We start from the raw sequence: 115,343 nt of genomic DNA, 5'->3' as shown, positions 1-115,343 counted from the left end.
ATCATCGGAATAAGCCGTAAGCAATGCCAAATGGCCTCCTGCTGAGGCTCCCCAAATACCTACATTTGTCGTGTCTATATGATAATAATCGGCATTTTTCCTTATCCATCTTACTGCATCTTTGCAGTCTACAATGGGTAATGGAAAGTGAACACTTTGATTTACCAACTGATAATCAATACTAAAAACTGCATATCCGTTTTCCAGCAGTTCCTTTAGAACATATTGCCTGTAATTGGTTTGTATGGCATCTTTGCTGCCGTCGGTCCATCCACCACCATGAATAAAGATTACCGCGGGTATTTTGGTTTGGGGAATTGTTTCAGGTAAATAAATGTCAAGCATCAAGCTATCAAATTCCGTTATTTTCTTATAAGCCAAATTTTTAAAAACACGAGATTTTAAGGTTACTTTTTTAGGTGTAAAATCGTCAAGTTCAATCGAATGTTTAATAAAATTAAACAAAACGACAAGTAGTATTGCAGCAATCGCAATTTGTATTATTCGTTTATTTACCTTCATCAGTCTTGTTCTAACCCTTTTTAGATTATATTGCAAAGTTATTAAATATGGTTTTGTGGATCATCGATTGACATGGTCTTTTGTTCAATTTGAATAGCAAAGGTAAGCCCTGTTTTTATCCGATAATGAAGAAAACATCATTAATGGAATTGCTCAAAATATTCAGAAAGAATATCTATCAAACATTGACAAATTCAGCAAACAGATTATAATTTCGCATATTGAAAACTTGTTAACTTATGCAGACCGATTTTACAATCGCCAATTCATAACAAGAGAAAAAAAACAATCATCAAATTCTTGGTCGATTGGAAAAGCTGCTTTCAGACTACTTTAATAGTGATGATTTGGTAACAAGAGGATTGCCCACAGTTCATTACATTTCAGACAATCTAAATGTTTCGCCAACCTATTTGCACAGTTTGCTCTAAATACTGACAGGACTAACCACTCAGCAACACATACACGACAAATTGATTGAAAAAGCCAAAGAAAAATTGTCGGCTACAAGCTTGTCAGTCAGCGAAATCGCCTATGAATTAGGCTTTGAACATCTGCAATCATTCAGCAAGTTATTTAAAACAAAGACTAAGGTATCGCCTTTGGAGTTCAGGTCTTCTTTTAAACGATAAAGGGAATTTGATTTATTAAATGGTCATTTTTTCCAGATTCTCCTGCTATATAAAGCATAATGAATAGAATTAAGGACTACCCACACTTACAGATGCCGTGCAGAAGGAAAGCCATACGAAACAGAAATATAAATAACTGCGCCATTTAGGCTACTAAAAACCATATTTTGGCTACTCCAAAATGATTCTATTTTCTTTCATTTGTTTCTAAAATTAGAAAATATGAAAGATATGCAAGCTTTGGTAATGACTGCCGTAGGTGGACCAGAAGTTCTCCAGATGCAGTCAGTGCCCTCTCCGATTATTAAAGAGCCGCACGAAATTTTAATACGTGTTATGGCTGCGGGTGTAAATCCAGCTGATTTTAGGGTTCGTAAGCGTATGCCTCCATCAACCGATTGGGAATTGCCAAAGAATGGGATAATACTTGGATTGGAAGGAGCAGGCATTGTTGAAGCAGTCGGTTCAGATGTTTCACGATTTAAAGTCGGTGATGAAGTGTATTATTTCGATGGCGGCTTCATCGGTTCACAGGGCAATTATGCACAGTTCAAAACAGTTAATGAGTATTACGTAGCCCATAAACCTTCTACACTAAGTTTCGCACAGGCAGCAGCCCTTCCGGTTGTAGCCATAACGAGTTGGGAAGCGCTGCATGATCGTGCTAATCTCCAGCCAAGAGACTACCTTCTTGTCCAAGGAGGCGCGGGTGGTCTTGGACATATAGGTATACAACTCGCAAAAATATCAGGAGCCCGCGTTGCCACCACAGTTAGTACCGATGAAAAAGCTGAACTTGTTAAAAATCTAGGAGCAGATCATATCATTATGTACAGAAATGAGAATGTTGGAGAATCATTACAGAAATGGACTGGTAAAGATGGTGTAGATGTCGTTTACGACACTGTCGGTGATGGTGCATTCAGCCAAAGTGTGGACTTGCTAACTACCTATGGTCGGCTTGTAACTGCTGCCTATCCTACCTCTTGGCCTAATGGAGACATTTTTGCCCCAGCTCTAAAAAACATACAGATTTCCTTTGAAGCAATGGGACATGCACTTGCAAGTCATGAATCAAGAATAGTCCAGACACAAATATTGGAAGCAGTAGCAAAATATGTTGATGATGGACAGATGGCTGTGGTTTTGGGACGGACCTATCCTCTTATTGAGGCAGGCGAAGCTCAGCGAGCCTTGGAATCAGGTGAAATAACCGGCCGTGTGTCGTTGGAGATTCCCCATTAGTTCTTCAGGTATCAATCGAATTTATTTAGCTTGTAAGGTAAAACTATGGCAAATATGAATAATAATGCTGGCGATAAAGATAAAAAAGAGCAGGACGACACTATGAAAGCATGGATATTGGAAGGGGTCGATGGAATTAAAACACTAAAACTAAGGACTCGAGAGATACCACAAATAGGGAATGGTCAGGTTCTGGTGTCAATGAAGGCGTGGTCGCTCAATTATCGCGATATGCTGCTCGTTTCTGGTCGCCATTCAGGAGTAAATACAGGGATTATACCACTTTCAGATGGTGCTGGCGAAGTTGTCGCCATTGGTAAAGACGTGAGCCGTTTCAATGTCGGCGACCGGGTAGCGGGCATCTATTCACAACATTGGATCAACGGGGGAGCAAAGCCAGATTATCCAGGATCTGCGTTGGGAGGTCCGATTGACGGTGTACTGGCAGAATATATCGTTTTCAGCGAGGAAGGGCTTGTTCGACTTCCTCATAACTTAAGTTATGAGGAAGGTGCTACCTTACCGTGTGCTGCTGTAACTGCATGGAATGGTTTGATTGTTAGTTGCGCACCCACAGTGGGCCAAACTGTTCTGACAATGGGAAGCGGAGGGGTTTCCCTCTTTGCGCTGCAACTTGCAAAGGCTGCCGGAGCAACAGTTATCGCAACTTCGGGTTCCGACCAGAAACTTGATCGTCTTAAGGAGTTGGGCGCGGATATGGTTATCAACTACAATTCGACCCCTGGCTGGGATGAAGAAGTGTTAAGGCTGACAAATGGTGCCGGAGTGGATCATATCATCGAAGTTGGCGGCACGGGTACGCTTGACCGTTCTTTAAATGCTATAAAGACAGGTGGCCATATAGCACTAATCGGAATACTTGCTGCCGGCAACGCCGTAGATTTTGGTAAATTGATCATGAAAAACATCAATTTGCGGGGAATTGGCAATGTAGGCAGTAGGGAAATGTTCGAATCACTAAACACGGCATTGGAGATGAGGAATATCCGACCGGTAATTGATAAAGTTTTTCCTTTCCACGAAGTTGATGCGGCTTTCCGTTATTTCGAGAGCCGTGCAAATTTTGGCAAGGTCGTGATTTCGCTCTAAATCACAAGGAAGTAACTACCTCCAGGGTCAGCTTAATTTGGAAAGATGCAGGCTCTACGTATGATATCTAAATGATGTTTGGATTCTCTGGTATTTTTATCTCTTGAATCAAATAACACATAAGCAAAATTGATTTCTACTACCATAAAACGGATTTTGGATACTTTTCCCGGTAAAATAACAACGAATTTTGTGATCTAGAACAAGTATATTTTTAATATCAAAAAATCATGGATATGTTAAAAGGAAAAGTTGCGCTCATTACAGGTGCTTCCAGCGGGATAGGAGAAGCTACCGCTATAAAATTGGCAAAGGCAGGGGCAAGAGTTGCCATTGCAGCGCGTCGTGCCGATCGTCTCAAAGCCTTAAAAACTTTGATAGAAAAAGAAGGCGGTCATGCTCTGGCACTTCAAATGGATGTCACTGACAAGGATTCCGTCAACGCCGGCGTAAAAAAGTTGATTGATTCATATGGAAGAGTAGATATAGCGTTTAACAACGCAGGGATAATGCCCCTTTCCAATGTCAATGAATTCAAGATTGATGAATGGGAAAGAATGGTTGACGTGAATATAAAAGGTGTACTGAATATTACGGGTACAATCCTTCCATTCATGATAAAGCAACATTCAGGACACATCATCAACACTTCTTCGCTTGCAGGACGTAAGGTTCTTGGACAAGGATTTGCGGTTTATTCGGCAACAAAATATGCTGTGAGCGCATTTACTGAAGGGTTGAGGATGGAAGTTGGAAAAGCGCACAACATCCGTGTTACCAGTATTCAACCAGGCGCAACCCAGTCTGAGCTTCAAAACGCCACCACCAGTGAAGGCTATAAGGAAATGATGGCCTCATCAATGGGACAGATCACAATGTTGTCCGCAAACGATATAGCAGATGCGGTGCTATTCGCAGTTTCCGCACCCGAGCATGTGAACGTCGCCGAACTGTTTGTCTTACCTACAAACCAGATTTAAAAAATTTTAATGTTGTATTTAATAGAAAAATTATGGATTCCAACAATATTGAAAACAAGGATAATATACAATCCGGAAAAACAGTATCTCCCCCTAGCTACCATACACTGAACCCTGCTACGGGAGAACTACTAAAAGAGTTTGATACACTAACCGATGCGCAAGCCGAACACCTTCTTTCAAATGCCCACCAAGCCTATCTACAGTGGCGTAAAGTTCCCATAGAGAATCGAATTGAAATTTTTAGAAAATTTGCTGATCTAATGGATGAGAACATAGATCGTTTTGCACACCAGATCACGCTGGAAATGGGCAAACCTCTATCTGAGGCCAAGATGGAATCAGCCCTGCCAGGCATGATCTTCCGATATTTTGCAGACAATGCATTAGAAATGTTGGCCGAACGCGAAATTAAAATAGAGGGGTTTTCTCGAGTATACAGTCGCCTTGAACCTATAGGTGTAACCCTTGCAATTGAACCATGGAATGGACCGCTTTACCAGTCAATGCGTGCAGCCGCTCCAAATCTAATGCTTGGTAATGCGGTAATCATGAAGCCGGCCGAAATTGTCGCCGGATCGACATTGATGATGGATGAAATTTTCGAGAAGGCAGGATTTCCATCAAAAATTTATCAGTCAGCACTAGTGTCAAGAGATCAGGTATCCAGGTTTATAGCCGACAGCCGTGTCCGTGCAATTGCTTTGACAGGCTCTGATCGTGCAGGTTCAATTATCGGAGAACAGGCAGGCCGTCACATTAAGCCCGTAGTTCTTGAGCTCGGTGGTTCAGACGCTTTCATTGCATTGGATTCTGCAAATCCAGAGGCAGTAGCTGCTGAGGCATCTGCTTGCCGTTTGTTTGGTATTGGTCAGTCATGTATGTCACCAAAACGAGCAATCGTTACCGAAAAGATTTCGGAAGCCTTTATCAAAGAATATATCAAAGCCTTTGAAAACCAGAAAGTGGGAGATCCATTTGATCCGGAGACAACTACGGGTCCACTTTCGAGCGTCGCTGCCGCTGACAATTTACATGCACAATATCAGGATGCGGTTGACAAGGGAGCAAAAGTTTTGGTTGCAGGTGGAAGAATGGATGGTAAGGGAGCATTTTTCAAGCCTGCTGTGCTTTCGGGTATTACCCCCGAAATGCGACTTTACCATGAAGAAGCCTTCGGTCCCTTGGGAATGATCTATGTGGTACCTGATGCGGATGAGGCGATTACTTTAGCAAATGCAACAAGATATGGTCTTGGTGGTACTGTTTTCAGTCAAGATCTTGATGAAGCAAAACGTGTAGCAGAAGCAATTGATACGGGAATGTTAGGCATCAACCGTTATATGGGTGCACCACTTGAAGTACCTTTCGGCGGAACTAAAGCATCCGGAGTTGGACGGGAACTTGGAAGCAATGCTATGGACGCATTTGCTAATCTAAAAACCTACTCTATTCTTTAATAAGCAATAGAAATCTTTTAAAAACGTTGACTGCAAATTTTCAGAGTGCGGTACAGAAAAAAAACGTTAACAAAATAAAACACATTATAAACTTAATTATGGCACAGATAAAACAGGTAAAGTTAGGAACCCAAGGACTAGTCGTTCCTACAATCGGGTTGGGCTGTATGGGAATGTCCCAATGGGCAGGCTACGATATTTACGGGAAATCGGCAGACGAGAAAGAGAGTATAGCGACAATTCACCGTTCGCTTGAGTTGGGAGGCAATTTTTTGGACACGGCAGATGCTTACGGACCTCTGGCTAACGAAAAGCTGATTGCCAAGGCTATTAAAGGTAACCGTCAAAAATATCTGATTGCGACCAAATTCGGTATTGAAATCGATGATAATGAACAGCTAACCGGAAAAATAAACGGTAGCAGAGCTTATATCAGAAAAGCAATTGAAAGGTCTCTAAAAAATTTAGGCACCGATTATATAGATTTATATTATCTGCACCGGCTGGATACCAATACGCCGATAGAGGAAACGGTTGATACAATGGGTGAACTTGTAAAAGAAGGAAAAGTGCGTTACATCGGTCTATCAGAGGTTGGATCGAAAAGTATCAAGAAAGCACATGCCATACATCCGCTCACAGCAGTACAAAGTGAATTCTCTCTATTTGAAAGGAATATTGAAGAAATTGGAATCATCGATACCCTTCAGCAATTAGATATTGCCCTTGTTGCCTATTCTCCTATCGGAAGAGGTTTTTTAAGCGGAGAAATTTTAAAACCGGAGGATCTTCCCGAGAACGATTCCAGAAGGTCAATGCCAAGGTATCAAGGCGAGCGTTTCTTCAAAAACATAGCATTGGTTAAAGAGATCACAAAAATGGCAGAAGAGAAAAATATCACTACGGCGCAACTCGCCATTGCTTGGGTACTTGCCAAAGGTCACGTTCCAATTCCGGGCACCACAAAAATCAAAAACCTTGAAGCCAATATTGCATCTACAGAAATGGCGCTTAGTAAAGAAGACTTTGATCGGTTGGAGTCCATTATACCTTTAGGTTCGGATGTTGGGGCAAGATACGATGAAGCTGGAATGAAAAGGGTAAACCTGTAATATCTAGGAAATCAAAGACAGGCATAGACCAAGATGCCTGTCTTTTTTATTAAATTTGATGATATGAAAAAGGAAAATCTTTATTCGATAAATTCCATTTGTGAATTGCATTCTTTCCTGAACTTGGAAAAGCCTGCACATCCATTGGTAAGTGTGATTAATCTTTCGGATGTTAGGTATAATATACCGGAGAACACTTCATCCATTGTTTACAATTTTTACACTGTATATCTTAAAAAAAATTACAATGCGAAGATCAGATACGGTCAGCAATATTATGATTTTGATAGCGGTGTTATGGCATTTTTTGCGCCAAAACAACTATTTGCCGTGGAGTCTGAAAGTTCAACAAAGGGAGAGGGCTGGATGCTGGCCTTTCATCCCGATTTTATTCAAGGCTATCAAGTGGCAAAAAGAATGAAAGAATATGGTTTTTTCTCTTATGCGGTAAATGAAGCACTTCATACGTCACAAAAAGAGGAAGATATTATATCCGGAGTTATGCAAAATCTACAGAATGAAATTGATAAAACTATCGATCATTTTACACAGGACGTCATCATTTCCCATATAGAATTACTACTTAACTACTGCAATCGCTTTTATAGCCGTCAGTTCATTACCAGAAAAAAGGCTAATAATGAAATATTATCGAAGTTGGAGAGTCTCCTTAACGATTATTTTGACAATTCTGAGGCAGAGAAGTCCGGTATTCCCAGTGTACAATATTTTGCTGAACAGCTGAATATCTCACCAAGTTACCTAAGTGATATGTTAAGATCTTTAACTGGGCAAAATACACAGCAACATATTCACGAAAAGCTTATTGAGAGAGCCAAAGAACTTTTGTCTACAACGACACTTTCCGTCGCGGAAATTGCCTATCAGTTGGGGTTTGAACATCCCCAATCCTTCCACAAACTTTTTAAAGGTAAGACAAACCTTTCGCCGTTGAAATTCAGACAATCCCTGAATTGATATCGTTTTCAGCTTATCTGATTTTTTGTCGATTTCTAAGTAAAATATTGTTGTGCGGCAATTGTTTTATACAGAGTTCAAACCGGACGAAATATTAGAGAAAATATCTGGGACTCTCTGAAGTAGCATCAGAAACAATCAGGAAAGCACTATTGCACTCGAACTAATACCGGTGCACGGTACGATGAAGCTGTAATGAAAAGGGTAAATCTTTAATTAAAAACATAATTGACCTGTAGAAAAGTAATAGTCACACATCTCATCTTTATCTCCTTATTTTGACTACTTTTTTCCTGAATATGGCAACTTTTGGGAAGAAGTGAATTGCTAATTTTGCATGGATTTAAAGAGCTAAAATATATGAATAGATTCTCTAAACTGTTTGAGCCGATAAAATTTAAGAACGGTATAAGTTTAAAAAATAGAATTGTAATGTCACCCATGACAACCTGGGCATCAAATGAAGATTTTACTATATCTGACGAAGAAGTGGCATACTACAGGGCAAGGGTTAACGGTGTCGGGATGGTAGTCACCGGCTGTACACATGTGACAGAAAACGGTATTGGTTTCACTCACGAATTTGCAGGGTATGATGACCGTTTTCTTCCCAGTCTCAAAAAGCTGGCAGACGCTGCAAAAAGCGGTGGTGCGCCGGTACTGCTTCAATTGTTTCACGCCGGGAATAAAGCCATACCCGATCTTATTCCGGATCGTCAAGTAGTAGGTGCCAGTGCTGTGTCCATAGAGACCGCACCGGGGTCATCAGAATTTATCACTCCTAAAGAACTCAGCGAGGATGAAATCCTAACTATTGTAAGGGCATTTGGGGAAACTACACGACGGGCAATTGAAGCGGGATTTGACGGAGTAGAGATACATGGTGCTCACGGTTTCCTGATCCAAAATTTCATATCCCCCTTTTTTAACAAAAGGACAGACCGCTATGGTGGCTCACTGGAAAACCGCCTACGTTTTGGGATTGAGGTTGTCCGGGAGGTAAAAGATGTAATTGATAAACACGCTCAAAAACCATTTCTGCTGGGATTCAGGATTTCTCCTGAAGAAATGCCACAGAAAACATACGGCCTTAAAGATACTTACGTTTTAATTGATAAGCTTATCATGGAGGGGGTAGATTATTTGCATTTCTCGTTATTGAATGCGGTATCTCAAAGACCGCTGGATGCAGAAGAAACTGATATTCCCATATCCGCTGTACTTAATGAATATGTAGGGGGACGCGTACCGGTCGTAGTAGCTGGTGGAATTGCGAGGCCTGAAGATGCAGTGGAAGTATTAGATTTTGGGATAACCATGGCAGCTGTAGCAAGAGGGCTGGTTGTCAATCCCGATTGGGTTGAATTGACCCAAAGTGGCCAGGATGACAAAATAACAAACGTATTAAAATTATCCAGCGTCGAAGAAAAGAAAATCCCGGCTAAACTTATGGCTATTTTTAACGATCTCAACGGCTTTGTGCCGATGGAAGACTAGTTACTAAATTTATTATATAATTTTATGAGAATAAGTGAAGCTAAAGTTATCATCACAGGGGGAACTACAGGAATCGGATACGAAACTGCGAAACTTTTAAAAGCACAGGGAGCCCAGGTGGTTATATGCGCAAGAAACGAAGATTCAGTTAATAAAATAGCCACTGAACTCGATGTATATGGTATCAGGGCAGATGTAACCAATGAAGAAGATATTACCAATCTTTTTAGCTATGCGATTGAAAAAATGAATGGTCTTAACATTCTGATCAATAACGCGGGAATAGGTCATTCGGGATCGCTGCTGAGTACCTCCGTTTCCGATTTCGCCTTGATTTGGGAAAACAATACAAAGAGCGTTTTTATGTGCGGTCAGAAAGCTGCAAAAATCTTTATTGAGCAGAATTACGGTAATATAATAAATATTTCTTCAATGGGAGCGGTGAACGGTTTTCCCAACGGTTCTGCATATTGCTCAAGCAAGTCAGCGATAACGGGGCTAACCTTATCTTGGCGGTCTGAACTGCGAAAACATAATATACGTGTTACTCAAGTCAATCCAAGCGAAGTTGTAACAGGATTCGGAGAGAAGTCAGGGCATGTGACAACTGCTCCGGAAAACAAACTAAAAGGACTTGAAATAGCACAAGTCATCAATTCCCTCCTTTCACTGAATGATATAGCCTTTGTCCCCGAAATAAATGTATGGGCAACAAATCCAGGCTCATAAATGACAAGTAGCTTTTAGAAGCATTCAGATAAATTTTAAATCAAATAAGAATATGAAAACAAGGATTGTTTTTACATATCTCATGGTAATGTTCCTGGCCAATAGTGTGAATCTAAGGGCGCAAACACAGCAAATACAGAGTAACATAAAGAACAAAACTGTATTACTGATCAATTCGCATCTGAGATATCCTGGGTTGTCAGAGGGTAACCTGAATAGGGCATTTTTTGACAAAGCCAAAGAATTCTTCATAAATCAAAATTTCAGGGTACTTGAAACGAAGATTGAAGATGGTTACAATGTAGAAGAAGAAGTGAAAAAACATATGCAGGCGGATATTATTATATTGCAGACACCTATAAATTGGGAGAATACCTCATGGATATATAAAAAATATATTGACGAGGTATTTACCAGCGGTATGAATGCTCAGAAATTTCTCGTGAGTGACGGACGCTCGCAAAATGATCCTACAAAACAATATGGAACTGGAGGGAAAATGCAGGGTAAGAAATTCATGATATCTGCCACATGGAATGCACCGAAAGAAAGTTTCAACGACAGCAATCAGTATCTATTTAAAGGAAGGAGTGCTGATGATGCTTTGTTTAATGTGGCAGCAAACTATTTGTTTACCGGGTTTGATGTTCTTCCAGGTTACTACTGTTATGATGTATTTCACAACAAACATATCAAAGAAGATTTGGATGCCTACCCAGTGTATCTAAAAAAGGCATTGGGGCTATAAGTATAAGTAGTAGCTTACGTTTGATTTTAGAGGAAATTTATCAAAATTTTTCCTATAGTAATAGTACCTAACCTTGTCACATAAAGAGTGCATACGAGCCCGAGTGGATAAAGTGCAAAATTTAGCAATCTACTATTTATATGTATTAGAATATCCTCGCGGCAAATAGAACAAATAAAATCATCAGGGGACAGCACTAAAGAAATGCTAACCTTGGTGATTTTCATTTTTATAGATGATCTTAAACAGGCATGATGATTTAACTAAACGGTATATAGGATATCGAAAACTATAAACATTAAGCATGCATAAATTCTACAATAAAACATATCTCAAATTGGAAACTGCAATCCAGGAATTGGAGATTGAAACCGACCGACCAGTAAAAAAAATAGAAGCCGCTATACAGCTCATCATTCGAAGCCTCGCAGACCTAAAAGAATTTATACTGAAAAAAGATTTCAATAATTCAGAAGAAGAAATCCAATTTTTCAAATATCAGAAACCGGTTATTGTTTCAAAGCTCATCTACTACAATGCGATATATAAAATTGAAACGAAAAGACCCTATGCAGGCAAGCGCAGTAGGAAATATTTCAAGAAAGAACTAAAAAAGCTAAAAAGATTTTTTGAGAACAACCTTGATTTTTATAAATATTACCGTAGTAATAACTCTTTCCTTGACGAGAAGTTTTTTATACGGGGAAATCATGATATAAGGCTATGGTTAGATACCTTTTATTTTGAAGCAGACCACCGTTTTTCTACTTCACATGATTATAAGGTTGCCAAAATAATTGCTAATGACTTGATACAGGTTTACTTGGAAAGCAGGCTTAATAGTCTAAACCTTAAAAAGGTTTCAGAAAATTCTTTGAAATGGACAGCAAGTAAAACTGCATTAACAGAACTTATTTATGCCTTGTACTCCAACGGTGTCTTTAACAATGGAAATACTGACATAAAATTGATAGCCAAAAATTTTGAAAATGCCTTTAATATAGATTTGGGCGACTTTTACCACACGTTTATGGAACTGAAAGCGCGTAAGATAAACCGAACCAAATTCCTTGACAACCTGTGTGAAGCACTGATTAAGAAAATGGATGAACAGGACGAAAAGTAAACCACCTTTATAATATGCCACGAGGCAGATGAACACCTTTTGTCCATATAATGCTTTCCGAAACCGTTGAGTTTTCTTTCCGCTTCTCTATCTGTTCGGCAGCTTCTTCACTGTGTTTTACAGGTTCTATTGATAGCTGTATCTTCCGTTCTACGGCTGCCAGTTCTGTTTTAAGCTCACTCAATCTACTTTCCTTAGACCAAGTACCGTTTACCACCTCCTGAAGTATAGGCAGGTCTTTTTGTATTTCAGAAATTTTCTCCTGTTCCTGCTTCACAAAGCCAGGAAGCTTTTCCAAAGCCCTCAAAAAATTCATTGCAGCAGTTTCGGGGTCTTTTGCCATCAGACCATTATTGTAGGTGTATTTGATATTGCCTTCACCCTGAACTAAAAAACGGTTTACCCTAATATCCACGCCCTCTTTTTCTGACATTTCTGTTTTAACCAACAACGTAAAACCGTACAAACTGCCTATTTCTTCATACTGACCTGCGGTGCGGGCTTTGTCTGCAATTTCGTTCAGCTTTGCGCCGATTTGTTTCGGATTTGCATTGGGCGGCAAACCATCCAACAGCACAGGGTTTTCGATTGTACCGTCCGAACGCTTTTGCAGGCGTTGCTGTAAGTTTTCGAAGTCTGTACTCATCCGGTTCAAACGGGATTGAGTGCTTTGCAGCATTTCCGTATAATCCTGTACCTTAAATTTGGCACTGGATTTAGAACGGTTAAACGCCTGCTTTTCACTTTCCAGTCCGGCAATCTGTTTTTCCAGTTTGGCTTTATCCAACAGGTCTGTATTACCTGAAAGGATTGCCACATATTCCGAAAAGTTCATTCCCGATTTCTCGTCCATACTTCCCTCATCAATCGTTCTTTTGGTCAGGTTGTTGGTCTTCAACTGGTCGATGAAAAGCTGCTTATTATACAGCAGGTTGAACTTGTAACTATCCAAAGATTTTTCAACAGCATAGATGATAACAGCCACTTTATTATCAGCAAAGAATTTGGCAATCTCGTTGCCCTTTCGGATTGCCCGCCCATCCCTTTGGGCAAGGTCTGACGGTCTCCACGGCGTATCTAAATGATGAACGGTAACGGCTCTTTTCTGTGCATTAACACCAGTTCCGAGCATACTCGTAGAACCGAACAGCACACGGATTTTGCCCTCGTTCATACCGTTAATAAGTTCCCTACGTTGCTTATCATTTTTTGCTTCCTGAATAAATCGGACTTCGTGCGCAGGTATGCCGTGATCTTCCACGAGCTTGCGTTTGATTTCGGAGTACACATTCCATTTGCCCGGCTTATAGGTTCCCAAATCCGAGAAAACGAACTGCGTTCCTTTCTGTGCATTGAATTGGTTGTAATACTTAGCTATGTTTGCCGCACAATGCGAAGCCTTGTTGTCGGGATGGTCGTCGTAAATACCGCTTACCATACGCATATCGAGCGACATCTTACGAGCGTAATCCGTGGCAATGAGCATCTTTGCTTTTTCTTCTCGTGGAGATAAAGGTTCTCTACCGAGCAATGTTGCATCACCTGTTTTGGCAAACTGCATCAGGCTTTGGATAAAGGCTTCTTGGTCGGGCGTTGGCGGTATGTTGTAAAGGATTTCGTTTTTGTTCGGTCGGTCAATGCCAATATCCTTTGCCGTTCTGTAATCCGTGATTTCAGAATAGAACTGCGCCAGTTCCGGCACTTTGATAAAGTAGCGGAAACGCTCTTTAGCGACGATATTGTTAGCTACCGAAAATTCATAATCGGTCGTTTTCCTTGCGTAGATAGCCGCCCACGCATCAAAGGAATGAATGCCCTGTTTTTCCAATGCACGGGGACGCAGGTATTTAAACAGCAGGTACAATTCCGTTAATGAATTGCTGATAGTTGTACCCGAAAGAAAGGTTGCGCCCATATCCGCATTGGTACGCTCCTGAATGGTGCGTATGGCAAACAGCAGGTTCAGTGCCTTTTGGCTGCCGTCCACGTTACCCAATCCGGCAACCCGTGTATGACGGGTATTGAACATCAGGTTTTTGAACTGGTGGCTTTCATCCACAAACAAATGGTCTATGCCCATCATCTTAAAGTCCACAATATCATCCTTACGGTTTTCAATATCGTGTTGCAGTGTTTTCAGCTTTACTTCAAGATTTTCTTTCCGTTTGATTACCCCGGCGAGCATTCCCCGTGTAACTTCCTTGCCTTGCGATTTCAGGGCATCGAGGTTTCGCTCTACGCTGTCTAATTCTATTTCGAGGATTTCCTTTTGTATTTCGGGCGATTGCGGTATCATTCCGAACTGGTCGTGTGTGAGTATCACACAATCCCAATCATTATTTTTAATATCCCCGAAAATGCGCAGGCGTTTTTTCGGCGTAAAATCATTAATACCTGGATAAAGGATTTTAGCGTGTGGATAGGCTTTGCGGTAGTCTTCGGCAATGGCAGGTATATTTGCTTTCAACCCGATAATCATCGGCTTGTGGGCTAATCCCAAACGCTTCATTTCTTGCGCTGCGGTACACATTATGAGGGTTTTTCCTGCACCTACTTCGTGGTCACAGATAGCACCGTTGTTCAGCTTTATCATCCAAACGGTGTCCTTTTGGCTTGAATACAGGTCTTCAATGCCTGCACCCTTGCGGTCTAATCCCGGAAATTCCTGATGGCTTCCGTCGTAGTTGGGGCGAACGAAACAGTTAAAAGTATCGTTGTACTGGTCGGTCAGCCTTTTTTTAAATTCATCGTTTTGAGCGTGAAGCCACTCGGTAAAAGTGGTACGGATTTCATCAATTTTGGTGTTCGCCATTTGTATGGCTTCCATATCCCGTACCTTGACCTCTTGGTCGCCAACCATTACTTTTTTGGTAATATCAGGCGTGGTATTGACAAGGGCGTGTTTGAGCAGGACAATACCGTCAAACGTGCGGCTTTCCGCTTTGACGGCATATTTTTCCCAAATGTGCATATTGCCCTGATGACATTTCACAGAAAAGTCATCGGAGCTTTCAGAGTAATGAACAAGTACGTCCGTATCAAAAAGATGTGAAGCAAATCGGGCATAAATGCCTGTGGGTATCCAGCGTTCGCCCAAATTAAAATCCAATTCCTCAAATTCGATACGTCTTGGTCGGGCTTCTTCCAAAACGGTAAGGCTTGCTTTGGCTTCGCTGTCATCGGGATTGCGTTCGAGGTGGGTTTTAACCTCTTGGGCTTTTTCTACTACGTTACCTGCAATCCAACGTTCGGATATCTCGTATTCCTTTTGCAGAGGATTGTAGTAAATACGACCGTGCAAGGCTTCTTTTAAAGCATCGTCAGGCATTCCGCTTATTTCGGACATATAGCCCAAATCCACGCTTCCGTATTTGTTAAGGGATGCCGCTAATGCTTCTTCGGGATTGTCCGTTGCTATGGTTGCGGTAGAAAAACTTACAGGACGGCTGAATATATCCGACTTATGCACAACACCGCCAACCACACGTTCCAAATAAGGGATTTCCTTACCGGAACTGTCGGTTTTAATCAATTTGGCATTATCGGCACTGTTGAGGTTGCCGTACCTTTTAACAAAGGCATCGTAAAGGCGGTTAAGGTTTTCCCTTTCTTCCTTGTATTCGGTCTGATGCTGTGCCTCTTTTGTGTAAAGCTCTTGGTAAACATCACGTACAGCAATGTACGCCTCGGCTCTTGCTTTCTGTAAGGACTGTAATTGCAGGGGATGGAAAACAGCCGTACCGTCTTTTGTATCTACTTCTTGCAGATGACCGACCCAGCCTTTATCCACCACAAGGCAATCGTTGCGGTGGAACGATTGCAGTTTATCACTATACGGAGCAGGTTCGGGTATGGTGTCGGGAACGGCTGGCTTATCAGCTTGGCCATTCCCGTTGATACCCGAAAACAGGTCGCCAATAGCTTCCTGTTTTTTATTGTTGGTCAATGTGCTTCCATTGGCAGCTCTATTGGTAACAGGTGGCGTATAAGGTTGCTGCATCGCACTACTGAACAGGTCAGGCTGGCGACCCATTGCACGGCGGTTTGTTTTAGCACTTTGCTTTTTAACTTGTGTCGCTCTTTTGGGTGGAGCAATAACCATTACAGGTTCGTCCACATTTTCAAACAGGTCAAAAATGCTTAACTGTTTTAATTCCTGCGGGCTTTCCTGAACAATTGTTGGTATGGTTATACGCTGTGGTTCGGACTGAACGATTACGGGTTCAACAACCGGAGGTATAACCTCTGGTTCAACCGGAATTTGTATAACAGGCTCATCGTTCCGTTCGCCTTTGTATAAATTCAAATTCAGGTGCTGGCCAAAATCTTCGGAAAGCTTTTTTTTCAAATCTTTGGCAATTCCCTCAACACCGCCTTTGTGCGTATAGATTAGGGCAGGTTGTCCATAAGGGTCGGTATCTAATTTACGGTCGGTATGCACAATCCTTGTGCTATCCTGAAAAAGTGCATTGCCTGGCGTATTATATTCTGTTTGGCTGCTTTGGCAAAACAGATCTTCCCTTTCCGTCAGATGTTGTTTTGCCGTATTTTTTTGAAGTATAATGAGGTCACTTCCTACTTCGGTACCGGCATATTCCGTAAACAGGTTGTTGGGCAACCGAACAACCGAAACCAAATTATTATAATGCATCAACGCCCTGCGTATGGGTTCATTCTTCGGGCTATTGAGAATACCCTGTGAAGTAATGTAAGCCAGCAAACCGCCCTCACGAACCATATCAGCACCTTTTAGAAAAAAGTAATTGTGTATACTTCGGGCGGCCTGTACTTTTGCACCGTCTTTGCTTCGGGAATAGGAAAGGTCGAATACGGAGGTATCGCCAAACGGTATATTGCTGGCAATTACATCATAGCTGTTTTGTTCCTTTTCAGGAATTTCCTCAAAACCACTTATACGGATATTGCTTTTGGGATAAAGCTGTTTTAAAATCTTCCCTGTCAGCAGATCCTTTTCATAAGCGGTAATATTGGGGTTCTGATTTTCCGAAAAGGATTGTATGAATGAGCCTATACCTGCGGAGGGTTCGAGGAATCTCTGAATGTTCAAACCGCTTTCACGCAGGGATGCAGCAATAGCATCTATAACCTGTGGAGGTGTATAAAAAGCCGTTAGCACAGAGCTTTTCATACTATCCACATACCTGCGGTATTGGTTTTCGTCTTCGGAATTTTCTTTGAGTAGCTGGTGGAGTTCCTGCGTGAGCGGAAAAAGGTCGTGTTCTGTTTTTCTCCAATTATTGATGTCTATTTCGTTGGCTATGGGGTTCAGAACGAATTTAAGACCGCCAAATCCGCTGTATTGCGTCATTGACAGTCTTTCGCCTACGCTGGCTTGCCGTTTCTCCTTTTCCAATGTAAAAGCAATCCGCAGGGCATCAATATTCTGTTGGAGATGTCGGCGTTTACTGAAGTCCATTTTCGGCTATCCATATTGCGATGGTTCCGGTTATTTCGGTATAGAGCAGGTCGTACTCTGTGTTATAAGCGAAATCATCGGTTAGTTGATAGTTAGTGAAAACAGCCTCACAAACAGGGAACATTTTTAGTGCGAAAGATCGCAGTTCCTCATCTGCCATGATGGTGTCAAACTCATTGCATACCACCTGAAAAACGGTGTCGAATTTGGAGAAGTGCAAGCCCTCAAAAAGAATGTAATTGGCTATTTCGTTGCATTGCTCAATAGCGTTTCCCGAACGGAAAGCACCCTCGTAGGCATTAGCAGCCCACGAAGAACGTTGTTCAATAAATTTTTGGTCGTTTGCTTTTTCAGGGAAGCTGGTGTTTAATAATTCTTGCAGTCGTAATCTGAAATACGACAGGTCTTTTTGTTGTGTATCCATACTATAATTTTGTTTAGAATTTTACTTGAAGCCTAAAATTATAGCAGTACATAAGAGTCTTTGTAGAAGTGGCTGAGTTTGGCGTTGAGAGGCTGGATTTGGCGTAAAGCCCTAAGTGTAGGAAGAATTAATTTGTAATTTTGTGCCAATATGGATAAGCCTTAAATAACAGTAAATTAGTGTTCAGGCTAACCGAAATTTGGAATAACGAACAATGGAACAAATACGGAAATATTTTGAAAAGGCAGTTAAACTAACAGACAAAGACTGGCAGTTTTTCTCCTCAAAGCTCATAAAGCAGGAATTCCCTAAAAATCATCATCTTTTGACAGTAGGGCAAACAGAAAACTACCTTTCGTTTATTGAAACAGGGATTATGCGTTTCTATATTCCAAAAGAAGAAAATGACCTGACCTTTGCTTTTGTATTTGACCATAACTTTGTAAGTGGCTATAATTCGTTTCTAACCAAAACACCATCCATTTGCAACATAGAAACACTGACAAAAACAACGCTTTGGCGATTAACATATAATGACCTGCAAAACATTTATGGAGAAACGGAAATTGGTAATGTGATTGGACGAAAAGCAAGTGAAGATTTATTCCTCAATAAATCCAAAAGAGAACTTTCGCTTCTGAACGAAACTGCCGAACAGCGTTACCTGAATTTATTTACCGAACAACCGCAATTGATAAAAGAAATTCCTCTAAAATATATTGCTTCATATATCGGCATTACCCCACAAGCATTGAGCAGAATACGGAAACGTATTTCTTAACTTGGGTTCATTGTGTCGTTCTATAAATAAGCTGACCTTTGTAACAAAAGAATAAAGATGAAGCCCCTAATAGTATTGCTTTTGGCATTTTTTATTTCACTTTGTAGTACCAAAATTTTTCGTGGTAATTATGACCTTTATTTGTCGGGAAGAATAGCAATGTCTGTAATGCTCGTGTTTACGGCAGTTGCACATTTTACATTTAACAAAGGGATGTCGATGATGCTACCCGACTTTATTCCATACAAAACAGAAACCGTTTATCTAACGGGAATTATTGAAATTGTCGCAGCTATTGGTTTTTTTATTCCTAATTTAAGAGTGGTTACTGCGTGGTTGTTAATCGCATTTTTAATACTTATACTTCCAGCAAATATTTATGCAACTATTAAGCATATTGACTACCAAAAAGGAACCTTTGATGGAAGCGGTTTGGGGTATTTATGGTTTAGAATCCCGTTACAAATTCTTTTCATAGTGTGGACATATCTTGCAGTTATTAAAGGTTAGTAGGCGGATGGATTGGCAAACCTGACCCGAATTACTTTCTTAACCGAGAAATTTACTGTTTCTTTAAAATTTGAAGCATCCTACCTGCTTCAATATCCATTCTCGAAAAGGCAAACCATTTTTTGCCCAGGTCTTTGAGTGATGCCCCTATATGGTAGAGTTCTGTATCGTCAATAATCAAAAAACGGTCGTGAGCATCGGCGAAAACCTGAATATATACCGGAGGATATTGGCTATTGTATCGTTGTAAATCTAACCGTAACTGATTGCTGATGCTTTTTGTAAGGATTGTAACCGTTACATTATCCTTACGTTTACCTAACAAAGTAAGCACAGTATCATCCACATAATTATCAAGCAGGATAATAGACCTTTTGGCACTTCGGATAATATCGGAAACAAAGGCGTAAGCATCAAATATCTGCCCGTTGTAGAAAATGCCTTTTTCGCTGTGTAGCTTGTCGCTTTCCAAAGCCTTAAAAATCTCTTCAAATTTTTGGTCGGCTTCCAGTTGCTTTAACTCGATATTATCCAAACGATGAAACAAAGAAGCGTTGCTAATGAGCATACGCCGCATTTCTACAAAGGCTTCCATTATTTCCACACTCATTTTAACGGCTATATCTGAACGGAGTATGGCAGATGCCATTGCAACGCCTTGTTCGGTAAAGACATAGGGCAAATAACGTCTGCCGCCGTAGCTTAAACTTGAGGTTCCAATTTGGAACCTCAAGTTTTCAACTTCCTCTTCGGTCAGTTGAAAGCAGAATGATACAGGGAAACGCTCAATATTTCTTTTAACGGCTTTGTTCAGGTTCTTTGTTTCTACCTGATATAAGGCAGCGAGGTTGCTATCCAACATTACCTGTTTGCCCCGGACGGTATAAATCAGGTTCCTGATTTCTTTGGGTACGATTGACGGTTTATTTTCCATTGCGTTTACTGCTTTTGTTTTTCTCAAACTCAAAGGAACTTTCGGCATTTTCTTTCAGTACGATGTAAGCATCGAATTTCTTTCCGGCTTTGCTTGTCATTCCTTTGATTAAAGAAGTTTTGCCTTTATTGACAAGGCTTGTTACATTTTCAATACTGATTTGTACACCGCAGACGGTGCGGAACTGTCCCCAGTTACAAGCCTCATCAGGGCATTTCACAATCTTATCACGGATAATGAGCTGCTGACTTTTACATTTAGGGCAGGTCAGTTTCGGCTGATTGGTGCTTGCAATAGAAGTTTGCAGCAATTCATCAGTAATGGATTTAGCATAGGTTTCCATTTCCTTTTGGAATGTTCCCGCATCCGCCTCGTTGTTCTCGATTTTCTGCAATGCCAATTCCCATTCGGCGGTCATTGCCACATCAGCAATCTTGCGTTCTTTGACAAGCCCGTACACCTGCAATCCTTTTTCGGTAGGGATTAAAGAACGTTTATCCCTTTGGATATAATTACGGGTAAATAGGGTTTCTATAATGGCGGCTCTTGTCGCAGGCGTACCGATACCGATATTTTTGAGGGCTTTGCGCTCTTCTTCGTTCTCAATTTCTTTCCCTGCGGTTTCCATAGCCGACAAAAGCCCGGCTTCGGTGTAAAGCACTGGCGGTTTGGTCTGCTTTTCCAAAACGGCAGCTTCCTTTATGGCAAGTTCGTCGCCTTTACGCAGTTCAGGTAATTCCTGCACTGGTTCTTCGCCATCGTCCGTAAAACTCCCTTTAATGGAACGCCAACCCGCTTCCTGAATTTTACAGCCTTTTGCCGTAAAGTCGTAATGCAATACCTGTAATGATACACCGGTTATTTCTTTGACACAGGCTTGCGATATGGCTTCGAGCAACCGAAGCGCAATCATATTGTAAATCTTGTTTTCGTCTGCATTAAGTACGGACGGTACTTTATCCGTAATCAACAAACCGTGATGGTCCGTTACACGGAGGTCATTCACGATACGTTTATTGAACCGTCCCCATTTGATTTTGGTAAGGGCTTGCTTGCAATCTTCACGGTTCTGCAAAGCCCGCACAAGGTTGGGAATTTCCGCCCACATATCTTCAGGTATGTATTTGCTCCCGGTACGTGGGTACGTGATAAACTTCTTTTCATACAGGCTTTGCGCAATATTGAGGGTTGCTTCAGCAGATAATTTCAACCTTTTATTGGCTTCCTTTTGTAAGCCTGTCAGGTCAAAAAGCAAGGGCGGTTGTTCTGTAACGCTTTTGGTTTCTACCGAGGTAACGGTTGCCGCTGCGCCACGCTGAATGGCTTTAAGGGTATCGTTAGCAAGCTGCTTTTCGTTCCATTTGGTTGCGGAAATACTTTTGAAATCAACCTGGGCTTTGTTGTGCGTTAATTGTATCTGCCAGTATTTCTTTAGCGTGAAATTCCTATTGTCGAGGTAGCGTTTGCATATCAAAGCCAGCGTGGGCGTTTGCACTCTTCCGAGCGAATAGATACCGTTGCCTGCGACAATGCTCAATGCCTGTGTAGCATTGATGCCCACAAGCCAGTCGGCACGGCTTCTGCCTTGCGCTGCCTGGTACAACCCGTCAAATGCTGCCCCGTCTTTAAGGTTGTCAAAGCCCTGCTTTATTGCCTTTTCGGTAAGTGAACTTATCCAAAGGCGTTCAAAAGGCTTGCTGCATTTCAGGTATTCATAAATGTACCTGAAAATGAGTTCGCCCTCACGACCTGCATCGGTAGCAACGATGATGCTGTTGCTTTGCTTGAAAAGTTGCTCAATGACTTTCAGTTGCTTTAATGCGCCCGTATCGGCGGTGTACCCTTTGTCTTCTTTTTTGACCTTGCGAACGGTCAATAAAAACGGGTTGGGCAATATTGGCAGGGATGCTTTGTCAAATCCCGAAATGCCGTAATCTTCGGGCATTCCCAGTCCTATTAAATGACCGAATGCCCACGTAACAAAATAGCCGTTACCTGTCAGGTAGCCATCCTTTTTATCAGATGCTCCCAACAAGCCAGCTATCTCCCTTGCTACGCTTGGTTTTTCTGCAATAATTGTTTTCATACTATATTACATTTTTCTGCCTTTGGATTTTGCAGGCTTGTTATCCTGTTGTTCCTGCTGTTTTTCATTTTTAGGTCTTTGCTGCCCGGACTTCAAAGGCTCTTGGACGTTCTTAGTCGCTTCGTTGGTTTTACCCTCCGAATTAACGGCAGTCTGCGTTTTATGAGTTTCAGCAGGTTCAACCCGTGCTTTATACTGACCGGGGAACTCAAAGTTGGTCTTTCCAGTATCTTTGTCGAAAGTGATATAACCCTTATACGGTTGGTCTTTTTTATCTTTCAGTTCAACATATATGGTTTGTCCGGCTTTGAACTTGTTATACTGCTCATAATCCAGTTCTTTGCCCCTGAAAGTTCTTGGAGCTTCCTGCGGTTGGTTTTGCTGATTGCTTTGTTGGGTATTCTGTTGGTTCGTTTGGGCTTGCTGATTGTTGTTGCTTCTGTCAAACAGGAACTCAACGTATCGTTTGTCCGCATTGAATTGTACCGTTGCCGAAAACTCCGTTCCCTTAGCGGAAATCATACCCTCTAAATAGAGCGGTTTGCCCTCCATCAAAATTTGTTTTTGTTCCTCATTCAGCTTTACGCCCTTAATTTCATCGGGGATTTTTATAAACTCCGTGCGTAGTGCAATCACATCATTTGTCAGCCTGTCAATGCTGATAATGGACGGCATCAGTTCGCCTGTTTTGGAATTTACGAGATTGACCACACGCCCCATATTGCCCGTTTCGAGCAGGTTTTTCTTGTCTTCGTCCGTAAACTTGTGACCGAAAAACTCAAAGTGCAGGTTAGGTTCTTTTTTGATACCGTGTATTGCCACGATAACATTGCCGTCTTCGCCTTGCTGTAAAGACAGGCGGGCATCTGTGCGGAGGATAGAGCCACCGAGGTTAATACCTATCGGTAAAAGCTCATTGGTTTTGTAACCTCTTAACAAAGGGTCGAGCAGGTTTCTTTTTTCAAGATACTCTTTGCTTAATCCGAGGTTTTTCATTGTGTCCCAATCAATCTGCTCCGGCTTGTAGCGGTATTCGCTTGCTTCCGTTGTTGTTTGTGCTGTTGCCATATTATTTTGATTTTCTTGTTTTTTATCCGGTCGGGGTTCTGCTTTCATTTCGTATTCTTTCAGCACTTTTTCGCCTTGTGGAGTAGGCTTATCTACGTGCTTTTGTAATTCCTCTGCTTTTTCAGCAGCAACCGGGGCAGGCACTTTGAAGAAAGTAAAGTTTGTAGGGTTCTTTAACTGGCTGAAAAAATTGGAAAAGAAGTTGGAAAAGAAATCGCCGCTTTTATCCACACGCATAAACTGGTTTTGATTTTTTTTCGTGGGGTCAACGGTTTCCATTTTTCCGTTTTCGTCGATACTTTTTACTGCCTGGATTTTCATTTTCTCTTTATCCAGTACAAGTAATATGTCCGAAAGCTGTTCGGGCATTTCCTGTTTATTTGTTGTTTCTTCACTCATAGTCTGAAAATTTTAAAAATTCACGGTCGAATGTAAAGGAAGCCTTCACTGATTTGCACTATGTGGCACTCAAAGGCAGTGTTTGTCACTTATTGGCATCCAGTTTGGGCAAGGGTGGGTTAAAACTTTCCCTGATGAACTGATGCACATCGGACAGCTTGTAATACAGTTTTCCACTAATGGTATAATAAGGAAGTTTGCCAATGGAGCGATACCGTTGCAGGGAACGGTTACTTATTTTCAGCATTTGCAATAAATCCTGATTATCAAGTAACTCTTCGCCGTCTATGCTGTTCCGTTTCTTTTGTAAATCGTCTATGTGGTTGCCGAGAATGTCCAGCCTGTCCATTATGCGTTCCATCCACGCCACAAATTCCATTTTGTCGATATTCATACGGGTACGCTTTTAATGATTACCTGATTTCAGCTTTCTGCCTTTCTCGATATAGCTTTTGCCTTTCGCCATAAGCTGCTCCACATATTCATCGGTGGTCTGCACGGCGTTAGCATTGAGCATTTCCTTGATAGCACCAATCGTATAGTAATACTGCCCGTACATTTTTGAAAAGGCTATCTGCCCGTTGGTGCGCATACGCCACAATGTTTTTTCGCTGATGTGGAGATACTGGCAGACTTCGTGATTGTTAAGCCATAAGCTGTCGTAGCTTGTATCTTCCAGTTTGAGGATATATTCGCTAATGGCTTTCAACCGTTCGTTGAGGTGCTTCCACACTTCTTCGTCAATTGTTATAATGTTCATAGCACTGTTGTTTAATATTCACAGGACAAAATTCAGAAGTGTGGTAGTGTTTGTCTGCCAATGCTTGCCCATTGGTTTGGCACTTTTTTGATTTTTTTTGCAATGAGAAAAACCCTTGTAAAACAAGGATTTCAGTGTGTTGCTCCTATTTTCAAATAGCCTTCTGCCAGCATTTGCCAATTGGCAGATATGGGCAAATAAAAAGCAGTACATTTTGTGTACTGCTTTAAAAAACCTATGCTGATATTGCTAAAGGTCTCTATCCATATACTCTTCGAGGGAAATTTTGAGTTGGTCTAAAAACGCCGTACGGGAGCCTGCCCTGGTTTTCATCCTATGGAAAGAATGATGTATATCGTTCAGGGGCGTTCGGAATAAGATTTGAAAAATCAATGCTAATTTCCTGATGCCTATTTTACCATATGCAATAGAATTGGAAGCATACAAAGCGTAAATCAATTCTATAAGCGCATTTTGCGAGTTAGTCCACGAAATTTCTTTGCTTGCATCGCCATTCATTAAAATCGTATCAGGATTTTTTTCGGGGTTTATTTTGGTAAGCAAAAAAGTATATAGTAATTCATTGGCTATAATATGGGCAACTTTGTTATCGTAATAAGTAGAAAAGCTAAGGTCAATTTCAAATACGCCACTCTTTAAACCATCGTGGTAATTGATTTTTCCAAGCATGAAATAATTATGGTCACGGTCAGTTCTGCCTGAACGATAATACCTGTAAAAATCCTCACTACATATGCTTTCCTTATATTCGGATTTTAGGATTTTTAGTTGGCCTTCAAAATGGCTTTGGTGTATTCGTCCAGTATTTACAGGACAGGTAGTTTCAATGCGGAATACTTTATTGTAATAAATAAGTTTTCCTAAAATCTGCGGTTTAATGTTCTTGAAAAAATTGATTTCCTGCTGTTCGTCCTTAAATCCGGTCTTTAAGACTTTCATCTTTATAGTAAACAGCATTTCCTTTAGGAATAAGGTCATTTGGTAAGCCTCATTTGCAGTTTGCATCATTTTGGCAGACAGCTTGTCTTCCTGATGCTGAATTTCCGATAATATTTTGTTCAACACGATTTCCATAGCTTAGACGTTTAGATATTAGCACTATTTGTTTCGGATTACATCTTCGTTGATTTGCCAAAAATTGGAAATATTGATGAAACCAATATCACAGGTTACCCCCATATTGGGAAAGATTTATTTCTAATTAAGGTTTCTTAAGAGTAAGACGATTTTGATACTTATTACTCTTTTAATTATTCTGGGGCATAATTATCTACAATGATTCAATAAAAAAACAGTATTTAGTGAAATCGTAGAGTGTTCAAAATATAAAATAAAATTTCCAACGTAATCTAATACATGTAATTGCAAATTTCCATTCTGATGTATGAAGGAATATATAAACAAGCATTTAGGCTAAACAATCATGAAATTTGGATAAATCAACACCTCCGAAATAATTGAACTTTGTACCAACTGTAAATATCAAAACTATAAAACAATGAATCAAAACAAGAAAATTGCGTTGGTAACGGGTGGAAGTCGCGGATTGGGTAAGAATATGGCATTAGCTATTGCAAAAAAAGGTATTGACGTGGTGTTAACATACAATTCCAACAATGAGGAAGCCGAGAAAGTTGTTTCGGAAATTAAGGCTTTAGGACAAAAAGCAATCGCCTTGCAGCTGGACATAAGAAATATAGGATCATTCGACAATTTCACTAAAGAAGTAAGTGAATATTTGACAGAAGAAAACGGAAGTCCAAATTTCGACTATTTGATCAATAATGCGGGAACTTCCCTATATGCGACGATTGATACGGTAAACGAAGAACAGGTAGATGATATGTTCAACACACATTACAAAGGCGTGTTATTTTTAATTCAAAAGTCGTTACCTTTCCTTAATGATGGTGGTGGCATTGTAAACATTTCTTCGAATCTTGCCCGCTTTGCTTTTTCAAACTTTTCCGTTTATGCTTCAATGAAGGGAGCTATAGAAGTATTTACCAAATACTTAGCAAAAGAATTAGGCCCGAGAGGAATCCGTGCAAATATCATTGCTCCCGGTGCTATTGAAACTGATTTTGGTGGTGGTGTAGTGCGGGATACTAAAGAACTGAACAATTACATTTCCAGTGCCACAGCACTCGGCCGCGTGGGATTGCCGAATGATATTGGCGGTGTTGTTGCTTTTTTGTGTACGGATGATGCGGGATGGATAAATGCTCAGCGTATAGAGGTAACTGGTGGCCACAACATTTAATCATTACATTTGCAATATGGGAAGTAAAACACCGAGACGATTTAAGACGATTGCAGAATTTTATCATTATAACGAAATACCCCTTCCCGAGCATCCCTTAGTCGGTATTATTGATTATAAAACCATTAAGCAGTTTAGGGAGCAGGACCCAGTTGGGATGGTGTTTGACTTTTACGCTATTTCATTAAAAAGAGGTGCAGAAAAAATGTTTTACGGTCAAAGGCAATACAACTTTGAACAAGGTGTCATGTGTTTTATGGCTCCCAATCAGGTTTTGCGGTTTCAGCAAATCCAGAAGGCAATTGATAATCAGAAACCTTCAGGATGGATCTTGTGCATCCATCCTGATCTGCTTTGGAATACACATTTAGCTAAAACGATGAGCCGTTACGAATACTTTGATTACTCTGTCAACGAAGCATTGCTTCTTTCACATAAAGAAGAGGAAACGCTCATGGGAATTATTAACAACATTCGATACGAGTTCACTTCGAATATCGATAAATTCAGCAAACAAATTATCATTTCACAACTCGAGAGCCTTCTAAATTATTCGGAACGTTTTTACAACCGTCAGTTTATCACCAGTGAAAAAGCTAATCACAAGATTTTAGAAAGCGTAGAAGAAATATTGAATGAATATTTCAAAAATGAGGAGCTGATGTGCACTGGTTTGCCGAAGGTCCAATATGTTGCAGATAAATTGTGTGTTACTCCGAAATATCTAAGCGGATTGCTTAAATCGATGACTGGAGAAAATACTCAGCAGCTAATTCATAAAAAGCTAATTGAAAAAGCCAAAGAAAAATTATCCACTACAGATCTTTCCGTAAGTGAAATTGCCTATCAACTTGGCTTTGAACATCTTCCATCTTTTAGCAAGCTCTTTAAGCAGAAAACCAATCAAAGTCCGCTGCAATTTAGGACGAGTTTCAATTAGATAGATTACCCTAACCTATGTACATTCAAAATTCCATCTTAACCTTTCGTAGGTCGATGAATGCAACCCAAATAACCAGACGGGGCTATTGACCTGCATAATATTCGTATTCTTTACGTTTGTAAGGTAAAATCTAATCGGTCATGCTCTATGCCATTTATGATTATTGCTATCTGATGCAAGCCTGCATAATATTTTCGGGTGGTAATGAATCGGAATGAGTGTTTTTTGGAAATGTCGGTTTGCTGATTTTCCTCAAGCATCTTTTCACTAATTTTAAATACCTTTTTTGCCAAGGTTCTATTGGCTTTTTGAAAATAAATAGCATATTCAAGTCGAACTTTTTTACGGGTCTTAACTGAATTTCTCAATGAAAATGAAAATAACATTTCATTACCCATATACACCATCGTTGTGTGAATTTGAAAGTTCAATAAGATAAGTCCATTTACATCAAGACCATAAAGTGCCATTATCTCAGGATGCCCTTGTTTAAATAAGGTTCGGCAAGCGTGTTTTACAATAGCATCGGTCTCTTTAGAATGACCAGTCCATTCCTGTGCAACATGAACCAATAATTGAGGATTATCTTTAGATATATCATTGAGATTATTAGCCACGCTTCTACGCACCATTTCTGAGGGATCATTTTTCAAATTCTCCAGTATTGGTAGCAGTGGAGTAGGATCTTTTTTGAGAGCAGGAATTGCCATCGCCCAAGGCAAACGCGAACGACTGCCTTCACTTGCCAACCGTCTCACCTGTGGATGTGGATCTTGGGAGAACTTGAGCATTTCGGCAATCATCGCATCGCCGTACCGAATAATAAAAGGACGAACCGCAAATTCACAACTGATGAATCGGGTAATGCGGTCAAAAGCTTTTACTGACGTTTCAAAATAGTCTAATCCATAGGTCTCTATATAGTCCGGGAATATGACATGTTCCAAGCCTCCATTGATTGCTTGGTGTTGGTATTCCGCAACAATCTTTCGCAATACAACTACTGCGTCGGAATAGTTGGCAGGCATAAAACGATGAAGCACTTTTGTCGTGTGCTTGACGCGTTCCTTCCATTCCATCTGCTCAAAATCACTATTCATCACCTGGCTGATGAAATCTTGCGGAGAGAATGAAGGCCGTACTTTGTGGATAATAGTAGCAAGCTGACTATAAAATCCTAACGAATAAATATCTTTAACCAATTACACTTTGTTTTATATTAAAAGCAAAGAAAGACTCTTCTATAAAAAAAAGTCTTTCTAAAGCCCCAGATTATGCTTCCCGCGGATCCCGTTCGTTAGTAGCATCGTACTTCTTCACTTCGTTGCGCATTACCGGACCCCATTTTGTAAAAATAGCTATTACTTCTTTTTGTGCTAAATGGACGTCTAACGATTGCTGGTCTTTCCATCGTTCCAAAACCAGCACACTGCCTTGTTCTTTATCATCCAGTGTAAAAGAAATAGAAATACATCCTGGATTTTTTGTTCCCAGCCACATGGTACTACGTGCCTCGGCTACAAACTCATCTACCTTTGAAGGGTCTACATATACATTTCCCGCAATAATAATCATATCGTTTTATTTAATTTCAGTTGAGAATTCAGTTATGGGCAATCTTGTCTTTTTGAGAGAAGCAAGAAAATCATTAGCTTGATCACGATATCCTAACGAAAGAATAACCGAACAATGGAGACCTTTATCTGTCAACCCCAATACTTTATCAAACACATTGGCATCAAACCCTTCCATGGGCGTTGAATCTACTTTCAATGCTGCCGCTGCAATTAACGCAGTTCCCAATCCGATATATGCTTGTTTTGATGACCATATTGCATTTTGTTCTGCTGTCTGTGTAGAAAAAAAACTTATTAGGTTATCGGCGAACTCGCTTAGGGCACCAGGCTCCATTTCCCGCTGACGCTCCATCATGGAGACATATTCTGTGATATAGCCTGTCGTGATTCGGTTCATACCTGCAAAAACGAGTAAATGGGAAGATTCCCCGATCTGGCTGTTAAAGGATCCTTCTGCCAGCTGTTTTTTCACTTCAGGATTGCTGATCACAAAAAGACGATATGGTTGCAATCCGCAAGATGATGCGCTTAAATTAACAGCTTCTACAATTTGGGCAACCAGCTTTTCACTGACGGTTTGTGATGTATATTTTTTAGTAGCGTATCGCCACTGTAAATCTTGAATTAAATCTGTCATACCTTAAAATTTTTGTGCAAACTTAAAACAATATTATTTACTTTTGTTACCTTGTGACAAAAAGTAATGGTGACAAACGGGTAACCAAGTACACCTTATGAAATTTCTATCATCTATAAATTGATAAAATAATGAAAAAAGTAGAAGGTATATTAAAAGACTGTAGCCAAAATATTTTGGCCATCGGAGATACGATGGACGTTTTAAGTGGAAGATGGAAAATGTCGATTATCGCTTGTTTGTGTTACCAACCGATGCGCTATTCCGAGCTGTTAAAACAGGTGCAAGGTATTTCGGGGAAAATGCTCAGCAGGGAATTGAAAGATCTGGAAATGAACGAGCTGATCGAACGAAATGTCCTGGATACTGCTCCTGTCGCTGTGGAATACCGAATTACAGATTATGGAAAATCCCTTAAACAATTAACAGAAAATATTGCGGACTGGGGGATTCAGCATCGTAAGCGCATCATTCAAAATATGAAAGATAGCGTAGCGATTTCAGATAACTAAAAAATAAAGAAATCGGAATAATTGGTTTTCCTTGTACCATCATCCGCATTTTGGTTAAAAATATCCTCGTTTTAGTAACGCATGCTTGTCCATTTAGAACCAACTTTGCATAACAAATTCAAACAATTTAAAAATGGAAAATAGACAAACAGAAAAGGTGTGGTTCATCACAGGATCATCGAGAGGTTTCGGAAGAATATGGACTGAAGCTGCTCTGAAACGTGGAGACAAAGTTGCCGCTTCGGCACGCAATGTAAACAGTATCGCAGTATTGAAAGAAACATATGGCGATCAGGTGTTAACCCTTGAAGTGGATGTGACAAATCCTGAACAAGTCCAAAACGCAATAGTACACACTAAAGAATATTTTGGAAGGTTGGATGTCGTAGTTAATAATGCCGGATATTCTTTGGTAGGAACTATTGAAGAGAGCCATACCGATGAGGTAAAAGAGATGTATGAAACCAATATTATGGGGTCTATCCACGTGATACAGGCTGCACTACCTATATTTCGTTCGCAAGGTTATGGTCATATTTTGGGTACATCCAGTGCCGTTGGTATTTATAGCAATCCACTTATTGGCTATTATTGTTCTTCAAAATTTGCCATAGAAGCTATATACGACAGTCTTTCGAAAGAAGTTGCCGGTTTGGGCATTAAAGTAACAATGATTGAACCAGGTGCGTATAATACAGAATTTGGGAGTCCTGATTCGCTAAAAATGGCAAGTAAAAACTTAGGTATTTATGATGAATTGAAAAGCAATCTGATGGCAAACCTACAAACATTGGAGCGAGGAAATCCTACAGCCACTCCTGAAGCGATTTTTGCTGTGGTAGAAGCGGAAAAACCACCTTTAAGACTATTATTGGGTAAGAATGATCTACCTTATATCAAGCAGATCTATGCAGAACGCATAGATGAGTGGGAAGCATGGAAAGCAATATCCGAAGCAGCTCAAGGATAAAGCTGTATAAATTTCATCAGAAGACATTCTATTCGCTTTTCTTTCTGAAAAAGAAAAGCGAATATTAATTAACTTGTAGAACAGATTTTTTAGAATATGGCTTCAAAAAAAGCAGGATCAGACCCAATAAGATTTAAAACATTGAGCGATGTGATGAAGGCATCCGGATTTCCACCACCCCAGCACCCCTTAATTACTTTATTAAATGGTGTTGATAGGCCAGTTGTAGGGATTGCACCTAAAAAATCTCACGTATTGAGTTATTACAAAATAGCTTTTAAACCTAATGCAGGCGGCAAACTTATTTATGGTCATACAAAATTCGATTTTAAAGAGGGCGGCTTGTTTTTCATCGCCCCCCAGCAGATGCTTTCGTCAGCCGAAGACAATCAGGAAAAGGATATTGATGAACCAAAAGTGCTAAGTCCACAAATAACATTACTCATTGATCCTGATTTTTTAGTACCTTATCCCTTAGGTCAGAAGATTAATCAATACCACTTCTTCTCGTATGCCACAAGTGAAACATTGCACCTTTCTGAAAGAGAAAAAGAAACAATAGTTGCGTTGTTTAGAAATATAGAAGAAGAGCTTGAAAATCGTATTGATGAAATGAGCCACGATGTAATCGTCTCCCAACTTGAACTATTATTAACCTATGCCCAACGTTTTTACAAAAGACAATTCCTAACCAGAAAACAGAATTATCATAGCCTTACCGAACGCATAGATCAATTATTAGAAGAGTATTTTAGCCATGATATGGCTATGAACAATGGTATTCCAACTATTAATTATTTAGCTGATCATTTGCACATGTCTGCCAGCTATCTCAGTGATTTACTAAGAAACCTTACTGGAAAAAATACGCAACAGTTGATTCACGATAAAATGATTTATCATGCTAAAAACAAGTTAGCTACTACAAATAGTAGCATTTCCGAAATAGCATTTGAATTAGGTTTTGAGCAACCCCAATCTTTCAGCAGATTGTTTAAATTAAAAACCAAACAAACTCCACAACAATATAGAACTCAATTCAATTAGTGACGGCTAACTACATTATCGAAAGGGACTTCATTTCTTATCCTACATCTCATTATTTTATAAGACATTTCGAATGACCAAAACAAAATAATTACTTAAGCATTTTGTTTTCCTGCGCATTAGAGTTCCGGAGAATCTAAAGGCTCCACCCATGGTAGAATATTTGCTCACAGAAACTGACAAAGAAATCATTTCTTTTACTACATGTCAAAAAGAATATGGCGACAAAACAAAGGACTGAGGAAAGTGCAAAACTTGCTGAACTTAAAAGTATGCTAAAACTGAGAGCTGCTTGATTCTTACCCACTACTGTTTGAATTCGCCTATTTTCTGAATTTAATTAAAACTAACTTTGCATTGATATTAAGAGAAATATTATGAAAAAATTAAATGGAAAAGTAGCCTTAGTAACAGGCTCATCCAAAGGAATCGGAGCAGTTACCGCAATAGTCTTAGCAGAAAATGGAGCGAAAGTGATCGTAAATTATAATGGAAGCAAAAATGCTGCAGAAGAAGTTGTTGAGAAAATTAAAGCTTTCGGTGGCGAAGCGATTGCTTTAAAAGCTGATGTAAGCAAAGAAACCGAAGTTGAAAATCTTTTTAATGAAGCTATTGCTGCGTTCGGCAAGTTGGACATACTCATCAATAATGCCGGCATTATGATGACCAAACCTATTGCACAAACCTCTACGGAAGATTTTGATAAGATGTTCAACATTAATGTAAAAGGCGTTTTTAACACCCTTCGTCAAGCAGCTACAAAATTGCATGATAATGGAAGTATCGTCAACCTGACCTCTACAGTTACCCGCACGCTTTTCCCTGGCTATGGTACTTATTGTGCAACAAAAGGTGCTGTGGAGCAGTTTACAAGAATCTTTGCAAAAGAAATGGGCATCCGTGGAATTAATGTGAATGCGGTCGCACCGGGACCTACCGAGACTGAACTCTTTCTGGATGGAAAATCGGAACAAGATGTGGCAAGGTTAGCAGCCAGCAATGCTTTTGGAAGATTGGGACAGCCTGAAGATATCGCTAACTTCATCGTCAATATGGCGAGCGATGATTCCAAATGGGTTTCCGGGCAAATCATAGGCGCGAATGGTGCGATGGCATAATCCTGAGATTTTAATTTTACAATGAAGAACGAAAATGAATCGCTGGAAACTTTTTACAAAGAAAAGTTAGGCATACTTCCCAGTGAAATCTTTAAGAAAACAGGACACTTCAATGTGTTTACGATGCAGGACTATACCGGTCCTGCACCTGCGTTTCCGATGCCCTACAGCCGCAAAGATTATTACAAAATTGCCTTGATCCGCGGGCCTCACATCGTTGAATATGCCGATCACACGTACCACGTAAAGCATAATATGTTAATGTTCGCCAATCCGCAGATTCCGTATAACTGGACGCCGGAAAACATACAGCCTACGGGGGCTTTCTGTGTGTTTACGGAAGACTTTATGAAAGGATATGGCAATATCAAAGATTACCCGCTTTATCAGCCTGGAGGAACACCCATCCTCGATCTTACAGATCAAGAAATGGATAAAATTATGCAGTTATTTAACAAAATGTTTACTGAAATCGAATCGGAGTATATTTACAAATATGATCTGTTGCGAAATCAGCTTTTTGAACTCATCCATAACGGGCTGCGGCTTTTACCTGCGTTAACAATCGATGATCAAAGCAAATCGAATGCAGTAAGTAGAATAAGCTCTCTCTTTCATGAACTACTGGAAAGACAATTTCCTATAGAATCTACCATGCAGCAGGTAAAACTGAAAAACCCCAAAGAATTTGCTGATCAGTTGTTTATACACACCAATCATCTGAATCGGGTGCTGAAGGAAGCCACAGGAAAAACTACCTCACAATTGATTGGCGAACGTTTAAGCACAGAAGCCAGGGCACTGTTAAAGCATACCAACTGGAATATTTCCGAAATAGGCTGGTGTCTGGGCTTTGAGGATACTTCTAATTTCGTTAAGTTTTTCAAGAAATATAGCACCACCACACCACATCAATACAGGATGTAAATCCTGTTTGATTTTGACCATTTTCGGTTTGATTGCATCTTTTCTGCTGTTACCATTCATTCTAATTTTGCTTCATCAATTAAAAAGATAAAATAATTTATTATGAAAGCGTATATTTTAGAAAAAAACGGAGGTATAAAAAACGTCAAACAAGTGCAATTGAATGATTTGGAGGCTACCGGCAGTCAGGTTTTAATAGAAACTAAGGCCATTGGTATCAATCCTGCAGATGTTCAGGTGCGTAACAGCGATTTTATGCTGAATATGATCACTGGAGGACATATACCTGAACAGGTCATCTTAGGCTGGGATGTTGCCGGTGTGGTAAAACAAGTGGGCGAGAATGTCACGGCCTTTAAACCGGGCGACGAAGTTTTCGGACTCATCAGCATGCCGGGATTGGGAAGTACCTATGCCACTCAGGTACTTGCAACCGAAGATCAATTGGTTCTTAAACCAGAAAATATCCAATTTTCAGAGGCTGGCGCTACGCCAATGGCCGCTTTGACCGCTTGGCAAGCCGTAGTTACCAAAGCTAACGTAAAACAAGGTGAAAGAGTATTGGTACATGCAGCATCAGGCGGTGTAGGACATTTTGCGGTGCAGTTCGCTAAGAATTTAGGCGCTTACGTGATCGGCACTTCATCAGCTAAAAACGAGGATTTTGTGAGAAGTTTAGGCGTTGATGAATTCTTGGACTATACCAAAGCTCCATTCGAAGAACAATTGGGGAAAGTAGATGTGGTGATCGACACCATTAATTCGGTAGAGCACATCCGGCGTTCGACTAAAGTGATTCATTTAGGTGGACGCTTGGTTTATCTGCAGCCTCATTTTGCAGAAGCATTGGAGTCATCACTTCTGGACGCGAGGATAGCAGGATTTGGCGTTTTTGTAAGTTCCTCAGCCGAGAACTTAAAGGAAATTACCTCTTTATTAGCATCAGGAAAAGTCAAAACAAAGGTTACCCAGACATTCACTTTCGATGAGTTGGCAGAGGCTCAAAATGTAGTTGAATCAGGAAGGGCAACCGGCAAAATCGTAGTTATAACAGAATAATTGAACCAAAAAAATCAAGAAAAAAAATGAATACAGAACAAATACCGTCAGGATTTATAAAAGCATTGACAGAACAGGAAATAAAAACATTAAAAGCATTTTATGGTGTATTCAGCCAGCACGACTACACTGTGGTAGATAAAGTTTTAGCACCGGATTGGCAGGATATTCCGCTGGCACCGGGTCAACAGGATGGACCGGAAGGCTACAAAGCCCTCGTACAGGGTTTCGTGAAGGCATTTCCAGATGTTCAGGTAAATATACACGAAATATTTGGTTCACACGAACGTGCAGGTGTGCGTGCAGAAATGGTTTTCACGCACAATAATGAATTTATGGGCATTCCGGCTTCGGGTAAAAAGCTAACTGTTACCATCCATGAATTTCATCATATCAAAGATGGTAAGCTGGAGAAAACCTGGCATCTGGAAGATTGGTTAGGGATGTTTGCACAGACTGGTAGCTGGCCTGTTTCTGCCCAATAACTAAAATTAGCAAATATGTATCCTGATTTAAAAGGAAAGGTAGCTCTCGTAACGGGGGCTACCAAAGGGATTGGCAGGGGAATTGCCGAAAAATTAGCATCGCATGGCGTCGATCTTATTCTAAATTACGGTTCAGATGAAAAAGCGGCTGCCGAAACAGGGATCGCTTTAGAAGAATACGGCGTGAATGTTGAGATCATCAAGGCTGATGTATCTAAACCTTTGGAAATTGAAAAGCTTTTTCAAAAAGCTTTAGATAAATTTGCGAAGGTTGATATCGTCGTTGCTAATGCAGGTGTTGAAATGGTGGACACACTATTTACAGATTATACCGAAAATGACTTTGACAGGATTTATAACCTGAACGTGAAGGGAACTTTCTTTGTCATGCAACAAGCTGCAAAACAGGTGAGCGATAACGGAAGAATTATTTTAATATCATCTACACAAACCCTTAATTCAGAAACGGGAGCAGCAGTCTATGCGTCTAGCAAAAGTGCCGGTAAAAAATTCGTTGATATTTTGAGCAAAGAATTGGGGCCTAGAAATATTACTGTCAATTCCATTATGCCGGGAGTGATTGATGAAGCCGGTGTTATTGCTACGATCTCGGAAGATTTTAAACAGCTCGTTCGCGACAATTCGCCTTTCAGAAGATTGGGAAAAGTAGAAGACGTGGGACGTGTAGTGGCATTTTTAGCTTCAGAAGAAGCTTCATACATTAATGGCGATCATCTTAAAGTTAATGGCGGTTCGAGCTTTTGAGCCGCCTCTTTTACGCTAAAAATCATAAGGATAAAGTCCAAATAATCCATCCTATTTATTAAATTTGCAGAAATGAATTACAAGGTAATCAGATGAAACGGATTGCAGTAAGCACCATTACCAAATCGTTACCGATAGTACTTCCGGTTCTCGTAAACCACTATCTATTAGCTGCTTTTGGCAACACTAATCTTTTTTTTATTAATCACATTTATTTACAACAAAGATACTGGCCATATCAACCAAAAAACAGAGCCAGTCTGCAGAAGGAAAAGCAGATCAGATTGCTCGGATTAACTTTATAAGCTTTTAATGTAAATGAAATAATTACTTGTGCAAAGTATTCAATATCTTCTCCATTTTCTTTTGGTTCAGTGCATATAATCCCAATGTATCCATAGTCCAAAATCCAACTGCAATAAGTGATCCCAATAGAACATTGACTTCATCGTCTTCATTCAGGCCACCAACTATATCGTGTGAAAACCATTTGTTCCATTGTTGACAATAGTCGTCATTGTTTGCAAGACATTTGAATATGACCTTCATCAACTTTTTATAATTTTGATCATCTCGGCATCTCATATTTACTTTCAGAAAAGCAACTGAAGGGTTTGATATATTTGTCGATCTCATTTCCTTTTCCACCCAACCTCTATATTCGTCAAATGTCTCTTGAAATAGTGTGTCAAAAATAGCTTCCTTAGTATGGAAATGATGAATTATCCCACCCTTACTTAGCCCACACTTCTTGGCTAAAGCATCAAAAGATATCTGACTTAATTCAAGATTATCTGCCAATTCAATAACTGTTTCCAGAATCAATCTTCGGTTTTCAACCGGATCCTTTTTTCTCTTATAGTTGTTGTTCATCAATCTCTTATATATGAATTAGGCATTCTTTCCTTTAAATATTTTAAATAAATATACAACAATAAATATTGAGTGATATATTGCAAAGATACCAACCATTTGGTATCTTTGCAATATAGTTTTCATCTTTACATGGAAGAAGAGATCCTAACTATAATTCAACTATACTGTTAATTAAAAATCATAATTCTTTATGAAAACAATACTCGTTGCAACAGATTTCTCAATAGGAGCTGAAAACGCTACAATATATGCCGTAAAGTATGCAAGTGAGAAGAGTGCCAAAATTATTCTTTTTCACTTGTACCATATCTCTATCCATGCACAAAATTCTCGCATGTCGGCATCATCGATGGATGAACTGGTAAAATCGGTCAAAAATAAGCATTCTAAAAAAGCAAAGAGATTGTCGGAGGAGTATGATATTGAGGTTTTACCTGTTTTGAGTATCGGTGATTTCCAGGAAGAGTTGAATAATGCAATCAATTCGACAAATGCTGACATTGTAGTGATGGGGATGCCTAAAAAATCTTTAGAACAGGATATTTTAGGCAACACAACAACGTTAGTACTGCAAAGTATCAAAATTCCATTGCTTGCTGTGCCATTAAATGCTGTATATAAGGGGCTAAAAAATATTCTCTTCGCATGTGACATAAAGAGAGGGATACATAAAACAATTTTTGAAAGAGTACAAGATATCTCTAATGGACTTGGTGCAGAAATAGAAGTTTTTCACGCCAGTAGGAAAACAGATCATAACTTTGATGAACAAGATGAAATTAATATTCTGCACTCTGTTGAGCAAGGTTTACATGGAACAAATTATTCCTACAAAAATGTTGAATCAGACAAAGTAATCGAAGCAATTAAAAGTGAAATAAGCCGTATAAATGCAGACTTACTAATAATGATTCCTTACAGATATGGCTTTTGGGGTTCCTTTGTTCACAGAAGTAAAACAAGAATAATGATTTCAAATAGTGAAATACCTCTATTGTCTTTGCCCTTATAAAAAGATAAACTGTCTTGCTAAATAATTATTGGCTGTAATCTTAGCTTGTTAATAGTTGAGTTGATCATTTTTTGTTACAGCTACCTAATTTAATAATATCAATAAGAAGCAAACCACTATCTCTTATTGATGGACATTTACATAGAAAATTAATAATTTATATAGCTTTCGAATAGGCTAGGTTTATGAAAGGTAAGCATTGGACTGTCCTCCATCGATGGCAATATTTTGCCATTTATGTAGTCTTCAATTAATAAAAATACTACAAGCTTTGCAACCTCTTCAGGCAATCCCAAACGCTTAGATATATTGTTTTTTGCAAACTCCAGCTCTGCTTGTTTTGGATTTTCGGGATTCATCTGGTCCAAAGCATCTTGCATCATAGCAGTTAATATTGCTCCTAGTGCAATTGCATTAACGGAAATACCATGTGATGCAACTTCTATAGCTGCAGTTTTAGTAATAACAGAAACCGCATGTTTTGTTGAAACATATGCCGCAGAATTTAAAATTCCTCTTAACCCTACCACTGAAACAGCGTTTACTATTCTTCCTTATTGTTGTTTCTTCATCACAGGAATAACAGTTCTCAATCCAAAAAAAACACCATTGAGATTGAGATTGACGTTGACGGTCTTATTGAAAACTTCAGGATCAAATTCATTGGTTTTACCGTAGATTTTTACGCAATAATGCTGTTGAGAAAAATGAATTTAATGCGATATCATTTTTTGCATCCAATGAAGTTGCAATTCCAAATTTTAAGATTGATACAGAAGAGCTAAGAGTATGTATTAGCCTTGCTAGGCAATTAAAAGAAGAAAATAGAAAAGAACCATTATCACCATTTCGGAAAGAAATAATCCAATACACATTTAATGCATTGTTTTACAGGATTGCAGCACAATATGTTCTTACCAATAAAAGAGAGTCCCTATACATAAATCGAAAGGAGGAAATAGCATTGCGCTTTTTTAATATTCTGAATGACAGTTTTAAAAAACATAAGGAAGTAAGTTTTTATTCAAACGCCATGAGTATTATACCTGGGCATCTTGCAAAAGTCTTAAGGAAGTTACAGTACAGGCAAAACTACAGTTGAGTTAATTAATGAGGCTTTCTATTTGAAACAAAAGTCTTGCTATCAACTTCAGAGTTGTCCATTAGTCAGATTGCATCGGATTTTATGGAACAATCAATATTGGGAAATTTTTTAAAAGGCACACAGGGACTTCTCATAGCCAATATCGAAATATTGATGCAGCACAATAGATTAACTAAAAAGGTCATTATAGACATTACTAATCAATGGTCTTAGCTAAAATTACGAAAAGCGTATCGAAGACAAATTAATTTTCAGTACTTTTGATATGATTTACAAGGAAATGGAATAAAAACGAATGCAATAAGCACCATTACTAAATCATTACCGACTAAATTTTACATTCTTGTAAACTACTCATTATTAATCACTTTTATCTTTATTGCTTTTTTTTTATAAAAAAGAAGCTGCCTCGGTTTTATCCGGGCAGCTTCCACAGTTAACATCAATGAAACACCATTAGTTCCAGCCCCCGCCAAGTGCTTTATAAAGCCTCACTTCGGCGGCAAGCCGGTTCCTTTTTACAGCGGCAAGGTCAAGCTCGCTTTGTAGTACGTTACTTTGTGCGGTTATTACTTCAAGGTAGGTGGCAAGCCCGCTGGCAAACAGCTTATCGGCATTGCTCACGGCCTTTTGCAGGTTGGTTACCCGTTCCTGTGCAAACACCACCTCTTCTTTTAATTTTTCAATTTCGGCAAGGGCATCGCTCACTTCGCCCACGGCAACCAGTACCTGCTGGCGGAAGCCTATCACAGCCTTTTCGCGCTCAATTTTGGCTACTTCATATTGTGTTTTCAGCCTTCGACCCTGTAGTAAGGGCTGTGCAATGCTACCTGTAACCAATCCAAAAAGCGATGCCGGCATGTTGAACCAGTTATTGGCTTTAAAGGAGTTTAGCCCACCGTTAGCGGTTATGCTAAGTGACGGATACATAGATGCTTTGGCAACACCCACACGGGCATTGGCAGCGTTAAGCTCATATTCCTGTGCCTTAACATCGGGCCTGTGGCTTAGCAGGGCGGCAGGTATACCGGTTGGCAATTCGGCATGCAGGTCTTCGGTAGTAAGGCTGCTGCGCTCAATCTCTCCCGGAAGTGTACCGGTAAGTATGCTCAGCGCATTTTCCTGTAGTATAATTTCCTTTTCAAGCTGGGGCACAATTTGTGCGGCGCGCAGCCTTTGGGCTTCGGCCTGCTCCACGGCAAGGTGGGTAACCTGCCCGGCATCAAACTGGCGTGTAACCATGCTTACAGTATTTTCGCTAAGGCCGCGGTTCTTTTTGGCAACCTCAAGCTGGGCATCAAGCATCAGCAGGTTGTAATAGCCCTGTGCTGCGCTGGCTACCAGGTTGGCCTGAACCAGCTTGCGGGCTTCCTCAGTTTTAAGGTAGGTAGCAAGCGCCTCTTTTTTGCGGCTGTTTATCTTGCCCCAAATATCGGCTTCCCATGATAGTTGTAGGCCGGCATTGTAATCTTCAATATGGCTGGTGCCCAGGAAGTTGTTTATGCTAAGCCCGTTAAGGCTGTTTTCGCTGGGAATATTGGTATTTGCCGTAACGTAAGCGTTAAGCTGCGGCACCTGCCCCCACTTGGTTTGGCGCAACAGTTGTCTTGAAGCCTCAATATTCTTAACCGCAAGTTGCAGGTCAAAATTCCCCGTAAGGGTACGGTTTATAAGTTCCTGTAGCTTTGGGTCGGTAAAAAAGGCATCCCATTTAATATCGGCAATCGTGGTGGTATCGGTAGCAAACGCATTGCGGTATGCCTCGGGGAGTTCCTGCTGCGGCACGGGCGTATCTTTAGACACGCCACACGCTATAAGTGTAAGCAGCAGGAATATATAACTAACTGTTTTCATTGGTTTTATTTTATAAGTTCGGGTTCAAGTGCAGTTTCAGGCTCATCGGCTTTACGCGAAACCCTTTCCTGCAAATACTGGAATACGATAAACAGTACAGGGATTACAAACAAGCCCAGTACCACACCGGCAATCATACCGCCGGCTGCACCTATACTAATAGAGTGGTTACCCTGTGCAGATGGCCCGGTGGCGCTCATCATGGGTACGAGGCCCACAATAAAGGCAAGCGATGTCATGATAATTGGCCTAAGCCTTAGCTTGGCCGCTTCAAGCGATGCTGATAAGAGCGATTTGCCCGCCCGCCTGCGCTGTACGGCAAACTCTACAATAAGTATGGCGTTTTTGGCTAAGAGGCCAATAAGCATTACCAGCGCCACCTGAACATAAATGTTGTTTGATATGCCCGTCATGCCAATGGCGGCAAACACCCCGAAGATACCCGTAGGGATAGACAGGATAACGGCCAGCGGCAGTATGTAGCTTTCATATTGTGCTGCCAGAAGGAAATACACAAATATGAGGCTCAGGCCGAAGATAATGGCCGATTGCCCGCCAGATGATATCTCTTCCCTTGTCATACCTGAAAATTCATAAGAATAGCCTTCCGGCAGGGATGCAGCCGCAACTTCTTCCACAGCTTTAATGGCATCTCCAGAGCTGTAGCCCGGTTTTTGTATGGCGTTTATACCCATAGAGTTAAACAGGTTGTAACGCGAGGCATTCTCAGGGCCATATACACGCACCAGTTTAACCAACGTGTTTACAGGCACCATTTCGCCGGTTTTGTTTTTTACAAATACCGCATCAAGTGACTCAGGCGTAGAGCGTGTACCTTTTTCGGCCTGCACCATAACGCGGTAGTACTTACCAAAGCGGTTAAAGTCGCTTACCTGGGCACTACCGTAGTAGGCCTGTACGGTTTGCATCAGCTCGCGCACGCTTACGCCCAGCTGTTCGGCTTTTACGTCGTCTACTTCAAGCTCAAACTGAGGGTAGTCGGCACGGAAAGACGTGAACGCCACGGCTATTTCAGGGCGCTGCATCAGGTCGCCAATAAACTTGTTACCCACTTCGCTAAACTTGCCCAGCGAGCCGCCTGTGCGGTCCTGCAATACAAAGTCAAGGCCGTCTACGTTGCTAAAGCCAGGCACGGTAGGGAAGGTAAATACAAAGAAGTTAGCCCCCTTAATGGCCGAAAGCCTTTGGCGGGCATCGTTCATAACATCATTAATGTCCTGTATGGCGCCGCGTTCTTTGGCAGGCTTAAGCAGTATAAATGCCACCCCGAACGATGGGCTTGAAGACTGTGTAAGTATATTAAAACCCGAAAGTCCCATTAGCGTGCGTTTGGCCTCCATAGGCGCCAGCGCGTCTTCGGCTTCTTTCATGGCGGCAGTGGTACGGTCTAATGATGTACCCGCAGGCATTGACAGCGATATGGCTATAAAGCCCTGGTCTTCGCTTGGGATGAATCCTGACGGTGTGCGCTGTACCATCCATACGGTTAGTACAATAAGCCCGGCAAGGCTGCCCAGTGTGGCCCAGCGGTAGCGCACTAAAAAGCGCAGGCTGCCCACATAGCGGTTGGTTAGCTTATCAAAATTGGCGTTAAAGCCGGTAAAGAATTTTTCTTTAAACGTAGGCGCTTTATATGGCTTGCCGTCATGGCCCGGTTTGGCATGGTTGGGGTTATGCTGCTTAAGGAATAGTGCTGCAAGGGCAGGGCTCAGCGTAAGCGCGTTAACCGCAGATATAATAATGGCTATGGCCAGTGTAAAGGCAAACTGCCTGTAGAATACACCTGTTGAGCCTTCCATAAAACCTACCGGCAGGAATACGGCCGACATAACCAGTGTAATAGATATAATGGCACCTGTAATTTCGCTCATGGCCGATGTGGTTGCTGCCTTTGGCGAAAGCCCCCGGTGCTCCATCTTGGAGTGTACGGCCTCAACCACCACAATGGCGTCGTCTACCACAATACCAATGGCCAGTACCAGTGCAAACAGGGTAAGCAGGTTAATAGAGAACCCAAATATCGACATAAAGAAGAACGTACCCAGCAACGCCACCGGAACCGCAATGGCCGGGATTAATGTTGAACGGAAATCCTGAAGAAACAAATACACCACAAGGAACACCAGTATAAAGGCTTCAATAAGTGTGTGTTCTACCTGCTCAATACTGGCATCGAGCATGGTTTTGGTATTATACAGTATAAGGTGCTTTACATTTTTAGGGAATTGCTTCGAGGCCTTTTGCATCAGTTCGTCTATGGCAATCTGTATCTCATTAGCGTTAGAACCCGGCAGCTGCATAACGGCTATGTTAACGCCCGGCTTGCCGTTTACACGGGTAAAGTTACCGTAGGTATAGGCACCAAACTCAATTTTGGCTACATCTTTAAGGCGCAGCATGGTACCGTCTGGGTTGGTGCGCACTATAATGTTTTCATAATCGCCGGGCTTGTTAAGCTTACCCTTGTATTTAATTACATATTCAAACGACTGGGTACTGTTTTCACCAAATTTACCCGGGGCGGCCTCAAGGTTCTTGTCCTGTATGGCGGCCATAACCTCATTTGGTGTAATGTTGTACGATGCCATTTGGCTTGGGTTAAGCCACACCCTCATAGAGTAGTCTTTATTACCACCAAAAATGATGGACTGCCCCACACCGGGAATACGCTTAATCTCAGGGATAATATTTATCTGGGCATAGTTGGCCAAAAACGTCTGGTCATACTTTGAGGCATCTTCGCTAAACAGGTCTACCACCATGATAAGGCTGTTTTGCTGTTTTGCGGTGGTAACACCGGCCTGTATTACTTCACTTGGCAGCTGGCTGGTAGCCTGCGATACCCGGTTTTGTACGTTAACCGCGGCCTGGTCGGGGTCGGTGCCCAGCTTAAAGTATACGGTTATTACGAGTGAGCCGTCGTTACTGGCGGTTGAGGTCATGTAGCTCATGTTCTCAACGCCGTTTATCGATTCTTCCAGAGATGGCGCTACAGAGCGCAGTACGGTTTCGGCATTGGCACCGGGGTATAATGCTGTAACCTGGACTGCCGGCGGGGCTATGTCCGGGAACTGCCTCAGTGGCAGTGCGGTAACGCCAATTACCCCCAAAATAGCCAATAGGATGGATATGACCGTAGCCAAAACCGGCCGGTCTATAAATTTTTTAAGCATGTCTAATTGATGTTAAGTCGTTAGCTGATAATTATTTAGATGCAACTTCCGGTTTGATTTTTTCAGGGGCAACAGTTACGCCATCCTGAAGGCCTTCAAAGCCTTTATACACAATGCGGTCGCCTGCTTTTACACCGTCTTTAACCAGGTAATCATTACCCGATTTTCCTAAGATTGTGATAGGTGTTTTGGCTACTTTGTTGGCTTTGTCTACCGTGTACACAAATATCTTGTCCTGTAGCTCTACGGTTGATGCCTGCGGTACAAGCACTGCACCCGCGTGTGGCAGGCCAAGCTTTACCTTACCGGTGTTACCCGCACGTAGCAGCCCCTGTGCGTTAGGGAAGCTCGCCCTTAGCGTAATGGCGCCTGTGGTTTTATTAAACTGTCCGTCTACCATGTCAATACGGCCTTTTTGGGCATATTCGGTATTATCGGGCAGTACAAGCGACAGGGCAGGGAGGTGGCTTAGTTTTTCGTTAAGGGTGGTACCCTCATAAGTAGCGCGGAATTTTGTAAAATCGGCCTCGCTAACTGAGAAGTAGGCGTGTACCTCGGCATTGTCTGATAGCGTGGTTAGCGGTAGCGGGTCTGCTGCCGAAACCAGGCTGCCCTGTTTTTTAGGGAGGCGGGTAATGTAGCCGCTTACCGGGGCTTTAATAGTAGTAAACTCAAGGTTAATGCGGGCAGATGCCACAGCGGCCTCGGCCTGTTTTTTGTTACCCTCAGCAATCTTAAGCGCTGCCTTGGCTGACTTCAGCTGGTACTCACTGATTACCTTGCCGTCTACCAGCGGGGTAAGTTTTTCTACCTCAAGCTTTGCATTTATAAGCGCTGCTTCGGCGACATTAAGGCTACCTGTGGCGTTGTTTAGGGCTTCGCGGTAGCGGTGGTCTTCTATCTTAAAAATAGACTGCCCGGCCTTTACAAAAGCGCCTTCGTCTACAAACACGCTTTGCAGGTATCCGTCTACCTGCGGGCGGATTTCCACATCGGTACGGCCCTCAAGCATTACCGGATATTCCTGCCAGGTAAAGGCATCGTGGGTGGTTACATTATATACGGGCACAGGTACTGCCTGGGCCGTGGGTGTTGCCGGGTTCTGGTTGCCCGAGCAGGCATATAGCAGCGCAAGCACTGCAACTGATAATAACTGGTTTATTGGCTTCATAACGATATTAATTAATTTAATGATGTTAAGTGTAAATGAAAAAAATGTGGTGTTAACCTAACAAAAAGTATTTAACGGTGTTAAGTAATGGTTTTAAAAAATATGCCGGTTGGGGCATCTTAATCATACTAAAGGTATTTAACGGTGTTAAGTAAACGGTTTAAAAAATATGCCGGTTACAGGCATGTAGCTAATCATATTAAAATGGTTTAACAGTGTTAAGTAAAAGTGTAAAAAAAAGCTACGTGTGTAGCGTGCGGGTTATACCCACTATGGCATCTTTAAGTATTTGCTTGTTCATGTCATCACCCAGGCCTTCGCTAAGCATGTTGATGGAAATAAGCCCATGGATAACCGAAAAGAACGTAAAGTATTTTTGCATTACCAGGTCTTCATCATCATTCTTCATAATCTGGCTCATCACATCGGCAATCAGGTCATACGGATGGTCGCTTTCCGGGGTTCCCTGCGCGCAGCAGGTCATTTGTACACCATACATAAGCTGGTACATTTCCCTGTTTTTTTGCGAAAAATCCCAGTAAGCCATCCACATACCCCCAAGTTGGTCGTCAAGGTTGGTATGTTTTTTCTTCGCCTCTTCAAGGTCTTTAGAAAGGAGCTGGAAACCCTTACAGGTCAGTTCCTGCAATATGGCTTCTTTGCTCGAAAAGTATTCGTAAATAATTGGGGCGGTATATTCAATCTTGTCGGCAATTTTACGCATACTCAGGCCCTGCCATCCTTCCTGTTTTACAATCTGCCTTGCAGCTTTCAGGATGTTGGCACGGGTTTGTTCTTTTTGTCGTAAAATACGTTCTTTACTTCCCATGATTTATAAGTGTTTAAATCACTTAACACCGTTAGGCAAATTTACGGCAATTAAAATGTACTGCACAAGCTTTTTTGCACTTTTTTTATTTTTTACCGAAACCGCCTGTAAACTGTAGGGTTTTGAAATGTCTATAAACTTAAAAATAACACTATTTGCTTAAAATTCAGTCAGTACCGCCACAAAACCTCCTCGTGGAAGGCAGCTAACCTGTAATTTTTCAGCTTTTTTAAGCGTGATGCTTTTGGTTGCGAATGAAGCATCATCTGCACCATCGGTTATCAGTTCAAGCTTTGTCTTTTTATTGGTTATAGTGATGAGGTCTACCGTAAAATCCTGTGCGGTATCTGTTCCGTTAATACCGGCTATGTACCATGTGTTGCCTTTTTTACGGGCTATAATGGCTTTTTCTCCGGGGTAGCCGTCCAGCAGCCTGGTGTCATCCCAGGTGGTGGGTACCGTTTTCAGGAAGCTTTGTACATAATCAGGCTGCTTGTAAAAAGACTCCGGGCTATCAGCAAAATGCTGCAGGGCCGACTCAAACAATACGGCCAATGCCAGCTCATGCGCATAAGAGGTTATGTGCGGGTTTTGGCTGTTTGAAAACGCTACGGGTGTATAATCCATAGAACCAACCACGTTTCGGGTAAACGGCAGCGTGGCGTTGTGGCCTGCGGCTTTAGTGGTAAGGGTTGCATTGTTGTTGTACCATTCGGCACCATAAACGGCTTCATAGGTAAGCAGGTGTGGGTAGGTGCGGGCCCAGCCCCGTGGCACGGTTGCCCCGTGAAAATTAACCAATAGCTTATACTTGGCAGCGTCTTCTAAAATATCTATGTAATACTTTATCATGTCCTGCTGGTCTCCGGCAAAAAAGTCGACTTTAATACCGTAAATGCCCATTTCGTTAAGCCAGGCAAATTCCTTCTGGCGCTTTTCGGGTGTCAGTAGCCTGTCCCACGGTGTGGGCTCCAGCCATGATGTGCCCGAGTTGTACCACATAAGCGGCTTTACACCTTTAGATTTTGCATAGTTAACCGCGTCTTTAATAGTGCCGCCATTTTCCATCACGTCCCATTCCCAGTCAATAAGCGTGTAGGGCCAGTTCATTTTAGCAGCCAGGTCAGTATACTCGGCCAGCTTTTTATAGTCTTTAGAGCCATGGTTGTTAGCCCAGTACACCCATGATTCTGTGCCGGGTATTATCCAATCTGTATCTTGTATTTTGCTTGGCGGGTTTACATCGTCTACCAGGGTAGATTCAACAACATCAGCCAGTGCCCCAATAATAAGCGTGCGCCACGGCGACTGCCACGGCAGCGTGCCCACAGCGCCTACCTGCTTAAAGTTATCCCTTGTTTCAGGGTAGGTTACGTTATAATGGTTTGGATTTTTCGCATTGCTAAGCCTGGCCGCACAGTTATTTGCCGATAATCCTGCTTCCGACAGCAATACCCAAACCGGCTGGCCGGTAACTTTATAAAGCGCCGGGAAACCCCATTCCTGTTTGTCATTGCCTTTGCCGGTTGTCGTTTCGGGGTAAAAACCCTCATAAGACGGCTCAAAAGCCTGCGTCCAGCGTTGTGTGCCCTCCGGCAGTATAAAGGTGGTATTTTCGCTTATAACGTTTACCGGGGCGTTTGTATCATCAGGAAACTCATATCTGAATGCAACGCCATCATTATAAGCCCTGAAAATAATATTGACAACTTTATTATTTTGGTTGGTGAATGTAAAAATACGTTCAGTAACAATATTTTCACGTTCTTTCCTTTTCCCGCTAAGTGCTGTGTACTTTTCTTTTACGGTTGCGGGTTTAGAAGTACTAACCGGTTTCAGGTTTGTTGTAAAGGCTTCGTCACTCCGTGTTATGCCCAGTGGCGACTGCGGCAAAACCACAACCTGCTTTTTACCTGAAGAATAAAATATACTGAAAACCGGGTTGCCCTGGCTGGCATCAATTTGCACCGAAATTTTTTTGTTGGGCGATATAACTTCCTGTGCGGTTACCGGTATAAACGGGAATAGCAGGAGCAGGGCAATGATTTTTTTCATTACAAAAGGGTGTTGGGGTATTGGTATTTAAATTAGTTACAGTGCCCTGTCAAGGTGCACATAGCCGCCGTCTACATGAATAAGCTGGCCCGTTGTGTGCGCCGACCTTTCCGACAGTAAAAAGGCCACCATATCGGCAATTTCGGCTGTTTTGGTCATGCGTTTCTCAAGGGGGATTTTAGCTGTAATGGCATACAGCTTTTGCTGCGGGTTATCAAATGTGTTAATCCAGGTTTCATAAAGCGGTGTCCATGCTTCGGCCACAATAACCGCGTTTACACGGATGCTGTAGGGCAGGAGCTCTACCGCCCATTCGCGCGTAAGGGCGTTGCGCGCACCGTTTGCCGCCGCATAACCCGATGTGTCTCCCTGGCCGGTTTCGGCGGTTTTACTGCCTATGTTTACTATACTGCCTTTTGATTTTTTAAGCTCGGGCAGGGCGTGTTGGGCCAGCAGGTAGTAGTGCACCACATTTTTATGTAATGATGCCATAAAACCGTCGTAAGAGCCGTTTTCAAGCCCTATGCCATCATTTACCCCGGCGTTGTTTACAAGCCCGTCTATGCGGCCGTATTGCGCTATAATGGTTTCTATTGCCGCCTTGCAGTTTTCAGGCTGGGTAAGCTCGGCCGTTACATAACCGGCTTTACCGCCACCAGCAATAATTTCGTTTGCAAACGTTTTATTGTCTTCTTCGCTGCGGCCTATAATTACAGGCACCGCGCCTTCGTTTGCCAGTGTTTGCGTAATGGCAGCGCCAATACCCTTGGCGCCGCCACTAACTACTATAACTTTATCTTTTAAATGTAAATCCATATCAAGGCGTTGCCTGTGGTTTTAAAGGGAAAATATCTTATCCGTTAACAGCCATTTTTCGCCCGGCTTAGCGTTGGGTAGTGCCTGTTGGTATTTCCACATCAGGTTTTCCCATTCCTGCACCTTTGGGTTTGCGGCATCGGCAGCGCCCTTGGCTTCAAAGGAAAACTCTTCGTTTACCTCCATAATCATGAAAAGGCGGTTGCCGGTGCGGTAAATTTCCATAGCCTCAATACCGCTGCCTTTAATACTTTCGGTAATTTCAGGCCATATCGCCTTATGATAGGCTTCATATTCGGCTATCAGTACAGGGTTGTCTACCAGGTCAAGGGCAAGGCAATACCGTTTCATTACTGGTAAGCCTTTACGTTTTGTTTGCTGCTGCCCAGGCCATCTATACCCAACTCTACCACATCGCCCGGTTTAAGGTACCACGGTTCCGGCTTCATGCCAAGGCCCACACCTGCGGGTGTACCGGTTGTTATAACATCGCCCGGAAGCAGCGTCATAAACTGGCTGATGTAGCTTACAATAAACGGCACGTTAAAAATAAGGTTGGCCGTGCTGCCGTCCTGCACTTTTTTACCGTTTACGGTAAGCCAAAGGCGCAGGTTGTGCACGTCTTCAATTTCATCCTGTGTGGCAATCCATGGGCCAAGCGGTGCAAAGGTATCGCAGCTTTTGCCTTTAACCCACTGCCCGTTGCGCTCAATCTGGAAAGCACGCTCGCTGTAGTCATTGTGCAGCACATAGCCCGCCACGTGGTTCAGGGCATCGGCCTCATCAACATAGCTTGCCTTTTTGCCTATTACAATAGCCAGTTCCACCTCCCAGTCGGTTTTGGTGCTGTTTTTAGGTATGATAAGGTCGTCATTAGGCCCTACAATAGCTGTAGTTGCCTTAAAGAACAAAATAGGCTCAGAGGGTATTGGCGCATTAGTCTCAGCCGCGTGGTCTTTGTAGTTAAGCCCCACGCATATAAGCTTAGATGGCCTTGCAAGGGGTGCGCCAAGCCTTTCGCTGTCCGATACCTCGGGCAAACCGCCTTTTTCAACGTCGTGTTTCAGGGTTTCAAGGGCATCGCCTGCAAAGAATGCCTCATTGTAATCGGCTACAAGGTGCGATACATCATAGCGTTTTTCGTTTATAAGTACACCCGGTTTTTCCTGTCCCGGCGCTCCAAATCGGATTAGTTTCATAAGATATGTTGTTTGTTACGAATTTCATGATTTTTGATGAAACCCTATGTATAAGCCGTAACTGTTTTTAATTATTTAAAGTCGTAAAACCGCCGTCAATAGGGTAATCTACCCCGGTAATGAACGAAGCCTCATCGCTGCACAGGTACAATGCCAGTGCGGCAATTTCTTCCGGCTTTGCCATGCGGCCTATAGGCTGGGTTTTAGACAGCCTGTCAAACATCTCCTCAATATTGTCAGGATAGTTTTTTTGAAGGAAGCCGTCAACAAAAGGGGTATGTACCCTTGCCGGGGAAATTGAGTTGCAACGTATGCCCTCGGCAATATAGTCTTTTGCCACGCTCATGGTCATGGCTTTAACTGCGCCCTTGGCAGTGCTATATGCAAACCTGTCCGGCAATCCCACCAAAGCAGCTATAGAAGCCATATTGATGATAACCCCGCCACCTGCCTTGCGCAACTGTGGTATGGCAGCAAACAGGCAGTTGTAAACACCCTTTACATTAACGCGCATAACACGGTCAAAATCGTCTTCAGGGGTGTTGTCGGCTTTACCTATGTGGGCAATACCTGCATTGTTAACCAGTATGTTGAGTTTTCCTATCTCCTCAAAAGCTTTAACTACTGCTTTTTGGTCTGATACATCTACGGTATGCACCGTTGCAGTACCTCCTTCAGCCGAAATAAGCGCTACTGTAGCCGCTGCATTTTCCTGGCTGATTTCAAAAATGTGCACCTCGGCACCCTGTTTTGCAAGCACTACCGCTATGGCCTGGCCTATTCCACTGCCGCCACCGGTTACTACCGCTTTTTTATTGTCTAATCTAAACATTTTTATTTCGATTTTTCGATTATTGGATTTTTCGATAGTTCGACGATCGATAATTAGATTGTTGGATTATTAGATTTTCGATAATTCGATGTTTGCTTTATATGTGTCATCGAATAATCCGATAATCGACAAATCTTTTTCATACAGTCGAATAATCGAACTATCCAACAATCTAATAATCCATTTACAAACTGACCCCCCGTTTCCACGGAATAAAATCATCCTGGTTGAGCTGTACCGCCTTGGGTATTTCGAGCCCGCTTGCAGCACGTATACAATATTCCAGTATGTCTTCGCCCATTTGGGCAATGGTTTTTTCGCCGCTTATAACCGGGCCGGTATCTATATCTATAATATCGGCCATGCGGTTTGCCAACGCCGAGTTGGTTGCCACTTTTATAGTAGGGCATACCGGGTTGCCGGTTGGTGTGCCCAGGCCGGTTGTAAACAGTATAAGTGTTGCACCGCTGGCGGCTTTTCCGGTTGTGGCTTCCACATCATTGCCGGGAGTGCACACCAGGCTCAGGCCGGGTTTTGTAGCTGGCTCAGTATAATCAAGCACATCTACCACGGGTGCAGAACCCGCTTTTTTAGCCGCACCGGCGCTCTTAATAGCATCGGTAATCAGGCCGTCTTTTATATTGCCGGGCGATGGGTTCATAAAAAATCCCGAGCCCACTTTATGTGCCAGGGCATCGTATTCGGTCATTAATTTAATGAATTTTTCGGCCACCGGCTTGCTTACAGAACGGTCTATAAGTTCCTGTTCCACACCGCAAAGTTCGGGGAATTCAGCCAGTAGTACTTTGGCGCCAAGCCCCACCAGCAGGTCAGCACAATGGCCCACCGCCGGGTTAGCCGAAATGCCGCTAAAACCATCGCTGCCGCCGCATTTTACGCCTACGGTTAGCTTGCTTAAAGGCGCGTTGGTACGTTCAAATTTGTTTATTTCCATCAGGCCCAAAAAGGTTTGCTTAATGGCATCCTGTATCAGTTGTTCTTCGCTAACGGTTTTTTGTTGCTCAAAAACAAGCAGCGGCTTATCAAATGCAGGGTTACGCTCAAAAAGGTCGTCCTTAAAATTCTCAACCTGAAGGTGCTGGCAGCCCAGGCTCAATACCGTTATACCTGCCACATTGGGGTGGTCGGCATAGGCGGCAAGAAGCTTGCTCAGGGTGTCGGCATCCTGGCGCGTACCGCCGCAACCTCCCTGATGGTTCAGGAATTTAATGCCGTCAACATTCTTAAAAAGCCTGTTGTCAGCAGCAATGGGCGATGGCGCAAGGCTTACGGAATTGATATCCTCGCCATTATTAAACGCCTCAACTATTTTGTGGGTATATGATTTGTATTTGTCGTCTACCGCATAACCCAGCTCGCCATACAGCGACTCTTTTATGATATCTAAGTTACGGTTCTCACAGAAAACAGTGGGAATAAACAGCCAGTAATTGGCCGTGCCTACCTGCCCGTTACTGCGGTGGTAGCCCTTAAACGTGCGGTTTTCAAATTTAGAAACGTCAGGGGCGTGCCAGGTGTAATTGCTTTCGCGATAAGCATAAGGCTCGGCAGCATGCTTGGTGTTATCAGTACTCATACGCGCACCTTTGGCCACGTTATATTGTACCTTGCCCACCAATACGCCATACATAAAAATCTCATCGCCGGTGGCCATATCCTGCATAAAGAACTTGTGCTTGGCAGGTATTGCTTCGGTAACAGTGTAGGGTGTCCCTTCAAAGTCTACTGTAGCGCCTTGCGGAATGTCCTGCAGGGCTACCAGCACGTTATCGGCGGGGTTAATTTTTAAAACAACATTCTTCATATTTGGGTTAGTCTCTGTTGTAAAGTTATAGTTAAGATAATGTATTGTTGTTTATTGGTTTCCAGAATTTAAAAGCATATATAAACACTACTAAAAAGCATGCAAGCGGCACTAAATAACCGTATTGTATGCTGCCGGTAACATCTGAAATATACCCCAGGCCAAGCGGCAGGACAGCCCCGCCCACAATGCTCATTACAATAAGCGATGAACCTATTTTTGTATCGTGACCAAGCCCGCTGATACCCAAAGAAAATATGGTTGGGAACATAACCGACATAAAAAAGGCAACACCAATAAGCGCATAAACGGTTATCATGCCGCTGCCAAAAATGGCGATTACTGATAGCAGGGCGCTGATTGCAGCATATAGCATCAGTAGCCTGTGGGGTGCTAAAAACTGCATTAGGAATGTGCCCCCAAACCTGCCAAGCATAAAAGCAAGGCCCGCACCGCCTGCATACCAGGTGGCCTCACTCTGGCTTATGCCCGCCGATGTGGTTACAAAGCGTATAAAGAAACTCAACACGCATATTTGGGCACCTATGTAAAAAAACTGTGCTATAACCGCCCATTTCAGGTGGCGGTGCCTGAAGGCTTTTATGATAGAGCCCCCCTCGTTAGATTCTTCTTCGTGTTTAATGTCAGGTAGTTTAGTGAATAATACCAATACGGTTATGATACAGATAAGGATGCCCAGCACAAGGTAAGGCCCTTTAACGGTGGCGGCCTCGGCAATCAGGTAGGCTTTTTTGTCTTCGGGCAGCATGGCAGCCAGTTGTTCTTCGGTGTAATTTACATCCGACAGGATAAATTTACCCCCAATAACCGGTGCTAAAAATGCCGCAAGCCCGTTAAATGACTGCGAGAAGTTAAGCCTTTGTGTGGCGGTTTCCGGCTTGCCAAGTATGGTAACATAAGGGTTTGCCGCGGTTTCAAGAAAGGTAAGCCCACAGGCAATAACAAACAATGCCCCTAAAAAGAATACATATTGTTGTGTGTTTGCCGCCGGTATAAACAAAAACGAACCTATGGCAAACAATACAAGGCCTATGATTATGCCATTCTTGTAGCCGTACCTGCGCATAAAATATCCGGCTGGCAGCGCCATGATAAAATAGGCTATAAATACCGAGAAATCTACAAAAGCGGTCTCAAGGTCGTTTAGGGTAAAGACTTTTTTAAGGTGCGGGATAAGGATAGGGTCGAGGTTGTGTATAAAACCCCAAAAAAAGAAAAGGCTGGTAACCAGTATAAGCGGCAACAGGTAATTGCCCCCTTTAGGGTTTGGTTTTATTTCGGTATTATTTATGTTCATAGTAAGGTTATAAAACTATAACGTTTGATGTATTTACAAATTAAATTAAAAGATATGGGTCAAAATTGTGCGTGGTTATCCAAATAGTAAACGTAATTGTTGTATAATTGTCTTTTGGTTTAAGTTTAGCTATAAATACCTTACTTTAATGAAGCCCCATTACCTTAATATAACCTCGGCGGCAAGCCAGTCATTCAGTGCCCGGCGCGATGTGGAGCCCGATGTAAACAACCACTGGCACTATCATGACGAGCTGGAGCTTATTTACATTAAAAAAGGCAGTGGCACACAGTTTATTGGCGACAGCATACAGGCGTTTTCGGGTGGTACAGTAGCGCTTATAGGCAGCAACCTGCCGCATTACTGGCAGTTTGACGACAGTTATTTTACTGATGATAACGCAGGGGAGGTAGAGGTATATGTGGTGCATTTTAAAAAAGATTTTTTGGGTAAGGATTTCCTGCAACTGCCCGAAAATACCGATTTAAAAAAGGTTATAGAAGCCGCAGCAAGGGGCATACAGGTTACGGAAGATTCCGCCACTATAGCTGCGCTGATAGCAGCCTGCGTAAACCAAACCGGCACGCACCGTATTATTACACTATTGCAGGCGTTGCTGGCTATTGGCATTACAGAGAGAAAACCGTTGGTATCTATTGGCTTTAAAGCCGATTTTCAGGAAACCGAAAAAAACCGCCTGCAAAAGGTGTACAACTACAGCATAAGCCACTACCGCCGCAAGATTGAATTGCAGGAGGTGGCAAAGCTTGCACAGCTGACTGAGAGTGCCTTTTGTAAATTCTTCAAATCTAAAACGGGTAAAACCTATACGGTTTTTGTAAACGAAATACGCATAGGCCATGCCTGCCGCCTGCTGATTGAAAACCGGCTAAGCATTAAGGAAATATGTTTTGAATGCGGGTTTTATAACGCAGCCAGCTTTCATAAATGTTTTAAGGATGTTATGAAAATGACACCCCTGCAATACCAGAAAAATTATGTGTAGCTTATTTTAAGGTATGATATTTATCATTCTTTAGGCGGTTGCCCGGCCATAGCTTTGCCTCAAAAATACGGTTATGCAAAGCAATATAATAAGCAAGTACAATGTTCCGGGGCCTCGCTATACCAGCTATCCTACAGTGCCTTACTGGGACAACAGTGGTTTTACCAACCAGCGCTGGAAAGAAAGTTTTATACAGTCTTTTACAGAAAGCAACGCATCTGAAGGCATTAGCCTGTACATTCACCTGCCGTTTTGCGAGAGTATGTGCACGTTTTGCGGCTGCAATAAGCGCATAACCCGTCGCCATGAGGTAGAAACAGCTTATATAACGGCCGTGCTTAACGAGTGGGCCATGTATTGCGATGTGCTTGTGCAAAAGCCGTTAATTAAAGAACTGCACCTTGGTGGCGGTACGCCCACCTTTTTTAGCCCCCAAAACCTCGAAATACTGGTGAACGGTATTTTTGACAGGGGCATCAAGGCCCCCGGCTATGAGTTTAGCTTTGAAGGCCACCCTAATAATACTACCCGCGAACATCTACAAACCCTCTACAACCTGGGTTTCCGCAGGGTAAGCTTTGGTGTGCAGGATTATAACGAAACCGTGCAAAAAGCCATTAACCGTATGCAGCCCTTTCACAACGTTGCCAAGGTTACGTTTTGGGCGCGAGAGATAGGTTATACCTCTATAAGCCATGACTTAGTGTTTGGCCTGCCGTTCCAGAATATTGAAAATATTGTTGATACTATTGAGAAAACCCGTGCGCTGGGGCCTGACCGTATCTCGTTTTACAGCTATGCCCACGTGCCCTGGATAAAAGGCCTGGGCCAGCGCGGTTTTGATGATGAAAACCTGCCCAAGGATAATGAAAAACGCCTGCTGTATGAAACCGGGAAAAAACTGTTGGCACTACACGGTTATGAAGAAATAGGGATGGACCATTTTGCTTTAAAGTCTGACAATATGTTTACTGCTTTTAAAGAAGGAGGCCTGCACCGTAACTTTATGGGCTATTGCTCTTCTAAAACACAGCTTATGATAGGCCTGGGGGTAAGCGCTATAAGCGACAGCTGGTATGCCTTTGCCCAAAATGAAAAGACCCTCGAAGATTATTACAAAAGGGTAGAAGAGGGCGAGCTGCCGGTGTTCCGCGGGCATGTGCTTACCGATGAAGACCTGGTAATACGCAAACACATTTTACACCTTATGTGCCGTTTTGAAACCGCCTGGAACGAACGCCACGGCTGGTTTGAAGCCCTGCCGCAAGTGTTAAACAGCCTGATTGAAATGGAGAAAGACGGCCTGCTGGAATTTGGTAAAAACAAGATAATTGTTACCCAAAAAGGGAAGCCCTTTGTACGGAATATTTGTATGGCATTTGACCTGCGGCTAAAACGGAAAGCCCCCGAAACGCAGCTATTCTCTATGACCATATAATGAAAAGCTCCCGATTGGGAGCTTTTTTTATAGTTTTAGCCACAAATTACACGAATTATCACGATTTTTTATAAATGAGTTCATGATAATTCGTGGCTAAATATACTATCCACAATTTGGCATTTGCATTACAAACAGGCTCATGTTGCCGGGTGATACAAACGGTATGCCTAAACCCAGCCCACGTAGTATAAAAAGCACCCCAATGCACGCCGCTGCAACCGGTACAATTTTTACAATGGTATTACGCCATGATGCTTTTAAGAAAGAAGAGGTATACACTACAATACTCATAAGCGGGATGGTGCCCAGGCCGTATAACGCCATAAAGCTTATGCTATAGGCAATATTAGGCATGGCCAGCGCCCCGAACAGCGCAGCATACACCAGTCCGCACGGTAAAAATCCGTTGAGCAACCCTGTTACAAACAGTGCCTTGTAGCTGCGTTTACGGAACTGGCTGCCTAATGCCGATTTTATGTTGGATAGCACCCTGTAAACGGGTTTGGAGAAGTTGTATTTAGCAAAAATACGCTCGGGTACTATGGCAATGGTTATCATTACCACACCGGCCAGGATAGATAATTGCTGTTGCATACCGGCCAGGTAAAACCCTTTACCCAGCAGCCCGAAAACCAATCCTAACGACGCATAAGCTGTTATGCGCCCTAAGTGGTAGAGCAGTATTTGAGATGCTTTTTTAGCCGGGTTGTTGTGGTCTACCGGCAGCATCATGGCTATGGGCCCGCACATGCCCATGCAGTGCAGGCTGCTTACAAGCCCGAGAAGTAGGGCGGGAATCATAAGTTGACAGTTTACGGTTTACAGTCTTGAGAGTTATAAGTTTACAGTTTACAGCTAACAGTTTTTGCCTGTGCCTGATTTAGATAGATTGGCAACTGTGTACTGTAAACCGTCAACTGTAAACTATTAACTAAAAATTAAACATCTCTTTTGTCCTGTAAGCCTTGCCGTTATAGTTCCAGTCAAGGGTAATGTCCCAGCGGCCGCCGGCCAATTCACTTTTAGGTATGAGCATGTATGAACCTGATAGTGAAACGGGTATTTCAAAATCAAGCTTCTGGCTCGACGGCCTGTATAGGGACACTTGTCCTGTAATCTGTTTATAATCAAATCCCTCGGGGAAGGTTATTTTAATATCTGTAGCCGTATTTTCTATGGTTACATTGTGCACAAGCCCGGCAGCGTTTTGCTCGCTTTCCAGCTCGGCGTCAAGGCCGCGTTCCTGTTTGTAGTATTCTGCTACTACCAGCTCGTTATCATACAGGCTGTTGCTTTGTACTTTTATAATAAAGAATAATATAAAGCCCATAAAGCAGACAATGGCTATTACAATCCCGGTTCCCCAGTTAAATTTCAGTTTCATACTATTGTAGTTTTAGTTAAAGGTGCGCGGCCCAAGGAAATTGGTACTTTCGGTATCAATCCGTTTATCGCCCCGGTACACGCCCAGCACAATTTTAGTTTTGTCTTTTTCCAGTAAAGCCTGGTTAATTTCAATAAACAATGTGCCCTGTGTGGTACCGGCCTTTGGCAGGGTAAGGGTTTGCTTACCCACCATTTTTACGGTGCCTTTTACGTTCTCTAACTTAAAGCGCACATTATCAATATCGTTCTCTGTTTTGTTCAGTATCTTAAAGGTATACACGTTGCTTATGTTGCTTCCCTTGTGCTCATACAGTTGTCCGGGTAATCTTAGTACGGTAGCCTGCACGCTGTTGCGCAGAAACAACATACCTGTAAATACACCCATAAGTATAACCAGTACGGCGGTGTAGCCCTTCATCCTGTTGGTAAAGGTAAATTTCTCCTTTTTGGTAATTTCTGCCTCGCTGGCATAGCGAATGAGCCCCTGCGGGAAGCCCACCTTATCCATAACGGTGTTGCACTCGTCTATACAGGCCGTGCAGTTAATACACTCCAGCTGTGTACCGTTGCGTATATCAATCCCCGTAGGGCACACGGCCACACACAGCTTGCAGTCTATGCAGTCGCCTTTGCCTACTGTAGGGCGCACTTCATTTTTTACCATGCGGCCACGGCCTTTTTCGCCTTCGCCGCGCACGTGGTCGTAGGCTACAATAACGCTTTTGTCGTCCAGCAGCGCGCCCTGCAACCTCCCGTAAGGGCAAGCAATAATACATACCTGCTCGCGGAACCACCCGTATATAAAGTAAAACACCGCTGTAAAAATGAGCAACGCCACAAGCGTGCCCATATTCTTTTCGGGGCCTTCGGTAACCATTTGCAGTAGCTCGTCGCTGCCGGTAACATAGGCCAGGAATACATTGGCTATGACAAATGATATGACAAAGAACATAAACCACTTAAGGCCTTTTTTTCGGATCTTCTCGGCATTCCACTCCTGTTTGGCCAGTTTCATCTGGGCATTGCGGTCGCCCTCAATCCAGAATTCTATACGGCGGAACACCATTTCCATAAAGATGGTTTGCGGGCATATCCATCCGCAGAAAATACGGCCAAATGCCACCGTAAACAGCGCCACAAACACCACACCTATAACCATACTGATTACAAACAGGTGGAAATCCTGTGGCCAGAACGGAAACCCAAAAATGCTGAACCGGCGCTCTATAACATTAAATAATAAGAACTGGTTGCCGTTGATTTTTACAAACGGCGCAGCAAATAAAAATGCAAGGAGGAACCAACTTAGCGTTTTGCGGTACCCATACCATTTACCCGATGGCTTTTTAGGAAATACCCAGGCGCGTTTGCCTTTATCGTCTATTGTTGCAATGTGGTCCCTGAATTCATTATCATTATGCCGTTGCTCATACCTTGTAGACATAATTCAATCTGTTTATTTAGCAGGTTCTGCGGGTTTGGCTTCTTCTTTCCAAATGTCGCCCTGCGGTTCTTTAGGTTCGGGTGGGTTACTGCCTTTAAGCGACAGTACATAGCTTGCCACCAACTGTATTTCAGATGGTTTAAGCGTGCCTTTCCAGGCTACCATACCCTTGCCGTCGCGGCCGCCCTCAGTAATGGTGTGGAACACGTTTTTAATACCGCCGCCCAGCAGCCAGTATTCATCGGTAAGGTTAGGGCCTATTTGCCCGCCGCCATCGGCACGGTGGCATGCCACACAGTTATCCTGGAATATTTTTTTACCTGATGCCAGGTCGGCAGCTTCAGTAAGTTGTGTAACACTATTGGCATCAATAAGGTCTTTAGCAGTCTTTTTATATTCTTCAACCGCTATTTTGGCCTCGGCCATTTCCTGCTCAAACTCCTGTACCTGGTTTTTATCGCCTGCTATGTGGTAGCGCACCAGGTATACCACAGCAAACAAAATACACACATAAAACAGCTTTACCCACCACGGTGGCAGCACATTGTCAAGTTCATGGATACCATCATAATTATGGTTCATGATAATTTCGCCTTCTTCTTCAATAGGTTTGGTTTTAATGAAGAAGCCTTTGAGTTTTTTAAACCATGCACTTTCCTTATAATCTATGGCATCGGCTTCGGCCAGCTTTGCTTTTTGTTCATCGGTAAGCAGGCTGTAGGTAACGTTGTCTATAGCCATTACTACAATTTCTATGGCTATTTGTATGAACAGGAACACACCCAGGAATAGTGATACCAGCGGATATTTTATAAAGGCCGGGCGGTCTCCGGAATCAATAAAGAATTCCAGGGCCATAAACACCAGTGCAAACAGCAGCGGCACCCTTACATATACAGGAATGAATTTTTTCATGATGCTTTTAGTGTTTAAGGTTATAGGTACTCTTCCTCGTTGTTATCGGCCAGTGGCAGCCTGCTCATTTCGTTAATCTTTTCTTTTTTGTAGGTATATGTCCAGGTGTACAGTGCCACAAAAAATATAAAGAAGATAAGCAGCGAGAGTATGGGGTATATTTCAACCCCTGCAATACTCTCAAGGTTATGTTTTACAAACTTTAGCATGGTAGTTAGTTTTTAGGTTCGGCTACAGGTTTCTTGATCTTGATATCGGTGCCCAGGCGTTGCAGGTAGGCAATAAGCGCTGTAATTTCGCGGTCTTTCATGGCTACAAACTCCTCGCCTTTAGCTGCGGCGGCCTTTTTACTGGCTTCGTAATTTTTTACAAAATCAGGGTCGGCGTGCAGGTTGGCCTCAATTTTAGCGGCTTGTGCCTCAAGGGTCTTTTGTGCATTGGCAATATCGGCCTGGGTATACGGAACGCCCAGTTGCACCATAACCTCCATTTTCTTTTGCAGGTCGCTGTAATCAGCCTTTTCATTATCAAACAGCCACGGGTATGCCGGCATTATACTGCCTTCAGATACACTCTGCGGATCCCACATATGGTTAAAATGCCAGTTATCCGAATATTTACCTCCTACGCGGAAGAGGTCCGGACCGGTGCGCTTACTGCCCCAAAGGAACGGGTGGTCGTACACATATTCGCCTGATTTAGAATATTCGCCATAGCGCTCAACCTCACTGCGGAAAGGGCGTATCATTTGAGAGTGGCAGCCCACACACCCTTCGCGGATGTACAGGTCGCGGCCTTCAAGCTCAAGCGGGGTATAGGGTTTTACGGTGCTTATGGTAGGTATGTTGCTCTTAACCATTATGGTAGGTACTATTTGTATTAAACCACCTATGGTAACGGCTACGGTAGCCAGTATGGTAAGCTGTATGGGCCTGCGTTCCAGCCAGCCATGCCATTTTTCACCTTTAAGCCTTTTGGTGCTTATTTTTTGCAGTGCAGGGGCTTCGGCGGCTTCATCCTGAATGCTGTGGCCTTTGCGCACGGTTTGTATAATGTTGTATACCAGTATCAGTAAGCCTATTACGTATAACGTACCGCCTATGGCCCTCATCCAGTACATGGGCATAATGGCTTTAACCGTTTCAAGAAAATTACCGTACTTAAGGGTACCATCAGGGTTAAATTCTTTCCACATACCGGCCTGAACGAAACCGGCAACATACATGGGCAGTGCATACATTATAATACCCAGTGTACCCATCCAGAAGTGCACGTTTGCCAGTTTTTCGCTGTACAGCTTGCTTTTTGTAAGCTTAGGTATTAGCCAGTACACCATACCGAAGGCCATAAAACCGTTCCAGGCAAGGGCGCCAACGTGCACGTGGGCAATAATCCAGTCGGTAAAGTGGCCAATGGCATTTACGTTTTTCAGCGAAAGCATAGGGCCTTCAAACGTTGCCATACCATAACCGGTAATGGCTACCACAAAGAACTTGAGTACTGCGCTTTGACGTACCTTGTCCCACGCGCCGCGCAGCGTTAAGAGGCCGTTTATCATACCACCCCAAGACGGGGCAATCAGCATGATAGAGAACACCACGCCCAGGTTCTGCGCCCAGTCCGGCAATGCAGAGTACAACAGGTGGTGCGGCCCGGCCCATATATAGATGAAAATAAGCGACCAGAAGTGTATGATAGACAGCCTGTAAGAATACACAGGCCTGTTTGCCGCTTTGGGTATAAAGTAGTACATCAAGCCCAGGAACGGTGTGGTTAAAAAGAAGGCCACAGCGTTGTGCCCATACCACCACTGTACCAGCGCATCCTGCACGCCTGCATAAACCGAGTAGCTTTTCATGCCGCTTACCGGTAGTGCAAGGCTGTTAAAAATGTGCAGCAGGGCTACCGTTACAAACGTGGCTATGTAAAACCAAACGGCTACATATAAGTGCCTTTCGCGGCGTCGTAAAATGGTGCCTATCATGTTGATACCAAACACTACCCAAATTAAGGCGATAGCTATATCTATGGGCCATTCGAGTTCGGCATATTCTTTAGAAGTGGTATAGCCTAAAGGGAGTGAAATGGCTGCGGCTACAATTATAAGCTGCCACCCCCAAAAGTTAATGTTGCTCAGCACATCGCTAAACATACGGGTTTTAAGCAGGCGCTGCAGCGAATAGTACACACCTGCAAACATGGCGTTGCCCACAAAGGCAAAAATCACGGCATTGGTGTGCAGCGGCCTTAGCCTGCCGTAGCTTAACCACGAAATACCATGCGTTAGGTTAGGGAACAGGTAAAACGCTGCCACCAGCAAACCAGCCAGCATGCCCACCACGCCAAAAACAATGGTGGCATAAAGAAACTTCTTAACGATTTTGTTATCGTAATAAAACTGTTGCATTTCCATAACTACTGGTTCTCGGTTTTGGGGTTAGTCTCGGCTTTTTTGGTTTCGTCTTCAAAAAGCATCCGTACAGAAGGGGTGTAGGTGTCATCAAACTGGCCCTGTTTTACAGCCTTTACAAAGGCATATAAAAACACCAGCGCCACTATGATACTGATGGTGATTAATACATAAATTACGCTCATACTTCTAAAATTTATGTTAACAAAATTAGGTTTGCGGTGTAGGATAAAACATGATATTTGTCAGGCTTGGCGGGTTTTTTCGAGGCTTTTTGATTCCCTGGCTGAAGCCAGGGGCAAATGATGTGTGGCGCGTGAAAATCTTTGTGCCTTCTTTGCGCATCTTTGCGAAATAACTCAGCAGCTAAGTGGCTCAGCCGCTTCTTCTCGCAAAATAATTACTCATAAGCGTTACAAAGCTTACTATGGTTACGGTGCTCAGCGGCATGATGATGGCAGCAAACAGCGGGCTCAGCAGTCCCATCACGGCAAAGCTCAATCCCACTACATTGTATAACAGTGAGAGCGTAAAACTCATCTTTATGGTGAGTACTGCGTTTTTGGACAGCTTTATGAAGTAGCCCATCTTTCGGAACTGCGTGGCATCCAGTATACCATCGCACGCGGGGGAAAACACGTTTACATTTTCTGATACCGAGATGCCCACGTTGCTTTGTGCCAGGGCACCGGCATCGTTAAGGCCGTCGCCCACCATAATTACATTTTTGCCGCGTTTTTGAAGGGCTTCTATATAGGCCAGCTTTTGCTCGGGCTTTTGGTTGAATACCAGTTCGGTACCCTTGGGTAATAGCTTTTGCAGTACGTTGCGCTCGCCCTTGTTATCGCCCGATAGTATTTTAAGCTCATGCGTTTTGGCAAGCTCCTTAAACAACGTCGAAAGCCCCGTGCGGTACTGGTTGCTGAACACGTATTTGCCCATCCAGTTGCGGTTAAAGCTTACGTGTACTGCCGTTTGAAGGCTGTTTTCTTCATCGGCACCCACAAATTTGGCCGAGCCGATCTGTATAAAGAACCCGTGCACGTAGCCCTGCACGCCGCCGCCGGTTACTTCCTTAAAATCATCTACCAAAAACAGGTTGGCGGTTGGCAGGTGTTCATACAGCCTGCGGCTCAGTGGGTGGTTAGAGCCTCGTAACAATGATTTTATAAAGGCCAGTTCTTTCTCATCAATAAAATCGCCTTCGTATAGAATCTCCGACTTGTTATTGGTGGTAATGGTGCCGGTTTTATCAAACACAATAGTATCAGCCTTTGCCATGCGCTCTACCACGGTGGCGTTTTTAAGGTACAGTTTGCGGCTGCCCATAATGCGCAGAATGTTGCCAAGGGTAAACGGCGCGCTGAGTGCCAGTGCACACGGGCAGGCCACTATAAGCACTGCTGTAAACACGTTAAAAGCGGTATGCACATCTATAAACAGCCAGATGGCCAGCGATACAAATGCTATGGTTAGCAGCACGGGCGTAAAGTAACGGCTTATGGTGTCGGTAAGGGTTTTATAGTCTTTTTTGTCGGTTTTAGAGAATACTTCGTTGCCCCACAGCTGGGTAAGGTAGCTTTGCGACACGGTGTGCAGTACCTCCATTTCCATCATGCGGCCCATGTACTTGCCCCCGGCATATATTTTGTTGCCACTTTGACGGGTTATGGGTTCGCTTTCGCCGGTTACAAAGCTGTAGTCTATACGGGCTTCGGGGCTCATAAGTATACCGTCTACAGGTATGAGTTCGTTGTTACGGATGAGCAGGCGGTCGCCCACGGCCACTTCATATACAGGTATAGAAGCCTCTGCCTGGTTGCTTATTTTGGTAACTGCAATGGGGAAGTATGACTTAAAATCGCGTTCGAATGACAGGAAGTTGTAGGTTTTTTGCTGAAATAGCCTCCCCAGTAGCATAAAAAACACCAGGCCGCACAGGCTGTCGAAAAAGCCTTGGCCGAGGTCGAACACGATATCTACCGTGCTGCGCACAAACATTACCACAAGGCCCAGAGCTATGGGTACGTCAATATTCAGCATGCCCGCACGCAGGCTTTTGTAGGCACTCACATAGTATCCGCTGGCCGAATACAGGAATGACGGCAGTGCCAGCGCAAAAATCAGCCACCGGAAAAACCCGCGGTAATTGTCGAGCCAGTATTCTTCCACCTCAAAATATTCGGGGAAGGAGAGGAGCATTACATTGCCAAAGCAAAAGAACGCCACCCCAAGCTTGTAGATAAGCTCGCGGCTTACGGGCGGTTTTTTGGCATCATAATTCTCAAGGCTTATGTAGGGCTCATAGCCAATGGCGCACAGCAGCAGTACGATTTCCTTAAGGGTAACCTCCTGCGGATTGAAAACAATACGCGCTTTTTTCTCGTAAAAGTTTACCTGAGAACTCCGTACGCCTTTGCACAGGCGGTTGAGGTTTTCCAGTATCCAGATGCAGCTGCTGCAATGGATGTGGGGGATGTAGAGTGATACAATGTGGGTGGTTTCTTCCTGAAATTCCAGAAGGCGGGTTACAATGCCTTCGTTATCAAGAAAGTCAAATTTTCCGTTGGTTTCCTGCGGTGTAGCGCCCGGCGCTTTTTCAAAAGTATAGTAATCGGTAAGGCCGTTCAGGCTAAAAATTTCATACACGGTTTTGCAGCCCAGGCAGCAAAAGTGCTTATCGTCAAACAGTACCTCGTCTTTTTTTTCTATACCTAACCCGCAATGATAACAGTTTTGCGTGTTCATAGATGCTCATTTTACCTTATGCAAAATTGTGCCGGAGGTTTAACCCAAAGTATGATATTTATCATATATTCAATACATTTGTAGTAGTAAATTTGCCGCAGGTATGAGTAAATGTGAACAATGTATAGTACGCGAATTCAGCTCTTTAAAGGCGCTGAATAAAGATGAGCTGTTGCGCATGGCAGACTGCAAGACGTCTTATATTATTAAAAAAGGCGAATCGATATTTACTGAAGGCGAAAACCTTAACGGTGTATATTGCATAAAAGACGGCGTTTGTAAAATGACCAAGCTTAGCGCCAACGGCAATGAGCAGATTGTTAAGCTGATTAAAAAGGGCGAACTGCTGGGCCAGCGCTCTATGATTAGTGAAGAACCTGTAAACCTGAGCGCCGTGGCCCTTGAGGATATGCAGGTGTGTTTTGTGCCCAAAAGTGAGATTATGGGCTTTTTTAACACCAACAACCAGTTTTCGCTTAGCATGATGCGCGCCGTGTGCGGCGACCTTAAACAGGCCGATGACCACCTGGTAGATATGGCACAAAAACCCGTTAAGCAGCGCCTTGCCGAAACCCTGGTGCAACTCTACAAAGATTTTGGTACCGATACCGATAACAGCCTAAAAATAAAGCTGTCGCGTGAGGAACTTGCCGGTATGGTGGGCACAGCGACTGAAAGCTGTATACGCCTGCTGAGCGACCTGAACAAGCAGGGGCTTATAAGCCTTTCGGGCAAAAAAATTGCAATACCCGATGTTAATAAACTAAGCCGGTTTGCTGTAAAAGGCTAATCCTGTGGTGCTTCAGTAGGGGTGTAATGTTTTAGGGCTTCTTCCAGTTTCTTTTTTATGCGTCGTCTGAAATAGTTGGGCGACACTACATTAATACCATCTCCAAAACCCAGTACAAGCCGTTCAAACTCATAATTTACCTTTAGTTTTATGGTAATAATAATACTCCCGTCTTCGTTTTGTTCTTCCAGAACCTGAGAGGCGTGCAGGGGCTTGGTAATAACATAAGGGGCATTTGTTTTGTCAATCCACAACCTTATGGTATCGGCACGCAGGCCTTCGTTTACGGTTACGCCTATTACATCTTTATAATAGCGTTCGGCATCAAAATCCTCATCAATATACGGCAGGCTGAAATCAAAATCCACACTAATTATGCGGTCTAAAGCCAGGTTAGATATAGACCGGGTACCGGGTTTCCTGCCCACCAGGAACCAGCGGTTGTTGAATTCCTTCAGTACGAAAGGTGTAAACGTAAAGCTGTTTTCTACCGTTGATTTAAACGACTTGTAGGTCATAACCACTATTACCTTTTTTACAATGGCCTGGTACAGCACGTCAAGAAAATGCAGGCCCTTAAGGTTCTCATTTTTATCGAGATAGATAACGGGGCGCGTATGCGATTTCTCGGCATATATTTTATCTTCAAGGCGCTGCAAAATATCCGACACATCGCTAAATAGCGAAAAATCCTTAAACTGTTTGAGCATCGATACGGTTTCGGTCAGCACATTAATGTCGGTTTCCGTAAGGGGTATATCGGTAATGGAATATTCCTCGTCGTCATACCGGTAAAACTTCTTGTCATACACTACAATAGGGGCGTTGTAGCCCAGTTTTTCGCTGCGCATAAGCTGTATATCCAGCTGTGTGGTGCGTTTGCTTACGGTATTTTCTTTGCCCTCATATTCAAACAGGGCCTCGCTACAGGCTTCCATAAGGTCGTCAAGCGTCCACTGGCGATAGCGGTTTTGCAGGCATTTGTCTATGGTTTTGTAGCGTATGAGGGCGTTTTTATTCTGAGACATGGATTTTAAGTCAAAAGTTTAAAGGTCTAAAGTCGAAAGACTGTGGGAAATAATTTTAAGCAATTTAAAACATTTATTTTTACTGCGCAAAATCATTGCGTAGTAGGGGTGGCATCTTTGTACCATCAAAATAAACCATGAAATTATGAGCACACCAATCAACGGAAATGACCTTATAGCATTAGGCTACACCGAAGGTGCAATATTGGGTATTGCCCTTAAAATAAACCGCGGCCGAAACGGCTTTAACCGTGAGCAGATGATGGAGCATTATGCAGCCGTATTAGCATCGCCGGAAGATTATCTTGACCATAAAGTATTCGCTAAGCTGGCGGTGGCGATGATAGAAAAGGCCAATGAAAAGCCTGAGGACTTCATTGCGCTGAATGAAAACCCGGATGCTTACTCGGTTTACGGAGCCGACTATATTGAAGAAGGCGCCCAAAAGCAGATGCAGGTTGCCATGAAACTGCCTGTAACCGTTGCCGGCGCCCTTATGCCTGATGCCCACCAGGGTTACGGCCTGCCGATAGGCGGTGTACTGGCTACCAAAAATGCTATTATCCCGTATGGTGTAGGTGTAGATATTGGTTGCAGGATGGCGCTCTCGGTTTATGATATACCCGAGGATTTTTATTATGAAAACGAACATAAGTTTAAAAGGGAGCTTATTGCCCACTCTAAATTTGGCGCAGGCCATGGCTTTACAGGACAATATAAGTCAGATCACTTAGTACTACAGGATGCCGGTTTTGATACTAACCCGTTTATAAAGAACCTTAAGGATAAGGCGTGGTCGCAACTGGGTACATCAGGCGGAGGTAACCACTTTGTAGAATTTGGTATTATGGAGTTTGAGAAAGACGATGCTATACTAAACATCCCGAAAGGGCGATATGTAGCATTGCTTACGCATTCGGGTTCGCGTGGTTTTGGTGCCACCATTGCAGGGCATTATACCAAGCTGGCGAAAGATGTATGTAAGCTGCCCGAAGTGGCGCAGAACCTTGCCTACCTGGATTTGAACTCTGATTTAGGCCAGGAATACTGGATTGCCATGAACCTTGCGGGCGATTATGCATCGGCATGCCACGAGATTATCCATAATAAAATGGAGCGTGCACTTGGTGCAACCGTGCTGGCAAAAGTAGAAAACCACCACAACTTTGCCTGGAAAGAGATGTATAATGGCGAGGAGGTTATTGTGCACCGTAAGGGTGCCACACCGGCTGCGGAAGGCGTTATGGGTATCATACCCGGTAGTATGACGGCGCCCGGATTTTTGGTGAGGGGTAAGGGCGAGGCCAATGCGCTAAACTCGGCATCGCACGGTGCGGGAAGGCAGATGAGCCGTACGCAGGCCATTAAAAACATTACTAAAAATGATATGAAAGCCATATTAAAAGACCACGGTGTAACCCTGATAGGCGCAGGCCTTGACGAAGCGCCTATGGCCTACAAGGATATTAACCTTGTTATGGCTTCGCAACAGGAACTGGTAGATGTAGTTGCTAAATTTACGCCTAAAATGGTGCGTATGGCCGACGATGGCAGCCGAGAGGATTAATTAATTTATTGTTAGAAATAAAGAGGACAGCTTGTTGCGTGTAAATAAATTTTTACATTTGCACCCGAAATGACAAACAACAGCATACATAGAAGCCTGCCTTTTGGGCAAATTGCAGACCGCAAAGACGGATATCTTCTGGCTATGCGCTACGGATGCGGTATGTATTGTATGAAAAGTAAGGTGTAAACTAACGTTACAAGCAATATACAAGAAGCGTCCTGGGTAAAAACAGGGCGCTTTTTTTGTTTAAATCCCATGCAAAAGCAGCAAATACAAACCAATATCGAAAAAAAAGTAAAAAAATCACGTATAAAATGTTTAATGATTAACTACGATAGCGAAATATAACATTGAAAAGTAATTGGATGAGAGACAGTCATTTAATGCAAAATCAATATTCTGCACCTTTGCGGACAGGATTTTCTATGTTTTTAAATCGGGTTTAATGTATTGAAAATCAATGGTTTAATTCAAAAATAAATTTGGAAGTTAATTTTTTTCCGCTTTATCTTTGCCTCAGAAAATGAAACGGTGCCCAAGCGGTGCTTTACCAAATAAAAAAGAAATATCATGCATCAGTTTAATAACATATATAGCAACCCAAGCCTTGACCTGAAAGGGTTTAGCGCTCTTGCCGGGCTTCGTAATGATTTGATGCATATAAAACAGGTGTATATACACAGTATGGAATAGCCGTATTTCCATATCAAGTAGTTAAGCACCTAAACGGGTGCTTTTTTTATGCTTTTATTTTTCCTGATTCTATAGCTCAATTGGCAGAGCAGCGGACTGTTAATCCGCAGGTTACAGGTTCAACTCCTGTTAGAATCGCATACTTCTTTAGAAAGAGGGCAGGCTCATTGGGGTACCGGCTAACCTTCCCCACTGTCTCTGGGGAGAAACGGGTTCAATTCCCGTATGAGCCGCAAATAGTTTGTGCATTTTAGCATTTAGTTTGAAAAAAGTCCCCGGTTTACCCCGGGGCGACCTACAGGAATGGCGGAACGGTATACGCGGCTGACTTAGGATCAGTATTTTGGGAGTTCGTCCCGATAGCTATCGGGACCCTTCCTGTACAAAATTATGGAAGTACGCCAGAGTTGGAGAGCTGGGGCAGACTGTAAATCTGTTGCCTTGCGGCTGAGCAGGTTCTCCCGATAGCTATCGGGACTGCTACTTCCACAAATCAGGAACGGTGGTGTACAAGGTGTTGCACGCTTGTTTGAAGCACAAGAGGTACCTGTTCGATTCAGGTCTGTTCCGCAAACAATTGGGTCGTATGGAAGCCCGCACGCGGGATGTGGGTTTCTTTATTAAAAATGGTATTGATATTCAGTGTGATATAAAATATTTTAAAACAAAAATTTACTACGCAAAATAATTGCGCACATGCGCTGCCATCTTTGTAATGTAAAACAAACCACCATGAAAACAATAAAACTATACTGTAAAATCTGTGGCATACCACTAACAGATGCATTACAGGAAACGAACCCAAAAAATGTGCGGATAGGAGATGGTGAAAATGCCCTTGAAAAAGGCAGGTTTTGCATAATGCTATGGGAGAATAACAAAGAAGAGCTTATTATTTCTATTGAAGAAAATATTTTAAAAGACCATCACGAACAGTGGAGGTTTCAGGGATGCTGCGGTAGCGATGGGAGTAGTGGGTTAAACAAGTTGTGTGCCCATGGGCATGAAGTGGCAACAGAATTTTCAGATTGTTATATGCCCCATTATATAGCTATAGATTTAGTCAGGGTTACAGTAGAGCAAATAGAAGATAATCAATAATATCAGGCAGGCCGTGTTGGGTGTTTCTGTATGGCACTATTGCAGGATGCTTTGCCCTTGTGGGTATCAGGCGTTCCTGTCCAGCCAGGCCTGGAGGTTTGTGGCGTTTTCCATAAAATGTCTACCATTTAATCTATGGGTCATGGGTTCGACTCCCATTCACATTTTCGTGTGATAGCTCAGTGGGTAGAGCAATAGAAGGTTTCGCAGGTTCGAATCCTGCACCGGATTTCGACTTCGGTTTGACAGTGGCAGTCACCTTTACAGATTTTGGTCTGTAAATTAACCTGAGCAGTATGTACTCATTAAATACATGCCCATTTCAAGGAAAACAGGCTTATGGCTGTCGGGCCCATCCGGTAACGGAAAGGCATCCGGTAAAAAGCCAGCAAGTATCTGGCGTGTAAGTAAAAATGCAGGTGAATGTGGCGTGTATCCTCCTCAGTACCGTTACAGGCAACCGCCGCGGCATGACGCACAAAAAGTACTTCCGCATTTTAGCGGAGACGGCTGCAGGCGGTTTTCCTTTTTTTTAAGTTGAACAATAAAATGAATGTAATATGGCAATATTTATAAGAATGGCTGTTAATGCCGGCCAGGTGGGGCTGGTATTTAAAAATAAAAAACTAATATCTGTATATCAGGAAGGTACACACTGGTTTTTGGGAGATAAAGATGTAATGCTTTATAATATGTCGGCACCTTTTACCCCTCCTGTAGAACTTAATATGCTGTTACAGCATGAAGCGCTTGTCGCGCTGCTTGATGTGGTAGAGGTGGCCGATAACGAGATTGCGCTACAGTTTGTAAACGGCAACTTTAAAGAGGTGTTGCTACCCGGCAGGTATGCTTTTTGGAAAGGCGTGGTACAAAATACCTTTGTTAAGGCCGATATTTCTAAACCTGAAATTACAGAGGCTATACCGGCCATGCTGTTTGAAAACCCTAAGCTAAGGCATGCAGTAAGAAAGTTTCAGGTACAGGCTTATGAAAAAGCGCTGCTGTACATAGCCGGTGTTTTTGTTAAAGAGCTGGCATCGGGTACCTATTACTTTTGGAACAACGCCATTACCGTTGAGGTTAAAACGGTTGATATAAGGCAGCAGCAACTTGAAATTTCAGGCCAGGAGCTGCTTACTAAAGATAAGGCTGCCATAAGGATTAACTTCTTTGCAAGGTACCAGGTAACCAATATTGTTAAGGCGCTGACCGACAATAAAGACTTTGAAAAGCAGCTGTATGTAATTATGCAGCTTGCCATAAGGGCTTTTACAGGAGGTTATACGCTTGATGAGCTCCTTGCGCGTAAAGAAACCGTAGCAAAGGAAATTCTTGAAAATGTGGAGGATAAGATAACAAACCTGGGCCTTAGCGTGAGCGATGCCGGCATTAGGGATGTTATACTGCCCGGAGACATGAAAGAGATTATGAACCAGGTACTTGTTGCCGAAAAGAAAGCACAGGCCAACAGCATTATGAGGCGTGAAGAAACAGCCGCCACACGCAGCCTGCTAAACACGGCCAAGCTTATGGAGGAAAACGAGATGCTCTGGAAGCTTAAGGAGATGGAATATGTTGAGAAAATTGCCGACAGGATTGGAGAAATCACCATTTCAGGAGGCGGTAACATTATAGGCCAGCTCAAAGAAATTTTTGTAAAATAAAAACAACGGGTTCTCCGTGAGCCTGTGGTTTATACACTTATAAACAATGAAAACCACAGATAAAATTATTATTATAGACCTCGAGGCCACGTGCTGGCAGGGGGCAGTACCTGCGGGGCAGGAAAATGAAATTATTGAAATTGGCCTGAGCGTGCTGAATGTACACACGGGCGAAATATCTAAAAACCAGGGTATACTGGTTAAGCCGCAACGCTCAACCGTTAGTCCGTTTTGCACGGAGCTGACCACCATAACCCAGGATATGCTGGATAAAAACGGTGTGTATTTTGCCGAAGCCATAGAAATGCTGGCTGAGCAATATGACCCGGAAGACTATACCTGGGCCAGCTATGGCGCTTACGACCTTAACATGCTGCAAAAGCAATGTAAACGTTTTAACGTGCCATACCCTATGGGCAGGCAGCACATAAACGTTAAGGTGCTTTTTGCTGAAACCAAAGGCTTAGCTAAGCCCACGGGTATGAACGGCGCGTTGCATATTCTGGATATTCCTCTGGAGGGCACGCACCACCGGGGTGTGGACGATGCCAAAAATATTGCAAAGATTTTGCACTGGTGCCTGCAAAACCAATAATTCTCCTCAATAAACCGGGGGCTGCCGAAAGGCAGCCCCTTTTTATGGGTTAATCATCATCTGCAACATTTTCAATAAACTCCATATAGTATACCTGGTAGTTGTGGTGGTCTTCCAGCGGGCGGGCATGGTTGGCTTCTTTAAGGCGGGTTAGCATTTCATCAGCAAATCCGGAGGCTGTATCGGCACCGTGGGGAGCGCTTATACCCACAGCGGCATAGCTTGTAAACGCGTTGTGTATGTTGAGTTTATCATGCATTTCATTACTAAGCACAAAACCGTCTTCATAAATAACCACAAGGTTGTTAACGGTAACATTTTTAATGGCATCAAAAAACGCATCGGGCACATAGCCCTTTGTGGCCTCAAGCTCCTTTCCTCCCGGCAGCCTGAACAAAGCCCTGTAATATGGCATAACTTTTTATTTATAAAGTTACAAAATCTGTAGGAATACGTCAAGCAAAACCCTACAAAAGGCTTTATTTACGTGCCCTTTCCTGTAAAACGGCTTCTATATCCTGTAGCGAAAAACCCTTTGCCCTGAGCAGTATGAGGTAGTGGTACAGCAGGTCGGCCGCCTCATTTTTAAACAGGTTTGCATTGTTGTCTTTAGCTTCAATAACAAGTTCCACAGCTTCTTCGCCCACTTTTTGTGCTACTTTGTTAATGCCTTTTTTGTAGAGTGTGTTGGTGTAAGAGGCTTCATCGTTGGTAGTAATGCGCTCGTCAATGGTCTTTTCCAATTCATACAAAAAGCCTTTGCTGCCTTCGGTACCAAAGCACGATTCGCTACCCGTGTGACAGGTAGGCCCCTGTGGATTTACGGTAATCAGCAGGGCATCGTCATCACAATCCATCGCAATACTCATTACGTTAAGGTAATTGCCCGATGTTTCACCTTTTGTCCAAAGTGCATTGCGGCTGCGGCTATAGAAGGTAACGCGGTTTTCAGATACGGTTTTGGTGTAGGCTTCTTCATTCATATAGCCCAGCATGAGCACTTTAAGGGTAACGGCATTTTGCATGATGACGGGCACAAGGCCGTTTTGTTTTTCGAAATCAGGTTTCATCGTATGGCAATGTTTTGTTGTTTGAGATAGTTTTTGAGTTCAGGCAACGGTATTTCGCCATAATGGAAAATGCTGGCCGCCAGTGCCGCAGTGGCTTTGGTTTGGGTAAACACCTCGGTAAAATGTGCCTTGCTGCCCGCCCCGCCCGATGCTATTACGGGTATTTGCACGGCATTGCATACCAGGTTAAGCGCTTCAATAGCAAAGCCGTTTTTGGTACCGTCGTTAGCCATAGAGGTCAGGAGGATTTCCCCGGCTCCCAAATCTTCGGCGTGTTTTGCCCAGCTAACGAGCTCAATGCCGGTGGGGGTTTTACCGCCGTTTATAAACACCTGCCACGTGCCGTTAACAGGTTTGGCATCAATAGCTACTACAACAGCCTGGCTGCCCAGGGTATCGGCTAACTGATGGATAAGCTCTGGGTTTTTTACTGCTGATGAATTAACACTAACCTTATCTGCCCCACGGCGAATGAGTACCTCGGCATCTTCCGGGGTGTTGATGCCGCCGCCCACGGTAAAGGGTATGTTGATTTCGCGGGCAATGGCGGTAACCAGGTCGCTCAGGGTTTTTCGCTTTTCAATGGTGGCGGTAATGTCCAGGAAAACAAGCTCATCGGCGCCTTCACGGGCATATTTGGCGGCGAGTTCTATAGGGTCGCCAGCGTCTTTTAACCCCACGAAATTAACGCCCTTTACCACACGGCCATCCTTAATATCAAGGCAGGGAATAATACGTTTCTTTAGCATAACGCACTCAGTTCTTTAAGGTTAATAGTACCCTCATATAGCGCTTTGCCTATTATAGCCCCCGTGCAGCCTATGGCTTTCATTACCAAAACATCAGCCATTGTGGTGATGCCGCCGCTGGCGATAAGGTTGATATTGGTATTCGCCAATATCTCCCTGTACAGCGATTCAGATGGGCCTTGTAGCAGGCCGTCTTTGGCAATATCGGTACAGATTACATTGGTTATGCCCTTGGCCTGGTAAGCCTGTATGAAGTTTAAAACATCCTGCTCACTTTCCTGCTGCCAGCCGTTTATGGCTATTTTGCGGTTGTTGCAGTCAGCCCCAAGGATAATTTTATCCGGGCCATATTTTGCCAGCCAGCCCTCTACTACCTGCGGATTTTTAACCGCTATACTGCCTGCCGTAATCTGGCTTGCGCCGCAGTTAAAGGCCAGTGCAATGGCATCATCAGTTTTTATGCCGCCGCCAAAATCTATGGTAAGCGATGTTTGCGTGGCAATGGCTTCCAATACTTTATGGTTTACTATATGGCCTGATTTAGCCCCGTCGAGGTCTACCACGTGTAGGTATTTTATACCGGCGGCTTCAAACTGTTTGGCGGCTTCCACCGGGTTTTGGTTGTATATTTTTTGGGTAGTATAGTCGCCCTGGGTGAGGCGTACGCACTTACCATTTATAATGTCTATTGCAGGTATGATTTTCATAACGATAAAAAGTTTTTAAGTAGCTGTTCGCCTGCCGCGCCTGATTTCTCCGGGTGGAACTGCACTGCATAAAAATTGTCTTTTTGCAAGGCAGCGCTGTAGGGCAATATGTAATTGCATTGGGCAGCGGCTTCGGCGCAAAGCCCTGCGTAATAGCTGTGTACAAAGTAAAAATGCTCATTGGGTGCTATGCTGTTAAACAGCCCGCAGCTGTTGTGGCCGGTATTGTTCCAACCCATGTGCGGCACAATATCCGTTGGCGGGAAACGCTTTACATCTACATCAAAAATGCCAAGGCCGGGGGTGCTGCCTTCTTCGGTAAAGCGGCACATGAGCTGTAGCCCCAGGCAAATGCCCAGTACCGGCTGTGTGAGCTGTGGTAAAAACGTATCAAGCCCTGTGGCCTTTAAATGTGCCATAGCCGTAGCCGCATGCCCCACACCGGGGAAAATTACGTTATTGGCGGCAAGCAGTATGTCTTTATCAGCAGTGACAATACACTCAAAACCAAGCCGTTTTACTGCGCTTTCAACCGACTGCGTGTTGCCCGCGTTATATTTTACAATAGCTGTCATAATACTCCTTTTGTGCTGGGTATGGCGTAGTTGCCCGTTTGTGTTACCGCCATTTTTATGGCCTTTGCAAAGGCTTTAAATATGGCTTCAATCTTGTGGTGTTCGTTAGTGCCCTCGGCCTTTATGTTAAGGTTGCATTTGGCGGTATCGCTAAACGATTTAAAAAAGTGCAGGAACATCTCGGTAGGGAGGCCGCCAATGCTTTCGCGCTTAAAATCAGCATCCCACACCAGCCAGGGCCTTCCGCCAAAATCAATAGCCACCTGAGCCAGGCAGTCGTCCATAGGGAGTAGGAAACCGTAGCGCTCAATGCCTTTTTTGCTGCCCAATGCCTGTAAAAAAGCCTCGCCTAAAGCTAATGCCGTGTCTTCAATGGTGTGGTGCTCGTCTATGTGCAGGTCGCCTTTAACTTTGATGTTGAGGTCTATACCGCCGTGGCGCGCCAGCTGGTCGAGCATGTGGTCAAAAAAGCCCAAGCCGGTATCAATGCTGCTTTGGCCTGTGCCGTCAAGGTTTACGGTTATGGCAATGGCGGTTTCGTTGGTTTTACGGTTAACGGTAGCCGTGCGGGGCTGCTGCTTCAGGTAGCGGTAAATGGCCTCCCAACTGGTGGTGCACAGGGTAGCGCCCTCGCATTCGGCCCCTATAAAAACCGACTGACAGCCCAAATTCTGCGCCAGCTTTACATCGGTAGGCCTGTCGCCAATCACATAGCTGTTGGCAAGGTCATAACCGCCTTTAAGGTAGTGGGTCAGCATACCAATGCCTGGCTTGCGGGTAGGCAGGTTCTGGGATTCAAAACTGCGGTCCACCAATATATCGGCAAACTTTACACCCTCATTTTCAAAGGCTTTAAGTATTTTATTTTGGGCAGGCCAAAAGGTATCTTCCGGAAATGAATCAGTGCCCAAACCGTCCTGGTTGGTTACCATAACCAACTCATAATCCAACTCGCGGGCTATTTTAGAAAGCCCGCCAAACACGCCGGGGTAAAACTCCAGCTTTTCCAGGCTGTCAAGTTGCAGGTCAACCGGCGGTTCTATAACCAGCGTGCCGTCGCGGTCTATAAAGAGTACTTTTTTCATGCGGATAGGTTTTTAAGGGCGGTTACTAATGTGGCGTTTTCCGCCGGTGTGCCAATGGAAATGCGCAGGCCGCCGGGCACCACTTTGCTGCGGTTGCGAATGATAATACCCTCCTGTGCCAGCGTGTTGTAAACGGCATCGGCATCGGTAACGGCTATTAAAATAAAATTGGCATCAGACGGGTACACGGTGGTTACCAAGGGCAGTTCAGCCAATGCTAAAGCCAGTTTTTCCCTTTCGGAAATGAGCAGTGCCTTGCGGCTTTCAAAACCTTGTGTATCGGCTAAAGCCTGAATGGCAGCGGTATAGTTAAGGCTGCTGATGTTGTAGGGCGGCTTTACCTTGTTGAACAATTTGATAATTTCTGTTGATGCGAATGCCATGCCCACACGTGCCGCGGCAAGCCCCCACGCTTTACTGAGCGTTTGCAGTATGATGAGGTTGGGGTATTGTGCCAGCCTGCCCAGCAGCGAAGCATCGTTAAAATCGGCATAGGCTTCATCTACCACCACCACGCCGCTGAAGTTTTGCAGCAGGGTTTCGATACCGTCAACCGTATTTCCCGTGGGGTTATTGGGCGAACAGATAAAGATGATTTTCAGGGTTTCATCCTGTAAAAGCGGCAAAGACTGTTCAAAGTCTACCTGGAAATTTCCGTTTAACGGAAGCGTAATTAGTTCCACATTATTAATGTCTGCCGCTACCTGGTACATGCCATACGTGGGGGAGAAGGTAAGCACTTTGTCTTTGCCGGGTTCGCAGAAAATGCGCAGGCACAGGTCTATGGCTTCATCACTGCCGTTGCCAATGAAGGTGTTTTGCGAGTCGATACCCTTGATTTCTCCCAGGCGCTGCTTCAGCTGTTTTTGCAGCGGATCGGGGTAGCGGTTCAGGATACCGAACGGGTTTTCATTGGCATCCAAAAAGATGCCCTCGCTGCCCTCAAATTCGTCTCGGGCAGAAGAGTAGGGCTGTAGCGCCACTATGTTGGGGCGCACTATGTTGGTCAGGTTAAACATTTTTCAGGTCTTTTAAGCGGATGGAAACGGCATTTTTGTGGGCTTGTAATTGTTCGGCAGCGGCCATGGCTTCAATGGCGGGGCCAATGGCCTGCAAGCCTTCCTTACTGATTTTCTGGAAGGTTATCTTTTTGATGAAGCTGTCAACCGAAACCCCGCTGTAGCTGCGGGCATAGCCGTTTGTGGGCAGGGTGTGGTTGGTGCCGCTGGCATAATCGCCGGCGCTTTCGCAACTGTAATTGCCCAGGAACACCGAGCCCGCATTGGTAATTTTATCACCGTATTTTTCAGCATCGCGACAGTTTAAGATAAGGTGTTCCGGCGCATAGGCATTGCTGAAATCAAGGCATTCAGCAAGCGTGCCCAATACAATGGCCTTGCTGTTTTGCAGGGCTTTCAGGGCAATTTCCTTACGCGGAAGCGCTTTTACCTGTTTGTCAATGGCCTTTAGTGTGTTGGCTACAATAACTTCGCTGTTGCTCAGTAAAATAACCTGGCTGTCAGGGCCGTGCTCGGCTTGGGAAAGCAGGTCGGCCGCCACATACTCGGGGTTGGCCGTATCATCTGCAATAACCAAAAGCTCGCTGGGGCCTGCGGGCAGGTCAATAGCCACACCATAATTAAGGGCGGTTTGCTTGGCGGCGGTAACGTACTGGTTCCCTGGCCCAAAAATTTTGTCAACCTTTGGGATGCTCTGGGTGCCAATAGCCAGTGCGCCAATGGCCTGAATGCCGCCCACGCGGTACACGGCGGTAATGCCTGTAAGCTGTGCCGCATACAAAATGGCGGGGTTAATGTTGCCCTGCTTATCGGGTGGGGTGCACAGTATAATTTCCTTACAACCCGCTATTTGTGCAGGTATTGCAAGCATGAGCACGGTTGAAAACAACGGTGCCGACCCACCGGGGATGTAAATGCCCACACGCTCAATACCACGGCTTTCGCGCCAGCAGGCCACACCGGGAGTGGTTTCTATTATTTGTTTCTGCTCAATTTGTGCGGTGTGGAATTTCTCAATATTAGCTTTAGCCAGTTGAATGGCAGCCTGTAACTCAGCTGGGGTTCGCTGTGCACCGGCGGCTATTTCTGCTGCGGTAAGCGCAAGGCTATTGGGTACAATGCCATCAAAAATACCGGTGTACTTGGCAACGGCAACATCGCCATTTCGTTGAATTTCGGTAAACACCTGGCGGGTAAGCTCTTCAAGGTTTTCGGCGGCTATCTGGGGGCGCTGGCATAAGGCCGCCCATTGCTGCGGGGTGGGGTTTATACAGGTTTTCATAGTATCATTTTTTCAACGTTAACCACTAAAATACCTTCGGCGCCCAGGGCTTTAAGGCGGCCTATGTTGTCCCAAAACTCGTCTTCGCGGATAACCGAGTGTATGCTGCTCCAGCCCGGTTCTTTAAGCGGCAGTACGGTGGGGCTTTTCATGCCGGGCAGTACCTGCGCTATCTGTTCGAGGCTTGTGTTAGGAGCGTTAAGCAGTATGTACTTGTTCTCAGCCGCATTCTTTACCGCCTGTATGCGGAACAGCAGTTGGTTTAAAACATCCTGTTTTTCAGGTGTAAGTGATGGATTTGCAATCAGTACGGCCTCGCTTTCGGTAACGGTTTGTACTTCCTTAAGGCCGTTCATCAGCAGGGTGCTGCCGGTGCTCACAATGTCAAAAATAGCGTCGGCCAGGCCTATTCCGGGGGCAATTTCCACGCTGCCGCTAATGGGTTCAATCTCGGCATCGAGGTTGTTTTGGGTTAAGAATTTCTGGAGGATAACGGGGTAGCTGGTGGCTATCTTCTTGCCGTTGAACCAGGTAATATCTGTATACACAGCATCTTTAGGTATGGCAAGCGACAGGCGGCAGTTGGCAAAGCCCAGTTTTTTGATGGTGGTAACGGCCTTGGCTTTTTCCCACACCTCGTTTTCGCCCAGTATGCCCACATCGGCCACGCCCTGCTCTACATACTGCGGGATATCGTCATCGCGCAAAAACAGGATTTCAACCGGGAAGTTGGGGGAGGTAGCCTTAAGGGTGCGCTCGCCGTTTGAGAGGCGTATGCCGCATTCCCGCAGCAGTTGTAGTGATTTTTCGCTCAGCCTGCCGCTTTTTTGTACGGCCATTTTTAAAGTACTCATTGTTATTGTTTGTTTAATAAGCCTGAGTAAAAAAAGAGGGGGAGCGCGCTATGAAATAAAAAACCCGTCTGATTTTACTCAAACGGGTTTAGAAAATATCTTAGTTAACTACATATCATTTTCTTCTCGCATTTGAGCCAGTGTGAAAATGATGATGATGTAGCTGATTAAAAATCATTATTTGGTTTTTTGTAACAGGGCAAATATATCAATTATTTTTATTGGCAAAACAATTGGCATAAAATTTTACAATTTAATTGTATTTTGTGAATTTCAGAAGACCGATTTTTATCCCGAACCCGTTTTGATATTTCACACCGTGAAAATGAAGTCCGAAAGTGAAAAATTAAGCACTTTTTTGCACCCAGAAACAAACAAAAACTGCCCCAAAAAAATTTGGGACAGCTTAAAACTAACCTAACTTTGAAACTAAAATTTTATTGGATGGTGTAATCCCTGTAGTCTGATTCGCACAACCTGAAGTAGCCCAGGGCCTCGCTGCCGTTAGCATCCTGGTTGAGCACATTACCTTTAATATTAGCCGGTGGTGTGGCAAAAGGGTTCGAGTCTGCTGCGCTGAGAATCAGGTTCATATAGTTGTAAAACGGGTGCGATATGCCCCTTAATGTTATCTGTACAGAATCGCCTGCCACTAGATCTTCGTGGCTGTAATCGGCCTTTAGCTCGTTGCCGTCGGTAAGCCCGTCATCGGTAAGCTCATAATCAGGGTAGGCCAATGTAGGTGTTATAAAGCTGATTAAGTAGTAGTTAGGCTGGTTGGCCGGGTCGTTAAAGTAGATGGCTACCTCCATTTCGTCTCCGGTAAAGCCGCCATCGGCATCCTGTATAAGGTTGTGTATTTCAGTTACCGGCATAAGGGTTTCGGTGGCTGTAAATACCTCACCATCAACGGTTACGTGCAGCGTATAGGTTTCGTTAAGCGCAGGGACGAAGTTGGTACAGGTGTACACGCCGGGTTCCACCTCCGGAAAGGCAAACTGGGTGCCCGTACTGTTTTCTATATATACCTGTGCACCAGATACTTTAGGCGTTGCAGGGACATAATAACCCGCCATACGGCTTAATTTTACGGTTTGCACGGCGCCATCGGTGCCCTTTTGCCACAGTATTTCGGCATCAACCACCAGCTTGGCTTCGCCGGTATCGAGGTCGGCCTGGATAACGTCTTCACACGAAAACAGCCCTAAACACGACAATATCAGTACTATAACTTGTAGTTTCTGTAGGGTTATATTCTTCTTTTTCATAGCATTTAGAATTTAAAGTTGTAAGAAACACTTGGTATTATGCCAAATATTGAAAGGCGGGTGGCTTCGTTTACGCCGGTATCTTCGTTAGCGCCAAAGCTTATGGATGCAGCGTTTTTGCGGCCGTACAGGTTGTAAATACTGAATACCCACTGGCTTTGCCAGCCCTTTTTCTTATCGGGTTTTGGGGTGTAGGTGGCCGCCACATCAAGGTGGTGGTAGGCCGGAAGGCGGTCTTTATTACGTTCAGAATAGTTGGGCACCTGTATGCCGCCAAAATCAAAATAGCCGTTAGGGAAGGTTACCGGGCGGCCTGACTGCAGCGTAAAGTTAGCGCTGAACGACCACTTAGGGTTGTAGTCATAATTGCCCGTAATGTTCAGATTATGAAGCTTATCGTGGGCAGAAAGGTACCAGTCGCCATTGGCAACGCCGGGTTCTTCGGGTGTCCTGCCGGCCGTTTTTTGCTCAGCCCTCGACAGGGTGTAGGATACCCATCCGGTAAACACCCCTGTGTTTTTACGGAACAAAACCTCAAGCCCGTAAGACCTTGCTTTGCCGTTAAGCAGCACGGTTTCAATCTTTTCGTTAGCAAAAATATCTGCCCCGTCTACATAGTCAATACGGTTCTGGATGGTTTTGTAAAACACCTCGGTTTCAAGCGAATACTCTTTGTTGTTGAAATTCCTGAAGTACCCAAGTGCATACTGGTCAAGCAATTGAGGCTTTATGTGCGGCCCGCTGGGTGTCCAGATGTTCATAGGTAGCGGAGACTGCGTGTTGGCAATAATGTGCAGGTACTGCGCCATACGGTTGTAGCTGGCCTTAACAGACTGGTCGTCATTAATGGTGTACGACAGCGCGGCACGGGGCTCAAAGTTATCAAAGCTGGCAATTTTATCGCCACGGCCGTAGCTTAGGGTACCTATTGGGTCGGCTTCTTCATAAATGCCAAATGTAGGGTTGTAGAGTACAGGGTTATTGTTTTGATAAATGTTAACTTCCTCCTGGCCAAAGCGATAGAACATACTGTAGCGCACGCCATAGCGCAGGTTTAGCTTTTCGGTAATTTCCTGTTCTATATCAAGATAGGCCGATGGCTCAAGGGCGTGCTTTTTTTGAAACTGCTGGTAGTTAAACTGAGAGTCTTCCCTTAACGGGCGCAGGGTGCCGGGATTAAAGTCATAATACGTGGTTTCAATACCATAGTTAAGGCTTGTTTTTTCGCCCAGCTTGTGCAGCCAGTCATACTTAAGGCCGTAGGTAGCAATGCCGCTATCCCAGTCAAGACCTTCAGAATCAATACCTACCTTAAACTTGTAATCGCTGTAAAACACCTGTAAGGCAGTTTTAAGGTTGTCTGAAAAAGAGTGCTTCCAGTTAAGTGTAGCCATGGCATTGCCGTAGCTGCTGGTAAAGTTGTTGCCTATATCAAACACATCGCTGCCCAGGTAGCCCGAAAAATGCAGGCTGTTGTTGTCGTTAATCTTCTGGTTAAAACGGGCGTTGATGTCATAAAACATAGCCGAGTTGTTGTTATCGGCCAACTTAAGGAACAGGTGGGCATAAGAGGTGCGGCCTGCCACCATAAACGAACTCTTGTCGCGCTGCACGGGGCCTTCAACCAGTAACTTGCTTGATATAAGGCCTATACCGCCGTTAAACCTGAGGCTGTCGTTAATGCCCGGTTGCTGGTGCACATCTAATATAGATGATACCCTGCCGCCAAATTTAGAGGGTATGCCGCCTTTATACAGGTCAAGGCTTTTAACGGCATCGGCATTAAAAACCGAGAAGAACCCAAACATATGCGAATCGCTGTAAATAGGGGTGTTGTCCAGCAGTACCAGGTTTTGGTCTGCGGCACCACCGCGCACATTTATACCCGAAGACAGCTCGCCGGCATTGGTAACACCGGGCAGCGTCATGAGCGATTTTAAAACATCGGGTTCGCCCATGGCCACCGGTATCTGCTTGATTTCGGCAGTGGTAAGGCTGTTAACGCTCATTTGCGGCTTGCGGATGTCTACCGCCTTTGTGTTTTGGGCTATAACCAGCTCATCAAGGGTTTCGGCGTCTTCCCTCATGCCAATGCTTATGTTGGTATTTTTAGAAAGGCTAACCTTCTGGCTGTGCTTTGCAAGGCCAATATAGCTGGTTTCCAGTGTGTAATCCCCGGCGGGGAGTGTTGCAGAAAACCTGCCGTTTTCATCGGTGCTAATCCATGCATCTGTTTCTACAATGTGAATGCTGGCTGCCACCACGGTTTCCTGCTTGTCGTCTAAAACAGTTCCTGAAAGTATGTAAGAACCCTGCTTTTTAGCTCCTGTACCTGTGCGCTTTACGGTTATGTTGTTGCCAATGGTGTCAAATTTAAACGGAAGGTTTTTACCCAGCACATCAAGCACCTGCTTAATGGTTGCACCTTTAAGGCTAATGTTTTCGCCTGTGTATTTCTGGGTAAGGTCTATCTGGTCTGTAAAGGCAAACTTATAATCGGTTTGCTGCTCAATCTTGCCAAATATTTCCTTTAAAGTGGCACCTTTAGCTAAGGTAAGGTTTACCTGCTGTGCAAAAATGCCCAGGCTAAAGAGTAAAAAGCATGCTGAAAATAAATGCTTCATAAATTTTTGTACTTTTGAAATAGGTTAAGAGGGTTTTCGAGACTCTGTTTTAATCAGGAAAGGATGTTTAGTTTCGCGGCTATCATCCTTTTGCGTTTTTACTGTAGGGTTATCTTCTTTGTTTTTTCATCTATAGTTGGTTTTAAGTCATACATCTGGGCAATAATGCCCACTACATTCTCAAGGTTCTCCTTTTTATTCAGCCGCAGCGTGATTTTTTTCTGAAGGTATTCTGCGGGTATATGGGTAGTATAGCCGTATGTGTCTTTAATATAGGCTATTATGGTGTTCAGTTCGGTATCATTAAAATCGCGGAAACGGCTAAATGCTTCAACAGATGCCTTGCCATTTTTGTATACAAATTCTTCCCCGGGCGATAGTATCCAGCTGCTGTTGTTGCCTTTAACGGTCATTTGCACGCGGCCCTCATACAGGTTTACCTGCACGGTGTTGTTTACAGTGCCATTTATGGTAAAGCAGGTGCCCAGTACGGTTGTGGTTGTTGCGCCACAAGCCACGCTAAACGGGTGTTGTTTGTCTTTTTTTACATTAAAGAAAGCATGGCCGGTTAGCGCTACTTTGCGGTTTTGGCCAAATTTTTCGCTGTAGCGGATTTCGGCACCGGGTTCGAGTTCTACAACCGAGCTATCGGGCAATATAACTGTTTTAATGATTGATGACGGGTTTTCTATTATGCTATATGCCAATGTATTGTTGCTGCCGTTTGTGCCGTTTTGCGAAAAATAAGCCGTAATGCACAGCGCTACGGCAAGCACCGCTGCCACAGGGTATAACAGTAGCCTGCGCTTTTTCCTGGCCGGGAAAGCCTCTGCTGCAAACTGCTGCCATAGTGCCTCTTTATCGCCTTGCGGCTGTTCAGTTACCGGGGCGTTCCAGGCTTCCTGCATCTTCTTCTCAATGTCTTTTTCGTCCATGGTATGTTTTTTTAAAGTTTCTGGCAGTCAAACCCTTCCTTGTTAAAAAAGGCACAGGCTATATCTGTAATGTCCCGGTTGGTTTGTATGTGGCAGGTATGCACCGTGCCTTGCGGGTAGAAATAAATAATACCGTCAGATATGCGCTGGCGCAAAAGCAACAGCAGGTAGTCTGCCTGTTGCTGTGTGGTAACGTTAGTTTTAAAGATTTCAAGCCCCATGTTGCTGTTATTTTAGGGTATAACAAACGGGCAGAAAAAAGTTCCTAATGAAAGGCTAACTATTTTTTATAAATTTTGTGGCGAGGTAAATGTGGTTGGCTATTGTTTTCTCTGAAAGGTTAGTAATTTCAGCTATTTCACGATAGGAGTAGTTGTCCAGCTTGTGCAGTGTAAATATTTTGCGCTGCTGCTCCGGCAGCTGTTCCAGCAGGTGGTTTAGCCTGTTTCTTTGGGTTTCAAAATCAGGCTGTGTGGTTTCTTCTTCCGGAAGCGAAAATTTATGCGGGTCGAGCGGAATAACCTTGTTTTCGCGGTTAAGATGGTTTATAATCAGGTTTTTGCAGATAACGAAAAGCTGCTTATCAAACAAAACATCTTCTTTTAGTAAATCGCGCTGTTTGTAGAGGTGCAGAAAGGTTTCCTGAACCAGGTCCTGCGGGGTAAGGAACTTAAAGTCAAACTTTTTTGCAACCTGCACCAGACGGTCAAAGTAGGCCATGTAGACCTCTTTGTAGGCTTTTTGGTCGCCTTGTCTGAGTTTTTTTACAAGTTTGCTGTTTTCCATACGTACATAACTCACTACTTTAAAATAAAGTATGCGGGCCAAAAAATATTGATGCAAAAATAAAAGGAGATTGTTATTCTTACAATCTCCTTTTGATTTTTATTGCCCGTTTGCAATCAAGTTTTCTACCTGTGTGTCTTCAATATGTGGGTTTGCCCCGGGCGATGCCGCCACAAGAGCGCCCATGGCACAGGCATAATCAAGCGCTTTGTGGGGTGGCAGGCCGCTTAGCAGTTTCATAATCAGCGTTGCCAGGAATGAGTCGCCCGCGCCTACGGTATCGGCAACGGTTACTTTGTAGCCGCCGTTGTCATACAGCTGTCCCTCCCAAAATAAGAGCGCGCCGTGTGCCCCACGAGTAACGCAAATGCCTTTTACATCAGCCTTGTTGAGCCATTTGTATACGTAGTGTATATTTTCTTCCAGACTATCGGAAGTTGAACCCAATGCCGCCGCGATTTCCAGCAGCTCATCATCGTTAAACTTGATAAAATCTGCCGGTTGCATCAGTGTTTTAAGGGTTTCAAGGCTGTAGTGCGGCTTGCGCAGGTTAACATCAAACACCTTAAACGTGTTGTATTGCAGCAGTTCTGCCAATGCCTGTTGACTTACCAAATCGCGGCAGGCAAGGCTGCCGTATATTATTACGTGGGCGCTTTCGGCAAGGTTGCGGGCGCTTTTGTTAAGGGCTATTTTATCCCATGCAGAGGGGTAGCTAATATCATAACTGGCGCTGCCGTGCTCGTTAAGGTGTACCTGTACCAGCCCGGTGGGGTAGCCCTCAACGGTTACAATACCGGCGGTGTCAAGGCCTTTGCCCTGCACGTAGTCTATTATATTTTGGCCGTCGTGGTCGTTGCCAATGGCGCTAATCATGGCGGCATCGCAGCCCAGGCTCTGCATGCGCAGGGCAAGGTTTAGCGGGGCGCCGCCTATTTTCTTCTCGGTACCGAAAACATCCCACAGCACCTCGCCAAACGATACGGCCTTTATTTTTGAATCCATACTATATATTAATCACGTGAAGATACTACTTCTTAAAATCAAACTGGTGCATAACCAGGTTTTCTATGCTAAACGTGCCCGGGCCATCTACCGTAAGGGTTGTAAACGGGTTATTTGGAAAGAAAATCTCGGTCATGAGCCTTTCGCCGTTGTTGTAAAATATTTCGATAGATGTTTTGTCTAACAGTATTTTAAGGCTAACCTCCTTTTGCGCGCTAAAAAGCGGCATTTTTGCAGGGTCGGCGGTACGGTTTTCAAACATAGTGCCCTTGCTGCTTTGAGAACGGTCTATAAAAAATACCTTGTTGGTGTTGTCTAGGCCAAATTTAAGGCTTTCGCCGTCTTTGTTAGAAAGCGTAAAGGTATAAGCGCCGTCTTTAAGGCCTTTGAGGTCGAGGTTAATTTCAGATTTTGCAAGGTCTAATGTACCGGTGGGCAGGGTAGCGGTTTTGTTAACCGAAAGTTTCTTAACCGTTTCAGTTGAAGCGATATACTTTTTAAGCGACTCCACAGGGGCAATGCTAAGCCTGTAGCCGTTTTTGTCTTTTATAAGCTCCAGCTCTTTTACCACGGAGTTCATGCCGCGCCAAATGGTGGTAGGCTGGTCAAAGCCATAGTTAAGGTTTATCATCCAGGCGGTCATGTATTTTTTTTCGCGCTCGTTAGGTGAGTTGCCCCACGTTACGCCCGCATAATTATCGTGCCCATAATCAAGCCAGATGCCTTTTTCTTTGGCAAAACGCTCGGCATAGGTTTTATCAACGGTGAATGTAGTACCGTCAAAATCGCCTATAAAATATTGTGTGCCGCTGCCGCCGTTAACACCGCCGGGATTGTAGCTTTGCACCAGTACCCACTTTACTTCTTTACTGCCTTTTACGGTAAGCGGGAAGAAATCAGGGCATTCCCAAACGCCGTGCGGGGTTACCTTTTCTTCAAATTCACTTAAAAATTTCCAGTCCTTCAGGTTGGCCGATGCATACAGCTGCGCACGGTCTTTTGCAGCTACAATCATTACCCATTGGTTGTGTTGCCAGTCCCACGATACCTTTGGGTCGCGGAAATCACGTATACCGGGGTTTTTAAGTACCGGGTTGCCTTCGTCATACTTGGTCCAGGTAAGGCCGTTGTCGAGCGAGTAGGCAATGCCCTGGCTTTCCACATCGGTCTTGCCTGCCTTTGCCTTAACGGGGTCGTGGTAGGTAAATACGGCAATAGCCGGAATTTTGCCATCCTTGCCAAAGCCGCTGGTGTTGTTTACATCATATACCGCACTGCCCGAAAAGATATACCCAAAACGGTCAGGGTACAGGGCAATGGGCTGTTCTTCCCAGGTTACAAGGTCTTTGCTGGTGGCATGGCCCCAGTGCATAGGCCCCCACAGGTTGCCATACGGCCAGTACTGAAAATACTGGTGGTACACGCCATCGGCATAAAAAAGGCCGTTAGGGTCGTTCATCCAGTTGGCTTTTGGTGTAAAGTGGTAGTTGGGCCTGTAGTGGGCTTCTTCAGCCTCTTTTGGTATTTGAGCCTGTGCCGTAAAAATAGCCATGCTGCTTATGGCGCTAAGTATTAGTTTTTTAGTGTTCATCTTGAGGTTTGGTTTATGCTATTTAATGAGTTGTTTGCTAAGTTCTTCAAGCGATTTGCCTTTGGTTTCGGGCATCAGGAAGGCCACAAAAAGCAGCTGGAACACCATCATGACGGTAAAGATAAGGAATACCACCCATGCACCTATGGTGTTAAACAGTACCGGCACGAGCGACGGGATTATGGCTGCCAGTACCCAGTGTACCGAACTGCCAAATGCCTGACCCGATGCGCGGATATGGTTAGGGAAAATTTCTGATATAAATACCCATATTACCGCGCCCTGCCCGATGGCGTGTGCCGCGATGAACAGGAACAAGAAGCCAGGTACTGCCATGCCACCCCACCCAAAGTAAAATGCGGCCGACACTAACCCTAACGATATGATATAGCCCACCGACCCAATGTACATGAGCAGCCTGCGGCCAAATTTGTCGATAAGCGCAACGCCCACAAGGGTAAAAACCAGGTTGATGATGCCTATACCTATGCTGCTTAGTAGTGCGGTGCTATCGCCCAGGCCGGCTTCCTTAAAAATGCGGGGTGCGTAGTATAAAAACGCATTAATGCCCGAAAACTGGTTAAAAAACGCGATAAGGAATGCCAAAAGTAGTGGGAAACGGTATTTTTTAGAAAACAGGGTTTCACCGGCACTGTCCTGTTCCTGGTTTTGTTCCAGCATAAGGGTTTCTATATCGGCCTGTGGATTGATAACGGCAAGCACCTTACGGGCTTCGTCATAACGCAGCTTGCTCAATAGCCAGCGTGGGCTCTTGGGCACGGTAGCCATAAGGGCGGTGTAGATAAGTGCCGGGAAAGCCTGTACACCCAGCATCCAGCGCCAGGCGTTTGTGCCTATGTCTTTTAAAAAGTAGTTGGAAACAAAGGCCACCAGTATGCCCAAGACAATGTTGAACTGGTACAGCGCCACCAGGCGGCCGCGCTTTTCAGCCGGGGCAATTTCAGACACATACGCCGGTGCGGCAATGGTAGAGGCACCTACGCCAAGCCCACCCAGAAAACGGAAGGCGGCAAAAGTATACGGGTCGTTTACCAGGGCAGAGCCAATGGCCGATACAAAGTAAAGTGCGCCAATCCATAACAGGGTATTTTTGCGCCCGATGGCATTGGTAGGGATGCCGCCAAAAATAGCGCCCACAACCGTGCCCCACAGGGCCATACCCATTACTACCGAGCCGTGAAAGGCATCGCTGGAGTGCCACAGCTGCTGCAACTGCTGGTCGGCGCCTGAAATAACAACGGTATCAAAACCAAACAGGAAACCTGCCAGGGCGGCGATAACCGACCATATAACGATTTTGTTCATACAGAAAGGATAATTGATTCAGGGCTAAAGTAGGCCGAAATAGAGCGGCGGGTTTTTAATCCTGTTTCAATTATGTAACCTGTTGTGTGTATTTAAAATGTTTTGGTTGTAAAGTGTTTTATTTTAAATGTTTATGATTCCGAAAACATTATAGTTTACATCGTTATAGTTGCGGTAATGTTACACAACTTTAGTTTTTGATACACGGTAAAACGTAAGTTTTGGTATCATTATACATTACTGCCTACCTGTAATCTTTAGGCGAAACGCCAAACTTGTTTTTAAAGGCCGTAGAGAAATAATTGGGCGATGAATAACCCAAAGCATAGGCCACTTCGCTAACGTTAAGGGAAGCGTTCTTAAGCATTTCTGAAGCCTTCTCAAGGCGTATGTTGTTAATATGGTCGCTAATGCTGATGCCCATTAATGCTTTTACCTTGCGGTACAGCTGCACGCGCGATACGCCCATTTTTTCGGCGAGTTCTTCAACCGAAAAGGCTGGGTTATCCATATTCTGAGCAATAACACCGTTCATTTTGGTTACAAAATCCTGTTCGGCATTGCCAAAACGGGTTTCAGTGGCTATCTTGTAAATGTTGTTGGTATAGTAATAGCGCAGCTTTTCGCGGTTGTATAGCAGGTTTTCGAGTGATTGCTGCAATACCGCAAGGCTGAATGGTTTGGTAAGGTAGCCATCGGCACCGGCCTGCAACCCTTTTAAAACCGACTCCTTATTGCTAAGCGCTGTGAGCATTAAAATGGGTATGTGCGATGTGCGCAGGTCTTTCTTCAGCGTGCGGCTTATTTCAAAACCATCGGTTCCGTTAAGGTTTACATCGCAAATAATAATATCGGGTATGTTGTGCAGGGCAAGGGTTACGGCATCTGTACCATCGCTGGTTAGCACCTCGTAGCCATCTGACAGTTTACTGCTTAAAAAGTTAACCAGGTCGGGGTGGTCTTCCACCACAAGCAGGGTGTGTTTTTCGGCTGCCGGGCGATGGGCAACAGGCGGCACTTCACTTTCAATATCGTGCAGCAGGGCAGGGGTAGCACTATTTTGTGCCGTTGTAATTTGCGCTGCCGCCAGGTGTGTGCTGCCTTTTTGCAGGGTAAGGGTAAATGCCGCCCCGTGGTGGGATGTGGCTTCTAACGTGCCGCCGTGCAGCTGTACAAACTCCCTTGATATGCTAAGCCCAATGCCCGAGCTGTTGCGCGTGTTGTTAGATGCCCTGTAAAACGGGTTAAAAATGAGCTGTAGCTCCTTTTCAGGGATGCCAATGCCGCTGTCTTTAACCGTTACCTGCACGTCGTCAGGTGTTTCGGTAAGTGAGATGGTTATGGTGCCGTTATCGGGCGTAAACTTAAAGGCGTTTCCCATCAGGTTAAAATACACCTTATCCATAAGGTTGCGGTCTATATAAGCCTCTATATTTTGGTTGCTGCACACTACGGTAAAGGCAATGTTGCGGCGTGTGGCCTCGCCTTTAAAATGCGCCATAAGTGCAAGGGTAAAATCATACAGGTTGGCAGGTGCGGCATGCAGGCTGAGCTTTTGCTCTTCTACCTGCCTGAAATCCAGCAACTGGTTAACCAGCCGCAGCAGCCTTTCAGAATTGTTGTAGATGAGCTTAACCTCGTCCGTTAGCGGTGTGCTTTTAACCCTATTGTTTTCACTGAGCGATTCGGCATAGCTCATTATCAGCGTAAGCGGTGTTTTAAACTCGTGGCTCAGGCCGGTAAAAAAGCCCAGGCGCGCTTCGTTTGCATGGCGTGCTGCTGCGGCCATAGCCTCAATTTCGTTTTTCTGGCTGGTAACGGTGGTGTTGGTAGCCTCAAGCTGCTTTTTCTTCTGCGAAAGCGACAGGGTGCTGTAAATACTGTAAACGGCCAGGCTAAAGATAATAACCAGGAAAAACGTAAGCAGCTTAACCAAAAGGTTTTGGGACGCAAACTCCTGCTCCTGAACCTTTATGGCCTTAAGCTGGTTTTCTATAACCTGCTGCTGCTGAGCCACCTTATCGGCCTGGTTTTTAATAATATCAGCATTATTGCGGTCTACCACAATGGTGCTGAGCAGGTTGTTTTTAGCAAAAGGCTCACGCTTATAAATGCTCATGGCCAGCCTTATGGCCTCGTTGCCACCGTTAGGGTAGAGCAGTGTGGCGGTAAGCACTCCCTGTTTTACCAGCTCTATACCGCCGTTAGGGGTGTTTAGGGCATCTACCCCTATAATGTTTATGCCGTCAAGGCCCAGCTCTTTGGCAGCCTGCCAAGCGCCCAGGGCCATGCGGTCGTTATGGGCAAAAACATACTGGGTGTTGGGGTTGGCCTGCAATGCCTGCTTAAAGGCGGTTTTGGCTGCGGGTTCCTCCCAGTCGGCATTAACGGTTTGGGTAAGGTGCAGCCTGCTGTTGCGCGCCAGCACCTGGCTAAAGCCCAGGCTGCGCTCATAAGCGGGGGAAGAGGTTTTAAGGCCGGTGATTTCTATAATGTCTACATTGCCGGTGGTATTGGCCACGATGTAGCTGGCGGCGTTGCGGCCTACCTCAATGTTATCAGCCCCAAGGAATGCGGTAAAGGCCTCGTTATCAGTCTTGCGGTCTACGGCCAGTACGGGTATGCCGCTGCTTATGGCTTTCTGGATTACTGCCGAAAGCGGTTTGGCCTCAATGGGCGAAACTATAATTACATCTACACCATTGGCTATAAAGCTTTCTATATCTTTAATCTGGGCGGCAACGTTGTTTTGGGCATCCTTAATTTCAAGGGCTACTTCGGGGTGCAGCGATGCCTCTACCTGCATGGACTTGTTCATCTGCCTGCGCCACTCATCGGTAGTCATGGCCTGGCTGAAGCCAATTTTTATGGTTTTTACATTGCCGGTTTGTGTGCATCCTGAAAAAAGGGTAAACAGCACCGCAATACAAAAAAGGGTATAAAGATGTTTTATAAACCGAAGCAACATTTTTAAAATTTTAGGTTTTAAAAATACTGCTTTTTACCCGGTTTTCGGTTTTTGATATTTCACACCGTAAATCCAAACTCCAAAAGTGAAAAATTAAGCACTTTTGGAGTTTAAATTGTAAGTATATTCCTGGTTTTTGTCAGCCTAAAAAGTAACAAATTTTACCCCTGCGCTACACCATCTTGCCGGCAACGGAATGGCGCCTGCCTCAAAATAAGTGGTGTTAAAAATGTTCTGGGCATCTACAAATACCGTAAAATCATTGAATTTCTGGCTGATCCTGAAGTCGTTAACCCAATATGTGGCACCGGTAGCCCTCTCGTTAAAGCGGGTGGCAAACAGTACTGAAAATTTGTTGTATTGGTAGTTTAAGGTGTTGGTTACCTGGTGTTTAAGTGATGAAATCAGGTATTTTGAGGCTACATCCAGCTGTATGTTTTTAAACTCAGAGTCTAAGTAGCTGTATCCCAGGTTAATAGTGAGATTGCTTTCGGCAGAAAGGCTGGTGCTGTAGCTGCTGCGCATGTTTAACCCATTGGTAACCAGGTCTCCAAAGTTCTGGCTTTGCCATGGTTCGGTAGTAACGTTGCGGGTCCAGTCTATAAAATTGGTGATATTCCTGTAGAAATAGTTGGCATTGAAGCTAAAACTGCCCTTTAAGTATTTGAAACCCAGCTCACTCTGAAAAGCGTTCTCAGAATCGAGGGTAGGGTTGCCTATATTGCCGGGGCGCTGGTCAAGGTATAGGTCTGTAAATGAGGGTATTCGCTGGCTGGTGCCTATGTTACCTATTATTTTAAAAGCATCGGTAAGGGCATAACCGGCATCAATACCGGGGTATAACTGCCAGTTATAGTCGGAGTTATAGTTAAGGTAGCTGCCTATGTTAACGTTCAGCTTTTCGAAGAAAGTGGTACGGTATTCGGCATATACGCCAAAGTTGTTGCGGTTGTGCAGGCCTATGCTGGTAGAGTTAATATCCTCATTTCTGCCCTCGGCGCCAAAGCCAAATTCTCCCTTACTTGTTTTGTATGAGGTGTTTAGCTCTGCTGCAACAGAGTTTGTGTAGTGCAGGCTCCTGCCCGAACTGAGGTTTCCGTTGCCAAAATAACGGTAGTCGTCAAAGTTGTAACGGTAGCTTACACGCGGTGTAAGTGCCCATTTATCAGATAGTTTGTGCTTAGACTGTACCGATGCAAAGGTGGTTTGCACTACCTCGTGGGAGTTTATGTCGCCCGGTGCGGCATAGAAGCCATTAGCCCCGAAGCCGTTTTTGATATAGCCAAATGAGCCCGAAACCTCATTATTGCTGTTAACCTGCACGTTACCCTGGTAAAACAGCTTATTGTTTTCGAAACCGGTATTATAACGGTAGCCGTTGCTCTTATCGTGCGAAACAAAAAGCGAGTGCTGATGCTTTTCTTTGCTCAATACCCCACCCAGCTGCAACCCGCTGCCATAGAAAGTGTTATTGGTATTATCGGCATCTTTTTCAAAGTTAGAACCGGCATAGGTGCTTAACAGTACCCCAGAATCTGTAGGCTTTTTGGTAATGATGTTAATGGCGCCGGTAAGGCTATTAATACCGTATACCCTGGCGGCAGGCCCACGTATTATTTCTATGCGCTCTATTATTTCAGCCGGAATGGGCAGGTTTAGCATGTTGTGCGCCGTTTGCGAATCTATAATCTTGGCACCGTTAATAAGTACCACAGTTTGCTCAAAGCTGCCACCGTCTATGCTTATATCTGCCTGGCTGCCAAACGGCCCCCTTTGCCTTATGTCTACACCATTGGCATACTGAAGTATTTCGTTTAAAGACCGGGCGGGCAGTTTCTCAATTTCGGCTTTATCTATAACATAAACATTACGGTTTTGCTTGGAAAGCGGCGTGCTGAAGCGGTTTTCGTTTATAATAAGTTCATTCATAGTAATGCTGTCGTTTTCGGTTTGTGCATATAGTGCAGCACTAAACAGCAGCAGTGTACTAAAATAAAATTGTTTCATGGGTTAAAGTTTTTGCCAAAAGTAATACCTTGCCGTACCACTAAAGTGTACCAGTTTAATAATAATGAGTAGTCCGGTTAAAATTCCCTTTAAAAGCTTTATCAGCCTGAAACCACAGGAGCCCACAGCGTTGTACCTGCAAATAGTATTTGAGTTTATAAAAGCCATACAAACGGGGCTGCTGCCCGAAGGCACCAAGCTGCCGGGTACACGCATTTTGTGCAAATTGCTTTCGGTTAACCGAAATACACTCATCAAGGCTCTACAGGACCTCGAATTGCAGGGGTGGATTGAAATACAGCCCAATAAGGGCGCATTTGTACTATCCCAGGTAAAGAAAAACCCCAGGGCAGAATCAGCAATGGCTAACCCGGCAGCAAGCCCGGGTTTTGAATTTAGCCGTTCTGCCATACTGGAAGACCCCACTGAGGCAAGCAAATTACCGCTGGCTTTTAATGATGGCCTGCCCGATGTAAGGCTGTTGCAAACCACCGCAATTACAAGGTTGTATGTTTCTAAACTTAAAAGAAACAGTGGTACTATGGGGCTGCACAATACAGTGGCAACCCACTTGGCATTTAAGCAGCATTTTTCTAATTACCTGAACCTTACACGCGGGCTGCGTATTCCTGCCGCAAACCTGCTAACTACCAACAGTCATGAAATAAGCCTGTACCTTGTTACCCGGGTGTTATTAAGCAAAGGGGACAAGGTGGTAGTGGCCTCTCCCGGTTATTACAGGCCTAACATGACACTTTTAGACAGCGGTGCACAAATTATTACCATACCGGTAGATGCCGCCGGTATTAATACCACGGCGCTTAAAAAGGTTTGTAAGGAACACAAGATAAAGGCATTATACCTTACTTCAAACTATCATTATCCAACAACAGCAGTGCTTAGTGCCAAACGAAGGATGGAGCTACCGGAACTGGCCAACAGCTACGGGTTTGTTATTATTGAAGACGACTATGATTTTGATTTTCATTATGATAACAATCCGGTATTGCCTCTTGCCGCTTTTGATACTGCCGGTAAGGTGGTGTATATAGGTTCGTTTGGGCGGTCTTTGCCCCCGGGGTTTGGTTATGGGTTTGTAACAGGCCCACCGGCATTTATTGCCGAATTGCAAAAGCACCGCAACATAATGGAACATGAACCGGATGTTGTTAAAGAACAGGTTATTACAGAGTGGATTAAGGAAGGCGAGGTGCACCGGCTTTCTAAAAAAAATACAAAGCTTTATAAAGAGCGCAGGGATTATTTTGTAAAACTGCTTGCCGGGAAGCTAAAGGGTGAAATAAAGTTTAAAATACCACCACGTGGGCTTGCCGTTTGGGTAGAGTGGCAGGGCGATATTAGTTTAATGAGGCTTAAAAGAGAGTGTGCTGCGCGGGGTTTATTATTGCCCAACATTATTTTATATCAAAGCAAAAACCTCACTGCTACCCGCTTAGGTTTTGGGCATTTGGATATAGATGAAATGGAAAAAGCGGCAGCGGTATTAAGCGAATCGTATTATGCATTATTACATCAAAATGATAATGATTAACAAAGTGATAAAGAAAATATCCGTATTTTAGCACCCATTTTTTAAACCATACCTTATATGAATATATCGCAACAAGAATGGTGGCAGGGCACCCAGGAGCACGATGATGCCGTAATACTGGATGTGCGCACCTTAGACGAGTGGAACGATGGTATTATACCCGGTGCCACTAATATAGATATTTACCAGGGCCAGGGTTTTATTGCCGCCCTTGAAGAGCTTGATAAAAGCAAAACGTATTATGTATACTGCCGTAGTGGTGCCCGTAGCGCCCAGGCCTGCAACGTTATGAACCAGCTGGGTTTTGAAAAAGCCTACAACCTTATAGGTGGCATAATGCAGTGGGACGGTCCCGTTATACAGCCGCAACAGTAAAACAAAAGCCCTTGCAACAGCAGGGGCTTTTTATTTCTTCTTATTCTTAAAAGAACCAACGTTATCTTTCCAGTAATCTATAAGGTTCTTAATCTTTTCGCGGTAGTTGTTGTAATCTGCACTTTTGTGTATGTAGCCTTGTATTGACAGCTTGTTTGCATCGCGGATAGATGCCTCATCCTGCGCGTTAGATATAAAAATATAAGGTATATCTTTATCGCTAAGCAGTTCTTCGTCCAAAATAATATTGCGCAGCTCAAAGCCACCCAGTTTGGGCATATTAATGTCAGAAATTATGATGAAGGGGTTAACCTCCGGCCTGCGGATATACTCAAGGGCTTCGGTACTGTCGGCAAAAAACACAATTTTGTTTTTATAGCCAAGCTCCCGGAAGATTTCCTGCAGTATCTCCCTGTCGTCTTCATCATCTTCAATTACAAGGATATCCCTGTGCATCTTCATAACAAAAAAAGCTTTTTTTAGTTGGTCGAAAATCCGCACCGAAAATAACAAAAATGTATGTATTTTGTGTTATTTGCAACGGACTAATTTTATAAAAGTTTTACAATTTTTTTAGTAGGTAATTTCTTTAAAAATGGTTTTATTCGGGCATAAATTTTTTTTGAGTACCTTGCATTAAAAATAATAGCCTTATGAAACTTAAAAACTTATTAGCTGTATTATTTGTGTTTACTGCTGTAACAGCTTCTACAGCCCAGGAAAACGCTACCACCATTTTAAACAATGCCTATGCACAGGCTAAGAAAGAAAAAAAGAACGTTTTTGTAATGTTTCATGCCTCATGGTGTGGCTGGTGCAAAAAAATGGAAAAGAACATGGAAAGCGAGGCCTGCAAGAAAATGTTTGACGATAATTACGTAACCGTACACCTTACCGTTCAAGAAAGGCCTGAAAAGAAAAACCTTGAAACTCCCGGTGCCGATGAGGTTATGGCTAAGTATAAAGGTACCGATGCCGGCCTGCCATTTTGGGTAATGCTTGATAGTAAAGGCAACCTGCTGGCCGATTCTTTTAACGATAAAGGCGAAAACCTGGGCTGCCCAGCATCGCCCGAGGAAGTAGCTGTATTTACAGAGAAGCTTAAGAAATCAGGTAAGTTTACCGCGGCACAGCTTACTGTTATTAAAGATACGTTTACCATTAAAAAATAGGTTTGAAAAATATACTGTACATACTGTTTGTAGCACTGACTTTTGCCTCATGCAACGGCCAGCAAAAAAAAGGCGTTGAAAAAGTTGCACCTGCCACTTTTGAAAAGCAAATTGCTGAACACAAAGGCCAGCTTATTGATGTGCGCACCACTAAAGAATATAAAAGTGGCCATATTGATAATGCCACACACATGCATATTTATGATAAGGATTTTAACCAGCGCGTAGACAGCCTTGATAAAAATAAAACGGTATATGTATACTGCAAAGCCGGTGGCCGCAGCAGCGAAGCGGTTGAGCTGCTGAAGGAAAAGGGCTTTGTACATATTGTAGAGCTTGAAGGCGGAATGGATGCCTGGAACGAAGCCGGTAAACCTGTAAAGCAATAGCCCATGCCGTTAAATATTATCCTTTTGCTGTGTATAATTGTGCTGCTGGGCATTACCCTTGCGTGGCTCATTTTGCGCACGCTTAAATCAGAAAAGGTAAAAAAAGAGCTTGAAACCCGTTTCCTGGAGATGGAAAATAAGGCTGATTCGCTACAATTGCAAACCCTTGAGGCTAAGCTTAACCCGCACCTGTTCAAAAACATACTCAACTCCATACAAAGCCATGCTTACCAAACGTATTTTGCTATGGATAAGCTTAGCAATGTGCTTGATTATATTTTATATGAAAGCCAGAACCGCTTTGTAAACCCCAAAGAAGAAATTGAGTTTGCACTGAACCTTATTGAGATTAACCGCATTAAAATAAGCCCGCTGTTTTCGCTTACCATAAAAAAGAAAATAGACGAGCTTGATGCCCTTTATGAGCAAAAAATACTGGCGCCGCTTATTTGTATAGACCTTATTGAAAATGCCTTTAAGCATGCCGACCTGCAAAGCCCTGACGCCTTTATTACCATTATTATAGAGTTTAAAGACGGCGAGCTTGTGCTAACGGTATCAAACAAGATATCGGGCAAGGGGGCATTTCACAAGCAGCACAGCGGTATAGGTACCGCCACACTTGAACAAAGGCTACGCATTATTTATAAGTCGTGTTTTAGCCTCGATCGCTATACCGAGGAAGACGTTTATGTTGCACAACTAAAGATTAACCTGCTTGAATACAAAAATCAGATGCTTACTGCTTGATGATGAGCTGCCGGGCCTAACGCTGCTAAAAATGCTGTGCGAACAAATGCCGGAGCTGGAGGTGGTAAAGGCTTTTAACAACCCGGAAATACTGCTTAAAGAAGAGGCCAGGCTGGACTATGACCTGCTTATTACCGATATTGAAATGCCCGGTATGAGCGGCCTTCAGGTGGCTGATGCCGTTAAAGGCAAGGCCGTTATTTTTACAACCGCATACAAAAATTTTGCTGTAGATGCTTTTGACCGCGATGCCGTAGACTATGTGGTAAAACCCGTGCGCCGCGAACGCCTGGAACACGCCGTGCACAAAGTGGCAGCCCTAATGGCAAAGCCCAAAGCGGCCGAAGTTCCAAAACCAAAACAAATTCAGTTGAATACTGATAGGGGTAAGGCACTTATTAGTACAGACAAGATTTTTTGTTTTGTTACCAGCAAGATAGACAGCCGCGACAAGCTGCTTATGCTTAATGATAATACAAGCATGACGGTTAAAAACGCATCGTTCCAGAAACTGTTGCAATTGCTGCCCGAAACTGATTTTTGTCAGATAAATAAAACCACCATTATAGCTGTAAAACACGTCCAGTTTTATGCGCATGATATTATTACAACAGACCGTTTACAGCCCGATGGCAGTCATTATACCTTTGCGCTAAGCGAGATTTACCGAACTGATTTTATAAAAAAAGTACGCGTATAAGAAGCGAAACCGGTTTCATTACATAATTGTGGCGCTTTATTACAAAAGGGCTTTTAACAGCTTTTTGCACCGTCTTTACTTACTTTTTTCTGCATAATATTGCGGCATATTTTAAATGCCACAATCATGAAAAAGTTTAAAAACAGCGCTTTTTACGTAATAATTATAGCTGTATTTTCCTTCTTAATTTACTGGGCGCTAAAAAACGGCAAAACCCTTGAGGCAGGCCGTACCATTAAAGAGTCAGCACTTGGCACCGGGCAGTGGGATACGTTTGTAAAATCTATTTTCCATAACCTGGGCGACCCTCTTGCCCTGCTTTTGGTTCAGATTATTACCATAATATTTGTGGCCCGTTTTTTTGGATGGATATGCCGCAAAATAGGCCAGCCATCGGTTATTGGCGAAATGATAGCCGGTATTGTACTTGGGCCATCTCTTGTAGGTACTTATTTCCCTGAATATTCTGCTTTACTGTTCCCGTCAGAGTCGCTGGGCAACCTTAAATACTTCAGCCAGCTGGGGCTTATACTCTTTATGTTTGTGGTGGGCATGGAGCTCGACCTGAGTGTGCTTAAAAACAAGGCTAAAGATGCCGTAATTATTAGCCATGCCAGTATAATTATACCCTTTACCCTGGGCTTAACCCTGGCATATTTTATATACGACCAGTTTGCCCCGGCCGATGTTGCTTTCAGCTCATTTGGCCTCTTTATGGGTATTGCCATGAGTATAACCGCTTTCCCGGTACTGGCGCGTATAGTGCAGGAAAGGGGGTTGCACCGCACCCGCATTGGCGCCATGGTTATTACTTGTGCCGCTGCCGATGACGTTACCGCATGGTGCATACTTGCAGCCGTTATTGCCATTGTAAAAGCGGGCTCTTTTGTAAGCGCGCTGTATATTATAGGGCTTTCAGTTGTATATGTATTCCTTATGCTGTGGGTGGTTAAACCATTCCTTAAGCGTATTGGCGACCTGTACAGCCATAAAGAAAATGTAAGCAAGCCCGTTGTGGCCATCTTTTTCCTAACACTGCTAATATCATCTTACACTACCGAAATTATAGGCATACACGCGCTGTTTGGGGCGTTTATGGCAGGTGCCATTATGCCGGAGAATATGCGTTTCCGAGCTATATTTATAGAGAAGGTAGAAGACGTATCGCAGGTTATACTCCTGCCGCTGTTCTTTGTATTTACAGGTTTAAAAACCCAGATAGGCCTGCTTAACGACCCTTATATGTGGAAGGTATGCGGCCTGATTATATTGGTAGCCGTTGTAGGTAAGTTTCTGGGTAGTGCGCTTACGGCTAAATTTGTGGGGCAAAACTGGCGCGACAGCCTTACCATTGGGGCCCTTATGAACACCCGTGGGCTTATGGAGCTAATTGTATTGAACATTGGGCTTGAGCTTGGGGTGCTATCTGTCGAAATTTTCTCTATGATGGTTATAATGGCGCTTGCTACCACGTTTATGACAGGCCCCGCGCTCGACCTTATAGGCTTTATTTACAACCGCAAGAAAAACTATATCCCGGCTGAAATAAGGCAGGCCAGTAATTTTAAGGTACTGGTTTCATTTAGCAGCCCTGAAGAAGGAAAAACGCTATTGCGCCTTGCCAATGCCTTTGTATGTAAAATGAAAGGCAATGCTATGGTAACAGCCATGCACGTTTCGGTAAGTAACGAAATCCATACGTTTAACCTGGATGAGTATGAAAAAGAAAGTTTTAAGCCTGTTCTTGCCGAAGCAGAAAACCTTGACCAGCGCATTACAACCCTTTTTAAAGCCAGCACCGACCCCGATAGCGATATTGCTACCGTAGCCAATAAAGGAGAGTTTGACCTGGTGCTGATTGATATAGGCCAGTCTATTTTTGAAGGCACGCTTTTGGGTAAAATACTTGGTTTTACCACCCGTATGATAAATCCTGAAAACCTGCTGAATACCTTTACCGGTAAGGAAAAACTGTTTGAAAACTCTCCGTTTGATGAGCAAACCCAGCACATACTTACCAAGACTGATTCGCCTGTAGGTATACTGGTAGACAAGCAATTTAAGGGTACCGACCGTGTTTTTGTTACTATTTTTCAGGAAGATGATGCGTTTTTGATTGATTTTGCCCAAAAACTGATAAGCAATGCCGGCTCTCAGGTAACGGTGCTGGATGCTGATGGTTCGGTTAAAAACAACCCACAGATTAAGGAAACCATACGCAGTATAGAGCACAATGTGCCCAACCATATACAGCTTATAAACGAGAAGAAGCTTGAAAAAGAGTTTTTGCAAAGCCAGGACCTGATGATAATAAGCGTAGACAGCTGGAAAAAACTGGTTGAATCACGCAGTACATGGCTTAACAATACACCATCATTACTACTGATAAAGAAATAAGTTGAGTTACTACATTATTTTGAGTTAGTTCACAAAGGCTGCCCGATGGGTGGCCTTTTTAGCTTTCAGCTTTCAGTACTAAAATCTATGCTGATTTTGTCAATAGAACATTAGAAACAGGCCAAAGGATTACACCAGGACCGACGAAGCAATCTGAAAGCTAATAGCTGACGGCTAATCGCTAAAATAAAAAAAGCCCCGGGGCGCTGACTCCACCGGGACTTCTCTCACCTAACAAAATTATTATGAGAACAATTAATTCTTATTTTTTAACGGGTGTGCCGTTGCGAAGCTCTTCGCTGGCGGCCTTAACAAGCGGCTGGTTTACAGCAAGGCTGTCGCTGTAAATTTCAACCTTATCGCCGTGCTCGCGGCCTTTTTTAATGCCGGTGCGGTACGTTTTATTATCCTGTACGGTTAATACATAAGCCCCTTCAGCAGAGCTTACCACTGCCGTTTTAGGCACTACATAGGTACTGTCTTTGGCGTTAAGCGGCAGTATTACCTCGGCCACCATGCCGGGCAGCAGCCTCTTGCCGGTGTTCATTACGTCCATCTCTACACGTTCGCTACGCAGCCTTAAATCAAGAGCACCACTCATACGCTGTATTTTGGCCTTGAAGACCTCGTTGGGTATTGGGCCTACGGTAAAGCTAATTTCATCGCCCATGCTCATGTAGCCGGTATACATTTCGGGCACACTAACGGCAAGCCTTAGTTTTTGCTGATCCTGTACAACAAGCAGTGGTAGTTCGCTGCCTTTACCGGCAGGGCCTACATAAGCCCCCACATTTATATTACGTGCCGATACAATACCGTCAAACGGGGCACGTATCTGAAGATAGCTCAGGTTAACCTGAACCTCTTTATAAGCTGCTTTAGCAGCCTGAAGTTGCGAGTAGTCGCTGTTCTTCCGCGAAAGCGCTATATCAAGGTCGTTTTTGCTTATGGTTCCCTCAACCTTGCTGGTTTCCAGTATGCGGTTGTAGGTGGCGTTAGTGGCGGTATATACGGCTTCGGCGGCATGCAGGCGGCTTTCGGCGGCAGCAAGCTGGCTGCTTATTTCAGGTGCTTCAAGCACAATAAGCAGTTGTCCGGCCTTAACCTGAGAGCCTATGTCTACCTTAAGCTCTTTTACATAGCTGCTTACTTTAGCATATAAATCCGTTTGGCGGAAGCCCTGCAATTCTGCCGGAAGGCGTATCTCGCTGCTCAGTTTTTCTTTTTGCAGGTTAAAGGTTTCAATATCCGGGTCTGCCGGTGGTGGTGTAGGTTTCTTTTCTTCGCCACAGCTTGCCAAAAGTAATGCTACGGCTGGTATAATAAGGTACTTTTTCATATTAGTGTTGCGTTGGTGTTGATGGAACATAATGTTTGCTTTCTTCGTCTTCCGGGTCAAGCGATACCGATTGTATGCTTGCTTTGCCCTGTGCCCATGCAAAGATAACAGGCAAAATAACAAGCACGGTAAAGGTAGAGAACACAAGCCCGCCTATAACCGCGCGGCCCAGTGGCGATGTTTGCTCGCCGCTTTCGCCGTGGCCTATAGCCATGGGCAGCATACCCATAACCATGGCAACCGAGGTCATAATAATAGGGCGGAGGCGTATAGAAGCTGCTTCGCGGGCTGCTTTAAGGGCATCGCCGCCGTTTTCTTTACGGAGTTGTTCGGCGTTGGTAACCAGCAGTACCGCATTGGCAATAGACACGCCAACTGACATGATAATACCCATATACGATTGCAGGTTAAGCGTAGAGCCTGTTGCCAGCAGCAACAGTATGGCGCCCAGCACCACCGCTGGTACAGCCGTTAGAATGACCAGCGACACACGGAACGACTGGAAGTTAGCAGCCAGCATAAGGAAGATTACCACAACGGCTACTAATAAACCGGTTTGCAGGCTGCCCATAGTTTCATCTAATACTTTAGAAAGGCCAATAGGCTCAACAAACAGGCCACGCGGCAGTTCGCCAAGGCCGGCAATGGCTGCTTTTACATCTTCTGTAGCTGTACCAAGGTCGGTATGGTCTATGTTTGCTGTAACAGATAAGTAAGGCATAGCACCCAGGTTGTCGTTTTCGCCGTGGGTTTCGGTATGGGTAATGGTGGCTACGTCTCCCAATACAGGACGCACCTGGTTTTTAAGCAGGGGAATATTGTTCATATCCTGCTCGGTCTTCATTTTATCCAGCGGCACCTGCACCTGCACGTTGTAGCTCAGGCCGGCTTTTTCATCAATCCAGGTGTTTTTCTCGGTGTAGCGCGATGATGATGTACTGGCAATAAGCGAGCGCGAAACATCGCTCATATCAACACCCACCTGTGCGGCGCGCACCCTGTCTATATTAATATCAAGGGCAGGGTAGTGTATGGGCTGTGCAATCTGCACATCGCGGAAGTAGTCTTTTTTCTTAAGCTCAGCAATAATCTTGTTGGCATACTCTTCGTTTAGCTTCTTGTTTTTACCGGCAAAGCGTATCTCAATAGGCGTAGGCGAGCCCTGGCTCAGTACCTTATCGGTAAGTTCAATAGGTTCAAACGAAAGCCTTACATCGGGCTCTACTTTAGATATGTTTTTACGTAGCAGGTCTTTAAACTCATCCATATCGGTATGCATATCCTTAAGGCTTATCTGGAATACCGCTTCGTGTGGGCCTGCCATGAATAAATAGATGGGCGATACCGAGAACAGCGATGGGTGCATACCTACATAAACTGATGATATGCCTATGTGGTCTTTACCGGCGGTACGCTCTATTTCGTTCAGCACGTGCAGGGCTTTTTCCTCAGTGCGTTCTATACGGGTACCATCAGGGGCACGCATACGCAGCTGAAACTGGCTTGAGTTTACTTTAGGGAACACGTCCTGGCCTATGATGCCTATCATAATCACGGCAAGTGTGGTTATACCTACAAGGTATCCTAACGATACAAACCTGCGGGCCGGTAACAGCCTGTTTAAAAAGCGCATAAAACGCATACGGAAACGCTCAAAAAGGCTCAGTTTACCGTCGTGGTTGTAGTCTTCGTGTTCTGAATGTTCGGCGCGGCCTTCGGGTTTACCGTGGCCGTGGCCGCCGTCTTTCATAATCCAGTTGGCCATAACGGGTACAAACGTCTGCGAAAGCAGGAACGACACCACCATTGAGAAACCAATGGCCATAGCCAGCGGCAGGAACAGCGAGCCCGGTATGCCTGCCATGGTAAACGCCGGGGCAAACACCGCAAGTATACACAGTAATATAAGCAGTTTAGGCAGGGCTATTTCCTTACAGGCATCCCAAATGGCGAGTGCTTTTGGCTTACCCATGTCGAGGTGCTGGTGGATGTTTTCTATGGTAACCGTACTTTCATCAACAAGGATACCGATTGCAAGCGCAAGCCCGCTGAGGGACATCAGGTTTATGGTTTGCCCGAACATTTTAAGGAACAACACGCCCGAGATGATTGATATGGGGATGGTTAGGATAACAATAAGCGCTGCACGCCTGTCTCCCAAAAACAGGATTACCATAAGGCCGGTAAGTATGGCGCCTATAACCCCTTCTGTAATAAGACTTTTAACCGAGTTGATTACATAAACCGACTGGTCAAACTCATACGAAATCTGTACGTCTTCCGGCAGGGTGCTTTGTATTTTAGGCAGGTTGGCTTTAAGGTTTTTAACCACTTCCCAGGTACTGGCATCGCCCGCTTTGGCAATACTTACATATACTGAGCGCTTACCGTTAACCAGGGCATAACCGTTGGTAATATCTGCACCGTCTTTAACGGTAGCTACATCGCCCAGGTACAGGTTTTGCACGCCACCCTTAAACAACGGGATTTTATTGAAATCCTTGATTTCCTTAATGGTATTGTTAGTAGGGGTAATGTAGTTTTTGTCTCCCACGCGCACGTTGCCGCTTGGCGCAGTCTGGTTATTTAGCCTTATGGCCTCTACAATCTGGTCTGGCGTTAGGTTGTGCGCGCTAAGCTGGGCAGGGTCTACGTTAATTTCAATAGTCCTTGGGCTACCGCCAAAAGGTGGTGGCGATAAAAGCCCGGGAATACTGGTAAACGAAGCCCGCACATATACGTTGGCCAAATCCTGGAGTTCGTTATTGCTGCGGGTTTTACTGCTTAATACCAGCTGGCCTACGGGCAGCGACGAGGCATCAAAACGGATAACAAATGGCGGCTGGCTTCCGGGAGGGAACGCAGCCTGAATCCTGTTACTTAGCGCCGAAAGCTCGGCGGCGGCCTGTGCCATGTTGGTGCCTTCATAATAGCTTACCTTCATAAGCGTAAGGCCCTGTATGTTCTTGGTTTCTATCGATTTTACGCCGTTTGCAAACAGCATAATGTTAATGTAGTTCTTAGCGAAGTACGACTCCATCTGGTCTGGCGTATAGCCGCTAAAAGGGTGCGCCAGGTATATAACGGGCAGGTTCATTTGCGGCAGGATGTCTACCTTAATGCTCCTTACGGCACTTATACCGAAGAAGAATAACCCGGCAACCAGCACCAATATAGATATGGGTTTGCGTAGTGCAAAACGTATTAAATTCATTGCGGTTTAAAATTCGTTTATAAACAGGTTAAAGTCGCCCGTGGCTGCGGCCTTCATAAGCAGCGCCTGCCACACATTGGTATAAATCACGTCGCGGTCGGTCTCGGCGCGGTTTAGCACATAGAGTGCCTGTGTAACGTCTACCAGGTTGGTAAGCCCGTTGTTGTACAGGGTAGTGCGTTGCAGGTAAGCCTGCTGTGCTGCCTGTACCTGCCTGGGCGCTTCCCGGTAGTTGTTCATGGCATAGTTAATGCGTGCGTTGGCGGCATCTTCCTGCGCTTTCAGTTGCGTGTCTATAGCTTTATATTCTTCCTGAAAGCCTTCGGTAATCAGTTTTTGGGCGCTTACTTTTTTAGACGAACGCATTATGGTGGTCAGGTTCCAGGTAACGCCTACGCCTAAAAGGTAGTTTTGGCGGGTGGGTTCAATGCCATCCCAATAGCTTTTGGTAAACGAAGTCTGGTCCTGGGCATAATCGGCATTAAAGCCCGATGCCCTTGTCTGGAACACACCAAAAAGGCTAAAAGTAGGCCAGTATTCTTTGCGGAATAACTTAACCTGCTCATTGCTCAGGTCTATACGGCTTTGGTAAAACTTCCTTATAGGGTTAAGGCTGTCGTTAGCCGACTCAGAAGTTAATACGCCTTTTGGTATACGTGCCACAAGGGTGGTATCTGCTACAAAATCAGTTGGGTCTACGCCCATAAGGCGTACCAGCTCATAATTCTGGAGTTTTACCTGTTCTTTTATCTGGTTAAGTGAAATTTTTGCGCGGCTTACTTCTGCGGAAGCAAGGGTAGAGTCAACCCCCGGCAAAAGGCCGTTTTTAACGCGCACCGCGGCATTGTTAAGCACCACCTGTGCACGGTCGAGGTTTTTTTGCTGAGAGATAACCAGCCTCTGGCTTGCCAAAAGGTTAAGGTAAGCCCCGGCTATGCGCACCTTGTGCTGAAACACTTCCTGGTCGTAATCTTTTTGCTGGCGGGTGGCATCGGCTTTAGCCACTTCTATGCGCTGTTTTATACGTCCGAAACTGAAAAACTCCCAGTTAACGTTAACCAGGTAGAGTGCGCCAAAGGCTGCATTCCAGTTTTGTTCGGGTAGCGGTAACCCCGAAGAGGCCACGCCAAGACCGCCAAAACCATACAGCGGGCCATTTTGGCCGTTTACGGTTCCGTAATCCTGTTGTGCGCTAAGGGTTAGGTTGGGCAGGTAGTCGCGCCGCGCCTGCTGCACGGTTTGCTGTGCGGCCTGTGCATATTTTTCTTTGGCCCGCACCATGCCGTAGTTTGCCACCCCGGTATCTATGGCTTCTTTGAGCGTAAGGTTTTGCCCAAAGCCATGCAGGGAACACAAGAGTACTAACAGCATTGCTTGTTTTAATTGCATTGTAGTAGGTTTTTATATAAGTAAGGGAAATTTGCATTACAAAGGTATGGCTGATAAAAGATTAAACACCCGTTTAAAATGATGAATTAAATTCGTCATACATTTTTACTAAAAATGCTTGTTTTGTAGTTAATTTGTATTGTATTTTGAAATCATGGGCCTTACTTTTAAGAAAATAATCGAAAACAAATGGTGGCAGGAAGTGTTTATCCTGGTATTTTCGTTTATACTCTTTACACTTAACGACTGGATACTTATAAAGTCCTGGCGCGGTGTATCGAGTGGCGCCGTTTATTTCCTTATGCTGTATGGCCATGCGCAGCTTAACCGTTATTTGCTGCTGCCCATATTGTTTAAAAAACACAAGGTGCTGCTGTATATACTGGCCACGGTGGTTTTGGCGGCGGTTTTTTCGCTCATACTGCACAAGGTGGCTAATTTCTGGATATACAAAAATTGTTTCCTGTATAAATCAGCAGAGCAAAAGAGCTATGTATTTCAGGCGGCAACGCTGGTGGCAAGCCTTATTTGTATACTGAGTACCATACTTATATTTAAATTTTACCGCGACAGGAAAAACCTTGACCAGGAAAAGCTGTTGTACAACCAGGCACAGATAAACTCGCTTAAAGAACAGCTTAACCCGCACTTTTTATTTAATACCTTTAACACGCTGTATGGTATAAGCCTTCAGTTTCCTGACCGTACGCCGGAGCTTATTATGCACGTATCGCAGCTTATGCGCTACCAGTTAGAAAGCAACGAGCGCAAGTGTGTGCCGGTTGAAGACGAAATAAACTTTATTGCCAGCTATGTACAGCTTGAAAAAGAGCGTGTAGGCTACCGCTGCAATATTGAAATGATGACTGATGTAGATGATGAGGGCGCTTATAAAATACCGCCTATGCTGCTAATATGCTTTATTGAGAATGCCTTTAAGCACGGCACCTGCAGCATAGAAAAATGTTTTGTGTACATTGGTATTACCATAAAAGACGGCAAGCTCGACCTGCTTGTTAAAAACAGCGTGCCTGAAAAGAAAACCGAGGTGGTAAGTACCAAAATAGGCATAAAAAATACTATTGAAAGGCTAAAACTGCAATATGGCAGCGATTACAGCCTTGATATAACCGAGAATGCCACTTATACTGTCCACCTGCAATTACAACTGAAAAGGATATGACAGGGCAGGGTAACATACCGTGTATTATTGTAGACGACGAACCCGCCGCCCACTACGTTCTTGCAAATTATATTAAGCAAAGCCCGCAGCTTGAGCTGGTGTTTCAGGGGTATAATGGTGTTGAGGCGATGCAGTACCTGGAAAACCACAGCCCGCAGCTTATGTTTCTTGATATTGATATGCCCGAAATTACAGGTATAGATATGCTTAAAAAGCTGAAAAACCCACCGCGCACTATACTTACCACGGCCTATAGTGAGTTTGCACTGGAAAGCTACGAGTATGGGGTTATAGATTACCTGCTTAAGCCCATTTATTATCCACGGTTTGTAAAGTCCATTACCCGGTTTATGGAGCTTGCAGCGCCAAAACAGGCTGAAATAGCAGAGGAAAAAGTGCCCGAGGTAATATACGTGAAAGTAGACAGCGATACCTATCCTATTGAGGTAAAAAGCATTTTATATGCCCAGAGTTATGGCAATTATGTAAAGATATTTACGCAAAAGCGCCATTACCTGGCTACAATAACCACTAACGACCTTGAAAAGCTGCTGCCATCGTCTTTGTTTATGAGGGCGCATAAATCATACATTATAGCGCTGGATAAGGTAGATGAGGTATACAAAGACAGCGTTGTAATAAGGCGCAACGAAATACCAATAGGGATAACCTATAGGAGAGAGCTGGGGGAGAAGCTTCAGTCTTTGAGGAAGTAAGTCAGTAGGCAGATAGCAGGTGGCAGCAGTCAGCCTTCTCCACAAGATTATTTGCCCCTGCCTTTAGGCAGGGGTGCAGGATGAAATCCTGAAGATTATCAGATTGACAAATAAACACATCAACAAATAAACCCGAAAACAATGACAAAAGTAAACGCTTATGCCGCTTATGATGCTAAAACAGCTCTTAAGCCCTTTGATTTTGAGCGTGGGGAGCTAAACCCGCACCACATACAAATTGATATTTTATTCAGCGGCGTATGCCACAGCGACCTGCACACCGCCCGTGCCGAATGGGGACCAACAATTTATCCGCTTGTACCGGGCCACGAAATTGTGGGCAGGGTAGTATCTATAGGTAGCCATGTAACTAAATTTAAGGTGGGCGACCTTGCCGGTGTGGGCTGTTTTGTAGATTCTTGCCGCGAGTGCCAGAGCTGTAAGGAAGGTGAGGAGCAATATTGCGAAAACGGTATGACCGGCACTTACAACAGCTATGAGCGTGGTACAGAAAAACCTACTTATGGCGGTTATTCAACCAGCATAAATGTAGATGAGAGCTATGCCGTGCATGTATCTGACAAATTGCCTCTTGAGGGTGTTGCACCGCTTCTTTGCGCCGGTATTACAACCTACTCGCCACTGCGCCACCTTAACGTGGGCAAAGGCCATAAAGTGGCAGTACTGGGCCTTGGCGGGCTTGGCCACATGGCGGTTAAATTTGCAGCATCGTTTGGTGCTGAGGTTACCATGCTAAGCACATCGCCATCAAAGCAGGCTGATGCCGAAAAACTGGGTGCACACCACTTTGTACTGATAACCGACCCGGCACAGCTTGAAGCGGTTAAGGGCAGTTTTGACTTTATTATCAATACCATATCTGCTCAGCATGAATATGGCACATACCTTAACCTGCTGCGCAAAAACGGTACAATGGTTGTGGTAGGTATTCCTGAAACACCATCTGTAGCGCCGGCATTTGCCCTTATAGGCAAGCGTAGGAGCATTATGGGCAGTATGATAGGCGGTATTAAAGAAACCCAGGAAATGCTGGATTACTGCGCTGAGCACAACATTGTGAGCGATGTTGAAATTATAGACATGAACTACATTAACGAGGCTTATGAGCGTATGCTTAAAAGTGATGTAAAATACCGCTTTGTTATAGACATAGCTTCTCTTAAAAACTAATTACACGCCATCAAGCTATATTATTTGAAGGAGAAAGGCAGCCTGTAGGGGGCTGCCTTTTTATTTTACAGTTTTACGGCCAGTAGCTCCAGCCATGAGTGTATATATTCTGCCTCCTGTTGCCAGGTGGGTAGCCCCAGTACAAAATGGTTACGCCCTTTAAACTCTTTATAATCTGTTATAGCATGGTCTTTATCATACTTAACATAATTCTCATAGTTAAGCGAGTTAGGGGTTATATGATCATTATCGCCGGTTATAAATAACAATGGCGGATGTACTTTATCAAAATCTACTTTTGCAGCTTTGCCCAGTGCACCTCTTATAACGCGTTTAGACTCGGGTATACAATATGTTTCATAGCTTAGCTGCTGCTCTTTTGTATCCATACCATTGGTAAAGGCATAGCTCCACTCTTTAAAACTCATAAGGTGGGTTTTGTTTACTCCGGTAAAATAGCCCAGCGGTTTCCATATCGACCTTAAAAACGGCCATTCAAACGAAAAAACACCCTTTGGCGGCACGCTGTGTATGGCTACACCGCTTTCGGCAATACCTTTGTTTATAAGTATCTGCACAATAAGCCCTCCCAGAGAATGCCCTATAACAACCGGTTTTTCAGGCAGGCCTTTAGCAATGGTTTCAAAATGGGCTACAAGCCCGGCCAGGGTAAGTTTAGCCAGGGCAGTATCATTTGGCCTGCGGTTGCGCAATTCGACAGCCGGCGCATCTTTATGGGGCCATGCAGGTGCAAGGCAGGTATAACCCTGAGATTCGAACCAGGCCTTCCAGTTATCCCACACATTATGGGTAACAAAAGCCCCTGTTATAAACAGTATGGTTTTGCTGTTATAGGTTGTTTGCATGCAATTTTTGGTAGTGTTAGTAAGGGGGACTTTTATCGCAACAATTAATTATTGCGATAATACGTCATGCAATTCCGGCATACGGTCAAACATCTTTTTGGCAAACGGGCACAGGGGTATTATCTTCAGGCTTTTATCACGGGCAAAGGCTACCGCTTTATCCAGCAGTTTCATGCCTACGCCCTTAAACTCGGGGTTGCCAACGGTATGATCTATAATTATTTTATCGGGGCCGGCCCAAACATACGTCATAATACCGGCTTCCTTACCTTCTTCCACGGCTTTAAATTGTCCTTTTTTGCCGTCATCAATATGTTGTATTTCCATTATTTTTTAATCCTGAAGTTAGAGTTTTGTTCGGGCAGGGGCACAAAGCCGTGTTCGCCTTCAATTTTAGGGAAACGTTGTTCCTGCCACCTTACCTTAGCTTCTTCTATCATTTCGGGGCTGGTGGCCACAAAGTTCCAGTATATGTGGCGCGGCTCAGGGAAAGGCTCCCCGCCAAAAATATATACCGTGGTATTTTCATTCATGGTAAAGGTGCATAGCGAGCTGTCTTTGGCGACTAAAAGCTGTTTAGGGCCAAAGCTGTGGCCTTCGCCTTCTACGCTGCCTTCTAAAATATACAGTCCGCTTTCGCCATACAGGCCATGCCCCAGGTTTACTTCCTGCTTTTGGGTTGTTTTAAGCTCTAAAAAATACAGCGGGCTGTATACCGGCACAGCCGATTTTTTACCAAAAGCCTCACCTGCAATTAGTTTAATGGTTATGCTGCCTTCCTGCCAAACAGGCATACCGTCTTCTTCAATATGGGCAAAAGAAGGTTCCATTTGCTCGAGTTCTTTTGGCAGGGCTACCCAAATTTGCAGGCCGTGTAAAAACTTGTCGCTATGCCTTAAATATTCAGGAGTGCGCTCAGAGTGTACAATACCGCTTCCGGCAGTCATCCAGTTTACCTGGTTGGGTTTTATTTCTATTTCAGTACCCAGGCTGTCGCGGTGCATTATATTACCTTCAAACAGGTAGGTTAGGGTAGAGAGGCCTATGTGGGGGTGAGGGCCTACATCCATATTTTCATGGTCGCTAAGGGCAGCCGGGCCCATGTGGTCTATAAATGCAAAGGGGCCTACGGTGCGTTTTTCCTTAAAGGGCAAAAGCCGCCCTACCAGAAAGTTACCTATATCGGCAGGCCTTTCTTCAATTATTAATCCGATGTTAGACATTGTGTTGGTTATCTATTTTGAGTGTTAAATTAGGGAAAAAATTGCAAATTGTAATAAAAAATACTGCTAAAAATAAACAAATGTAAATACTATAACGTTTTAAGCCAGTCAACAGTAAGTGTAAGATCCTGTTGCGTAAGGTTGTGGCCAGATGGTAAAATTTGATGTGTAACCACATATCCGACATGTTGAAGCGCTTCGGCATACTGCTGGTTGTCCTGGCGGTTTACGGTACCATCCATAGCACCTGAAGTCATTAAAACAGGTGTGCTGTTAGCCGTGCCATCAATGCTTAATTTTTTAAAAGGAGGCATAGGCCTGTACATAATGGCGCCGGCTAAAAAGCCCGGGTATTTAACCAGGGTAGCCCCGGCTATATTAGCACCATTGCTGTAGCCCAAAGCTATGACTTTTGTACTGTCAAAACCTTCTTTTACAGCAATTTCTTTTACAAATGCCACCAGTTCATCGGTACGGAAGTTTAGGTCTTCTTCATCAAAAATGCCCATGCCCAGGCGGCGGAAAAAACGGGGCATACCGTTTTCACTCACGTTGCCACGAACGCTGAGTATGTTAAACCCGTTACCAAAGTTCTCAGCAAGCGGAATAAGGTCGGCCTCATTGCCGCCGGTGCCGTGTAACAATAATAGGGTATAAGCCCCCGGCTGAGCCGAGGGTTTATAAATATATTTAAGAGCTTGAAAATCCATATCAAATTAATTTACAGGTACTAAATGTGCTTCAATATCTTCGCGAAGGTTTTCATACTGAGCAGGAAGTTTAAGGCCTTTGCCCAGTTCTTCAAGGGGTTCGTCTACCATAAAGCCAGGGTTATCGGTAGCAATTTCAAACAATACGCCTCCCGGTTCCCTAAAGTAAAGGCTGTGGAAGTAGTTGCGGTCTATCTGCGGGGTAATGCTGTATCCGGCAGCGGCCACTTTTTCGCGGAACTCCATCAAAATTTCATCATTCGGCACACGGAATGCAACGTGGTGCACGGTACCGTTAGCCACATGGCCGCGTTTTTCATCGGGTAATTCTACAATATCTACGGTAGCGGCCTGGTCTACGGCATCGGTAGTATAACGGTAGCGGTTGCCTTCCTGTGCAGTAAGGGTGTAGCCAAAAATATCAGTAAGTATAGCCGCTGTAGCCGTTTTGCTTGTTAGCGTAAGCGTAATGTGGTTAAACCCGCGTGTTGCAATATCTGCCTTAACCTCATCGGTTTCCCATGGTTTACGGGTGTCGCCCTCTACTTCGGTCAGTTCCAGTTTAAGCCCGTCCGGGTCAAGGAAGG

General features: G+C 44.0%; 103 protein-coding genes, 3 tRNA genes and 1 pseudogene (2 of these 107 running past the window's edge). 45 read left to right on the top strand and 62 right to left on the bottom strand.

Annotation, left to right across the window (positions count from 1 at the left end):
- On the bottom strand, positions 1–522 hold the 5' portion of the coding sequence (locus AM279_RS06735; protein WP_054406977.1) for an alpha/beta hydrolase. Its footprint begins 486 nt before the window's first position; only the first 522 of its 1,008 coding nucleotides appear in the window; it begins with the start codon at positions 520–522; the stop codon falls past the left edge of the window.
- A 106-nt stretch (positions 523–628) separates the two neighbouring features.
- On the opposite strand from AM279_RS06735, the pseudogene AM279_RS06730 reads away from it, so the two are divergent.
- The 11 genes and pseudogenes from AM279_RS06730 to AM279_RS06680 all read left to right on the top strand — a co-directional run.
- A pseudogene (locus AM279_RS06730) lies at positions 629–1,154 on the top strand (helix-turn-helix domain-containing protein); the annotation flags it as partial.
- 222 nt (positions 1,155–1,376) lie between these two features.
- Positions 1,377–2,399 (top strand): zinc-binding dehydrogenase, encoded by a 1,023-nt coding sequence (locus AM279_RS06725; RefSeq protein WP_054406976.1) that lies wholly within the window; start codon positions 1,377–1,379, stop codon positions 2,397–2,399.
- 45 nt (positions 2,400–2,444) lie between these two features.
- A complete protein-coding gene (locus tag AM279_RS06720) occupies positions 2,445–3,509 on the top strand; it encodes a zinc-dependent alcohol dehydrogenase family protein (RefSeq protein ID WP_201782536.1) in 1,065 nt (354 codons plus the stop codon).
- A gap of 230 nt (positions 3,510–3,739) precedes the next feature.
- Positions 3,740–4,489 (top strand): SDR family oxidoreductase, encoded by a 750-nt coding sequence (locus tag AM279_RS06715; protein WP_054406975.1) that lies wholly within the window; start codon positions 3,740–3,742, stop codon positions 4,487–4,489.
- A gap of 32 nt (positions 4,490–4,521) precedes the next feature.
- Positions 4,522–5,949 carry an aldehyde dehydrogenase family protein gene (locus tag AM279_RS06710; RefSeq protein ID WP_054406974.1) on the top strand — a complete coding sequence of 476 codons (1,428 nt, stop codon included), beginning with the start codon at positions 4,522–4,524 and terminating at the stop codon, positions 5,947–5,949.
- Between the two features lie 98 nt (positions 5,950–6,047).
- On the top strand, positions 6,048–7,061 hold the full coding sequence (locus AM279_RS06705) for an aldo/keto reductase (RefSeq protein ID WP_054410172.1): 1,014 nt from the start codon (positions 6,048–6,050) through the stop codon (positions 7,059–7,061).
- Between the two features lie 63 nt (positions 7,062–7,124).
- A complete protein-coding gene (locus AM279_RS06700) occupies positions 7,125–8,039 on the top strand; it encodes a helix-turn-helix domain-containing protein (protein WP_054406973.1) in 915 nt (304 codons plus the stop codon).
- 309 nt (positions 8,040–8,348) lie between these two features.
- Entirely contained in the window at positions 8,349–9,536 is a 1,188-nt protein-coding gene (locus AM279_RS06695) for an NADH-dependent flavin oxidoreductase (protein ID WP_201782535.1), read from the top strand.
- A 24-nt stretch (positions 9,537–9,560) separates the two neighbouring features.
- Positions 9,561–10,265 (top strand): SDR family oxidoreductase, encoded by a 705-nt coding sequence (locus AM279_RS06690; RefSeq protein WP_054406971.1) that lies wholly within the window; start codon positions 9,561–9,563, stop codon positions 10,263–10,265.
- Between the two features lie 52 nt (positions 10,266–10,317).
- On the top strand, positions 10,318–11,013 hold the full coding sequence (locus AM279_RS06685) for an NAD(P)H-dependent oxidoreductase (protein WP_082344189.1): 696 nt from the start codon (positions 10,318–10,320) through the stop codon (positions 11,011–11,013).
- A gap of 304 nt (positions 11,014–11,317) precedes the next feature.
- The gene (locus AM279_RS06680; RefSeq protein WP_054406970.1) at positions 11,318–12,139 is read left to right on the top strand and encodes an RteC domain-containing protein; all 822 of its coding nucleotides are present in this window, start codon (positions 11,318–11,320) and stop codon (positions 12,137–12,139) included.
- A gap of 7 nt (positions 12,140–12,146) precedes the next feature.
- Here AM279_RS06680 and AM279_RS06675 read toward each other — a convergent pair whose 3' ends face one another.
- Together AM279_RS06675 and AM279_RS06670 are read right to left on the bottom strand one after the other, a co-directional pair.
- Complete coding sequence (locus tag AM279_RS06675) at positions 12,147–17,576, bottom strand: N-6 DNA methylase (RefSeq protein WP_054406969.1); 5,430 nt, start codon at positions 17,574–17,576, stop codon at positions 12,147–12,149.
- Positions 17,563–18,000, bottom strand: a complete 438-nt coding sequence (locus AM279_RS06670; RefSeq protein ID WP_054406968.1) for a DUF1896 domain-containing protein — start codon at positions 17,998–18,000, stop codon at positions 17,563–17,565. Before AM279_RS06670 ends, AM279_RS06675 begins: the two co-directional genes overlap by 14 nt.
- A 214-nt stretch (positions 18,001–18,214) precedes the next feature.
- On the opposite strand from AM279_RS06670, the gene AM279_RS06665 reads away from it, so the two are divergent.
- Positions 18,215–18,781, top strand: coding sequence for a Crp/Fnr family transcriptional regulator (locus AM279_RS06665; RefSeq protein WP_054406967.1), 567 nt, complete (start codon positions 18,215–18,217; stop codon positions 18,779–18,781).
- Positions 18,782–18,838: 57 nt separating this feature from the next.
- Positions 18,839–19,291 (top strand): DoxX family protein, encoded by a 453-nt coding sequence (locus AM279_RS06660; RefSeq protein ID WP_054406966.1) that lies wholly within the window; start codon positions 18,839–18,841, stop codon positions 19,289–19,291.
- 52 nt (positions 19,292–19,343) lie between these two features.
- On the opposite strand, the gene AM279_RS06655 is transcribed toward AM279_RS06660, so the two are convergent.
- The 6 genes from AM279_RS06655 to AM279_RS06630 all read right to left on the bottom strand — a co-directional run bounded on the left by AM279_RS06655 (position 19,344) and on the right by AM279_RS06630 (position 25,633).
- On the bottom strand, positions 19,344–20,225 hold the full coding sequence (locus tag AM279_RS06655) for an ORF6N domain-containing protein (RefSeq protein WP_054406965.1): 882 nt from the start codon (positions 20,223–20,225) through the stop codon (positions 19,344–19,346).
- Positions 20,215–22,311, bottom strand: a complete 2,097-nt coding sequence (locus tag AM279_RS06650; RefSeq protein WP_054406964.1) for a type IA DNA topoisomerase — start codon at positions 22,309–22,311, stop codon at positions 20,215–20,217. The genes AM279_RS06655 and AM279_RS06650 overlap by 11 nt, the downstream gene beginning before the upstream one ends.
- A 6-nt stretch (positions 22,312–22,317) precedes the next feature.
- On the bottom strand, positions 22,318–23,778 hold the full coding sequence (locus AM279_RS06645; RefSeq protein ID WP_054406963.1) for a DUF3945 domain-containing protein: 1,461 nt from the start codon (positions 23,776–23,778) through the stop codon (positions 22,318–22,320).
- Positions 23,779–23,863: 85 nt separating this feature from the next.
- Positions 23,864–24,172 (bottom strand): helix-turn-helix domain-containing protein, encoded by a 309-nt coding sequence (locus AM279_RS06640; protein ID WP_002978404.1) that lies wholly within the window; start codon positions 24,170–24,172, stop codon positions 23,864–23,866.
- Between the two features lie 12 nt (positions 24,173–24,184).
- The gene (locus AM279_RS06635) at positions 24,185–24,538 is read right to left on the bottom strand and encodes a helix-turn-helix domain-containing protein (RefSeq protein WP_054406962.1); all 354 of its coding nucleotides are present in this window, start codon (positions 24,536–24,538) and stop codon (positions 24,185–24,187) included.
- A 249-nt stretch (positions 24,539–24,787) separates the two neighbouring features.
- The gene (locus AM279_RS06630) at positions 24,788–25,633 is read right to left on the bottom strand and encodes an RteC domain-containing protein (protein ID WP_054406961.1); all 846 of its coding nucleotides are present in this window, start codon (positions 25,631–25,633) and stop codon (positions 24,788–24,790) included.
- Between the two features lie 424 nt (positions 25,634–26,057).
- On the opposite strand from AM279_RS06630, the gene AM279_RS06625 reads away from it, so the two are divergent.
- Both AM279_RS06625 and AM279_RS06620 read left to right on the top strand, forming a co-directional pair.
- Complete coding sequence (locus AM279_RS06625) at positions 26,058–26,822, top strand: SDR family NAD(P)-dependent oxidoreductase (RefSeq protein ID WP_054406960.1); 765 nt, start codon at positions 26,058–26,060, stop codon at positions 26,820–26,822.
- A gap of 16 nt (positions 26,823–26,838) precedes the next feature.
- The gene (locus tag AM279_RS06620; protein WP_054406959.1) at positions 26,839–27,762 is read left to right on the top strand and encodes a helix-turn-helix domain-containing protein; all 924 of its coding nucleotides are present in this window, start codon (positions 26,839–26,841) and stop codon (positions 27,760–27,762) included.
- Positions 27,763–27,875: 113 nt separating this feature from the next.
- Here the strand turns inward: AM279_RS06620 and AM279_RS06615 are convergent, their stop codons facing one another.
- From AM279_RS06615 to AM279_RS06605, 3 genes are all read right to left on the bottom strand, one after another.
- The gene (locus AM279_RS06615; protein ID WP_054406958.1) at positions 27,876–28,967 is read right to left on the bottom strand and encodes a DNA alkylation repair protein; all 1,092 of its coding nucleotides are present in this window, start codon (positions 28,965–28,967) and stop codon (positions 27,876–27,878) included.
- A gap of 70 nt (positions 28,968–29,037) precedes the next feature.
- Complete coding sequence (locus tag AM279_RS06610; protein WP_054406957.1) at positions 29,038–29,340, bottom strand: putative quinol monooxygenase; 303 nt, start codon at positions 29,338–29,340, stop codon at positions 29,038–29,040.
- A 6-nt stretch (positions 29,341–29,346) separates the two neighbouring features.
- Positions 29,347–29,979 carry a nitroreductase family protein gene (locus tag AM279_RS06605; RefSeq protein WP_054406956.1) on the bottom strand — a complete coding sequence of 211 codons (633 nt, stop codon included), beginning with the start codon at positions 29,977–29,979 and terminating at the stop codon, positions 29,347–29,349.
- 131 nt (positions 29,980–30,110) lie between these two features.
- Between AM279_RS06605 and AM279_RS06600 the strand changes: the two genes are divergently transcribed.
- The 8 genes from AM279_RS06600 (at position 30,111) to AM279_RS06565 (ending at position 36,862) form a co-directional block, all read left to right on the top strand.
- The gene (locus tag AM279_RS06600) at positions 30,111–30,491 is read left to right on the top strand and encodes a winged helix-turn-helix transcriptional regulator (RefSeq protein WP_054406955.1); all 381 of its coding nucleotides are present in this window, start codon (positions 30,111–30,113) and stop codon (positions 30,489–30,491) included.
- 133 nt (positions 30,492–30,624) lie between these two features.
- On the top strand, positions 30,625–31,461 hold the full coding sequence (locus AM279_RS06595) for an SDR family NAD(P)-dependent oxidoreductase (protein ID WP_054406954.1): 837 nt from the start codon (positions 30,625–30,627) through the stop codon (positions 31,459–31,461).
- 96 nt (positions 31,462–31,557) lie between these two features.
- A complete protein-coding gene (locus tag AM279_RS06590; RefSeq protein WP_054406953.1) occupies positions 31,558–32,508 on the top strand; it encodes a helix-turn-helix domain-containing protein in 951 nt (316 codons plus the stop codon).
- A 377-nt stretch (positions 32,509–32,885) separates the two neighbouring features.
- Positions 32,886–33,626 (top strand): SDR family oxidoreductase, encoded by a 741-nt coding sequence (locus AM279_RS06585; protein WP_054406952.1) that lies wholly within the window; start codon positions 32,886–32,888, stop codon positions 33,624–33,626.
- Positions 33,627–33,647: 21 nt separating this feature from the next.
- The gene (locus tag AM279_RS06580) at positions 33,648–34,553 is read left to right on the top strand and encodes a helix-turn-helix domain-containing protein (protein WP_054406951.1); all 906 of its coding nucleotides are present in this window, start codon (positions 33,648–33,650) and stop codon (positions 34,551–34,553) included.
- Positions 34,554–34,655: 102 nt separating this feature from the next.
- Entirely contained in the window at positions 34,656–35,612 is a 957-nt protein-coding gene (locus tag AM279_RS06575; RefSeq protein WP_054406950.1) for an NADP-dependent oxidoreductase, read from the top strand.
- A gap of 26 nt (positions 35,613–35,638) precedes the next feature.
- A complete protein-coding gene (locus tag AM279_RS06570; protein WP_054406949.1) occupies positions 35,639–36,097 on the top strand; it encodes an ester cyclase in 459 nt (152 codons plus the stop codon).
- A 15-nt stretch (positions 36,098–36,112) separates the two neighbouring features.
- Entirely contained in the window at positions 36,113–36,862 is a 750-nt protein-coding gene (locus tag AM279_RS06565) for an SDR family oxidoreductase (protein WP_054406948.1), read from the top strand.
- Positions 36,863–37,189: 327 nt separating this feature from the next.
- Here AM279_RS06565 and AM279_RS06555 read toward each other — a convergent pair whose 3' ends face one another.
- Positions 37,190–37,735, bottom strand: a complete 546-nt coding sequence (locus tag AM279_RS06555; RefSeq protein ID WP_054406946.1) for a TetR/AcrR family transcriptional regulator — start codon at positions 37,733–37,735, stop codon at positions 37,190–37,192.
- Between the two features lie 193 nt (positions 37,736–37,928).
- Here AM279_RS06555 and AM279_RS06550 point away from each other — a divergent pair, with 193 nt between their 5' ends.
- Positions 37,929–38,750 carry a universal stress protein gene (locus AM279_RS06550; RefSeq protein WP_054406945.1) on the top strand — a complete coding sequence of 274 codons (822 nt, stop codon included), beginning with the start codon at positions 37,929–37,931 and terminating at the stop codon, positions 38,748–38,750.
- A gap of 149 nt (positions 38,751–38,899) precedes the next feature.
- Here the strand turns inward: AM279_RS06550 and AM279_RS06545 are convergent, their stop codons facing one another.
- The 12 genes from AM279_RS06545 to fucP form a co-directional block, all read right to left on the bottom strand.
- Positions 38,900–39,298: an SDR family oxidoreductase gene (locus tag AM279_RS06545; RefSeq protein ID WP_262494145.1), complete on the bottom strand. Its 399-nt coding sequence runs from the start codon at positions 39,296–39,298 to the stop codon at positions 38,900–38,902.
- Between the two features lie 1,013 nt (positions 39,299–40,311).
- Positions 40,312–41,709: an efflux transporter outer membrane subunit gene (locus AM279_RS06535; protein ID WP_054406942.1), complete on the bottom strand. Its 1,398-nt coding sequence runs from the start codon at positions 41,707–41,709 to the stop codon at positions 40,312–40,314.
- A 5-nt stretch (positions 41,710–41,714) separates the two neighbouring features.
- Positions 41,715–44,903 carry an efflux RND transporter permease subunit gene (locus AM279_RS06530; RefSeq protein ID WP_054406941.1) on the bottom strand — a complete coding sequence of 1,063 codons (3,189 nt, stop codon included), beginning with the start codon at positions 44,901–44,903 and terminating at the stop codon, positions 41,715–41,717.
- A 31-nt stretch (positions 44,904–44,934) separates the two neighbouring features.
- A complete protein-coding gene (locus AM279_RS06525; RefSeq protein ID WP_054406940.1) occupies positions 44,935–46,074 on the bottom strand; it encodes an efflux RND transporter periplasmic adaptor subunit in 1,140 nt (379 codons plus the stop codon).
- Positions 46,075–46,315: 241 nt separating this feature from the next.
- Positions 46,316–46,903 (bottom strand): TetR/AcrR family transcriptional regulator, encoded by a 588-nt coding sequence (locus AM279_RS06520; RefSeq protein WP_054406939.1) that lies wholly within the window; start codon positions 46,901–46,903, stop codon positions 46,316–46,318.
- A 159-nt stretch (positions 46,904–47,062) separates the two neighbouring features.
- Complete coding sequence (locus AM279_RS06515) at positions 47,063–48,958, bottom strand: glycoside hydrolase family 97 protein (RefSeq protein WP_054406938.1); 1,896 nt, start codon at positions 48,956–48,958, stop codon at positions 47,063–47,065.
- Positions 48,959–48,994: 36 nt separating this feature from the next.
- Positions 48,995–49,774, bottom strand: a complete 780-nt coding sequence (locus AM279_RS06510) for an L-fucose dehydrogenase (protein ID WP_054406937.1) — start codon at positions 49,772–49,774, stop codon at positions 48,995–48,997.
- 21 nt (positions 49,775–49,795) lie between these two features.
- Positions 49,796–50,125, bottom strand: coding sequence for an L-rhamnose mutarotase (locus AM279_RS06505; protein ID WP_054406936.1), 330 nt, complete (start codon positions 50,123–50,125; stop codon positions 49,796–49,798).
- Positions 50,125–50,973, bottom strand: coding sequence for a fumarylacetoacetate hydrolase family protein (locus AM279_RS06500; RefSeq protein ID WP_054406935.1), 849 nt, complete (start codon positions 50,971–50,973; stop codon positions 50,125–50,127). Before AM279_RS06500 ends, AM279_RS06505 begins: the two co-directional genes overlap by 1 nt.
- Positions 50,974–51,040: 67 nt before the next feature.
- On the bottom strand, positions 51,041–51,805 hold the full coding sequence (locus AM279_RS06495; protein ID WP_054406934.1) for an SDR family NAD(P)-dependent oxidoreductase: 765 nt from the start codon (positions 51,803–51,805) through the stop codon (positions 51,041–51,043).
- A 184-nt stretch (positions 51,806–51,989) separates the two neighbouring features.
- Positions 51,990–53,630, bottom strand: coding sequence for a UxaA family hydrolase (locus tag AM279_RS06490; protein ID WP_054406933.1), 1,641 nt, complete (start codon positions 53,628–53,630; stop codon positions 51,990–51,992).
- Positions 53,631–53,661: 31 nt separating this feature from the next.
- Positions 53,662–54,948 (bottom strand): L-fucose:H+ symporter permease, encoded by a 1,287-nt coding sequence (fucP, locus tag AM279_RS06485; RefSeq protein ID WP_054406932.1) that lies wholly within the window; start codon positions 54,946–54,948, stop codon positions 53,662–53,664.
- Positions 54,949–55,096: 148 nt separating this feature from the next.
- Here fucP and AM279_RS06480 point away from each other — a divergent pair, with 148 nt between their 5' ends.
- Both AM279_RS06480 and hemN read left to right on the top strand, forming a co-directional pair.
- Positions 55,097–55,954 (top strand): AraC family transcriptional regulator, encoded by an 858-nt coding sequence (locus tag AM279_RS06480; RefSeq protein WP_054406931.1) that lies wholly within the window; start codon positions 55,097–55,099, stop codon positions 55,952–55,954.
- 73 nt (positions 55,955–56,027) lie between these two features.
- On the top strand, positions 56,028–57,392 hold the full coding sequence (hemN, locus tag AM279_RS06475) for an oxygen-independent coproporphyrinogen III oxidase (protein ID WP_054406930.1): 1,365 nt from the start codon (positions 56,028–56,030) through the stop codon (positions 57,390–57,392).
- A 105-nt stretch (positions 57,393–57,497) separates the two neighbouring features.
- Here the strand turns inward: hemN and AM279_RS06470 are convergent, their stop codons facing one another.
- The 8 genes from AM279_RS06470 to AM279_RS06435 all read right to left on the bottom strand — a co-directional run bounded on the left by AM279_RS06470 (position 57,498) and on the right by AM279_RS06435 (position 66,298).
- Positions 57,498–58,196, bottom strand: coding sequence for a sulfite exporter TauE/SafE family protein (locus tag AM279_RS06470; protein ID WP_054406929.1), 699 nt, complete (start codon positions 58,194–58,196; stop codon positions 57,498–57,500).
- 130 nt (positions 58,197–58,326) lie between these two features.
- Positions 58,327–58,779, bottom strand: a complete 453-nt coding sequence (locus tag AM279_RS06465) for a FixH family protein (RefSeq protein ID WP_316948650.1) — start codon at positions 58,777–58,779, stop codon at positions 58,327–58,329.
- Between the two features lie 12 nt (positions 58,780–58,791).
- Entirely contained in the window at positions 58,792–60,225 is a 1,434-nt protein-coding gene (gene ccoG / locus AM279_RS06460; RefSeq protein WP_054406928.1) for a cytochrome c oxidase accessory protein CcoG, read from the bottom strand.
- Between the two features lie 12 nt (positions 60,226–60,237).
- Entirely contained in the window at positions 60,238–61,140 is a 903-nt protein-coding gene (locus tag AM279_RS06455; protein ID WP_054406927.1) for a cbb3-type cytochrome c oxidase N-terminal domain-containing protein, read from the bottom strand.
- Between the two features lie 20 nt (positions 61,141–61,160).
- On the bottom strand, positions 61,161–61,349 hold the full coding sequence (locus tag AM279_RS06450) for a CcoQ/FixQ family Cbb3-type cytochrome c oxidase assembly chaperone (protein ID WP_054406926.1): 189 nt from the start codon (positions 61,347–61,349) through the stop codon (positions 61,161–61,163).
- A gap of 5 nt (positions 61,350–61,354) precedes the next feature.
- A complete protein-coding gene (gene ccoN / locus AM279_RS06445) occupies positions 61,355–63,553 on the bottom strand; it encodes a cytochrome-c oxidase, cbb3-type subunit I (protein WP_054406925.1) in 2,199 nt (732 codons plus the stop codon).
- A 2-nt stretch (positions 63,554–63,555) separates the two neighbouring features.
- Complete coding sequence (gene ccoS / locus AM279_RS06440; RefSeq protein WP_054406924.1) at positions 63,556–63,735, bottom strand: cbb3-type cytochrome oxidase assembly protein CcoS; 180 nt, start codon at positions 63,733–63,735, stop codon at positions 63,556–63,558.
- A gap of 190 nt (positions 63,736–63,925) precedes the next feature.
- A complete protein-coding gene (locus tag AM279_RS06435; RefSeq protein WP_054406923.1) occupies positions 63,926–66,298 on the bottom strand; it encodes a heavy metal translocating P-type ATPase in 2,373 nt (790 codons plus the stop codon).
- A gap of 103 nt (positions 66,299–66,401) precedes the next feature.
- Between AM279_RS06435 and AM279_RS06430 the strand changes: the two genes are divergently transcribed.
- The gene (locus AM279_RS06430; RefSeq protein ID WP_054406922.1) at positions 66,402–67,088 is read left to right on the top strand and encodes a Crp/Fnr family transcriptional regulator; all 687 of its coding nucleotides are present in this window, start codon (positions 66,402–66,404) and stop codon (positions 67,086–67,088) included.
- On the opposite strand, the gene AM279_RS06425 is transcribed toward AM279_RS06430, so the two are convergent.
- On the bottom strand, positions 67,085–68,116 hold the full coding sequence (locus AM279_RS06425; protein WP_054406921.1) for a helix-turn-helix transcriptional regulator: 1,032 nt from the start codon (positions 68,114–68,116) through the stop codon (positions 67,085–67,087). The genes AM279_RS06430 and AM279_RS06425 overlap by 4 nt on opposite strands.
- A gap of 145 nt (positions 68,117–68,261) precedes the next feature.
- On the opposite strand from AM279_RS06425, the gene AM279_RS06420 reads away from it, so the two are divergent.
- From AM279_RS06420 to AM279_RS06400, 8 genes are all read left to right on the top strand, one after another.
- Positions 68,262–69,683 carry an RtcB family protein gene (locus AM279_RS06420; protein WP_054406920.1) on the top strand — a complete coding sequence of 474 codons (1,422 nt, stop codon included), beginning with the start codon at positions 68,262–68,264 and terminating at the stop codon, positions 69,681–69,683.
- Positions 69,684–70,256: 573 nt separating this feature from the next.
- On the top strand, positions 70,257–70,379 hold the full coding sequence (locus AM279_RS20940; protein ID WP_262494124.1) for a hypothetical protein: 123 nt from the start codon (positions 70,257–70,259) through the stop codon (positions 70,377–70,379).
- 65 nt (positions 70,380–70,444) lie between these two features.
- Positions 70,445–70,517, top strand: a tRNA-Asn gene (locus AM279_RS06415).
- A 23-nt stretch (positions 70,518–70,540) separates the two neighbouring features.
- Positions 70,541–70,612, top strand: a tRNA-Asp gene (locus AM279_RS20475).
- 263 nt (positions 70,613–70,875) lie between these two features.
- Positions 70,876–70,949, top strand: a tRNA-Phe gene (locus tag AM279_RS20470).
- A gap of 162 nt (positions 70,950–71,111) precedes the next feature.
- Complete coding sequence (locus AM279_RS06410) at positions 71,112–71,480, top strand: hypothetical protein (RefSeq protein WP_054406919.1); 369 nt, start codon at positions 71,112–71,114, stop codon at positions 71,478–71,480.
- Positions 71,481–72,040: 560 nt separating this feature from the next.
- A complete protein-coding gene (locus AM279_RS06405) occupies positions 72,041–73,144 on the top strand; it encodes a slipin family protein (RefSeq protein WP_054406918.1) in 1,104 nt (367 codons plus the stop codon).
- A 46-nt stretch (positions 73,145–73,190) separates the two neighbouring features.
- A complete protein-coding gene (locus tag AM279_RS06400) occupies positions 73,191–73,739 on the top strand; it encodes a 3'-5' exonuclease (protein ID WP_054406917.1) in 549 nt (182 codons plus the stop codon).
- A gap of 49 nt (positions 73,740–73,788) precedes the next feature.
- Here AM279_RS06400 and AM279_RS06395 read toward each other — a convergent pair whose 3' ends face one another.
- The 19 genes from AM279_RS06395 to AM279_RS06305 form a co-directional block, all read right to left on the bottom strand.
- Positions 73,789–74,154 (bottom strand): hypothetical protein, encoded by a 366-nt coding sequence (locus AM279_RS06395; protein WP_054406916.1) that lies wholly within the window; start codon positions 74,152–74,154, stop codon positions 73,789–73,791.
- 64 nt (positions 74,155–74,218) lie between these two features.
- Positions 74,219–74,809 (bottom strand): bifunctional phosphoribosyl-AMP cyclohydrolase/phosphoribosyl-ATP diphosphatase HisIE, encoded by a 591-nt coding sequence (gene hisIE, locus AM279_RS06390; protein ID WP_054406915.1) that lies wholly within the window; start codon positions 74,807–74,809, stop codon positions 74,219–74,221.
- Positions 74,806–75,558, bottom strand: coding sequence for an imidazole glycerol phosphate synthase subunit HisF (gene hisF, locus AM279_RS06385; RefSeq protein WP_054406914.1), 753 nt, complete (start codon positions 75,556–75,558; stop codon positions 74,806–74,808). The genes hisIE and hisF overlap by 4 nt, the downstream gene beginning before the upstream one ends.
- On the bottom strand, positions 75,552–76,265 hold the full coding sequence (hisA, locus tag AM279_RS06380; protein WP_054406913.1) for a 1-(5-phosphoribosyl)-5-[(5-phosphoribosylamino)methylideneamino]imidazole-4-carboxamide isomerase: 714 nt from the start codon (positions 76,263–76,265) through the stop codon (positions 75,552–75,554). Before hisA ends, hisF begins: the two co-directional genes overlap by 7 nt.
- Complete coding sequence (gene hisH, locus AM279_RS06375) at positions 76,262–76,840, bottom strand: imidazole glycerol phosphate synthase subunit HisH (RefSeq protein WP_054406912.1); 579 nt, start codon at positions 76,838–76,840, stop codon at positions 76,262–76,264. The genes hisA and hisH overlap by 4 nt, the downstream gene beginning before the upstream one ends.
- Entirely contained in the window at positions 76,837–77,925 is a 1,089-nt protein-coding gene (hisB, locus tag AM279_RS06370; RefSeq protein WP_054406911.1) for a bifunctional histidinol-phosphatase/imidazoleglycerol-phosphate dehydratase HisB, read from the bottom strand. The genes hisH and hisB overlap by 4 nt, the downstream gene beginning before the upstream one ends.
- Positions 77,922–78,944: a histidinol-phosphate transaminase gene (gene hisC, locus AM279_RS06365; RefSeq protein WP_054406910.1), complete on the bottom strand. Its 1,023-nt coding sequence runs from the start codon at positions 78,942–78,944 to the stop codon at positions 77,922–77,924. The genes hisB and hisC overlap by 4 nt, the downstream gene beginning before the upstream one ends.
- Positions 78,937–80,226 carry a histidinol dehydrogenase gene (gene hisD / locus AM279_RS06360; RefSeq protein WP_054406909.1) on the bottom strand — a complete coding sequence of 430 codons (1,290 nt, stop codon included), beginning with the start codon at positions 80,224–80,226 and terminating at the stop codon, positions 78,937–78,939. The genes hisC and hisD overlap by 8 nt, the downstream gene beginning before the upstream one ends.
- Positions 80,223–81,080, bottom strand: coding sequence for an ATP phosphoribosyltransferase (gene hisG, locus AM279_RS06355; protein ID WP_054406908.1), 858 nt, complete (start codon positions 81,078–81,080; stop codon positions 80,223–80,225). Before hisG ends, hisD begins: the two co-directional genes overlap by 4 nt.
- A 437-nt stretch (positions 81,081–81,517) precedes the next feature.
- Complete coding sequence (locus tag AM279_RS06350) at positions 81,518–82,348, bottom strand: DUF4249 domain-containing protein (protein ID WP_054406907.1); 831 nt, start codon at positions 82,346–82,348, stop codon at positions 81,518–81,520.
- A gap of 5 nt (positions 82,349–82,353) precedes the next feature.
- Positions 82,354–84,972 carry a carboxypeptidase-like regulatory domain-containing protein gene (locus tag AM279_RS06345; RefSeq protein ID WP_054406906.1) on the bottom strand — a complete coding sequence of 873 codons (2,619 nt, stop codon included), beginning with the start codon at positions 84,970–84,972 and terminating at the stop codon, positions 82,354–82,356.
- 98 nt (positions 84,973–85,070) lie between these two features.
- Complete coding sequence (locus tag AM279_RS06340) at positions 85,071–85,907, bottom strand: FecR family protein (protein WP_054406905.1); 837 nt, start codon at positions 85,905–85,907, stop codon at positions 85,071–85,073.
- A gap of 11 nt (positions 85,908–85,918) precedes the next feature.
- Positions 85,919–86,128, bottom strand: coding sequence for a hypothetical protein (locus tag AM279_RS06335; protein WP_054406904.1), 210 nt, complete (start codon positions 86,126–86,128; stop codon positions 85,919–85,921).
- Positions 86,129–86,183: 55 nt separating this feature from the next.
- Positions 86,184–86,693 carry an RNA polymerase sigma factor gene (locus AM279_RS06330; protein ID WP_054410166.1) on the bottom strand — a complete coding sequence of 170 codons (510 nt, stop codon included), beginning with the start codon at positions 86,691–86,693 and terminating at the stop codon, positions 86,184–86,186.
- Positions 86,694–86,792: 99 nt separating this feature from the next.
- On the bottom strand, positions 86,793–87,698 hold the full coding sequence (locus AM279_RS06325; protein ID WP_054406903.1) for a carbohydrate kinase family protein: 906 nt from the start codon (positions 87,696–87,698) through the stop codon (positions 86,793–86,795).
- Between the two features lie 25 nt (positions 87,699–87,723).
- Positions 87,724–89,289, bottom strand: coding sequence for a glycoside hydrolase family 32 protein (locus tag AM279_RS06320; RefSeq protein WP_054406902.1), 1,566 nt, complete (start codon positions 89,287–89,289; stop codon positions 87,724–87,726).
- A gap of 18 nt (positions 89,290–89,307) precedes the next feature.
- Positions 89,308–90,615, bottom strand: a complete 1,308-nt coding sequence (locus AM279_RS06315) for a sugar porter family MFS transporter (protein ID WP_054406901.1) — start codon at positions 90,613–90,615, stop codon at positions 89,308–89,310.
- A gap of 244 nt (positions 90,616–90,859) precedes the next feature.
- The gene (locus tag AM279_RS06310; RefSeq protein ID WP_054406900.1) at positions 90,860–93,583 is read right to left on the bottom strand and encodes a substrate-binding domain-containing protein; all 2,724 of its coding nucleotides are present in this window, start codon (positions 93,581–93,583) and stop codon (positions 90,860–90,862) included.
- 144 nt (positions 93,584–93,727) lie between these two features.
- Positions 93,728–95,590, bottom strand: coding sequence for a TonB-dependent receptor plug domain-containing protein (locus AM279_RS06305; protein WP_054406899.1), 1,863 nt, complete (start codon positions 95,588–95,590; stop codon positions 93,728–93,730).
- A gap of 64 nt (positions 95,591–95,654) precedes the next feature.
- On the opposite strand from AM279_RS06305, the gene AM279_RS06300 reads away from it, so the two are divergent.
- Complete coding sequence (locus AM279_RS06300) at positions 95,655–97,142, top strand: aminotransferase-like domain-containing protein (protein ID WP_054406898.1); 1,488 nt, start codon at positions 95,655–95,657, stop codon at positions 97,140–97,142.
- A 57-nt stretch (positions 97,143–97,199) separates the two neighbouring features.
- Complete coding sequence (locus tag AM279_RS06295; RefSeq protein WP_054406897.1) at positions 97,200–97,517, top strand: rhodanese-like domain-containing protein; 318 nt, start codon at positions 97,200–97,202, stop codon at positions 97,515–97,517.
- A 30-nt stretch (positions 97,518–97,547) separates the two neighbouring features.
- Here AM279_RS06295 and AM279_RS06290 read toward each other — a convergent pair whose 3' ends face one another.
- Complete coding sequence (locus AM279_RS06290; RefSeq protein ID WP_054406896.1) at positions 97,548–97,979, bottom strand: response regulator; 432 nt, start codon at positions 97,977–97,979, stop codon at positions 97,548–97,550.
- A gap of 191 nt (positions 97,980–98,170) precedes the next feature.
- Between AM279_RS06290 and AM279_RS06285 the strand changes: the two genes are divergently transcribed.
- The 5 genes from AM279_RS06285 (at position 98,171) to AM279_RS06265 (ending at position 102,925) form a co-directional block, all read left to right on the top strand.
- On the top strand, positions 98,171–98,689 hold the full coding sequence (locus AM279_RS06285; protein WP_054406895.1) for a thioredoxin family protein: 519 nt from the start codon (positions 98,171–98,173) through the stop codon (positions 98,687–98,689).
- A gap of 2 nt (positions 98,690–98,691) precedes the next feature.
- Positions 98,692–99,078, top strand: a complete 387-nt coding sequence (locus AM279_RS06280; protein ID WP_054406894.1) for a rhodanese-like domain-containing protein — start codon at positions 98,692–98,694, stop codon at positions 99,076–99,078.
- 3 nt (positions 99,079–99,081) lie between these two features.
- Complete coding sequence (locus AM279_RS06275; protein WP_054406893.1) at positions 99,082–99,828, top strand: sensor histidine kinase; 747 nt, start codon at positions 99,082–99,084, stop codon at positions 99,826–99,828.
- Positions 99,797–100,528: a LytR/AlgR family response regulator transcription factor gene (locus AM279_RS06270; protein ID WP_054406892.1), complete on the top strand. Its 732-nt coding sequence runs from the start codon at positions 99,797–99,799 to the stop codon at positions 100,526–100,528. Before AM279_RS06275 ends, AM279_RS06270 begins: the two co-directional genes overlap by 32 nt.
- Before the next feature lie 126 nt (positions 100,529–100,654).
- Positions 100,655–102,925: a cation:proton antiporter gene (locus AM279_RS06265; protein WP_054406891.1), complete on the top strand. Its 2,271-nt coding sequence runs from the start codon at positions 100,655–100,657 to the stop codon at positions 102,923–102,925.
- A 262-nt stretch (positions 102,926–103,187) separates the two neighbouring features.
- Here AM279_RS06265 and AM279_RS06260 read toward each other — a convergent pair whose 3' ends face one another.
- The 3 genes from AM279_RS06260 to AM279_RS06250 are packed head-to-tail and all read right to left on the bottom strand — an operon-like array spanning position 103,188 to position 108,867.
- Positions 103,188–104,264, bottom strand: coding sequence for an efflux RND transporter periplasmic adaptor subunit (locus tag AM279_RS06260; protein ID WP_054406890.1), 1,077 nt, complete (start codon positions 104,262–104,264; stop codon positions 103,188–103,190).
- A 1-nt stretch (position 104,265) separates the two neighbouring features.
- On the bottom strand, positions 104,266–107,478 hold the full coding sequence (locus AM279_RS06255; RefSeq protein WP_054406889.1) for an efflux RND transporter permease subunit: 3,213 nt from the start codon (positions 107,476–107,478) through the stop codon (positions 104,266–104,268).
- Positions 107,479–107,484: 6 nt separating this feature from the next.
- The gene (locus tag AM279_RS06250; RefSeq protein ID WP_054406888.1) at positions 107,485–108,867 is read right to left on the bottom strand and encodes a TolC family protein; all 1,383 of its coding nucleotides are present in this window, start codon (positions 108,865–108,867) and stop codon (positions 107,485–107,487) included.
- Positions 108,868–109,021: 154 nt separating this feature from the next.
- Here AM279_RS06250 and AM279_RS06245 point away from each other — a divergent pair, with 154 nt between their 5' ends.
- The 3 genes from AM279_RS06245 to AM279_RS06235 all read left to right on the top strand — a co-directional run bounded on the left by AM279_RS06245 (position 109,022) and on the right by AM279_RS06235 (position 111,957).
- Positions 109,022–110,050 (top strand): sensor histidine kinase, encoded by a 1,029-nt coding sequence (locus AM279_RS06245; RefSeq protein ID WP_054406887.1) that lies wholly within the window; start codon positions 109,022–109,024, stop codon positions 110,048–110,050.
- Positions 110,047–110,766 (top strand): LytR/AlgR family response regulator transcription factor, encoded by a 720-nt coding sequence (locus AM279_RS06240; protein WP_054406886.1) that lies wholly within the window; start codon positions 110,047–110,049, stop codon positions 110,764–110,766. Before AM279_RS06245 ends, AM279_RS06240 begins: the two co-directional genes overlap by 4 nt.
- 141 nt (positions 110,767–110,907) lie before the next feature.
- On the top strand, positions 110,908–111,957 hold the full coding sequence (locus tag AM279_RS06235; protein WP_054406885.1) for an NAD(P)-dependent alcohol dehydrogenase: 1,050 nt from the start codon (positions 110,908–110,910) through the stop codon (positions 111,955–111,957).
- Positions 111,958–112,022: 65 nt separating this feature from the next.
- Here AM279_RS06235 and AM279_RS06230 read toward each other — a convergent pair whose 3' ends face one another.
- The 5 genes from AM279_RS06230 to AM279_RS06210 form a co-directional block, all read right to left on the bottom strand.
- The gene (locus AM279_RS06230) at positions 112,023–112,823 is read right to left on the bottom strand and encodes an alpha/beta hydrolase (RefSeq protein ID WP_054406884.1); all 801 of its coding nucleotides are present in this window, start codon (positions 112,821–112,823) and stop codon (positions 112,023–112,025) included.
- Positions 112,824–112,871: 48 nt separating this feature from the next.
- Positions 112,872–113,150, bottom strand: a complete 279-nt coding sequence (locus AM279_RS06225; protein WP_054406883.1) for a GNAT family N-acetyltransferase — start codon at positions 113,148–113,150, stop codon at positions 112,872–112,874.
- Positions 113,150–114,046 carry a pirin family protein gene (locus AM279_RS06220; RefSeq protein ID WP_054406882.1) on the bottom strand — a complete coding sequence of 299 codons (897 nt, stop codon included), beginning with the start codon at positions 114,044–114,046 and terminating at the stop codon, positions 113,150–113,152. The genes AM279_RS06225 and AM279_RS06220 overlap by 1 nt, the downstream gene beginning before the upstream one ends.
- 89 nt (positions 114,047–114,135) lie before the next feature.
- A complete protein-coding gene (locus AM279_RS06215) occupies positions 114,136–114,756 on the bottom strand; it encodes an alpha/beta hydrolase (protein WP_054406881.1) in 621 nt (206 codons plus the stop codon).
- Between the two features lie 6 nt (positions 114,757–114,762).
- On the bottom strand, positions 114,763–115,343 hold the 3' portion of the coding sequence (locus tag AM279_RS06210) for a ring-cleaving dioxygenase (protein ID WP_054406880.1). It continues 355 nt past the right edge of the window; only the last 581 of its 936 coding nucleotides appear in the window; its start codon lies beyond the right edge, outside the window — the gene reads right to left on this strand; its stop codon occupies positions 114,763–114,765.

The sequence above is a fragment of the Flavobacterium akiainvivens genome (genome assembly GCF_001278115.1).
In the GTDB taxonomy this organism is placed as follows: Bacteria; Bacteroidota; Bacteroidia; order Flavobacteriales; family Flavobacteriaceae; genus Flavobacterium; species Flavobacterium akiainvivens.
The sequence above is the reverse complement of the archived record's forward strand: the minus strand, read 5'-3'. Positions and strand labels throughout refer to the sequence as shown.

What these genes read in the sequence shown, in the direction of transcription:
- AM279_RS06725 (WP_054406976.1), top strand. Translation starts at nt 1,377, where the DNA reads ATGAAAGATATGCAAGCTTTGGTAATGACTGCCGTAGGTGGACCAGAA.
- AM279_RS06720 (WP_201782536.1), top strand. Translation starts at nt 2,445, where the DNA reads ATGGCAAATATGAATAATAATGCTGGCGATAAAGATAAAAAAGAGCAG.
- AM279_RS06715 (WP_054406975.1), top strand. Translation starts at nt 3,740, where the DNA reads ATGGATATGTTAAAAGGAAAAGTTGCGCTCATTACAGGTGCTTCCAGC.
- AM279_RS06710 (WP_054406974.1), top strand. Translation starts at nt 4,522, where the DNA reads ATGGATTCCAACAATATTGAAAACAAGGATAATATACAATCCGGAAAA.
- AM279_RS06705 (WP_054410172.1), top strand. Translation starts at nt 6,048, where the DNA reads ATGGCACAGATAAAACAGGTAAAGTTAGGAACCCAAGGACTAGTCGTT.
- AM279_RS06700 (WP_054406973.1), top strand. Translation starts at nt 7,125, where the DNA reads ATGAAAAAGGAAAATCTTTATTCGATAAATTCCATTTGTGAATTGCAT.
- AM279_RS06690 (WP_054406971.1), top strand. Translation starts at nt 9,561, where the DNA reads ATGAGAATAAGTGAAGCTAAAGTTATCATCACAGGGGGAACTACAGGA.
- AM279_RS06685 (WP_082344189.1), top strand. Translation starts at nt 10,318, where the DNA reads ATGAAAACAAGGATTGTTTTTACATATCTCATGGTAATGTTCCTGGCC.
- AM279_RS06680 (WP_054406970.1), top strand. Translation starts at nt 11,318, where the DNA reads ATGCATAAATTCTACAATAAAACATATCTCAAATTGGAAACTGCAATC.
- AM279_RS06675 (WP_054406969.1), bottom strand. Translation starts at nt 17,576, where the DNA reads ATGGACTTCAGTAAACGCCGACATCTCCAACAGAATATTGATGCCCTG.
- AM279_RS06670 (WP_054406968.1), bottom strand. Translation starts at nt 18,000, where the DNA reads ATGGATACACAACAAAAAGACCTGTCGTATTTCAGATTACGACTGCAA.
- AM279_RS06665 (WP_054406967.1), top strand. Translation starts at nt 18,215, where the DNA reads ATGGAACAAATACGGAAATATTTTGAAAAGGCAGTTAAACTAACAGAC.
- AM279_RS06660 (WP_054406966.1), top strand. Translation starts at nt 18,839, where the DNA reads ATGAAGCCCCTAATAGTATTGCTTTTGGCATTTTTTATTTCACTTTGT.
- AM279_RS06655 (WP_054406965.1), bottom strand. Translation starts at nt 20,225, where the DNA reads ATGGAAAATAAACCGTCAATCGTACCCAAAGAAATCAGGAACCTGATT.
- AM279_RS06650 (WP_054406964.1), bottom strand. Translation starts at nt 22,311, where the DNA reads ATGAAAACAATTATTGCAGAAAAACCAAGCGTAGCAAGGGAGATAGCT.
- AM279_RS06645 (WP_054406963.1), bottom strand. Translation starts at nt 23,778, where the DNA reads ATGAGTGAAGAAACAACAAATAAACAGGAAATGCCCGAACAGCTTTCG.
- AM279_RS06640 (WP_002978404.1), bottom strand. Translation starts at nt 24,172, where the DNA reads ATGAATATCGACAAAATGGAATTTGTGGCGTGGATGGAACGCATAATG.
- AM279_RS06635 (WP_054406962.1), bottom strand. Translation starts at nt 24,538, where the DNA reads ATGAACATTATAACAATTGACGAAGAAGTGTGGAAGCACCTCAACGAA.
- AM279_RS06630 (WP_054406961.1), bottom strand. Translation starts at nt 25,633, where the DNA reads ATGGAAATCGTGTTGAACAAAATATTATCGGAAATTCAGCATCAGGAA.
- AM279_RS06625 (WP_054406960.1), top strand. Translation starts at nt 26,058, where the DNA reads ATGAATCAAAACAAGAAAATTGCGTTGGTAACGGGTGGAAGTCGCGGA.
- AM279_RS06620 (WP_054406959.1), top strand. Translation starts at nt 26,839, where the DNA reads ATGGGAAGTAAAACACCGAGACGATTTAAGACGATTGCAGAATTTTAT.
- AM279_RS06610 (WP_054406957.1), bottom strand. Translation starts at nt 29,340, where the DNA reads ATGATTATTATTGCGGGAAATGTATATGTAGACCCTTCAAAGGTAGAT.
- AM279_RS06605 (WP_054406956.1), bottom strand. Translation starts at nt 29,979, where the DNA reads ATGACAGATTTAATTCAAGATTTACAGTGGCGATACGCTACTAAAAAA.
- AM279_RS06600 (WP_054406955.1), top strand. Translation starts at nt 30,111, where the DNA reads ATGAAAAAAGTAGAAGGTATATTAAAAGACTGTAGCCAAAATATTTTG.
- AM279_RS06595 (WP_054406954.1), top strand. Translation starts at nt 30,625, where the DNA reads ATGGAAAATAGACAAACAGAAAAGGTGTGGTTCATCACAGGATCATCG.
- AM279_RS06590 (WP_054406953.1), top strand. Translation starts at nt 31,558, where the DNA reads ATGGCTTCAAAAAAAGCAGGATCAGACCCAATAAGATTTAAAACATTG.
- AM279_RS06585 (WP_054406952.1), top strand. Translation starts at nt 32,886, where the DNA reads ATGAAAAAATTAAATGGAAAAGTAGCCTTAGTAACAGGCTCATCCAAA.
- AM279_RS06580 (WP_054406951.1), top strand. Translation starts at nt 33,648, where the DNA reads ATGAAGAACGAAAATGAATCGCTGGAAACTTTTTACAAAGAAAAGTTA.
- AM279_RS06575 (WP_054406950.1), top strand. Translation starts at nt 34,656, where the DNA reads ATGAAAGCGTATATTTTAGAAAAAAACGGAGGTATAAAAAACGTCAAA.
- AM279_RS06570 (WP_054406949.1), top strand. Translation starts at nt 35,639, where the DNA reads ATGAATACAGAACAAATACCGTCAGGATTTATAAAAGCATTGACAGAA.
- AM279_RS06565 (WP_054406948.1), top strand. Translation starts at nt 36,113, where the DNA reads ATGTATCCTGATTTAAAAGGAAAGGTAGCTCTCGTAACGGGGGCTACC.
- AM279_RS06555 (WP_054406946.1), bottom strand. Translation starts at nt 37,735, where the DNA reads ATGAACAACAACTATAAGAGAAAAAAGGATCCGGTTGAAAACCGAAGA.
- AM279_RS06550 (WP_054406945.1), top strand. Translation starts at nt 37,929, where the DNA reads ATGAAAACAATACTCGTTGCAACAGATTTCTCAATAGGAGCTGAAAAC.
- AM279_RS06535 (WP_054406942.1), bottom strand. Translation starts at nt 41,709, where the DNA reads ATGAAAACAGTTAGTTATATATTCCTGCTGCTTACACTTATAGCGTGT.
- AM279_RS06530 (WP_054406941.1), bottom strand. Translation starts at nt 44,903, where the DNA reads ATGCTTAAAAAATTTATAGACCGGCCGGTTTTGGCTACGGTCATATCC.
- AM279_RS06525 (WP_054406940.1), bottom strand. Translation starts at nt 46,074, where the DNA reads ATGAAGCCAATAAACCAGTTATTATCAGTTGCAGTGCTTGCGCTGCTA.
- AM279_RS06520 (WP_054406939.1), bottom strand. Translation starts at nt 46,903, where the DNA reads ATGGGAAGTAAAGAACGTATTTTACGACAAAAAGAACAAACCCGTGCC.
- AM279_RS06515 (WP_054406938.1), bottom strand. Translation starts at nt 48,958, where the DNA reads ATGAAAAAAATCATTGCCCTGCTCCTGCTATTCCCGTTTATACCGGTA.
- AM279_RS06510 (WP_054406937.1), bottom strand. Translation starts at nt 49,774, where the DNA reads ATGGATTTACATTTAAAAGATAAAGTTATAGTAGTTAGTGGCGGCGCC.
- AM279_RS06505 (WP_054406936.1), bottom strand. Translation starts at nt 50,125, where the DNA reads ATGAAACGGTATTGCCTTGCCCTTGACCTGGTAGACAACCCTGTACTG.
- AM279_RS06500 (WP_054406935.1), bottom strand. Translation starts at nt 50,973, where the DNA reads ATGAAACTAATCCGATTTGGAGCGCCGGGACAGGAAAAACCGGGTGTA.
- AM279_RS06495 (WP_054406934.1), bottom strand. Translation starts at nt 51,805, where the DNA reads ATGTTTAGATTAGACAATAAAAAAGCGGTAGTAACCGGTGGCGGCAGT.
- AM279_RS06490 (WP_054406933.1), bottom strand. Translation starts at nt 53,630, where the DNA reads ATGAAGAATGTTGTTTTAAAAATTAACCCCGCCGATAACGTGCTGGTA.
- fucP (WP_054406932.1), bottom strand. Translation starts at nt 54,948, where the DNA reads ATGAACATAAATAATACCGAAATAAAACCAAACCCTAAAGGGGGCAAT.
- AM279_RS06480 (WP_054406931.1), top strand. Translation starts at nt 55,097, where the DNA reads ATGAAGCCCCATTACCTTAATATAACCTCGGCGGCAAGCCAGTCATTC.
- hemN (WP_054406930.1), top strand. Translation starts at nt 56,028, where the DNA reads ATGCAAAGCAATATAATAAGCAAGTACAATGTTCCGGGGCCTCGCTAT.
- AM279_RS06470 (WP_054406929.1), bottom strand. Translation starts at nt 58,196, where the DNA reads ATGATTCCCGCCCTACTTCTCGGGCTTGTAAGCAGCCTGCACTGCATG.
- AM279_RS06465 (WP_316948650.1), bottom strand. Translation starts at nt 58,779, where the DNA reads ATGAAACTGAAATTTAACTGGGGAACCGGGATTGTAATAGCCATTGTC.
- ccoG (WP_054406928.1), bottom strand. Translation starts at nt 60,225, where the DNA reads ATGTCTACAAGGTATGAGCAACGGCATAATGATAATGAATTCAGGGAC.
- AM279_RS06455 (WP_054406927.1), bottom strand. Translation starts at nt 61,140, where the DNA reads ATGAAAAAATTCATTCCTGTATATGTAAGGGTGCCGCTGCTGTTTGCA.
- AM279_RS06450 (WP_054406926.1), bottom strand. Translation starts at nt 61,349, where the DNA reads ATGCTAAAGTTTGTAAAACATAACCTTGAGAGTATTGCAGGGGTTGAA.
- ccoN (WP_054406925.1), bottom strand. Translation starts at nt 63,553, where the DNA reads ATGGAAATGCAACAGTTTTATTACGATAACAAAATCGTTAAGAAGTTT.
- ccoS (WP_054406924.1), bottom strand. Translation starts at nt 63,735, where the DNA reads ATGAGCGTAATTTATGTATTAATCACCATCAGTATCATAGTGGCGCTG.
- AM279_RS06435 (WP_054406923.1), bottom strand. Translation starts at nt 66,298, where the DNA reads ATGAACACGCAAAACTGTTATCATTGCGGGTTAGGTATAGAAAAAAAA.
- AM279_RS06430 (WP_054406922.1), top strand. Translation starts at nt 66,402, where the DNA reads ATGAGTAAATGTGAACAATGTATAGTACGCGAATTCAGCTCTTTAAAG.
- AM279_RS06425 (WP_054406921.1), bottom strand. Translation starts at nt 68,116, where the DNA reads ATGTCTCAGAATAAAAACGCCCTCATACGCTACAAAACCATAGACAAA.
- AM279_RS06420 (WP_054406920.1), top strand. Translation starts at nt 68,262, where the DNA reads ATGAGCACACCAATCAACGGAAATGACCTTATAGCATTAGGCTACACC.
- AM279_RS20940 (WP_262494124.1), top strand. Translation starts at nt 70,257, where the DNA reads ATGCATCAGTTTAATAACATATATAGCAACCCAAGCCTTGACCTGAAA.
- AM279_RS06410 (WP_054406919.1), top strand. Translation starts at nt 71,112, where the DNA reads ATGAAAACAATAAAACTATACTGTAAAATCTGTGGCATACCACTAACA.
- AM279_RS06405 (WP_054406918.1), top strand. Translation starts at nt 72,041, where the DNA reads ATGGCAATATTTATAAGAATGGCTGTTAATGCCGGCCAGGTGGGGCTG.
- AM279_RS06400 (WP_054406917.1), top strand. Translation starts at nt 73,191, where the DNA reads ATGAAAACCACAGATAAAATTATTATTATAGACCTCGAGGCCACGTGC.
- AM279_RS06395 (WP_054406916.1), bottom strand. Translation starts at nt 74,154, where the DNA reads ATGCCATATTACAGGGCTTTGTTCAGGCTGCCGGGAGGAAAGGAGCTT.
- hisIE (WP_054406915.1), bottom strand. Translation starts at nt 74,809, where the DNA reads ATGAAACCTGATTTCGAAAAACAAAACGGCCTTGTGCCCGTCATCATG.
- hisF (WP_054406914.1), bottom strand. Translation starts at nt 75,558, where the DNA reads ATGCTAAAGAAACGTATTATTCCCTGCCTTGATATTAAGGATGGCCGT.
- hisA (WP_054406913.1), bottom strand. Translation starts at nt 76,265, where the DNA reads ATGAAAATCATACCTGCAATAGACATTATAAATGGTAAGTGCGTACGC.
- hisH (WP_054406912.1), bottom strand. Translation starts at nt 76,840, where the DNA reads ATGACAGCTATTGTAAAATATAACGCGGGCAACACGCAGTCGGTTGAA.
- hisB (WP_054406911.1), bottom strand. Translation starts at nt 77,925, where the DNA reads ATGAAAAAAGTACTCTTTATAGACCGCGACGGCACGCTGGTTATAGAA.
- hisC (WP_054406910.1), bottom strand. Translation starts at nt 78,944, where the DNA reads ATGTTTAACCTGACCAACATAGTGCGCCCCAACATAGTGGCGCTACAG.
- hisD (WP_054406909.1), bottom strand. Translation starts at nt 80,226, where the DNA reads ATGAAAACCTGTATAAACCCCACCCCGCAGCAATGGGCGGCCTTATGC.
- hisG (WP_054406908.1), bottom strand. Translation starts at nt 81,080, where the DNA reads ATGAGTACTTTAAAAATGGCCGTACAAAAAAGCGGCAGGCTGAGCGAA.
- AM279_RS06350 (WP_054406907.1), bottom strand. Translation starts at nt 82,348, where the DNA reads ATGAAAAAGAAGAATATAACCCTACAGAAACTACAAGTTATAGTACTG.
- AM279_RS06345 (WP_054406906.1), bottom strand. Translation starts at nt 84,972, where the DNA reads ATGAAGCATTTATTTTCAGCATGCTTTTTACTCTTTAGCCTGGGCATT.
- AM279_RS06340 (WP_054406905.1), bottom strand. Translation starts at nt 85,907, where the DNA reads ATGGACGAAAAAGACATTGAGAAGAAGATGCAGGAAGCCTGGAACGCC.
- AM279_RS06335 (WP_054406904.1), bottom strand. Translation starts at nt 86,128, where the DNA reads ATGGGGCTTGAAATCTTTAAAACTAACGTTACCACACAGCAACAGGCA.
- AM279_RS06330 (WP_054410166.1), bottom strand. Translation starts at nt 86,693, where the DNA reads ATGGAAAACAGCAAACTTGTAAAAAAACTCAGACAAGGCGACCAAAAA.
- AM279_RS06325 (WP_054406903.1), bottom strand. Translation starts at nt 87,698, where the DNA reads ATGGATTCAAAAATAAAGGCCGTATCGTTTGGCGAGGTGCTGTGGGAT.
- AM279_RS06320 (WP_054406902.1), bottom strand. Translation starts at nt 89,289, where the DNA reads ATGAACACTAAAAAACTAATACTTAGCGCCATAAGCAGCATGGCTATT.
- AM279_RS06315 (WP_054406901.1), bottom strand. Translation starts at nt 90,615, where the DNA reads ATGAACAAAATCGTTATATGGTCGGTTATCGCCGCCCTGGCAGGTTTC.
- AM279_RS06310 (WP_054406900.1), bottom strand. Translation starts at nt 93,583, where the DNA reads ATGTTGCTTCGGTTTATAAAACATCTTTATACCCTTTTTTGTATTGCG.
- AM279_RS06305 (WP_054406899.1), bottom strand. Translation starts at nt 95,590, where the DNA reads ATGAAACAATTTTATTTTAGTACACTGCTGCTGTTTAGTGCTGCACTA.
- AM279_RS06300 (WP_054406898.1), top strand. Translation starts at nt 95,655, where the DNA reads ATGAGTAGTCCGGTTAAAATTCCCTTTAAAAGCTTTATCAGCCTGAAA.
- AM279_RS06295 (WP_054406897.1), top strand. Translation starts at nt 97,200, where the DNA reads ATGAATATATCGCAACAAGAATGGTGGCAGGGCACCCAGGAGCACGAT.
- AM279_RS06290 (WP_054406896.1), bottom strand. Translation starts at nt 97,979, where the DNA reads ATGAAGATGCACAGGGATATCCTTGTAATTGAAGATGATGAAGACGAC.
- AM279_RS06285 (WP_054406895.1), top strand. Translation starts at nt 98,171, where the DNA reads ATGAAACTTAAAAACTTATTAGCTGTATTATTTGTGTTTACTGCTGTA.
- AM279_RS06275 (WP_054406893.1), top strand. Translation starts at nt 99,082, where the DNA reads ATGCCGTTAAATATTATCCTTTTGCTGTGTATAATTGTGCTGCTGGGC.
- AM279_RS06265 (WP_054406891.1), top strand. Translation starts at nt 100,655, where the DNA reads ATGAAAAAGTTTAAAAACAGCGCTTTTTACGTAATAATTATAGCTGTA.
- AM279_RS06260 (WP_054406890.1), bottom strand. Translation starts at nt 104,264, where the DNA reads ATGAAAAAGTACCTTATTATACCAGCCGTAGCATTACTTTTGGCAAGC.
- AM279_RS06255 (WP_054406889.1), bottom strand. Translation starts at nt 107,478, where the DNA reads ATGAATTTAATACGTTTTGCACTACGCAAACCCATATCTATATTGGTG.
- AM279_RS06250 (WP_054406888.1), bottom strand. Translation starts at nt 108,867, where the DNA reads ATGCAATTAAAACAAGCAATGCTGTTAGTACTCTTGTGTTCCCTGCAT.
- AM279_RS06245 (WP_054406887.1), top strand. Translation starts at nt 109,022, where the DNA reads ATGGGCCTTACTTTTAAGAAAATAATCGAAAACAAATGGTGGCAGGAA.
- AM279_RS06240 (WP_054406886.1), top strand. Translation starts at nt 110,047, where the DNA reads ATGACAGGGCAGGGTAACATACCGTGTATTATTGTAGACGACGAACCC.
- AM279_RS06235 (WP_054406885.1), top strand. Translation starts at nt 110,908, where the DNA reads ATGACAAAAGTAAACGCTTATGCCGCTTATGATGCTAAAACAGCTCTT.
- AM279_RS06230 (WP_054406884.1), bottom strand. Translation starts at nt 112,823, where the DNA reads ATGCAAACAACCTATAACAGCAAAACCATACTGTTTATAACAGGGGCT.
- AM279_RS06225 (WP_054406883.1), bottom strand. Translation starts at nt 113,150, where the DNA reads ATGGAAATACAACATATTGATGACGGCAAAAAAGGACAATTTAAAGCC.
- AM279_RS06220 (WP_054406882.1), bottom strand. Translation starts at nt 114,046, where the DNA reads ATGTCTAACATCGGATTAATAATTGAAGAAAGGCCTGCCGATATAGGT.
- AM279_RS06215 (WP_054406881.1), bottom strand. Translation starts at nt 114,756, where the DNA reads ATGGATTTTCAAGCTCTTAAATATATTTATAAACCCTCGGCTCAGCCG.